The 113,955-nt window shown below is 66.4% G+C and carries 102 protein-coding genes, 1 tRNA gene and 1 pseudogene (1 of these 104 only partly in view); 70 read left to right on the top strand and 34 right to left on the bottom strand.

What is annotated here, in order from left to right; all coding sequences use genetic code 11:
- The 4 genes from ACP7AG_RS00520 to ACP7AG_RS00505 form a co-directional block, all read right to left on the bottom strand.
- Window positions 1–533 carry the beginning of a pyridoxal-phosphate dependent enzyme gene (locus ACP7AG_RS00520; RefSeq protein WP_426029411.1) on the bottom strand. It extends 868 nt beyond the left edge of the window, so the window shows 533 of its 1,401 coding nt (coding positions 1–533); it begins with the start codon at window positions 531–533; the stop codon falls past the left edge of the window.
- A 68-nt stretch (window positions 534–601) separates the two neighbouring features.
- Complete coding sequence (locus ACP7AG_RS00515) at window positions 602–844, bottom strand: hypothetical protein (RefSeq protein ID WP_426029410.1); 243 nt, start codon at window positions 842–844, stop codon at window positions 602–604.
- A gap of 131 nt (window positions 845–975) precedes the next feature.
- Window positions 976–1,629, bottom strand: coding sequence for a fructose-6-phosphate aldolase (gene fsa / locus ACP7AG_RS00510; RefSeq protein ID WP_426029409.1), 654 nt, complete (start codon window positions 1,627–1,629; stop codon window positions 976–978).
- A gap of 74 nt (window positions 1,630–1,703) precedes the next feature.
- A complete protein-coding gene (locus ACP7AG_RS00505; protein WP_426029408.1) occupies window positions 1,704–2,243 on the bottom strand; it encodes a D-glycero-alpha-D-manno-heptose-1,7-bisphosphate 7-phosphatase in 540 nt (179 codons plus the stop codon).
- Window positions 2,244–2,352: 109 nt separating this feature from the next.
- Between ACP7AG_RS00505 and ACP7AG_RS00500 the strand changes: the two genes are divergently transcribed.
- On the top strand, window positions 2,353–3,510 hold the full coding sequence (locus tag ACP7AG_RS00500) for an AGE family epimerase/isomerase (RefSeq protein ID WP_426029407.1): 1,158 nt from the start codon (window positions 2,353–2,355) through the stop codon (window positions 3,508–3,510).
- Here the strand turns inward: ACP7AG_RS00500 and ACP7AG_RS00495 are convergent.
- Window positions 3,494–4,810, bottom strand: coding sequence for a mannose-1-phosphate guanylyltransferase/mannose-6-phosphate isomerase (locus ACP7AG_RS00495; protein WP_426029406.1), 1,317 nt, complete (start codon window positions 4,808–4,810; stop codon window positions 3,494–3,496). The genes ACP7AG_RS00500 and ACP7AG_RS00495 overlap by 17 nt on opposite strands.
- A 102-nt stretch (window positions 4,811–4,912) precedes the next feature.
- On the bottom strand, window positions 4,913–6,949 hold the full coding sequence (locus ACP7AG_RS00490) for an NAD(+) synthase (RefSeq protein ID WP_426029405.1): 2,037 nt from the start codon (window positions 6,947–6,949) through the stop codon (window positions 4,913–4,915).
- A 177-nt stretch (window positions 6,950–7,126) separates the two neighbouring features.
- On the opposite strand from ACP7AG_RS00490, the gene tkt reads away from it, so the two are divergent.
- The gene (tkt, locus tag ACP7AG_RS00485; protein WP_426029404.1) at window positions 7,127–9,085 is read left to right on the top strand and encodes a transketolase; all 1,959 of its coding nucleotides are present in this window, start codon (window positions 7,127–7,129) and stop codon (window positions 9,083–9,085) included.
- A gap of 21 nt (window positions 9,086–9,106) precedes the next feature.
- A complete protein-coding gene (locus ACP7AG_RS00480; RefSeq protein ID WP_426029403.1) occupies window positions 9,107–10,243 on the top strand; it encodes a sugar phosphate nucleotidyltransferase in 1,137 nt (378 codons plus the stop codon).
- Window positions 10,244–10,385: 142 nt separating this feature from the next.
- On the opposite strand, the gene ACP7AG_RS00475 is transcribed toward ACP7AG_RS00480, so the two are convergent.
- A complete protein-coding gene (locus ACP7AG_RS00475; RefSeq protein ID WP_426029402.1) occupies window positions 10,386–11,591 on the bottom strand; it encodes an AGE family epimerase/isomerase in 1,206 nt (401 codons plus the stop codon).
- An 83-nt stretch (window positions 11,592–11,674) separates the two neighbouring features.
- Between ACP7AG_RS00475 and ACP7AG_RS00470 the strand changes: the two genes are divergently transcribed.
- The 6 genes from ACP7AG_RS00470 to ACP7AG_RS00445 all read left to right on the top strand — a co-directional run bounded on the left by ACP7AG_RS00470 (window position 11,675) and on the right by ACP7AG_RS00445 (window position 19,560).
- Window positions 11,675–12,727 carry a dehydrogenase gene (locus ACP7AG_RS00470; RefSeq protein ID WP_426029401.1) on the top strand — a complete coding sequence of 351 codons (1,053 nt, stop codon included), beginning with the start codon at window positions 11,675–11,677 and terminating at the stop codon, window positions 12,725–12,727.
- Window positions 12,728–13,202: 475 nt separating this feature from the next.
- Window positions 13,203–16,709 (top strand): glycoside hydrolase family 99-like domain-containing protein, encoded by a 3,507-nt coding sequence (locus ACP7AG_RS00465; RefSeq protein ID WP_426029400.1) that lies wholly within the window; start codon window positions 13,203–13,205, stop codon window positions 16,707–16,709.
- A gap of 18 nt (window positions 16,710–16,727) precedes the next feature.
- The gene (locus ACP7AG_RS00460) at window positions 16,728–17,900 is read left to right on the top strand and encodes a glycosyltransferase family 4 protein (protein ID WP_426029399.1); all 1,173 of its coding nucleotides are present in this window, start codon (window positions 16,728–16,730) and stop codon (window positions 17,898–17,900) included.
- Between the two features lie 104 nt (window positions 17,901–18,004).
- The gene (locus ACP7AG_RS00455; RefSeq protein ID WP_426029398.1) at window positions 18,005–18,631 is read left to right on the top strand and encodes a class I SAM-dependent methyltransferase; all 627 of its coding nucleotides are present in this window, start codon (window positions 18,005–18,007) and stop codon (window positions 18,629–18,631) included.
- Between the two features lie 80 nt (window positions 18,632–18,711).
- Entirely contained in the window at window positions 18,712–18,906 is a 195-nt protein-coding gene (locus ACP7AG_RS00450; protein WP_426029397.1) for a hypothetical protein, read from the top strand.
- Between the two features lie 30 nt (window positions 18,907–18,936).
- Window positions 18,937–19,560 carry a class I SAM-dependent methyltransferase gene (locus ACP7AG_RS00445; protein ID WP_426029396.1) on the top strand — a complete coding sequence of 208 codons (624 nt, stop codon included), beginning with the start codon at window positions 18,937–18,939 and terminating at the stop codon, window positions 19,558–19,560.
- 200 nt (window positions 19,561–19,760) lie between these two features.
- Here the strand turns inward: ACP7AG_RS00445 and istB are convergent, their stop codons facing one another.
- The 6 genes from istB to ACP7AG_RS00415 all read right to left on the bottom strand — a co-directional run bounded on the left by istB (window position 19,761) and on the right by ACP7AG_RS00415 (window position 27,255).
- The gene (gene istB, locus ACP7AG_RS00440; RefSeq protein ID WP_426029516.1) at window positions 19,761–20,570 is read right to left on the bottom strand and encodes an IS21-like element helper ATPase IstB; all 810 of its coding nucleotides are present in this window, start codon (window positions 20,568–20,570) and stop codon (window positions 19,761–19,763) included.
- On the bottom strand, window positions 20,470–21,300 hold the full coding sequence (locus tag ACP7AG_RS00435; RefSeq protein WP_426029395.1) for a hypothetical protein: 831 nt from the start codon (window positions 21,298–21,300) through the stop codon (window positions 20,470–20,472). The genes istB and ACP7AG_RS00435 overlap by 101 nt, the downstream gene beginning before the upstream one ends.
- 178 nt (window positions 21,301–21,478) lie before the next feature.
- Window positions 21,479–22,891 carry a hypothetical protein gene (locus ACP7AG_RS00430; protein ID WP_426029394.1) on the bottom strand — a complete coding sequence of 471 codons (1,413 nt, stop codon included), beginning with the start codon at window positions 22,889–22,891 and terminating at the stop codon, window positions 21,479–21,481.
- Between the two features lie 186 nt (window positions 22,892–23,077).
- On the bottom strand, window positions 23,078–25,603 hold the full coding sequence (locus tag ACP7AG_RS00425; protein ID WP_426029393.1) for a glycosyltransferase: 2,526 nt from the start codon (window positions 25,601–25,603) through the stop codon (window positions 23,078–23,080).
- Window positions 25,604–25,690: 87 nt separating this feature from the next.
- Window positions 25,691–26,440, bottom strand: coding sequence for an ABC transporter ATP-binding protein (locus ACP7AG_RS00420; RefSeq protein WP_426029392.1), 750 nt, complete (start codon window positions 26,438–26,440; stop codon window positions 25,691–25,693).
- 20 nt (window positions 26,441–26,460) lie between these two features.
- Window positions 26,461–27,255 (bottom strand): ABC transporter permease, encoded by a 795-nt coding sequence (locus ACP7AG_RS00415; RefSeq protein ID WP_426029391.1) that lies wholly within the window; start codon window positions 27,253–27,255, stop codon window positions 26,461–26,463.
- Window positions 27,256–27,811: 556 nt separating this feature from the next.
- Between ACP7AG_RS00415 and ACP7AG_RS00410 the strand changes: the two genes are divergently transcribed.
- The 4 genes from ACP7AG_RS00410 (at window position 27,812) to ACP7AG_RS00395 (ending at window position 30,378) form a co-directional block, all read left to right on the top strand.
- Window positions 27,812–29,014 carry a threonine ammonia-lyase gene (locus ACP7AG_RS00410; RefSeq protein WP_426029390.1) on the top strand — a complete coding sequence of 401 codons (1,203 nt, stop codon included), beginning with the start codon at window positions 27,812–27,814 and terminating at the stop codon, window positions 29,012–29,014.
- Between the two features lie 152 nt (window positions 29,015–29,166).
- Window positions 29,167–29,433, top strand: coding sequence for a hypothetical protein (locus ACP7AG_RS00405; RefSeq protein WP_426029389.1), 267 nt, complete (start codon window positions 29,167–29,169; stop codon window positions 29,431–29,433).
- Between the two features lie 93 nt (window positions 29,434–29,526).
- Entirely contained in the window at window positions 29,527–29,943 is a 417-nt protein-coding gene (locus ACP7AG_RS00400) for a hypothetical protein (RefSeq protein WP_426029388.1), read from the top strand.
- Window positions 29,944–30,003: 60 nt separating this feature from the next.
- A complete protein-coding gene (locus ACP7AG_RS00395) occupies window positions 30,004–30,378 on the top strand; it encodes a hypothetical protein (RefSeq protein WP_426029387.1) in 375 nt (124 codons plus the stop codon).
- Between the two features lie 48 nt (window positions 30,379–30,426).
- Here ACP7AG_RS00395 and ACP7AG_RS00390 read toward each other — a convergent pair whose 3' ends face one another.
- The gene (locus ACP7AG_RS00390; RefSeq protein ID WP_426029515.1) at window positions 30,427–31,314 is read right to left on the bottom strand and encodes a UTP--glucose-1-phosphate uridylyltransferase; all 888 of its coding nucleotides are present in this window, start codon (window positions 31,312–31,314) and stop codon (window positions 30,427–30,429) included.
- Between the two features lie 179 nt (window positions 31,315–31,493).
- Between ACP7AG_RS00390 and ACP7AG_RS00385 the strand changes: the two genes are divergently transcribed.
- Together ACP7AG_RS00385 and argE are read left to right on the top strand one after the other, a co-directional pair.
- Complete coding sequence (locus ACP7AG_RS00385; protein WP_426029386.1) at window positions 31,494–32,003, top strand: FKBP-type peptidyl-prolyl cis-trans isomerase; 510 nt, start codon at window positions 31,494–31,496, stop codon at window positions 32,001–32,003.
- Between the two features lie 32 nt (window positions 32,004–32,035).
- Window positions 32,036–33,217 (top strand): acetylornithine deacetylase, encoded by a 1,182-nt coding sequence (gene argE, locus ACP7AG_RS00380; RefSeq protein ID WP_426029385.1) that lies wholly within the window; start codon window positions 32,036–32,038, stop codon window positions 33,215–33,217.
- Here argE and ACP7AG_RS00375 read toward each other — a convergent pair.
- Complete coding sequence (locus tag ACP7AG_RS00375; RefSeq protein WP_426029384.1) at window positions 33,177–34,220, bottom strand: glycosyltransferase family 2 protein; 1,044 nt, start codon at window positions 34,218–34,220, stop codon at window positions 33,177–33,179. The two genes, argE and ACP7AG_RS00375, sit on opposite strands and share 41 nt — an antisense overlap.
- A gap of 33 nt (window positions 34,221–34,253) precedes the next feature.
- Between ACP7AG_RS00375 and rfbC the strand changes: the two genes are divergently transcribed.
- From rfbC to ACP7AG_RS00345, 6 genes are all read left to right on the top strand, one after another.
- On the top strand, window positions 34,254–34,826 hold the full coding sequence (gene rfbC / locus ACP7AG_RS00370; RefSeq protein ID WP_426029383.1) for a dTDP-4-dehydrorhamnose 3,5-epimerase: 573 nt from the start codon (window positions 34,254–34,256) through the stop codon (window positions 34,824–34,826).
- A gap of 300 nt (window positions 34,827–35,126) precedes the next feature.
- Complete coding sequence (gene rfbB, locus ACP7AG_RS00365) at window positions 35,127–36,188, top strand: dTDP-glucose 4,6-dehydratase (RefSeq protein WP_426029382.1); 1,062 nt, start codon at window positions 35,127–35,129, stop codon at window positions 36,186–36,188.
- A 3-nt stretch (window positions 36,189–36,191) separates the two neighbouring features.
- The gene (gene rfbD, locus ACP7AG_RS00360; protein ID WP_426029381.1) at window positions 36,192–37,070 is read left to right on the top strand and encodes a dTDP-4-dehydrorhamnose reductase; all 879 of its coding nucleotides are present in this window, start codon (window positions 36,192–36,194) and stop codon (window positions 37,068–37,070) included.
- Between the two features lie 6 nt (window positions 37,071–37,076).
- Window positions 37,077–37,940: a glucose-1-phosphate thymidylyltransferase RfbA gene (gene rfbA, locus ACP7AG_RS00355; protein ID WP_426029380.1), complete on the top strand. Its 864-nt coding sequence runs from the start codon at window positions 37,077–37,079 to the stop codon at window positions 37,938–37,940.
- Window positions 37,941–38,053: 113 nt separating this feature from the next.
- Entirely contained in the window at window positions 38,054–39,742 is a 1,689-nt protein-coding gene (locus tag ACP7AG_RS00350) for a calcium-binding protein (RefSeq protein WP_426029379.1), read from the top strand.
- A complete protein-coding gene (locus tag ACP7AG_RS00345; protein WP_426029378.1) occupies window positions 39,743–41,734 on the top strand; it encodes a calcium-binding protein in 1,992 nt (663 codons plus the stop codon).
- A gap of 34 nt (window positions 41,735–41,768) precedes the next feature.
- Here ACP7AG_RS00345 and ACP7AG_RS00340 read toward each other — a convergent pair whose 3' ends face one another.
- From ACP7AG_RS00340 to ACP7AG_RS00315, 6 genes are all read right to left on the bottom strand, one after another.
- Window positions 41,769–42,461, bottom strand: a complete 693-nt coding sequence (locus ACP7AG_RS00340; RefSeq protein ID WP_426029377.1) for a class I SAM-dependent methyltransferase — start codon at window positions 42,459–42,461, stop codon at window positions 41,769–41,771.
- A gap of 45 nt (window positions 42,462–42,506) precedes the next feature.
- The gene (gene queG, locus ACP7AG_RS00335; protein ID WP_426029376.1) at window positions 42,507–43,625 is read right to left on the bottom strand and encodes a tRNA epoxyqueuosine(34) reductase QueG; all 1,119 of its coding nucleotides are present in this window, start codon (window positions 43,623–43,625) and stop codon (window positions 42,507–42,509) included.
- Window positions 43,606–44,292 (bottom strand): glutathione S-transferase family protein, encoded by a 687-nt coding sequence (locus ACP7AG_RS00330; RefSeq protein WP_426010532.1) that lies wholly within the window; start codon window positions 44,290–44,292, stop codon window positions 43,606–43,608. Before ACP7AG_RS00330 ends, queG begins: the two co-directional genes overlap by 20 nt.
- Window positions 44,293–44,442: 150 nt before the next feature.
- Window positions 44,443–45,900: a D-glycero-beta-D-manno-heptose-7-phosphate kinase gene (gene rfaE1, locus ACP7AG_RS00325; RefSeq protein WP_426029375.1), complete on the bottom strand. Its 1,458-nt coding sequence runs from the start codon at window positions 45,898–45,900 to the stop codon at window positions 44,443–44,445.
- Between the two features lie 66 nt (window positions 45,901–45,966).
- Complete coding sequence (locus ACP7AG_RS00320; protein WP_426029514.1) at window positions 45,967–46,905, bottom strand: cation diffusion facilitator family transporter; 939 nt, start codon at window positions 46,903–46,905, stop codon at window positions 45,967–45,969.
- 158 nt (window positions 46,906–47,063) lie between these two features.
- Window positions 47,064–48,149 carry a citrate synthase/methylcitrate synthase gene (locus ACP7AG_RS00315; protein ID WP_426029374.1) on the bottom strand — a complete coding sequence of 362 codons (1,086 nt, stop codon included), beginning with the start codon at window positions 48,147–48,149 and terminating at the stop codon, window positions 47,064–47,066.
- 75 nt (window positions 48,150–48,224) lie between these two features.
- Between ACP7AG_RS00315 and ACP7AG_RS00310 the strand changes: the two genes are divergently transcribed.
- On the top strand, window positions 48,225–49,373 hold the full coding sequence (locus tag ACP7AG_RS00310; protein WP_426029373.1) for a citrate synthase: 1,149 nt from the start codon (window positions 48,225–48,227) through the stop codon (window positions 49,371–49,373).
- Between the two features lie 25 nt (window positions 49,374–49,398).
- On the opposite strand, the gene gltB is transcribed toward ACP7AG_RS00310, so the two are convergent.
- The 3 genes from gltB to ACP7AG_RS00295 are packed head-to-tail and all read right to left on the bottom strand — an operon-like array spanning window position 49,399 to window position 55,831.
- Entirely contained in the window at window positions 49,399–53,943 is a 4,545-nt protein-coding gene (gene gltB / locus ACP7AG_RS00305; RefSeq protein WP_426029372.1) for a glutamate synthase large subunit, read from the bottom strand.
- Window positions 53,940–54,380: a hypothetical protein gene (locus tag ACP7AG_RS00300; protein ID WP_426029371.1), complete on the bottom strand. Its 441-nt coding sequence runs from the start codon at window positions 54,378–54,380 to the stop codon at window positions 53,940–53,942. The genes gltB and ACP7AG_RS00300 overlap by 4 nt, the downstream gene beginning before the upstream one ends.
- A 5-nt stretch (window positions 54,381–54,385) precedes the next feature.
- The gene (locus ACP7AG_RS00295) at window positions 54,386–55,831 is read right to left on the bottom strand and encodes an NAD(P)-dependent oxidoreductase (RefSeq protein ID WP_426029370.1); all 1,446 of its coding nucleotides are present in this window, start codon (window positions 55,829–55,831) and stop codon (window positions 54,386–54,388) included.
- A 248-nt stretch (window positions 55,832–56,079) separates the two neighbouring features.
- Between ACP7AG_RS00295 and ACP7AG_RS00290 the strand changes: the two genes are divergently transcribed.
- A complete protein-coding gene (locus ACP7AG_RS00290; protein ID WP_426029369.1) occupies window positions 56,080–56,889 on the top strand; it encodes an undecaprenyl-diphosphate phosphatase in 810 nt (269 codons plus the stop codon).
- A gap of 36 nt (window positions 56,890–56,925) precedes the next feature.
- Here ACP7AG_RS00290 and ACP7AG_RS00285 read toward each other — a convergent pair whose 3' ends face one another.
- A complete protein-coding gene (locus ACP7AG_RS00285) occupies window positions 56,926–57,882 on the bottom strand; it encodes a complex I NDUFA9 subunit family protein (protein ID WP_426029368.1) in 957 nt (318 codons plus the stop codon).
- 143 nt (window positions 57,883–58,025) lie between these two features.
- On the opposite strand from ACP7AG_RS00285, the gene ACP7AG_RS00280 reads away from it, so the two are divergent.
- The 10 genes from ACP7AG_RS00280 to ACP7AG_RS00235 all read left to right on the top strand — a co-directional run bounded on the left by ACP7AG_RS00280 (window position 58,026) and on the right by ACP7AG_RS00235 (window position 65,230).
- Window positions 58,026–58,112: transfer RNA gene (locus ACP7AG_RS00280), tRNA-Leu, on the top strand.
- A gap of 223 nt (window positions 58,113–58,335) precedes the next feature.
- Window positions 58,336–58,953: a ribonuclease D gene (locus ACP7AG_RS00275; RefSeq protein ID WP_426010515.1), complete on the top strand. Its 618-nt coding sequence runs from the start codon at window positions 58,336–58,338 to the stop codon at window positions 58,951–58,953.
- 9 nt (window positions 58,954–58,962) lie between these two features.
- Complete coding sequence (lptC, locus tag ACP7AG_RS00270; protein WP_426010514.1) at window positions 58,963–59,601, top strand: LPS export ABC transporter periplasmic protein LptC; 639 nt, start codon at window positions 58,963–58,965, stop codon at window positions 59,599–59,601.
- Between the two features lie 15 nt (window positions 59,602–59,616).
- Window positions 59,617–60,195, top strand: coding sequence for an LptA/OstA family protein (locus ACP7AG_RS00265; RefSeq protein WP_426010512.1), 579 nt, complete (start codon window positions 59,617–59,619; stop codon window positions 60,193–60,195).
- Window positions 60,196–60,213: 18 nt separating this feature from the next.
- Entirely contained in the window at window positions 60,214–60,972 is a 759-nt protein-coding gene (gene lptB / locus ACP7AG_RS00260) for an LPS export ABC transporter ATP-binding protein (protein ID WP_426011286.1), read from the top strand.
- Window positions 60,973–61,208: 236 nt separating this feature from the next.
- Window positions 61,209–62,717: an RNA polymerase factor sigma-54 gene (gene rpoN / locus ACP7AG_RS00255; RefSeq protein ID WP_426029367.1), complete on the top strand. Its 1,509-nt coding sequence runs from the start codon at window positions 61,209–61,211 to the stop codon at window positions 62,715–62,717.
- A gap of 69 nt (window positions 62,718–62,786) precedes the next feature.
- Window positions 62,787–63,398, top strand: a complete 612-nt coding sequence (locus ACP7AG_RS00250) for an exopolysaccharide biosynthesis protein (protein WP_426010509.1) — start codon at window positions 62,787–62,789, stop codon at window positions 63,396–63,398.
- A gap of 51 nt (window positions 63,399–63,449) precedes the next feature.
- Window positions 63,450–64,094, top strand: a complete 645-nt coding sequence (gene hpf, locus ACP7AG_RS00245) for a ribosome hibernation-promoting factor, HPF/YfiA family (RefSeq protein ID WP_426010508.1) — start codon at window positions 63,450–63,452, stop codon at window positions 64,092–64,094.
- Window positions 64,095–64,195: 101 nt separating this feature from the next.
- Window positions 64,196–64,666: a PTS sugar transporter subunit IIA gene (locus ACP7AG_RS00240; protein WP_426010506.1), complete on the top strand. Its 471-nt coding sequence runs from the start codon at window positions 64,196–64,198 to the stop codon at window positions 64,664–64,666.
- Between the two features lie 81 nt (window positions 64,667–64,747).
- Window positions 64,748–65,230 (top strand): hypothetical protein, encoded by a 483-nt coding sequence (locus tag ACP7AG_RS00235; RefSeq protein WP_426029366.1) that lies wholly within the window; start codon window positions 64,748–64,750, stop codon window positions 65,228–65,230.
- A 62-nt stretch (window positions 65,231–65,292) separates the two neighbouring features.
- Here ACP7AG_RS00235 and ACP7AG_RS00230 read toward each other — a convergent pair whose 3' ends face one another.
- The 3 genes from ACP7AG_RS00230 to ppa all read right to left on the bottom strand — a co-directional run bounded on the left by ACP7AG_RS00230 (window position 65,293) and on the right by ppa (window position 66,859).
- Window positions 65,293–65,559, bottom strand: a complete 267-nt coding sequence (locus ACP7AG_RS00230; protein ID WP_426010503.1) for a DUF1150 family protein — start codon at window positions 65,557–65,559, stop codon at window positions 65,293–65,295.
- Window positions 65,560–65,640: 81 nt separating this feature from the next.
- Complete coding sequence (locus ACP7AG_RS00225; RefSeq protein WP_426010501.1) at window positions 65,641–66,066, bottom strand: Hsp20 family protein; 426 nt, start codon at window positions 66,064–66,066, stop codon at window positions 65,641–65,643.
- A gap of 259 nt (window positions 66,067–66,325) precedes the next feature.
- Window positions 66,326–66,859: an inorganic diphosphatase gene (ppa, locus tag ACP7AG_RS00220; RefSeq protein WP_426010499.1), complete on the bottom strand. Its 534-nt coding sequence runs from the start codon at window positions 66,857–66,859 to the stop codon at window positions 66,326–66,328.
- A 192-nt stretch (window positions 66,860–67,051) separates the two neighbouring features.
- Between ppa and ACP7AG_RS00215 the strand changes: the two genes are divergently transcribed.
- The 14 genes from ACP7AG_RS00215 (at window position 67,052) to pnp (ending at window position 81,575) form a co-directional block, all read left to right on the top strand.
- A complete protein-coding gene (locus ACP7AG_RS00215; protein WP_426029365.1) occupies window positions 67,052–67,501 on the top strand; it encodes a hypothetical protein in 450 nt (149 codons plus the stop codon).
- Between the two features lie 183 nt (window positions 67,502–67,684).
- Entirely contained in the window at window positions 67,685–68,302 is a 618-nt protein-coding gene (gene rimP, locus ACP7AG_RS00210) for a ribosome maturation factor RimP (protein WP_426029364.1), read from the top strand.
- 2 nt (window positions 68,303–68,304) lie between these two features.
- On the top strand, window positions 68,305–70,014 hold the full coding sequence (nusA, locus tag ACP7AG_RS00205) for a transcription termination factor NusA (protein WP_426029363.1): 1,710 nt from the start codon (window positions 68,305–68,307) through the stop codon (window positions 70,012–70,014).
- A gap of 142 nt (window positions 70,015–70,156) precedes the next feature.
- Window positions 70,157–70,807 carry an RNA-binding protein gene (locus ACP7AG_RS00200; RefSeq protein ID WP_426010492.1) on the top strand — a complete coding sequence of 217 codons (651 nt, stop codon included), beginning with the start codon at window positions 70,157–70,159 and terminating at the stop codon, window positions 70,805–70,807.
- Window positions 70,808–70,915: 108 nt separating this feature from the next.
- Window positions 70,916–74,056, top strand: coding sequence for a translation initiation factor IF-2 (gene infB / locus ACP7AG_RS00195; protein ID WP_426029362.1), 3,141 nt, complete (start codon window positions 70,916–70,918; stop codon window positions 74,054–74,056).
- Window positions 74,057–74,187: 131 nt separating this feature from the next.
- Window positions 74,188–74,436, top strand: a complete 249-nt coding sequence (locus ACP7AG_RS00190) for a hypothetical protein (RefSeq protein WP_426029361.1) — start codon at window positions 74,188–74,190, stop codon at window positions 74,434–74,436.
- Window positions 74,437–74,679: 243 nt separating this feature from the next.
- Window positions 74,680–75,201 carry a YcxB family protein gene (locus ACP7AG_RS00185; protein ID WP_426029360.1) on the top strand — a complete coding sequence of 174 codons (522 nt, stop codon included), beginning with the start codon at window positions 74,680–74,682 and terminating at the stop codon, window positions 75,199–75,201.
- Window positions 75,202–75,264: 63 nt separating this feature from the next.
- Window positions 75,265–75,780, top strand: a complete 516-nt coding sequence (locus ACP7AG_RS00180; protein ID WP_426029359.1) for a DUF2939 domain-containing protein — start codon at window positions 75,265–75,267, stop codon at window positions 75,778–75,780.
- An 8-nt stretch (window positions 75,781–75,788) separates the two neighbouring features.
- Complete coding sequence (locus ACP7AG_RS00175; protein ID WP_426029358.1) at window positions 75,789–76,334, top strand: hypothetical protein; 546 nt, start codon at window positions 75,789–75,791, stop codon at window positions 76,332–76,334.
- A gap of 245 nt (window positions 76,335–76,579) precedes the next feature.
- Window positions 76,580–77,368 carry a dienelactone hydrolase family protein gene (locus tag ACP7AG_RS00170; protein WP_426010485.1) on the top strand — a complete coding sequence of 263 codons (789 nt, stop codon included), beginning with the start codon at window positions 76,580–76,582 and terminating at the stop codon, window positions 77,366–77,368.
- Between the two features lie 109 nt (window positions 77,369–77,477).
- The gene (gene rbfA / locus ACP7AG_RS00165; protein WP_426029357.1) at window positions 77,478–77,963 is read left to right on the top strand and encodes a 30S ribosome-binding factor RbfA; all 486 of its coding nucleotides are present in this window, start codon (window positions 77,478–77,480) and stop codon (window positions 77,961–77,963) included.
- Entirely contained in the window at window positions 77,964–78,896 is a 933-nt protein-coding gene (gene truB, locus ACP7AG_RS00160; protein ID WP_426029356.1) for a tRNA pseudouridine(55) synthase TruB, read from the top strand.
- 14 nt (window positions 78,897–78,910) lie between these two features.
- Window positions 78,911–79,180 (top strand): 30S ribosomal protein S15, encoded by a 270-nt coding sequence (rpsO, locus tag ACP7AG_RS00155; RefSeq protein WP_056437057.1) that lies wholly within the window; start codon window positions 78,911–78,913, stop codon window positions 79,178–79,180.
- A 244-nt stretch (window positions 79,181–79,424) separates the two neighbouring features.
- Window positions 79,425–81,575 (top strand): polyribonucleotide nucleotidyltransferase, encoded by a 2,151-nt coding sequence (pnp, locus tag ACP7AG_RS00150; protein ID WP_426029355.1) that lies wholly within the window; start codon window positions 79,425–79,427, stop codon window positions 81,573–81,575.
- Between the two features lie 73 nt (window positions 81,576–81,648).
- On the opposite strand, the gene ACP7AG_RS00145 is transcribed toward pnp, so the two are convergent.
- Window positions 81,649–81,864, bottom strand: a complete 216-nt coding sequence (locus ACP7AG_RS00145) for a hypothetical protein (protein WP_426010478.1) — start codon at window positions 81,862–81,864, stop codon at window positions 81,649–81,651.
- Window positions 81,865–82,389: 525 nt separating this feature from the next.
- On the bottom strand, window positions 82,390–83,106 hold the full coding sequence (locus ACP7AG_RS00140) for a ribonuclease T2 (RefSeq protein ID WP_426029354.1): 717 nt from the start codon (window positions 83,104–83,106) through the stop codon (window positions 82,390–82,392).
- Between the two features lie 245 nt (window positions 83,107–83,351).
- On the opposite strand from ACP7AG_RS00140, the gene ACP7AG_RS00135 reads away from it, so the two are divergent.
- The 4 genes from ACP7AG_RS00135 (at window position 83,352) to ACP7AG_RS00120 (ending at window position 90,838) form a co-directional block, all read left to right on the top strand.
- On the top strand, window positions 83,352–85,769 hold the full coding sequence (locus tag ACP7AG_RS00135; RefSeq protein ID WP_426029353.1) for a TonB-dependent receptor: 2,418 nt from the start codon (window positions 83,352–83,354) through the stop codon (window positions 85,767–85,769).
- Window positions 85,770–85,853: 84 nt separating this feature from the next.
- Window positions 85,854–86,537: a Fe2+-dependent dioxygenase gene (locus ACP7AG_RS00130; protein WP_426029352.1), complete on the top strand. Its 684-nt coding sequence runs from the start codon at window positions 85,854–85,856 to the stop codon at window positions 86,535–86,537.
- 90 nt (window positions 86,538–86,627) lie between these two features.
- Window positions 86,628–88,982, top strand: coding sequence for an ATP-binding protein (locus tag ACP7AG_RS00125; protein ID WP_426029351.1), 2,355 nt, complete (start codon window positions 86,628–86,630; stop codon window positions 88,980–88,982).
- Between the two features lie 203 nt (window positions 88,983–89,185).
- Window positions 89,186–90,838 (top strand): MFS transporter, encoded by a 1,653-nt coding sequence (locus tag ACP7AG_RS00120; RefSeq protein ID WP_426029350.1) that lies wholly within the window; start codon window positions 89,186–89,188, stop codon window positions 90,836–90,838.
- Between the two features lie 9 nt (window positions 90,839–90,847).
- Here ACP7AG_RS00120 and ACP7AG_RS00115 read toward each other — a convergent pair whose 3' ends face one another.
- Window positions 90,848–91,744 carry an NAD(P)-dependent oxidoreductase gene (locus tag ACP7AG_RS00115; RefSeq protein ID WP_426010466.1) on the bottom strand — a complete coding sequence of 299 codons (897 nt, stop codon included), beginning with the start codon at window positions 91,742–91,744 and terminating at the stop codon, window positions 90,848–90,850.
- Between the two features lie 145 nt (window positions 91,745–91,889).
- Between ACP7AG_RS00115 and ACP7AG_RS00110 the strand changes: the two genes are divergently transcribed.
- The 8 genes and pseudogenes from ACP7AG_RS00110 to ACP7AG_RS00075 all read left to right on the top strand — a co-directional run bounded on the left by ACP7AG_RS00110 (window position 91,890) and on the right by ACP7AG_RS00075 (window position 96,606).
- Window positions 91,890–92,441 (top strand): (2Fe-2S)-binding protein, encoded by a 552-nt coding sequence (locus ACP7AG_RS00110; protein ID WP_426029349.1) that lies wholly within the window; start codon window positions 91,890–91,892, stop codon window positions 92,439–92,441.
- Window positions 92,438–94,630: a molybdopterin cofactor-binding domain-containing protein gene (locus ACP7AG_RS00105; protein WP_426029348.1), complete on the top strand. Its 2,193-nt coding sequence runs from the start codon at window positions 92,438–92,440 to the stop codon at window positions 94,628–94,630. The genes ACP7AG_RS00110 and ACP7AG_RS00105 overlap by 4 nt, the downstream gene beginning before the upstream one ends.
- A 118-nt stretch (window positions 94,631–94,748) precedes the next feature.
- A pseudogene (locus ACP7AG_RS00100) lies at window positions 94,749–94,928 on the top strand (LuxR C-terminal-related transcriptional regulator); the annotation flags it as partial.
- Window positions 94,929–95,052: 124 nt separating this feature from the next.
- The gene (locus ACP7AG_RS00095) at window positions 95,053–95,316 is read left to right on the top strand and encodes a hypothetical protein (RefSeq protein ID WP_426029347.1); all 264 of its coding nucleotides are present in this window, start codon (window positions 95,053–95,055) and stop codon (window positions 95,314–95,316) included.
- A 5-nt stretch (window positions 95,317–95,321) separates the two neighbouring features.
- A complete protein-coding gene (locus tag ACP7AG_RS00090) occupies window positions 95,322–95,459 on the top strand; it encodes a hypothetical protein (protein WP_426011307.1) in 138 nt (45 codons plus the stop codon).
- A gap of 71 nt (window positions 95,460–95,530) precedes the next feature.
- Window positions 95,531–95,878, top strand: coding sequence for a hypothetical protein (locus tag ACP7AG_RS00085; protein WP_426010459.1), 348 nt, complete (start codon window positions 95,531–95,533; stop codon window positions 95,876–95,878).
- Complete coding sequence (locus tag ACP7AG_RS00080; protein WP_426010457.1) at window positions 95,875–96,093, top strand: hypothetical protein; 219 nt, start codon at window positions 95,875–95,877, stop codon at window positions 96,091–96,093. The genes ACP7AG_RS00085 and ACP7AG_RS00080 overlap by 4 nt, the downstream gene beginning before the upstream one ends.
- Before the next feature lie 84 nt (window positions 96,094–96,177).
- Window positions 96,178–96,606 carry a hypothetical protein gene (locus ACP7AG_RS00075; RefSeq protein WP_426029346.1) on the top strand — a complete coding sequence of 143 codons (429 nt, stop codon included), beginning with the start codon at window positions 96,178–96,180 and terminating at the stop codon, window positions 96,604–96,606.
- A gap of 4 nt (window positions 96,607–96,610) precedes the next feature.
- On the opposite strand, the gene ACP7AG_RS00070 is transcribed toward ACP7AG_RS00075, so the two are convergent.
- A complete protein-coding gene (locus ACP7AG_RS00070; protein ID WP_426029345.1) occupies window positions 96,611–97,216 on the bottom strand; it encodes a nucleotidyltransferase family protein in 606 nt (201 codons plus the stop codon).
- Between the two features lie 28 nt (window positions 97,217–97,244).
- On the opposite strand from ACP7AG_RS00070, the gene moaA reads away from it, so the two are divergent.
- The 5 genes from moaA to moaC are packed head-to-tail and all read left to right on the top strand — an operon-like array spanning window position 97,245 to window position 100,002.
- On the top strand, window positions 97,245–98,291 hold the full coding sequence (moaA, locus tag ACP7AG_RS00065) for a GTP 3',8-cyclase MoaA (RefSeq protein WP_426029513.1): 1,047 nt from the start codon (window positions 97,245–97,247) through the stop codon (window positions 98,289–98,291).
- Window positions 98,292–98,293: 2 nt separating this feature from the next.
- A complete protein-coding gene (locus tag ACP7AG_RS00060; protein ID WP_426010452.1) occupies window positions 98,294–98,533 on the top strand; it encodes a MoaD/ThiS family protein in 240 nt (79 codons plus the stop codon).
- Window positions 98,530–98,970: a molybdenum cofactor biosynthesis protein MoaE gene (locus ACP7AG_RS00055; RefSeq protein WP_426029344.1), complete on the top strand. Its 441-nt coding sequence runs from the start codon at window positions 98,530–98,532 to the stop codon at window positions 98,968–98,970. Before ACP7AG_RS00060 ends, ACP7AG_RS00055 begins: the two co-directional genes overlap by 4 nt.
- A gap of 10 nt (window positions 98,971–98,980) precedes the next feature.
- Window positions 98,981–99,535, top strand: coding sequence for a molybdenum cofactor biosynthesis protein B (moaB, locus tag ACP7AG_RS00050; protein WP_426010449.1), 555 nt, complete (start codon window positions 98,981–98,983; stop codon window positions 99,533–99,535).
- Window positions 99,532–100,002: a cyclic pyranopterin monophosphate synthase MoaC gene (moaC, locus tag ACP7AG_RS00045; RefSeq protein WP_426010447.1), complete on the top strand. Its 471-nt coding sequence runs from the start codon at window positions 99,532–99,534 to the stop codon at window positions 100,000–100,002. Before moaB ends, moaC begins: the two co-directional genes overlap by 4 nt.
- A gap of 6 nt (window positions 100,003–100,008) precedes the next feature.
- Here the strand turns inward: moaC and ACP7AG_RS00040 are convergent, their stop codons facing one another.
- Window positions 100,009–101,022: an XdhC family protein gene (locus tag ACP7AG_RS00040; RefSeq protein ID WP_426029343.1), complete on the bottom strand. Its 1,014-nt coding sequence runs from the start codon at window positions 101,020–101,022 to the stop codon at window positions 100,009–100,011.
- 89 nt (window positions 101,023–101,111) lie between these two features.
- On the opposite strand from ACP7AG_RS00040, the gene ACP7AG_RS00035 reads away from it, so the two are divergent.
- Both ACP7AG_RS00035 and ACP7AG_RS00030 read left to right on the top strand, forming a co-directional pair.
- Window positions 101,112–101,987: a bifunctional regulator KidO gene (locus ACP7AG_RS00035; protein ID WP_426010445.1), complete on the top strand. Its 876-nt coding sequence runs from the start codon at window positions 101,112–101,114 to the stop codon at window positions 101,985–101,987.
- Window positions 101,988–102,050: 63 nt separating this feature from the next.
- Complete coding sequence (locus tag ACP7AG_RS00030) at window positions 102,051–102,755, top strand: glycosyltransferase family protein (protein ID WP_426010443.1); 705 nt, start codon at window positions 102,051–102,053, stop codon at window positions 102,753–102,755.
- Window positions 102,756–103,447: 692 nt separating this feature from the next.
- On the opposite strand, the gene ald is transcribed toward ACP7AG_RS00030, so the two are convergent.
- Complete coding sequence (ald, locus tag ACP7AG_RS00025) at window positions 103,448–104,560, bottom strand: alanine dehydrogenase (RefSeq protein WP_426029342.1); 1,113 nt, start codon at window positions 104,558–104,560, stop codon at window positions 103,448–103,450.
- Window positions 104,561–104,680: 120 nt separating this feature from the next.
- Between ald and ACP7AG_RS00020 the strand changes: the two genes are divergently transcribed.
- The 4 genes from ACP7AG_RS00020 to pbpC all read left to right on the top strand — a co-directional run bounded on the left by ACP7AG_RS00020 (window position 104,681) and on the right by pbpC (window position 113,488).
- Window positions 104,681–105,154, top strand: coding sequence for an Lrp/AsnC family transcriptional regulator (locus tag ACP7AG_RS00020; RefSeq protein WP_426010440.1), 474 nt, complete (start codon window positions 104,681–104,683; stop codon window positions 105,152–105,154).
- Between the two features lie 82 nt (window positions 105,155–105,236).
- Complete coding sequence (locus ACP7AG_RS00015) at window positions 105,237–106,058, top strand: carbonic anhydrase (protein WP_426010439.1); 822 nt, start codon at window positions 105,237–105,239, stop codon at window positions 106,056–106,058.
- Window positions 106,059–106,288: 230 nt separating this feature from the next.
- On the top strand, window positions 106,289–111,325 hold the full coding sequence (locus ACP7AG_RS00010) for an alpha-2-macroglobulin family protein (RefSeq protein WP_426029341.1): 5,037 nt from the start codon (window positions 106,289–106,291) through the stop codon (window positions 111,323–111,325).
- A 105-nt stretch (window positions 111,326–111,430) separates the two neighbouring features.
- The gene (gene pbpC / locus ACP7AG_RS00005) at window positions 111,431–113,488 is read left to right on the top strand and encodes a penicillin-binding protein 1C (RefSeq protein WP_426029340.1); all 2,058 of its coding nucleotides are present in this window, start codon (window positions 111,431–111,433) and stop codon (window positions 113,486–113,488) included.
- Window positions 113,489–113,955 lie beyond the last annotated feature (467 nt).

Genomic DNA, 113,955 nt, shown 5'->3' with positions numbered 1-113,955 from the left:
CCGCCCATCTGCTCGAAGATTTCCGGTGCGGTGGTGGTCTCGTGAGCCAGCGGATTGGCCGGGTTCTCGAACTGGTTGACATAGATCGAGCCAGGGATCGACTGGGCCAGGGTCTGGGCCATGTCCTGGTAATATTCCGGGTGGCCCTTGCCGACATCGCTGCGGGTCAGGCGCACGTCCACGCCCATGGCGCGCAGGTGCAGGATCTTCTCACGGGCCATCTTGTCCGGGACGATCAGGATCAGCTTGTAGCCCTTCAGCGTCGCCACCTGGGCCAGGCCCAGGCCGGTGTTGCCGGCCGTCGCCTCGATGATGGTCCCGCCGGGCTTGAGGCTGCCGTCGGCCTCGGCCGCTTCGATCATCGAGCGCGCGACGCGATCCTTGATCGAGCCCCCGGGGTTCTGGTTTTCGAGCTTCAAGAACAGTCGGCAGAGGCCGGTGTCGAGGTTGTGAACCTCCATCATCGGCGTCCGGCCGATCAGATCCAGCGCGGAACCGACGACCGGGGGAAGAGCGGATTTGGGGTCGTTCATGGCGCAACTCGGCGACAGAGAGAAATGATCTCCCTATCTAGGCCGGTTTCTTGAAACCGCCAACGTCGTTACGCGAAGCGCGGCTCCGCCGACGTCGAATGATTTAGCCCCCACTCGCTGGCGAACTTGCGGCTTACCGTCTCGTCCTCGAACACCACCTTGCGAAGTTCACCCGCCAGCTCTGGAGCGTTGTGGATCATCACGAACGGGAAACCGTTGCGCGACAGGAAGGCCTGCACGAAATTGGAGAACCGCAGGGCCTCGTCGGCGGAGGCGATGCAGATTTCAACAGCGATGTCGGCGACGTTCATGGCGCGCTCCCGCGTGGGTACTGAGACCCTAACGCACGAACTCGCAATTGCGAACCGCCTTCGCAGTCGCAAAAAGCAACGGCCCCGAAATCCTCCGGGGCCGCGCAGAAATCGAACAGGATTTGACGGTCCTACAGGATCGATTGCCCGGTTCCGGCCCAATCCTTCAGGAATTGCTCCAGGCCCTTGTCGGTCAGGGGATGCTTGAAAAGGTCGGCGAAGGTGGCCGGGGGGATGGTCACCACATCGGCGCCGACGATGGCCGCGTCCTTGACGTGGGCGACATGGCGCACCGAGGCGGCCAGGATTTCGGTCTCGTAGCCGTAGTTGTCGTAGATCGTGCGGATGTCGCGGATCAGGTCCATGCCGTCGAAGCCAAAGTCATCCAGCCGGCCGATGAACGGCGAGACATAGGTCGCACCGGCCTTGGCGGCCAGCAAGGCCTGGGTCGCCGAGAAACACAGGGTGACGTTGGTCAAGATGCCCTCGCTGGCGAAGGCGGCGGTGGCGATCAAGCCGTCGCGGGTTAGCGGCACCTTGACCACGACATTGGGCGCGATGCCGGCAAGCTTCTTGCCCTCGGCGATCATCGCCTCGTGGGTGGTGGCGGCGACTTCGGCGCTGATCGGGCCGGGGATCAGGTCGCAGATCTCGGCGATCACCTCGAGCATCGGCCGCCCGGACCTGGCGATCAGCGTCGGGTTGGTGGTCACGCCGTCCACCAAGCCCGTCGAGGCCAGATCGGCGATGATCTTGGTGTCGGTGCTGTCGAGGAAGATCTGCATGGGCCTGCGCTTCTTGTTCTGGAGTTTGGGTTGGGTTTATCCGTCCGGGGGCGGCGCGCCAACCGGGAAAGTCCCTAACGGTCGGCCTCGGGGAGGCGCGGACCCAGGGACTCGCGCAGGAAGTCCAGCAGGTCGCCCCCCCTGAACCGCAGTCCCTCGACCCCGGCTCGCCGCGCGGCCTCGACATCGGACGCCTTGTCGCCGACCAGCACCGTCTCCTCCGGCGCCAGTGACCAGTCGGTCAGACCGCGCAGGATCATGCCGGGATTGGGCTTGCGATCGGGATGGTCGGGATGGCGATAGCGCTCGACCACGCCGTCCTCGTGATGCGGCGCGACGTAGAAGGCGTCGATCCGGGCGCCGACTTCCGCCAAGTCCGCCTGCATCGCAGCGTGAAAGCCTTCAACCTGGGCTTCGGTGAAATAGCCGCGCGCCACGCCCGACTGGTTGGTGACCACCAGCACTTTCACCCCCGCCGCGTGAAGGATCGCGACGGCCTCGCGGGCCCCTGGAATCCAGTCCAGCTGAGCAGGCTCGAAGACATAGCCGTGATCGAGGTTCAGCACCCCGTCGCGGTCGAAGAACACGGCTTTCAGTGGTGGCTTGGCGGACATGGTTCCGCCTTACGCCAGGCGGCCCGAAGCGACAAGGCGATCACCTTGGCGAAGGGGTTGGCGAATTCCGGGGCGCATCCTAGAACGTCCTTGCCTGCAGGAGACTCCGATGACCCAAGATTTCGCCCGCCTTGTTCGCCTGCGTGATCAGTTGAAGGCCTGGGCTCTGGAAGCGGCGTTCCCGCTGTGGTGGACCGTCGGGGCGGACCATGTGCAGGGCGGGTTCTTCGAGAAGATCGCGCTGGACGGCACGCCCGTGGAGGCCCCGCGCCGGGCCAGGGTGCAGCCGCGGCAGATCTATTCCTACGCGGTGGCGGGCCTGCTGGGCTGGGAGGGCCCGTGGAAACAGGCCCTGACCCATGGCCTGGACTTCTATCTGTCCAGGTACCGCCGCCCAGACGGCTTCATGCGCACTCTGGTGGCCAGCGACGGCTCGCCGCTGGACGACACGGTCGATCTCTATGACCAAGCCTTTGGGCTGTTTGGCCTGGCCATGGCCGCCCAGGTACTACCCCAAAGGACCGACCTGCCGAGGCTGGCCACAGCGCTGCGCGACGCCCTTTACGCCACCCTCAAACACCCGATCGCGGGGTTCGAGGAAAGCGTTCCACGCACCCTGCCCTTGCTGTCCAACCCCCACATGCATCTGTTCGAGGCCAGCCTGGCCTGGATAGAGGCGGGGGGCGACGCCGCCTGGCGGGCAATGGCCGATGAGATCGCCGAACTCGCCCTTGCCAAATTCATCGATCCGGTCAGCGGCGGGCTCCGAGAATACTATGACGGCGACTGGAACCCGGCGTCGGGCGTAGCCGGTCGGATCATCGAGCCCGGCCACCAATTCGAATGGGCGTGGCTGCTATTGCGGTGGGGCCGGCTTGCCGGCCGTGACGACGCCATCGCCGCCGCCCTGCGGATGATCGCCATCGGCGAGGGGCCGGGTGTCGACCCGGCGCGCGGCGTGGCGATCTTCGCCCTGCTCGACGACATGAGCGTCCATGACGACATCGCTCGCCTCTGGGCCCAGACCGAACAGATCAAGGCCGGCGTGCTGGCCGCCCAGGTCACGGGCGACGCGCGCTGGTGGACCACGGCCGCGAACGGCGCCGAAGCCCTGCTGAAATATCTCGACACGCCGGTTCGGGGGCTGTGGCGCGACAAGCTGCGGGCCGACGGGACCTTCGTCGACGAGGCCGCGCCGGCCAGCTCGTTCTACCACATCGTCTGCGCGATCCTGGAGCTGGACCGAGCGGTCAGCGCCAGGTTGTGATCAGCACCGTGGCAGAGGTGGTGGCCGTGACGGACGCCTGATTGGTCAACTCCTGGCGATCACCCGTGGCCCAAGCGCCGGCTTCACCGGTCAGATCGCCGGCCAAAACCTGCAGGCTTCCGACCGGCAGGGTGGCGCTGGAGCCGGGTTCGAAGCGCCAGACCGCGACCGCAGCCGCTCCGGCCTGGGTCAAGGGCTGACGTTCGACTCCGCCGCCGATCGCGGTGGGATGGCGACGGGCCAGATCCCGGCCTTGGGCCTTCAGGCCGTCGACCAGCGTCTTGACCGCCTGGGCGTCGTCGCGGCGGCAGACCAGGACGGCGTCCGGCTCGACCAAGATCATAAGGTCCGACACGCCGATCACGCCGACGAAGGGCCCCGTGGAGCGTGCCAGGACGCCTGTGGTGTCCAGCAGCGTCACGTCGCCTTGAGTGGCATTGCCGACGTCGTCCTTGGGCGAGGCGTCCCAGATGGCATCCCAGGCGCCGAGGTCTGACCAGCTGAAAGCGGCGGGGGCTACAGCGGCCTTGTCGGTGCGTTCCATCACCGCGTAGTCGAGCGAAATCTTAGCGGCGCGGCGAAAGCCGCCCGCGTCGAGACGGATCATCCCGTCGTCATCGACCGCGTTGGCCATGGCGGCGCGCGCGCCCTCGGCGACGCTGGGTTCGAACTGTTCCAGTTCGCTCAACATGACGCTCGCTAGGAAGGCGAAGTTTCCGCTGTTCCACAGATAGCCCTCGGTCAAGTAGCGCTGGGCGGTTTCCAAGTCCGGCTTTTCGACGAAGGCGGCGACACGGAAGACGCCCTCGCCGGCCGGCTCGCCGGGGCGGATGTAGCCAAAGCCGGTGGCCGGAGCCGATGGCTTGACGCCGAAAGTGACGATCAAGCCCCGGGCGGCGGCGGCGGCGGCCGAACGGGCCGCGTCGCGAAATAGTTCAGGCTCGCCCACATGGTGGTCGGCCGCCAGTATCAGCGCCACCCCATCGGGATCGCGGGCCTCGACATAGGCGGCTGCAGCGGCGACGGCCGGCGCGGAGTCGCGGGCCTCGGGCTCAACCAGCACCACGATGGGCACAGCGATCTCCTCGGCCTGGCGGCGCACGAAGTCAGTCATGCTCGAGCCCGTGACGATGACGATCTCGCGCCCCTCGGCCAGATCGCTCACCCGCAGCAGGGTTTCTTGAAAGCTGGAATAGTGACCCAGCAATTTCAGGAATTGCTTCGGACGATCTGGCCGAGAGGATGGCCACAGACGCGTGCCGGAGCCGCCGCAAAGGATAACGGGATAGATCGCAGTCAAGATTTTTCCCCCTACAAGCCCGATCGACGTGTCTCTTACCAGGGCTCTAACATGTTCAAATGTCGAATCCTTATCGATCGATGGCCTGTCGATCGAAAAACTTCAACCCGGCATTCCGCCGCGCAATTCCGCCAGCCAGGCGTCGGCCGTGGCGTCTGAAGGCATGCGCCAGTCTCCGCGCGGCGACAGGGCCCCGCCGGACGAGATCTTTGGCCCGTTGGGCATGGCAGAGCGCTTGAACTGGTTGGCGAAGAACCGCTTCAGGAACAGCGCCAGCCAATGCTTGATCTCCGCCAGGTCATGGGCCCTGCGCGCCGCGTCCGGCGTGCCAACCGGCCAGGCGCCGGCGGCCGCGTCATGCCAGGCGCTCCAGGCCAGGAAGGCGATCTTCGACGGCGCCATGCCGTAGCGGGTCATGTAATAGAGGTTGAAGTCCTGCAGGGCGTAGGGGCCCACAAAGCTTTCGGTAGCCTGGGTCACTTCACCCGGCACCAGTTCCGGCGAGATCTCGGTGGCCAGTATGTCCTCGAGCAGGTCGCCGGTCGCCTCGTCCACGTCGTCAGAGGCCGCCACGAAGCGGATCAGGTGCTGAATCAGGGTCTTGGGCACGCCGCTGTTGGGGTTGTAGTGGCTCATCTGGTCGCCGACACCATAGGTGCACCAGCCCAGGGCCAGCTCCGACAGGTCGCCGGTGCCCACCACCAGCCCGCCATTCTGGTTGGCCAGTCGGAACAGATAGTCGGTGCGCAGGCCGGCCTGGACGTTCTCGAAGGTCACGTCATAGACCGGCTCGCCCCGGGAAAACGGATGGTCCAGGTCCTTCAGCAGCTGCTGGGCGGCGGGGCGGATGTCGATCTCGGCGGCGGTGACGCCCATGGCGTTCATCAGCGCCCAGGCGTTGGACTTGGTGCGGTCTGAGGTCGCGAAGCCCGGCAGGGTGTAGGCCAGGATGTTGGTCCGAGGCAGCTTCAGCTGGTCCATGACCTTGGCGGCGACGATCAGGGCCTGGGTCGAATCCAGTCCGCCGGACACGCCGATCACCAGTCTGGACAGACCTGAGGCCTCGACCCGCCGCGCCAGGCCCTGGACCTGGATATTGTAGGCCTCGTAGCAGTTCTCGGCCAGCTTGGCCGGGTCGGACGGGGTGAACGGAAAACGCTCCACGGTCCGCTTTAGCGCGAGGTCGCCGGCCGGCGGCGTGAAGTCAAAGGGGACGATCCGGAACGGCGTCAAGGGTGGGCTGAGCGTCGCGGCGTCGCCGAAGCTGACGACGCGCATGCGCTCCTGGCGGATGCGGCCGACATCGACGTCGGCCATGGCCATCACCGCCTCGGTCGAGAAGCGCGGGCTCTGGGCCAGCAGGTTTCCCAACTCGTGGATGTCGATATGGCCGTCCCAGGCCAGATCCGTCGAGCTCTCGCCCGCCCCGGCCGCCGAATAGACATAAGCGGCGATGGCCCGGGCCGACTGGCTGGCGCACAGCAGGCGGCGGGTTTCGGACTTGCCGATCGTGATGTTGCTGGCCGACAGGTTCAGCAGGATTTCGGCCCCGGCCATGGCCTGGGCGGTGCTGGGCGGGGTGGGCGTCCAGACGTCCTCGCAGATCTCGATCCCGACCGTGAAGGCGACGTCGCCCACCGCGCGCAGCAGAACGTCGGTCCCGAACGGAACGGCCTGGCCCGCGAGGTTGAGCGTGCGGCCCGTGACGCCGGCCCCCGGCGTGAACCAGCGGCGCTCGTAGAATTCGCGATAGTTGGGCAGGAAGCTCTTGGGGATCACCCCCCGCACCCGCCCGCCCTGGATCGCCACGGCGGTGTTGTAGAGCCGGCCATTGTCGCGCAGCGGCGCGCCGACCACGAACAGCGGGGCCAGGTCGTTGCTGGCCTCGGCCAGGGTGGTGATGGCCGTTTCGACGGCGTCCAGCAAGGCGTCCTGCTGCAGCAGGTCGTCGATGGCGTAGCCGGTCAAGCCCAGTTCCGGAAAGACGATGACCGCCGCGCCGGCCGCGTCGGCCTCGCGCACCAAGGCCAGCGCGCTCTGGGCGTTGGCGGCCGGATCGGCGAGCTTGACCTTCGGCGTCGCCGTCGCGACGCGGACGAAGCCGTGGCGATAGGGCGAGAAGAACGACAGGTCCGCCAAGGGTTGAGCCTTCGGTTGCGGCCGCGATCTGCGGGCATGGCTATTAGGTAACGGCGCGCGCCCGGCCGGGCAAGGGAGAGCGCGCCCGAGGCCGGCTTTGCTTGACCCCATCGGCCTCGCGTGCCACGTGCGGGCGGCGCAGACCCCCGACACAAAAGCATCAAAAGAGCCTGTCCCATGCCTGTTTCGCCCGTCAAAATGGCCGATGCGATCCGCGTTCTGTCGATGGACGCCGTCCACAAGGCCAAGTCCGGCCACCAAGGCATGCCGATGGGCATGGCCGATGTGGCGACGGTGCTGTGGAGCAAGTTCCTCAAGTTCGACGCGAGCCAGCCCGACTGGGCCGACCGCGACCGCTTCGTGCTGTCGGCCGGCCACGGCTCGATGCTGCTCTATTCTCTGCTGCACCTGACCGGCTTCAAGGCCGTGACGATGAAGGAGATCGAAAACTTCCGTCAGTGGGGTTCGATGACCCCCGGCCACCCGGAAGTGCATCACACGCCCGGAGTCGAATGCACCACGGGCCCGTTGGGCCAGGGCCTGGCGATGTCGGTCGGCATGGCCATGGCCGAGGCCCATCTGGCGTCGCGTTTCGGCAAGGACGTCGTCGATCACCGCACCTGGGTGATTGCCGGCGACGGCTGCCTGATGGAGGGCGTCAGCCACGAGGCCATCAGCCTGGCCGGGCGGTTTGGCCTGTCGAAGCTGACCGTGCTGTTTGACGACAACAACACCACCATCGACGGCGAGGCGACGATCGCCGAGACCGGCGACCAGATGGCCCGCTTCAAGGCCGCCGGCTGGGCGGTCAAGGCCGTCGATGGCCACGACCACGGCAAGATCGCCGCCGCCCTGCGCTGGGCCACCCGGCAGCACAAGCCGACCCTGATCGCCTGCAAGACCCTGATCTCCAAGGGCGCGGGCCCCAAGGAAGGCGACCCCCACAGCCACGGCTACACGCTGTTTGACGATCAGATCAAGGATGCCCGCGAGGCGATGGGCTGGACCGACGGCCCCTTCACGACGCCCGCCGATGTCGCCTCCGCCTGGAAGGCCGTCGGCCGTCGCGGCGCCAAGGCCCGCAAGGCCTGGGACGCCAAGCTGGCCGCCTCGGACCATGTCGCCGACTTCACCCGCGCCATGGCCGGCCAGCTGCCGGCCGGAGCCTATGACCGCATCGACGCTCATCTGGCCGAGGCCGCCAAGACCAAGCCGGGCAACGCGACCCGCGTCCATTCCGGCGCGGCCCTGGACCAGCTGATTCCGGCCATTCCCGAGATGATCGGCGGCTCGGCCGACCTGACGGGCTCCAACAACACCTTCGTCAAGGGCATGCGGCCCTTCGACAAGCCCGACTATGACGGCCGCTATGTCCACTACGGCGTGCGCGAGTTCGGCATGGCCGCGGCGATGAACGGCATGGCACTGCACGGCGGGGTGATCCCCTATTCGGGCACCTTCTTGGCCTTCGCCGACTACAGCCGCCCGGCCATCCGCCTGGGGGCGCTGATGGGCGCCAAGGTCATCCACGTGATGACCCACGACTCCATCGGCCTGGGCGAGGACGGCCCCACCCACCAGCCGGTCGAGCACGTCGCCAGCCTGCGCGCCATCCCTAACCTGCTGGTCTTCCGCCCGGCCGACGCGGTCGAGACCGCAGAGTGCTGGAAGATCGCCCTGGAACACCAGACCCAGCCGTCGGTGATGTGCCTGTCGCGCCAGAAGGTGCCGGGCGTGCGGGGTAGCGCCGCCGAGAACCTGTCGGCCAAGGGCGCCTATGAGCTGCTGGCCGCAGAGGGCGGAGACGCTGCGGTGACGATCTTCTCATCGGGCACCGAAGTCTCGATCGCCGTGGCGGCCCGGGACATCCTGCAGGCTCAAGGCAAGCCCACCCGCGTGGTCTCCACCCCGTGCTGGGAACTGTTCGAGCAACAGACCGCCGCTTACAAGGCCTCGGTCATCGGCACGGCCCCGGTCCGGGTCGCCGTCGAAGCCGCCGTCCGCATGGGCTGGGAGCGCTTCATCGGCGAGGACGGCAAGTTCGTGGGCATGAACCACTTCGGAGCCAGCGCCCCGTACGAGCGGCTGTACAAGGAGTTCGGCATCACCGCCGAGGCCGTGGCGTCGGCTGTTTGATCAGATTTGGACTGTAGGCGGATGATCACTCAAGCTGTTGTGCTGGTCGGCGGACTTGGCACGCGACTGGGCGCCCTGACCAAGGAGACGCCCAAGCCGCTGCTCGAGGTCGGGGGGCAACCCTTCTTGTATTGGCTGTTGCGCGAGCTGCGCCGGCACGGGGTGAGCGACGTCCTCCTGCTGGCGGGCTTCCGGGCCGAGCGGTTGCAGAGCCTCAGCGAGGCCTTCCTTGGGGTGCGTTTGGTCGTCGAGCCCGAACCTCTCGGCACGGGCGGGGCGCTACGCCACGCCGCCGATCTGCTTGATGAGCGCTTCTTCTTCCTGAATGGGGACTCGTTCTTCGACGTCAATCTCTGGGCGCTGGCGTTGGACTCGGACCAAGGCCTGGCCACCTTGGCGCTGCGTCCCGTCGAAAACGTTTCGCGCTACGGGCCCGCTGTGCTGGAGGGAGATCGGATCGTGCGGTTCGCCGAACGGCCCGAGACCGATGGCCCAGGCCTAATCAACGGTGGCGTCGCGGTGCTGTCACGCGCCATCCTCAACTACCTTCCAGCCGCCGGCCCAGCCTCGATCGAACGCCAGGTCTATCCGCGCCTTGCAAAGCAGGGCCTGCTCCGCGGCAAGGCGTACGAGCGCCCCTTCATCGATATCGGCGTGCCCGAGGATTTCGCGCAGGCGCAGGACTTCATCCCGAATCAGACCCGTCGGGGCGCTGTCGTCTTCGAATACGACAGCGTGCTCAAGGTCGAAGACGTTCACCAGTCCGAGCGGACCCAGTGGGTCACCGGCGCGATCGCGGCGATCAGGGCGGTCAACGACGCGGGCTTGTTCGCCTTCGTGGCCGCCGATCCGGGCGGAGCGACGCTTGGTCCTGGCGACGAAGCCGCCTGCGACGCGCGACATGTCTGGATGAACGCCCAGTTGAAGGCCCAAGGCGCCCATATCGACGCCTTCGCTTGCTCGTCTCATCCCAGCATGATCATGCGCCTGCTGGAGCAATTCCCGGTAATCCGCGAACGGGTGGTGATGGTCGGCGATCAACCCACCACCCCGGCCGCCGCAGAGGCGGCGGGAATACCGGGTGTTCGTTTCGAAGGTGCCGACCTGGAAGACTTTCTGCGACCCTGGATCGTCCGCTTGGCCGCTCTTGAAGCCTAGGTGTCGAAGCCCAAAGGTCGTTCACCCGGGGAGCGGCCGAGACCCACGGGTTGCGAAGCACTACCCTGGCCGAAGGTATCCCCGATGATGTTCACACGAGTGCCCGTCCGGCGTTCTTGAACAGCTATCTTGGAAACGGCACCTAGAGCGCCCCGAAAGCCTCGATCCGGGTTCGCAGCCGCAGCAGTTCGGTGAACGCCAGCTGCAGATGATAGAAGGTGGTCGAGGGAATCTTGTCGACCATGGGCTCGCCCCGAGCGTCCAGATGATCGATCCAGACGCCGCGCGGCGTGGTGTCGAGATAGCGGTCCAGCAGATTGCGCGTACAGACCCCGATCCGCTCGCGGGTGTCGAGACCATCCGTTTCCAGCATCGCCAGATTAGCTTTCAGGGCCTCGGTCTGGGGCCATGAGCGATGGCTGGCGGCGATCACCCGACCATCGATGTCGACCTGGTCGAACGTCAGGCCGGTTTCTTTGGCGACGCCGTACCGTTCAGCGCTTGCATAGAGCGCGCGGGCCAAGTCCGAAGCGTCGACGCCCAGAACCGGTCCGGCGCGATTCAGAATCCACGCCCATTCCATCTGGTGACCGGGCTCGACTAGCAAGCCCGCGGGGCTGTCCAGCGGCGACCAATCCGCCGCGAAGAGTTCGCGCAGCACGCCGCTTTCCTCGTCAATGATCCGCTCACGGAATAATAACAGGATCTCACACGCCAATTCGAAGAATTCCGAACGACCCGTGGCGTCGGCCAGTTCGATCGCCGCCTCGATCATATGCATGTGCGGGTTCTGTTGCCGAGGTCCCGTATCACCCTCTTCCGCGAGCCAGCCCAGGCCGTTTGGATGCCGTAGCCGCGCGTTCAGGGCGGTCAGCGCCGACAGGGCGCTCCGCACCACCTCCGCCTCGCCCGAAACGCGATACCACCAAGCGTGAGCAAAAAGCACGAAGGCCATGTCATAGGCGTCGCAGGTGGCGTCCAGCACGGTGCCGTCAGGCGTCAGGCGGCGCGCATAGGCGCCGTCGGCCAAGCGCGCGTTGTCGGTGAGGAACCGCCAGCCATGAGCAGCGGCCTCCTCTGCTTGAGGGTGCAGGTTTAAAAGCGCGGCCTGAGAATAGCAATATATTTGCCGCGCCTGCGCGCGAGTTCTCTTGTATTCACCCCCGACATTCGCCGCATTCAAATCTAGATGCTCTACGAATCCGCCATTCTCTCTGTCAACACCAACAGAAAACCAATATGGCAGAGCGTAATCTTTAATCCAACTGGCTACATCGTCGAAACGAATATTTATACTTTCGGATTTTACATGGCGGCTGAGATGAGAATTACTGCTGTTGAGGATCATGCGAAGGGCACGTTTTCGTTGACAGAGCGGGAGGGTGTTATATCTATTCGCCGGGCCCAGGTAGCACATTTCTCGCGGAGGCGATGATTTTCAATACCCAGAATATTCGTGTCCGCGCCCGCGCGCCGCTTCGCCTCGGCATCGCTGGCGGCGGCACCGATCTGTCGCCCTACTGCGACAAATTCGGAGGCGCGGTGCTGAACGTCACCATCGACCGGCACGCCTTCGCCTTCCTTCGTCCGCGAACAGACGGGCGAGTGTCCTTCGAGGCGCTCGATGTCGGCGTGGAGGACCTGTGCGGGACAGACGAGGTTCTGGATCGCCCCTCTCCCCTAGTGCTCCATATGGGCGTCTACCGCCGGTTCGTCCGCGACTATCTCGGCGGCAAGCCATTCGCCGTATCCGTGGCCAGCACCGTGGACGCGCCGGCCGGATCGGGACTAGGCGCGTCGTCCGCTCTCGTCGTCGCTCTGGTCGAGGCGTTCCGCGCCTATCTCGATCTGCCGCTCGGCAGCTACGACATCGCGCACCTGGCTTGGGATATCGAACGCAACGACCTGGGTCTGGCGGGCGGTCGCCAGGACCAGTACTCGGCCGCTTTCGGCGGGGTCAATTTCATCGAGTTCCTGTCGGGCGACCGAACCGTGGTCAATCCGCTGCGCCTACGCGCGGGGGTCTGCGAGGAAATCGAGTCGTCGCTCGCGATCTGCTTTACCGGACAGTCGCGGGCCTCCCACGACATCATCGTCCAGCAGCGCGCGGCGATCAGCGGCGGCCCATCCGTCGCGATCGACGCCATGCACCAATTGAAGCTCGACGCCATCGACATGAAAAGCGCCATGCTGCGGGGTGACGTCGTCGAGATGGCGACAATCCTGGACCGGTCCTGGGCGGCGAAAAAACAGACTGCGTCAGGCGTCTCCAATCCCCTGATCGACGGCCTCTACGACCTGGCCCTCGCTAATGGGGCGCTCGCGGGAAAGGTATCGGGAGCGGGCGGCGGCGGCTTCATGATGTTCATGGTTCCCCCGGAACGACGTCGCCAGTTGATCGTCGCCCTGGAGGCCCGCGGCGGTCAAGCCGACGTGGTGGCGCTGACACATACCGGCGTGGTGTCCTGGGTGGCTCCGACCTAGCGAACGACGCACGATAGGCGCTCTATCATTCCGGGGGCGCGGCGCGCGGGATCGACCTAAACGATAGATTTTGACATTTTCGGCGTGTTGCGTCAGTGGACGGGATGGGGGATGGCTATGCGGAACATGGCCATGCGCCGCACGGTAACCACGCGTTGGAGACTAGAGTGTTGCCTGATCCGGCTGTGAATATCGGAACGCACAAGCCTTGGCTTGGCGAACCCCGTGCGCCAGATCCAGCAAAGAGCTCAATCGCCGACCTCTAGATGAAGTCTATCTTGACAGACCGCATCAATGAGATGTTTACGCGCATTCTTCTCTACGAAGGCCAGGGATAGCGGCCGAGGCACGACGTCTGGCAAGCGGGTGGCCACAAGATCGCCGTCGCCGGCGACGTTGCGTTGATGTAACCACGATCGACGCTCCGCGCTGTTAGCGGCGCGGCGGGCGTCGTCTGGAAGGTTGAAGGTCGAAGATGGCAGTAAAAGGGGATCGCGGCGTCGGGGAACGTCGCGAAGCGGACAAGCGGCTTTCCATCGGAACGATAACGACGACCCCATCGAAGTCGCGCGCCTCATCGGCAAAGGCGGTCGCGCCGGCGAGCACACTCGACGTGATCGCCGAAATCCATCGCGAGGGCGCACTGACCCGCCAAGCCCTTGGCGCTCTGGCGCGCGAGATCGCGAATGCGCCACTGCCCCCGGCCGTTGATCAAAACGCCGTCCACATGGCTGTCCCCCCGAACCTGCCGCATCGGATCGAAGCGCTGCGTGTCACTGCCCATGACCAGCAGACCGAGCTCTCCCGCCGCCGGTGGGACGCGGCCATGGCCAGACCCCTTTCCGCGAAACATGCCCGGTTTTTCGCGCCCCGGGCCCTCGCGGCCCGGATCGAGCGGAAGGCCTGGGGCGCGAGCCTTCGCCTGACGCGCCGCGCCGAAAGCGCGTTCCTCGTCCGTTCGGGCGCATGGTCCGACGTGGCCGGTCGCGTGCAGGTGAACGGTGGGGTCTCAGGGGCCTCAGGCGGTGAGTTTTTCGACCTGCCTAACTATATCGCCCGTGGCGACGACCCCTCGGCGCGGCCCGCCTCTCTGTTCGACCAGGCCTATTACTTGTCGGTCAACCCTGACGTCGTGGGCGCCCCGATGACCGCCCTGACCCACTACCTGCTGCACGGCGAGCGCGAAGATCGGCAGTGCCACCCGCTGTTCAACATTGACTATTATCGCAAGCAGCTTGGAACCACTGGCCTGCGGCTACGCAAGAGCCTGCTCGCCCACTTCCTGATGTTCGGCGGCGCGCGCGGACTGAGCTCGCACCCACTGTTCGATGTCGGCTATTACTTTCACCAGGCCGGTGCCCTTCTTGAAACCGGCCAGAATCCGCTGGTCCATTATTTGAGCGAAGGCTGGAAAGAAGGCCTGGACCCGCATCCACTGTTCAACAACGACTGGTATCTTGAACAGAATCCCGACGTGGCCCGCGTCGGCATGGCGCCTTTGGCGCACTACGTGCTGAAAGGCGCGGCTGAGGGCCGTCAGCTGCACCCGCTGTTCGACGCCACATGGTACATGCGCCGCTATCCCGACGCCGCGGCGTCGCGGATGAACCCGCTTGAGCACTACCTGTCGCGACCCGTGTCGGAACGACGTCAAGCCAGCCCGCACTTCGATCCCGACTTCTATCTGCGCGCCAATCCCGATGTGGAGGCGGCAGGGGTCGAGCCACTGGTCCACTATCTCACCAAAGGCCATGCAGAGCGCCGGCGAGTCAGCCCCAGCTTCGACGAACACGCCTTCCTGCTGCTGAACCCCGCGGCGATCGACTCGCGGCGAGCGCCCTTTGAGTTGTGGGTCGCGGCCGGCGCGCCCGCCTTGCCGACGATCAAGACGATCGGGACCGAAGCCGCGGTGCCGTCCACACCGTCGAGCGGCGGCGCGCCGCACCAGTCGCAAGGCCTGTTCGCCGAACTGGCCCGTGGTTCGCGCGAGACAAACGACGCCTACGACTATTTCGCCTACCACGCCCTGACGGCGGACCTGGCTCACGAGCGCCGAGAGCGCATCTCCGCCTTGCGATCCAAGCCGATCGACATGATCTCGCTAGACCCCAAAACTCTGGCCTCCGAGGCCGCGAAGCTCCGCTTCGTCACGCCAAAGGCGCCAAAGGTCTCGATCGTGGTCCCGGTATACAACAACCTCAAATACACCATCGAATGCCTGAAATCCCTTTACGTCGTCGGGGAGCTCGACAACGTTGAGATCCTCATCATGGACGACGCCTCCAAGGACAAGAGCGGCGAGGTGCTCGCGACAATCGAAGGCGTGCAGTACGTTCGCAATGAGCCGAACCTTGGCTTCATTCTATCGTGCAACAAGGCCGTGGGCCTCGCCAAGGGCAAGATCGTTATCTTCCTCAACAACGATGTCCAGGTGCAGGCCGGCTGGCTCGCTCCACTGGTCGCGGAGCTGGATGACCCGGAGGTCGGCGCGGTAGCGCCCATGCTGCTCTTCCCCAACGGCCGGCTACAGGAAGCTGGGGCGCGGATCAATCTCGACGGCTCGGCGGAACTCATCGGCCTGTTCGACGACCCGGAAATGCCACGCTACAATTATCCGCGATTCGTGGACTACGCCTCCGGCGCCTGCCTGGCGGTTCGTCGGGCCGACTTCCTCGCCCTCGAAGGGTTCGACCAAAGCTTCGTGCCCGCCTACTGTGAAGACGCCGATCTCTGCTTCCGACTTCAGGCCGCCGGCAAGCGCATCCGCTACGCGCCCGCCTCGCGGGTGGTACACCATCTCAGCGTGACCTCGCAGAGCATGGGCGATGACTTCAAGGTGCGCCAAGCCTTCCGCAATCAGCAGAAGTTCGTCGAGCGCTGGAGCAACTCCTTAGCCGAACGCAATCGGGTCAAGGTGATCGCCTTCTATCTGCCCCAGTTCCACGCCATCCCGGAGAATGATAAGTGGTGGGGTGCCGGCTTTACCGAGTGGACCAACGTAACCCGGGCGCTACCCAATTTCGAGAAGCACTATCAACCGCATCGGCCGGCCGAGCTTGGCTTTTACGATGTGACCCATCCGACGACGATGCAGCGCCAAGCCGAGCTGGCGCGCGAGCATGGCGTGGACGGCTTCTGTTTCTACTACTACTCGTTCTCCGGAAAGCGCGTCATGGACCGTCCGCTGGAGCAAATTCTGGCCGATCCCGACTGGGATTTCCCGTTCTGCATCTGCTGGGCGAACGAGAACTGGACCCGCACCTGGGACGGGCAGGAGAAAGCGGTGCTGTTGTCCCAACGCTATAGCAAGTCCGACCTCGACGCGCTGATCCAGGATGCCATCCGCCACATGCGTCATCCCGCCTATATCCGCATCGACGGCCGACCGCTGTTCATCGTCTATAGGCCCGGCCTGATTCCGAACATCGCCGCGGTCGGGAAGCGTTGGCGGCAAGCCTGCCGCAAGGCCGGGATCGCTGAAATTTATTTGACCTTCGTCGAGAATTTCGAGAACGCTCTGACCTATCCGGACCCCAGCAAGATCGGCTTCGACGCCACCGTCGAATTCCCGCCCGCCGGCATGTCGGCGGAGATTGCTCCACCCGGTCCGGTTTACAACCCGAACTATGGCGGCACAGTCTGCGACTATCACGAGGTCGTCCGCAAGTATGGGCGCGAACCGACGCCGGGCCACACGCGCTTCCGTGGCGCGATGCCCTCATGGGACAACACCGCGCGCCGGCAGGATGTCTCCTACGTGTTCCAGAACGCGAGCCCCGGTGCGTTCCAGGCCTGGCTGGAGCACCTATTCAAAGAGACTCGGGCCCAAAACTATGGCGACGAGCGGATCGTTTTTATCAACGCCTGGAACGAATGGGCAGAAGGCGCGCACCTCGAACCAGACGAGCGTTTTGGTCGCGGATGGCTCGATGCCGTACGCAATGCCCATGACGCGCCCGACGTCCTGCTGCGCCGCGATTAGGACTGGAGATCGACCCCCATGCCCTCGATTCAATACAGCGGGTCCAAAGTCTGCCTTGTGGGCCATCCATTCGCGCCGATCGGTATGGGTGAGCACGTTCGCTCGTCCTGGCGAGCGGTCAACGCCGCCGGCTATGCACCGACAATCCGCGATATCTATGGCCTCAACAGCCGTACCGACCTTGACTACGAACGCGAACTGGCGCCCCAACTGACCGATCGGCTCAGCGAACGCCTCAATATCTTCCACATCAACGGCGACGAGATCGAGCAAGCGGTTCCGCATCTCAACGACGCCAATTTCGATAGCAGCTACAACGTCATCTACCCTGCTTGGGAGTTGTCGAGATATCCCACCGATTGGGCGCGGCAACTGGAGCGCTTCGACGAGGTCTGGGCCCCGTCCGCCTTCATTCAGGAATCTATCGCTCATACGGTCTCGATCCCAGTGCTGCACATGCCGTTGGCCGTCGAGGTCAAGCTGTCGGGCATGCTGTCACGTCGCCACTTCGGCATCCCCGAGCACGCCTATGCCTTCCTGTTCTTCTTCGACTTTGGCTCGTACAGCGCCCGCAAGAACCCCGAAGCCGTGGTCGACTCGGTCGAGCGTCTGGTGGCGCGTAACCCGAACGCGCCGATCCACTGTGTTATCAAGTTCAAGGGCGGCGACGAGTCATCGGCCCAGTACAAGGCCTTGAACGCCCGCATCGAGGCGCTGGGCGAGTACGCCACCAAGATCACTGCAGTCCTTTCGGACAACGAGATCAAGAACCTCGTCCGCGCCTGTGATTGCTTCGTCTCGCTGCACCGGTCCGAAGGGTTCGGACGCGGCATGGCCGAGGCCATGCGCTTGGGTCGCCTGACCATCGGTACGGGCTATTCTGGCAACCTCGACTTCATGACCAAGGACACCGCGCATCTCGTGCGCTATCAGCCGGTGGCGCTGGAGCCAAACAGCTATCCGTACTGGCAAGGTCAGATCTGGGCGGAGCCCGACATCGCCCATGCCGTTGAACTGATGGAGCTGGCCATCGGCGACCGCAAAGGCTCACGCGCGATGGCCGAGCGCGCCCGGCGCCATATGCGTCAGAACTTCAGCGCACGCGCGGTGGGTATCCGCTACGCCAAGCGCATCAGCGAAGTATTGGACGGCGCGGCCAAGACGACCGCGTCAGGGAAGAAGCGAAAATGAGAGAATGCAGTAAATCGATCCCACGTCGCCTGGCGGACGCCCGCTTCGCGACCCGCTATCTGGTTGGCGACGGGGTTGATATCGGTGGCTATCCCGATCCCCTGATGCTGTACGCCGAGTTTTTTCCGCGAATGAACAGCGCCCGAATTTGGGACCTTAGCGACGGCGACGCCCAGTTCATGGAAGGCGTCGCCGAGGACACCTTCGATTTCGTGTTCTCCAGCCATTGCCTCGAGCACCTGCGAGACCCCTATGAAGGTCTGAAAAGCTGGTTGCGCGTCGTGAAGCCGGGCGGCCATTTGGTGATCTGCATCCCGGACGAAGACCTCTATGAACAGGGCGTCTGGCCGTCGACGCATAATCGCGACCACAAACACACCTTCACGGTCACCAAAGCCAAGTCCTGGAGTCCGGCCTCGATAAACGTGATGGAGCTGTTGTCGACGCTTGGTCCTCATGCTGACATTCGCAAGATCGAGCTGATTGACCAAACCTACCGCTTCGACCTGCCGCGCTTCGACCAAACGGTCGCTCCAGTCGCCGAATGCGCGATCGAGTTGATCATCCGCAAGCGTCCGCAAAGCGAACTCGACCGCGGCGGCCGCCTGCCGCCGAGCCCGCAGCCGACGGCGCAGATTCGCACCTACTTCAATCAGTATCGGCGAGACCAGTCGGCCCTTCGCAACGTCGCGATGTCCGAAGGTGTTTTCAAGAACGAAGGCGAGATCTAAGTGAGCCTTTTTCCCATGGACGTCCTATCCAATCGCGGCCGCACCCCCTGCGCGGCGTTGGAGAGCTTCGAGAATTGCGAATGTTAGTTTGGGTCAACGACAGAGATCAACTGGAGGCCTGTTGCAAGGCCCTCAGGCCGGCGGACGACCTGGCGGTGCAAGCCGTGCTTCCGCTACTGACGTTCCCTGGCATCTGCTCGGCCTGTGGTAAGGCGATCGAGTTTCGGGTCACCGGCGGTGAACCGGCCGGCGACTGGCGCAACCTCCGCGAATGAATGATCTGCCCTTGCGGCACGAACGGCCGCATGCGCATGGCCATCGACGCCTGGCGGGAGACCCGCCGAGACTTGCAGCCGAAGAACACGCTGATCTTCGAACGGGTGACCCAGTTCTACGGCATGCTGGCCGCCGAGGATTCCACGATCGTCGGCTGCGAATTCCTCGGCCCGGACAAGGTCAGTGGCAAGGTCTACGATTTCCACGGCACCCTGGTGCGTCACGAGGACATGCTGGCCATGTCCTATGCGTCGAACGCGCTGGACCTCATCCTGCACTTTGACGTGCTCGAACACGTGCCCGACCACCGCGCCGCCCTGCGCGAATGCTACCGTGCGCTACGCCCCGGCGGCATGACGCTGTTCACCCTGCCGTTCTTCGAGGAAATGGAAAAGAGCGTCGTCCGCTCCCATCTCGTCGACGGACAAATCGCGCATATCCTGCCACAGGCTTTCCACGGCAATCCCGTCGGCGATGGTGCGTTGGTCTTCTTCGAGCCAGGCTGGGACTTGCTGGATCACATCCGCGATGTCGGCTTCAAGCTGGAAATCGGGATCGCCCACGATCTCGCCGCCGGCGTCATCTCAAACGGCTGTCCCTTTCCCATAGGGCACATGTGGCCGGTCATATTCAGGCTGACCAAGCCCCTCTAGAGTGTCAAACGGCGTTCAACACTGACCCCCGATCGGCGTCCAAAATTGACCCCTCTACGCTCTGTTCCCGGACCGGCGGCGAGGCGCGTAGCGATCAGCTGCCGCAGTGCGTCGCCGCCTAGTGAGCCACTGATCTATCAGCTGCCCGGAGGGGGTCTGGGGGAGGTTGAACAAGTTGTGGATGACGCCGGACGCGGCGCTCAGGCGCGGTTCCTGAGCCGCCAGCTGTCGTTGCCGGGCTCGACGATGTCGCAGTGATGAGTCAGGCTGTCGAGCAACGCCGTGGTCATCTTGGCGTCGCCGAAGACGGTGGGCCACTCCCCGAAGGTCAGGTTGGTGGTGATGATTACCGAGGTGCGCTCGTAGAGCTTGCTGACCAGGTGGAACAGGCGCTGGCCGCCGGACTGGGCGAACGGCAGATAGCCCAGCTCGTCTGGCACCACGACGTCTAGGCGTGAGAGCTGGGCGGCCAGGGCGCCGGTCTTGCCGCGCCGGGCTTCGTCCTCGAGACGGTTCACCAGGTCGACGGTGTTGAAGTAGCGACCACGCGCCCCGGCCCGCACGACGTTGGCGGTGATGGCGATGGCCAGGTGGGTCTTGCCGGTGCCCGTGCCGCCGACCAGGACGATGTTGCGGTGATCGGCCAAGAATGAGCCGCCGTGCAGGGCGCGGACCAGGCCCTCGTTGATCGGCGAGCTGTCGAAGGTGAAGCGCGCCAGATCCTTCATCGCCGGCAGCCTGGCGGCGGTGATCCGGTAGCGGATGGAGGCGGCCTGGGCGACGGCCTCGATCTGGTGGAAGCCGTCGAAGGGACCCACGAACGGCGCCAGGAACGGGCGCTCGGCCTCGAACACCTCTTGCACCGTGCGGTCGCGATACTCGGGGTGACGGTCGTTGCGCGCCCGGCGCTCACGCTCGGCTTCCAGCCAGCCGTTGAGCTCCTCCAGGGTCCTGAACCGAGGGCGCGGCTTGAAGATGTTGTCGCGGGCGTAGCCGACCTGGTTCTCCACCTGGCCCTTCTCCCAGCCCGAGGCCGGGGTGCAGGCCACCGGCTCGATCAGATAGTGCGAGCACATCTGCTCGAAGCGCCGGTTGAAGCGCCGAGTCTTGCCGGCGAACACCGCCTCCACGGCGGTCTTCATGTTGTCGTAGATGCCCGCCGGGTGACGCCGCCGAACAGCGCGAAGGCCCGGGCATGGGCGTCGAACACCATCTCCGGGTCTCGCGCGGATAGGCGCGGATGTAGAAGCGGCGGCTGTGGCTGAGCCGCAGGTGGGCCACCTTCACCGTCAGCGGCGTGCCGCCGATCTCCACCTGGTCGTGGCTCCAGTCGAACTGGTAGGCGTCGCCCGGCGCGAAGCTTAGGGGCACGAAGGCCTCGACCGGCGAGCTGACGCCCCGGCGCTGATCGGCCCAGCAACCCGCGTAGCGCCGAACCGCATCATAGCCGCCGTCATAGCCCTCGCGGCTCAGAAGGTCGGCGATCCGCGTCAGGGTCAGCCGGTCCTTGCGCGGGCCGGACGCGTTGGCCTCCAGCATGCCCTCCAGGCGCTCGATGAAGGTCCCCAGCTTGGGATGCGGCTGCTCGCGCCGCTCGTACTCCAGCAAGGTCTCTCCCGACCTCAGAACCTTGCGCACCGTGTTGCGCGCCAGGCCCATCTCTCGCGCGATCGTCTTCACGCCCTTGCCCCGCGCGAAGTGCTCGCGCCGGATCTTCGCCACCGTCTCCAATACCAACATCCCCGTCTCGATCCGCAGCTCCACAAGCCCCCGATTTGGCCATCAAAGCCTCAAGGACAGGGGGTCATTTTTGGACGCCGATATCCCCGAGAAGGGGGTCACTTTTGCAAGCCGAAACACAGCGGAAGGGACCCGGCTCTTCCGCCTTTTTTTGCGTTCGCAGCGAGGCTGGACAACATCAGATCAGCGAGGCGATGCCGATCAGCCCGACCCCAAGCTTGCGTGCGTCCTCTCCGTTCGTGATCCCGGCCGCCGAGAGCGGCTCGCGCACGACGAAATGCATCTGCACCGGGCCTGGATAGCGCGGCCTCGTCACCGTGAACACCGCCCGCACGGGCCGATGCAGGCCGGGCGCGGCGACCGTGGTGATCCGCACGCCCTCGACCCAGATCTCGACCTCCTGAGTGGCGTCGGGCGAAGCTGGAAATGACGCGAGATCCACCGCCAGGACGACGCCCTTGCCATAGGCTTCCCGCCAATCAAACGCAAAGGTGGCGACAGCCCCATCCGCCCAAACGCCCCAGTCTTCTGGCGGACACCAACCGGAAACCAGGCCCGCGACGACCGACGGATGGTTGCCGGAAACACGCATGTCGGGCAGCGTCGCCGCCGGCAGCATCGGCGCCACATGGTTGATCCCGGTCAGGCCCCAGGTTTCTTCGATCAGGCCGCGCAATGCCGCGCCGCCCAAGGCGAGAACCGGCGGACCGCCGCTGGGTTCGCGACCGGTCAGAACCGCCACGGCGTCGGCGATCGCGCCGGGTAGAGCTTGGGCGCGAAACGCGGTCAGCTCTGGCGAAAGTGGAAACCCGTGCGAGGCGCCGGGAGCCAGGGCCTCGGCGGCGACGCCGAAATAGCAGGCCTCATGTAGCAGCGAGGACGAAACCGCCACCACCGTCGCGATCCGACCGCTGGCCAGAAGGGCGTAGGTGCCGGACGTTGTGAACCGTAGGTTCGGGATTTTGACCAGCTCCAAGGCGGAAGCGACGTCGAAACCCGCATAGGGATGGGCGCGAGCCAGCAGCAGGTCATGATCCTTAGCGATCTCGCCGATCCGATCGGCAAAATCAGCGAGGCTGACAAAGCGCCCGTCGTTGATCAGCGCGCGGTCCATGGCCATCTGGCCGGCGATCAGGGCGAGGCGGCCTGCTTCCAGCCCTTCGGGAGCCGTCGCCGAGCCGCTGATACGGCACCTGAGCAAGCCCGCCGCCCAGAACAATTCTCGCTCATCGGACTTGGCGCGCTCCAGCGCCGCGGCGAACACAGGATGGTTCGACGCGCCCAACAGCAGAAGATCATCGAGGAAACGGCAGGGATGGATGGCCAGGTTCAGCAAGGCGACAGCCGAGGCCTGGATCACGCCGCTCAACGTGGCGGGCAATTCGAAGCCGATCACGATCTTGCCCGCCACGGCGGTTTCAATACGCGCTTTCAACGCGTCGTCGATTGGCGCGCTGGAACGATTCAGCCATTGGACGCCCAAGTCTTCCAACGCGGCGGAGTCGGCGATTGTCGTGACGCTCGAGCCGACCGCGTCGTGATCAAGAATCTCGACCGTGACGTGATCCAGATGACTCAGAGCCGAACGCATGAGATCGCGCATTAGCTCAGCGTTGGCCTGCTGATGCCAAACCAACCCACCCTCGGTAGAGGTTACGCGAAACAGGTCACAGGCGATAACGACACTAGGCTTTGCGACAACTGGCGGATCGACTTGGATTAGGGCTTCATCGTTCACTGTTGTTGCCTCCGGACCGCTACGCACTAGATGTTCGACCTAAACGACACCCAGCTGAATCAGTCGACGCTTGTATAGTTCTCCAATGACGATCGGGGAATGGTGTTTGATCATATAGCGTCTCGCCTCTTCGCCGAGCGAGCGGACACGTTCCGGCTCCTCCCGAAGCCGGCGCATCATCGCCGCAGCAGCATCAAGATCGGGTTCGGCCCACACTTGATTGTAGCCGAAGGGATAGGCGTTCGGCGGTACGGGAACCAGCGTATAAGGAACAGCTTCCGAATTGGCGGGCGTCATGTATTCGGCATTGCCCGAATAGGCCGTAGCGACAACGGCCTTGCCCGCCGCCATTGCCTCGGCCGGGGCGCGGCCGAAACCTTCGGAACGATGCAGCGACACCAGGACGTCGCAGCAATTGACCAGTCCGTGGATTGCCGAGGCCGAGAGAGTTTCTGTGATCAGGGTCACATCTGGTCGATCGCCGATCGCGGCGCGCAAGGATTCCAGCTCGGCGGGGAAACGCATCGACGACAGCGTCTTGATCACCAGCCGAGGCGCGTTCTTGCCCTTGGTCGGCTTCGGAAACGCTCGCTGGAACGCGACCAGCGCACCCTCGGGATTCTTGCGGGTGGCGAACGAGGCGAGGTCGAAATGCAGCAGAAAGATCATATCGCCGGCCGGCAGCCCGAAATCCGCGCGGTTCCAGCCTTCGTAGCCCTCGGCTAATTGAACAGCCAGAGGCATGTGGAGAACGCGCTTGGCGACCTTGGTCGAGATCGCGCCCTGAATGAACCTTGACGGGGCCCAGATCTCCTCGAATTCGTCGAAGGCGCCGACCCAAGCGTCTGGAAACTCCGACAGCTCCCACGCCGGGTAGACAATGTTGATCCGCCCGTCGAAGTCGGCGCCGATCCGTCGGCGAACTTCCGGCAACTGATCGGCATTGACGTGGAACAGATTCGCTCGGTGAATCGGCCGGTCGACAATCGCGGCGTCGAAGCGGTTGTCCTCGGTGCGCGCCGCGATGTGACGGCCCACATCGACAATTGAATAGGGCACACCCTGCGCGCCGAAGGCCGCGGCGGTCATGCGGACATGCTCGCCCATGCCGAGCTCGGCGCGCGCATAACCTATCAGCGATGCTCCGGCCCCTAGCCCGGTCTTAATCTTCTGCGGCCGCGGCCCGCGGCGTGACACGACGCCGCCAAACGCCATCCGTGTAGCCGCCGCCCGAATACGCTGGCGCGCGTCTACTGGCAGGCGGCTATAGATTGGCCGCAACACTTCATAGCGCGACAGGGCGGAGCGGAGCACGGCCCTGGCCGAGAGACCCGCGACCGATGGTGTCGTAGCGCCGGGCTCGGGAGGGGGCGAGACCGCCAGATCCTCGACGCCGGCCGCTCTGGCTCCGGTAGCGTGGAACCAACGCGCCAAGGCCCAGCGATGCGCCTCGTCGTTGAGGTTCCAGGTGTCTCGCAAGACTTCGTCCTGGAGCCAGGCCGTATGCATGACCCGTGTCACCACTGGCCCGGGTAGGCCGGCGTACCGGGGCTCGGGCTCCTGGGCGAACGCCACGGCGACGGCCAAGGCTGGCCGCGTCTCGGCGAGCCGACCTTCCGGCGCCGCCTGTCGAAAGATCTCGCGCAATATTCTGGGAATGGGTCGCCCGTCCGGCGAGACGTTGTAGGCGTAGCCATAGGAAGGGAGCGACACGCTCGCCGCTAGCACCTTCCTGCCATAGATCTGAGCCAGGGCGGCGAACTGACCAACGTTGCTGGCGTCGAAACGCGACTGGTGCTTGGAAAGCAAGCGGGGGTTTTCAGGATCGTAGCCACTGAAATGAGCGAACACCAAGGGCTCGCCCGCCGCCGTCCACTGGTCGCCGACCCGCGCGACCGGTCGGTGCATCAGGTTCCAATAGGCGACGTTGTAGCCGGGATGGCGCAAGATGAGCGTCCGGCCAATGAAACACGGCAGGAGGTCGCACCACTTCTGATCGGTGAACAAGCCCGCCGCCAGATCCGACACCGCACCAAGGCGGAGCCTCTCGTTCCACCAACTCACGAAAGTCCTGGTTTCCTCGCATCGACGCAGCGCCAGAAAGCCCAGGTTGAATACCCCTACCTGAAGCATCTCGCCGTCCGACGGCCTCAGGTCATCGCGGATAGACTCGGTGATATGCGGCGTAACCACCGCGTCCGTCGTGCCCAGGTCCAACGGCTCTAGAGCCGCGGACATCGGCGCAAGCACATAGGTGTCGGGATCCAGGTAGACGACCTTCTCGAACCCTTCGTCAAACAGGCGGGCGATACAGGCCGGCTTGATCGCAGTGCTCAGTTCGGTGACGTCATAGCGCATCACCATATCGTCCCAGTCTGGGAGGTTCAGGGTGCGCGCCAAGGTGACCGGAAAGGCTTCGCTCAAGGGCTGATAACCCTGGTCGTCCTCGTCCGAAAGAAACAGGCGCAGCGCGGTGTCCGGATGCTGCTCCCGGATACTCTCTAGGCACACTCGAGCCCGCGATAGGTAGTTCTTCGCGCATATCGTGAAGGCGACAGTCGACATGGTGGAGCAAGCCTCCAGAAAATCGACATCGCCACGCATCGGATGCGCGGCGATGCCCCGGACTTTAAAGGGTGCGCCAGACGCGCCTCAGACGGGGCGCAGTTCGTCCGGCAAGTCCTCCTTCGGTCCGAAAAAGGCGACCTGCCCCTTATCCAGTACAAGGATCTTATTGCAGGTCGAGTCGAGCAAGGCGAAGTTGTGCGACGCCAGAACTAGCACCCTGGCTTGCGAGACCAGACTCGTCATGCGCTCGGCCACCTTGTGCAGGAATGCAGCGTCGCCGGCGCCCAGCCACTCATCGAGAATCAATACGTCCGAGGTGAAGCTCGTCGCGAGGGTGAACATCAGACGCGCGGACATACCGGCCGAATAGCTCTTCATCGGCAGGTCGGCATAGCCACCCAGTTCCGAGAAATTGATGATGTCGTCCATGCGCTCGCGAATTTCGCGACCGCGCAGGCCGCGCAGGCGCGACATGATCTTGATATTGTCTACACCCGTAGCTTCCCAGTCGACGCCATGGCCAATGTCGAGCATCGACGAGACCTGACCGCGCACATCGATTTTGCCTTCGCTGGGTTCGTAGACCCCAGCCAGCACCTTGAGCAAAGTCGTCTTACCCGAGCCATTGTGCCCGACCAGACCAAGGCGATCGCCTTCGTGGAGCCTGAAGCTCACATTGTTCAGGGCACTGACGTGCACGACGTCGTTGCTGCCTTTCAATAGACGTCCGCCGACGGCGAGGTTGATCGCGGCGTGCCGGAGCGACTGCGCGCGGATCGAATAGATCGGGTAGACGAGGCCGACGCGCTCTAGCGACACCAGGGAGGGGGACATTAGCGGTTCCTCTGACGAGACTAGACCCAGAAGGGGATTTTGCGGCGGAAGGCCGAGAAGGTGATCAGCCACAGCACCATTACGATCGCCAGGGTCGTCAGGCCGCTCAACCACGAATGAGGCGGCGCTGGCCGACCCAACAGCGGCTCCCGCATCAGTTCCAGCAGGTGGAAGAAAGGGTTGGCCGCAACCAGGATGGCTCGCTTGCCGGTCATCGCTGCTGGAGACCAGAAGATCGGGGTCATAAAGAACAGCACCTGACCCAGATAGGGCAGCATGAACCGCAGGTCGCGATAGCGCGCGGCGACAATGCCGATGATCGGCGTCACGAACGCCGAGAACAACGTCAGCACAGCGAAGGCCGGGATGATCTGCCAATGCGGAAAGTGGAAATTATGCACCAGCAACGTCATGGCGTAGAATACGACCAAACTGTGCGCCAGCAGGATCAAATTCTTCGTCACATAACGTAGAGTGTAATAGGTAAAGGGGAAGGCGTGATTGCGGATCGAGCCCGAAACACTGACAAAGACCTCGGGAGCTTCGGTTAGCGTTGGACCGAGGAAGTGAATCCAGGTCAAATAACCCGCCATCACCAAGGGAAGGAACTCTGGCAGCGGCTGCTTGAAGATAGCGCCAAATGTTACCGCCAAGGCCGCCGATGTGGCGATCATTCCACCCGAAATCCACAAGGGGCCGAAGATTGACCGGCGATATTTAGAAATCACATCTTGCCAAGCAAGATAAGACCAAACATGCCAAGCTTTTAGAGCGGAAACTACGTCCCGCATCGCGCGCCCGACCGAAGTGAACATCTAGAAGCCTTTGTGGAGTGATCGCTATTTTCTATAATTTAGTTCGAAGTGTGGCGGATGGCACCTTGAAACGCCATTCCTGACAATCGTGGTTAGAGATGATCCATACTCGGCACCATACAGCGGCTGGGCTTCCCTGCTGCTCAAGCAGGCAAAGACGCATCGCGCTTGGGTGGAGTTTTCATACGCTCGAATTCGCACAATCCTCGCAGCGGGTCTACCCGGCAATTCGAAAATCGTCGTGTTTTTCCTTGCCTGATCCTGAAACGCTGCTTCGGTCCGCGGACCCGAAGCCTCGCGAAACATGACGATCCACACCTTTGCTTGAGTCAACCGCCTGGGTTGCAATTGATAAGCTCGCAAGGCACGCCCCGCCTGAGTTGTTTTCAGTCTCCGTTGTGCGATTTGACCGCCTGATGGAGATAACTCGGTCCTCATTCCCCTTGCGCCACCAAACATCGCGCGCCGCGCCCGTCATCGCGCCTGCATCGACATTGCCCCGGGCAGGTCGACGCTCTAGGTTCCGGGACCTGGAATTTCAGGCTAAACGGGCGCCATGACTGTCGACATCACCACCATCCGCGCCGCGGCCGCTCGCCTGGCCGGCCACATTGAGCGCACGCCGTGCCGCTATTCCAAGACCCTGTCGAAGATCACCGGGGCCGAGGTGTGGGTGAAGTTCGAGAACCTGCAATTCACCGCCGCCTACAAGGAGCGCGGCGCACTGAACAAGCTGATGCTGCTGTCGGACGCCGAGAAGGCCAAGGGCGTTATTGCCGCCAGCGCCGGCAACCACGCCCAGGGACTGGCCTATCACGGGGCCCGGCTCGGCGTGCCGGTGACCATCGTCATGCCCAGGACCACCCCGTTCATCAAGGTGCAGCACACCCGCGACTTCGGGGCCACCGTGGTCATTGAGGGCGAAACCTATGACGATGCGTCGAGCCACGCCCGCAAGCTGCAGGAAGAACAGGGCCTGACCTTCGTCCATCCGTTCGACGACTACGACATCATGGCCGGCCAGGGCACCATCGCCCTGGAAATGCTGGAAGACGTTCCTGACCTGGAGATCCTGCCTGTGCCGATCGGCGGCGGCGGCCTGATCGGCGGCGTAGCGACGGCGGCCAAGGCCATCAAGCCCGAGATCCGCATCATCGGTTGCGAGCCGGCGATGTACCCGTCCTTCACCGCCAAGATGCGCGGCGTGGCGGCCCATTGCGGCGGCCAGACCATCGCCGAGGGCATCGCGGTCAAGACAGTCGGGGAACTGACCTACGCCGTCGCTCGGCCGCTGATCGACGACGTGGTGCTGCTGGAAGAGCCGCATATCGAGCAGGCCGTGGCGCTCTACTGCAATGTCGAGAAGACCATCGCCGAGGGGGCCGGCGCGGCTTCGCTGGCCGCCCTGCTGGCCTATCCCGAGCGGTTCCGCGGCAAGAAGTGCGGCCTGATCCTGTGCGGCGGCAATATCGACACCCGCCTGCTGGCCTCGGTGCTGACCCGCGAACTGGTCCGCGCCCACCGGCTGGTGTCCCTGCGCATCGTCGGCGACGACCGCCCGGGCCTGCTGTCGACCGTGGCCAATGTCATCGGCACGGCGGGCGCCAACATCATCGAGGTCAACCACAACCGCCTGGCCCTCGACGTGCCGGCCAAGGGCGCGGAGTTCGACATCACCATCGAGACCCGCGACGCCCAGCACACCCAGGAGGTCATCGACGCCCTGCGCGAGAAGGGTTACCCGCCGCGGGCGGTTTAGCCCCCAGGACCGCACAACCTGGAATGGATCAAAACGCCGATGTAAGCTCAATCGGGTGCTCCGGCAAGCTGGTCACACTTTCATGACATTGACTGGCCGGACCCTACTATGGTCGGCTCATCTTCAGATTTCATCGATTTGGGGTGCGCACCATGGAACCGTCGACCGAGGCTTCGAAAGCTGATCAGGTTCGCGCTCTAGTCCAGCTTGCCGGGGCCGTCGTCCATTTCGACCTCCCTGACCTCAACTTTCAACCTGCTGGCCTGTTCCAGTGCACCGGCTGGGTCTTGCGAGCATGCTTCAACGACTCTATTGAGTTCGACATCAACGGCATCCGAATAGATCAAATCCATTGGCATACGCGACCTGACGCCGCAGAAGTCTATCCTGAGATGCATACCTCAGGTTTCGCCTTCTAGATCGACGCAAATGAACATGCCGGGCCAGCGTCCAAGGCGCTGACCCTCACCATCTCCGTCAACGGCGCCGCGGTCGGCACCCGATACCTCCGGGTGCTGCGCGACGACGACGACCGGTCCAAGACCATCTTCTACTTCATGCACGTGCCCAAGACCGCTGGCACGGCAGTCCTGTCGCGACTTCGCAGCGCGACGGCGAACCTGAAGATGCTCGAGATTTACGACTCGGACGGCAACTTTTCGCCGGCCCAGTTGCGCGCCCTGTCGCCGCGCTCGCTTCAGAAATACGATCTCATCTATGGGCACTTCGACTACGGCGTACACGCCAGCTTCGAGAACCCGCACAGGTACCTCACAATCCTGCGCGATCCGTTCGACTTCGTCCTCTCGCAGTACTTCTTCCCGAAATACGTGCTGCGCGAGCCGCTCCACATTGCCCATCGATCCATCTTCGATTTCCTGAATGAACATTCGGGCCACCTGGACAACAGCTTCTGTCGCGCCCTATGAGGCGACATCCCTTTCGACCAGCCCCTGAGCCATGCCGACTATAACCGGGCGCTCTCGAACATGGACAAGGACTTCGCCTTCGTCGGCATGCGCGAGCGGCTGTCGGAATCGATGACCCATATCTCGCGCCTGCTCGGCGTAGATCTGGCCGGCGGCCTGACAGGCGAGAATGTCACCCCGCCAACGCCGGAACGCGCCAATCTCGACATGCGCGCCTTCAGGGCCGCCGCCGCGGACCGCCTGCAGTACGACCTGATGCTCTACGAGGAGGTCGGCCGGCGTTATTTCGGCCTCGGCGCCAAGCGCCGCGCCAAAGCCACCGCCCAGAGCGGGGCCCCCACGCCCCATGTCAACGGCGAGGCCCTTGAACCCGCGCCGCAGATCGCGGGCCCCAGCGGCTTCGCGTCGGTCGAAACCTCACTCGACGCGCTTTGACAGCGTGCCGGTCCGTTTCGAGTGGGTTCATCCGAAACGGACCGGCGTCTAGAGCAGCCCCAGGATCATCGCCCGGGCCGCTTCGCCCAGGTCCGGCCGCTTCAGAGCCATCGCCACATTGGCCCGCAGCAAGCCGATCTTGTCGCCGCAGTCATAGGTCTCGCCCTCGTATTCCAGGGCGTGGAAATCCTGGGTCTTGAGCAGCGTCAGCATCGAGTCAGTCAACTGGATCTCGCCCCCGGCCCCCTTGCCCTGCTGGGCCAGCAGGTCGAAGATTTCCGGCTGCAGGATGTAACGGCCCGAGATGAACAGGTTCGAGGGTTCGGTCCCCTTGGCCGGCTTTTCGACCATGCCGGTCATGCGGTTGAGGCGACCGTCCTGGCCGTTCAGCGCCACGATGCCGTACTGGTGGGCCATGCCGTCGGGGGCCGGCTCGACGACGACGATGTTGCCGCCCTTCGTGTCATAGGCCGCTATGGCCTGGGCAAGGGCCGGGACGCTGGCCGACATCACCATGTCGGGCAGCATCACCGCGAAGGGCTCGTCGCCGATGATGTCACGGGCGCACCACACCGCGTGGCCCAGGCCCAGCGGAGCCATCTGGCGCACGAAGCTCATCTCGCCGGGCTTGGGCAGTTCGCCCAGCAGCTCTTCCAACAGGGCGGTCTTGCCCTTGGCGGCCAGGGCGGCCTCAAGCTCGACCTGATGGTCAAAATAGTCCTCGATCGCGCCCTTGTTGCGGCCGGTCACGAAGACGAAGTGCTCGATGCCCGCCTTGCGGCCTTCCTCGACGACATAGGACAGGATCGGCCGGTCCACGACGTTGAGCAGTTCCTTCGGCGTGGTCTTGGTGCCGGGCAGAACCCGGGTGCCGAAACCGGCGACGGGAAGAACAGCCTTGCGGACGGGTTTCATGAAAGCCTCGTGAGCGGTCATCATATGGGGACGGGTTCTAGGGTGGCCCGCGCTTGCGCGCCACCACTGTTCGATGACGGGAAGCCTCAAAGCGCCCCGCGTCCAAAATCGATCCTTCGGACGGACCGGAACGCACGCGGATTCCGCGACGGCGATAAATGGTCTAGCACGGGGCGAACCTTCTCCCCGGAGCTCCCGCCATGGTCCGCAGCCTCAGCCTAATCCTCGCCCTGGGGGTCGCCCTGACCCTGTCGGCCTGTGGACCCAACCCGAAGCAGAAGCAGAGCCTGGACGCCGCCAACGCCTTCATGGCCGCTAACGCCAAACAGGCCGGCGTCGTCACCCTGCCCGACGGCCTTCAGTACAAGGTGGTGCGCTCCGGGCCCGACGACGGCGCCATGCCCGCGCCGATCGACACCGTGACGGTCAATTACGAGGGCAAGTTGACGGACGGCACGGTGTTCGACAGTTCCTACGAGCGCCACGAGCCGGCGACCTTCCCTCTGCAAGGCCTGGTACCGGCCTGGAAGGAAGCCTTGGTGATGATGCGACCCGGGGACGAATGGACCCTCTACGTGCCGCCCGGGCTCGGCTACGGCGCCGAGGACAAGGGTCCGATCCCCGGCAACAGCGTGATGGTCTTTCGTATCGAGCTGATCTCGGTGGAGTCCATGAAGATCCAGGCGCCCAAGGAGCGCGCGCCGACCTAGGCGGCCAGATCGCGCCGCGCTAGGGTCGCGTCATGATATCCTCCTCAGAAGCGCTTTCGGCCCGGGCGGTCGATATTCTCGGCACGCTGGTAGCGTTCGACACCACCTCGCGGCTGTCCAACCTGGCCCTGATCGCGTGGGTCGAGGCCTATCTCGCCGACCTGGGCGTCGCGTCTCGTCGGGTGCCCAATGCCGACGGCACAAAAAGCAACCTGCTGGCCAGCATCGGTCCGGCCATACCCGGCGGGGTCGTGCTGTCTGGCCATACCGACGTGGTGCCGGTCGACGGTCAGCCCTGGACCAGCGACCCCTTCGTCCTGACCCCGCGCGACGGCCGGCTGTATGGCCGGGGAACCTGCGACATGAAGGGCTTTCTCGCCCTGGCCCTGGCCGCCGCGCCGGACCTGGCGGCCGCCACGCTCGACCGGCCCGTGCACCTGGCCTTCTCCTATGACGAGGAGGTGGGCTGCCTGGGCGCGCCAGACATGATCGCGGTGATCGCCACCGAATTGCCCCGTCCCGCCCTGGTGGTGGTCGGCGAGCCCACCGACATGGTGGCGGTGCGCGGCCACAAGGGTATCGCCAGCTTCCGCGTCACGGTCACCGGACGCGAGGCCCACTCCAGCCTGACCCATCTGGGCGTCTCGGCCAACATGTTCGCCATCAAGCTGATGAGCCATCTGGTCGATCTGTCGGAGCGGCTGGAGCGCGAGGCCGACCCGGACTCGCCGTTCATGCCCAAGGGCGCCAGCCTGACGGTCGGTCAGGTGAACGGCGGCACGGCGGTCAACATCCTGGCGCGCGAATGTGTGTTCATCTTCGACTTGCGAATGCCGGCCGGTCTGAACGCCCAGACGATCCTATCCGACTTCTTCGCCCTGACCAAAACGCTGGACGCTCAGATCAAGGCCAAGGCCCCCGAGGGCGGCGTGGTGGTCGAGACCCGTTCGATGACCCCGCCCTTCGCGCCGGAGATCGACGGCGTCGCCGAGACCTTCGCCCGCCGCATCGCCGGCGACAATGGCCCGCCCCGCGTCGTGCCCTACGCCGCCGAGGCTGGCCAGTTCCAGGGGGCGGGCTTCTCAACCGTGATCTGCGGCCCCGGCTCGATCGACCAGGCCCACCAACCCGACGAATTCGTGGAAATCAGCCAGATGGAACGCGGCGCGACCTTCATGCGCCGCCTGATCGAGGACCTTTCCACGGGCGGATGACGATGCGGCGGCCGAAGAAGGCCACCGGATCGATCGCCATGACCCGCAGGATGTCGGCCGAACTGGCCTTGCGTCCAGCCTGAAGCCCGCGGCGCGAGGCCAGAATCGAATGGAAGGCTTCGCGTTTGAACGCCGCGCGGATACCCCGCCAGGCCGGGCCAGCGTCACCCCGGCGCAGGTGCAGCAGCAACAGACCGGCGGTCACCGCCACGTGCAGCGGCGCGGTCAGCCACAGCAACAGTGGCGGGGTATTCTTCAAGAAGGTCCAGATGCGGTTGCGAGAGCCATGAAAGATGGCGAAGTCCGAGCGCACACCGGTGCTCGCGGATCCCACGTGCTCAACCCGGGCGCCAGGCAGGAACAGGGTCGTCTCGCCGGCTAGCCGCAGGCGGTAGCCCAGATCGACGTCCTCGCAATAGCAGAAGAACCGCTCATCGAAGCCGCCCAGCGCCAGGAACAGATCGCGGTCGATCATCGTCGCCGCGCCGCAGGCGGAGAACACCTCGCCTTCGGCCAGATCAACCGGCAGGCGCCGCCGATAGCCGCCCCGGAACGGGATCCCGGCTGAGGTCATCACGTCCCCTGCCCCGTCCATCAGGCCCGGCTCGTCGGCCACCATCTGCAACGAGGTGAAGCAGCGCACGGCGGGGTGTCGCACAGCGCCCGTTACCAGGCTTTCCAGCCATGTGACCTGCGCGTAGGCATCGGGATTGAGCAGCACCAGCCAGCGACCCCGCGACTCCCGCGCCGCCAAGTTGTTGCCCGCGGCGAAGCCCAGATTGGTCCCAGGCTCGATGAGGCGGATCGCGGGATCGGCCGCCCCCGCCATCTGAGGGGCGCCGTCGCTCGAAGCGTTGTCGATGAGAAGAATTTCGAAATCGGCGAAGGTCTGGGCGCGCAGCCCCGCCAGGCAGCGCTCCAGAGTTGGACCGCTCTGGTAGGCGACGATGACAACGCTGATCAGCGGCGCCTTGCTCTTGCCATTGCCGGTCGGGCGGGCCATGCGTGGCGCACTCATGTCTAGAGGACTGAATTGATGAAGATCACGCCGATGGCGATTCCCGAGGTGCTACTTATCACGCCGGCGCGTCATGGCGACGAACGAGGTTGGTTTTCCGAGACCTTTCGGCAATCGGCGCTAGAGGAAGCCGGCTTCACAGGCGGGTCTTTCGTGCAGGACAACCATGTGCGCTCGACCACTCGCGGCATCCTGCGAGGCTTGCATTTTCAGAAGCCGCCACATGCCCAGGACAAGCTGCTGCGCTGCGCGCGCGGTACGATCCTCGACGTCGCGGTGGATATCCGCAAAGGTTCGCCGACCTTCGGCCAATGGGTTGGCGCCGAACTGTCGGCCGACAACGCCGCCCAGTTGCTTGTGCCCAAGGGCTTCGCCCACGCCTATTGCACCCTGACTGAAGAGTGCGAGGTGCTCTATAAGGTCACCGACTACTACGCGCCGGCGGCGGAGGGCGCACTGAGGTGGAACGATCCGGCCTTGGCCATCGACTGGATTGTGCCGGCCCGCGAGATTTCGACCAATGAACGCGACGGCAAGGCTTCCCTGCTGGCCAACCTCGACACGCCGTTCGTCTACGACGACGGCGCTTAAGCTCTCAGACCTTGTTCGGACGACGGTCCCGCGACCCGGCGCTAGTCGCCCTGCTGGCCGTCGTAGCGTCGAGTGCTACAAAGAGACCGCCCACGAAGCCGTGATCCTCCGAGCGAACCGGACAGACGCTGACCGATCTGGCGACCGGGAAAGCGCCCGTCGCCCTCCTCAGGGCATTGATCAACGACTATCGAAGGCCCGCCGCAAATGATATCCCGCGCTGGAAATGCGCGTTTCGATAGAGTGTGTCAGGGCGTCCGCCGCCCCGACGCCGCGGTATCGGCCTGAAAGGACTTAAGCGTGAAGATACTTGTTACTGGCGGCGCGGGCTTCATCGGCTCGGCGGTGTGCCGTCTTCTGATCCGCGAAACGGGGGATCAGGTCATTAATCTGGACAAGCTGACCTATGCCGGCACCCTGACCTCCGTGGCCGAGGTTTCCGAGTCTCCTGACTACGCTTTTGTCCAGGCCGACATCGCCGACCGCGCCGCGGTCAAGGCGATCTTCGAGGCCCACAAGCCGGACGCCGTGCTGCACTTGGCCGCCGAGTCGCATGTCGATCGCTCGATCGTTGGCGCCGGTCCGTTCATCGCGACGAACATCGTCGGGACCTATGTGATGCTCGACTGCGCCCTGGACTATTGGCGCGGCCTGACCGGTTCGGCCAAGGACGCCTTCCGGTTCGTCCACGTCTCGACCGACGAGGTGTATGGCAGCTTAGGCGACGAGGGGCTGTTCGACGAGACGACCCCCTACGCCCCGACCTCGCCCTACTCGGCTTCGAAGGCCTCGGCCGACCACCTCGCCCTGGCCTGGTTCCACACCTACGGCCTGCCAGTGTTGGTCTCCAACTGCTCCAACAACTACGGACCCTATCACTTCCCCGAGAAGCTTATCCCGCTGATGATCCTCAACGGCCTGCATCGCCGCCCGCTCCCGGTGTATGGCGACGGGGCCAACGTCCGTGACTGGCTGTTTGTCGAGGATCACGCCCGCGCTCTGCGCCAAATTCTGGAAACCGGCCGTCCGGGGGAAAAGTACAATGTTGGCGGCCGCAATGAGCGGACCAACCTACAAGTGGTCCACACCATCTGCGATCTGCTCGACGAATTGGCCCCCAACGTCGAAGGTTCACGCCGGGACCTGATTACGCATGTCACCGATCGGCCCGGCCACGACCGCCGCTATGCCATCGACGCCACCAAGCTGGAAACCGAGCTAGGCTGGCAGGCGCGCGAGACATTCGAGACCGGCATCCGCAAGACCGTCGAGTGGTATCTGTCGCGCGCCGACTGGTGGGCGCCGTTGCGCGAAGTCTACGACGGCAAGCGTCTGGGCTTGCCGGCGGCAAAGGTCGAATGATTCATGACGGGATCGATCCTGGTATTCGGCCGTCACGGCCAGGTAGCGCGCGAACTGGCGTTTTTGGGCGAGATGACAGGCCGCCCCATGGTGTTCGCGGGCCGTGAGACCCTCGACCTGAACGACTTCGGCGCGGTCGAAGGCTTGATCATTCAGAACGTTCCGAGCGCCGTGATCAACGCCGCGGCTTACACCGCCGTCGATAAGGCCGAGATTGAGCCCGAAGTCGCCTACGCCCTCAATCGCGACGCGCCGGCCGCGATGGCCCGAGCCTGTGCGGCTCGCGACCTGCCGTTCGTGCATTTTTCCACCGACTATGTCTTCGCCGGCGACCTGGATCGTCCCTATGTCGAGACCGACCCAACGGGTCCCACCGGCGCGTACGGCGCCAGCAAACTGGCTGGCGAGGAGGCGGTGGCGGCGGCGGGCGGCACGGCGATCATCCTGCGTACCTCTTGGGTTTATAGCGCGCAGGGCGCCAATTTCGTGAAGACAATGCTGCGTCTCGCCGCCGATCGCGACGAACTCGGTGTGGTCGGCGACCAGCTAGGCCGCCCGACTTGGGCCCGCGACTGCGCCGAGGCCGCCTTGCTTGCGGTCGACGCCTTGACGGTCGACCGGTCGCTCACGGGTGTGTACCATCTGAGCGGAGCCGGCGACGCGAGTTGGGCCGATCTGGCGAAAGCCGTTTTCGAGATATCGGCCGTGCGCGGGGGTCCGTCGGCCCACGTTCGGGCGATCGCCACCGAGGCCTATCCCACCCCCGCCAAACGTCCAGCCAATTCGCGGTTGGACTGCGGCAAGATTCTCGCCGCGCTAAGCTGGTGCTGTCGTCCCTGGCGCGAAAGCCTGGCGGCCTGCATGGCCGAAATGGAGCTATAGTTACCCATGAAGGGCATTGTTCTCGCCGGCGGGTCCGGCACGCGCCTCCACCCTCTCACTCGGGCGGTCTGCAAGCAGCTGCTGCCAATCTACGACAAGCCGATGGTTTATTATCCGATCAGCACCCTCATGCTGGCGAACATCCGCGATATCCTGATCATTTCGACGCCCAAGGACATTCCGCTGTTCAAGGACCTGTTGGGCGACGGCTCCGACTGGGGTGTACGCTTCGAGTACGCGATTCAGGAAACCCCGCGCGGTCTAGCAGACGCCTTCATCGTCGGTGAGGAGTTCATCGGCGGCGACAAGTGCGCCCTGGTGTTGGGTGACAACCTGTTTTTCGGCCATGGCCTCAGCGAGGCGTTGCTCGAGGCCTCGGGATTGGACGCTGGCGCGGTGGTGTTCGCCTACCACGTGCAGGATCCCGAGCGTTACGGTGTCGTCGAGTTCGACGACCAGGGTCGAGCTATCTCCCTTGAGGAAAAGCCTGAAAAGCCGGCGTCCAGCTGGGCGGTCACTGGGCTGTATTTCTACAGCAACGCGGTGGTCGAGATGGCGAGAGACCTGCCACCATCGCCACGCGGTGAACTGGAGATCACCGATATCAACCGCCTTTACATGCAGAAGGGCGAGCTGTCGGTTTCCAAGCTGGGCCGCGGCTTCGCTTGGCTCGACACCGGCACGCACGACAGCTTGGTCGAGGCAACGGAGTTCATTCGCGCCATCGAAAAGCGGCAGGGGCAGAAGGTCGGCTGTCCAGAAGAGGTCGCCTTCGGCAAGGGCTGGATTTCCGCGGAACAGCTGGCCACCATGGGCGAAGCCATGGGCAAGACGGAATACGGGCGCTATCTGATTGAACTGGCCAAATAGGCGATGGCATAAGCGAGACCCTTATTGCGCGCGCTCCGTCGTTTCGCGTCGCACGTGAGTTTAACTGTACCTGGGTCAATGCGATTGAGTTGGCGTCTTGAGGGGGACGAGGCATGGCGACGATCACCGGCACGGAAGGTAGCGACGCCCTTGTCGGCGGTGCGGTCACCGATCTGATCGATGGCATCGGCGGCGCCGATAACATCCAGGACGACAGCGGCGACAACGACATCATTCTCGGCGGCGCCGGCGATGACACGATCTCTGTCCAACGCACGTTTTCCAGCGCGGGCGGCCTGATCGCGATCGATGGCGGGGCCGGCAACGACAGCATCACCGTTCTCGGTTTTTCCCACGCGCCGAGCTTCGACTGGAAGATCGACGGCGGCGACGGCGCCGACACGCTTCAGGTGCGCTGGCTGACGCGCTTCTCCATCGATCTGGGCGCGGGCAACGACTACATCAGTCTCGACCTTCCGGTGTCGGGCGGCTCCATCGCGTTGGGCTCGGGAGTCGATCGCGTCTACCTGACCCCAAACTATGACCACTACCCGGCGCCAGGCGACTCGTACCTGACGATCAAGGACCTGGGCCCCGAAGATTCAATCGACCTGGCCGCCTTCACCTACGGGATCACCGCATGGGACAAGGTCGCCAACCTTTTCACCACCGGCCACCTGCGCGCCACCCAGTCCGGGGCGAACGTGCTAATCGACATCGACATGAACGGCGGCGGCAACAGCTGGGCTTCCCTGCTGCGGCTGACGGACCGCACCCTGGCTCAGATCACGTCGCTGAATCTCGGCGGCATGCCTCTCGACGGCGGCGCGGTCGGCGTCACCTACACCACCGCGGCCAGTCCCTACAGTGTCTACAGCGGCTCAAGCGGTTCGGATCATCTGACGGCGGGCGAGGACACCCTCTACCCGTTTCTGCAAGGGCAGGACGGCGACGACGTCCTGATCGCCAACAGCACCGGCACGGCGATGTCGGGGGGCGCCGGCGACGACCATCTGATCGGCGGCCTTGGCAACGACTATTTTGACGACGGCCTGGGTAACGACGTGATCGAGGGCAGGGGCGCCGACGATACGCTTCAGTTTACGCCTTCGAACCAGGGTGGCGCGGCGTTCGTGCTCGGGAAGACTGGCCCGCAAGATACCGGTTCTGGCTTCGACACGGTGACGGGCGTCACAAGTGTCCGAGGCACCGATTACGCCGATCACTTCACGACCGACACTTCCGTCAACCGGGCGATCCAGCTCTCGGGCGGCGCGGGCGACGACGTGTTGACAGGCGGCGCCGGCAGCGATCGATTGGATGGAGATCAAGGCGACGATCAGGTTTCGGGTGGCGCGGGCAACGACCAAATCTCAGATTCTGGCTCAGGCTCAGACACCTATGACGGAGGAGCAGGCGACGACTGGCTCGTGATTTCCTACAGCGACCGGGGCGTGACCATCGACCTGACCGTGACGACCCCGCAGGCGAGCGGCCATGGCGACCAGGACATCATCCTCAATATCGAGCATGTCAGCGGCACGGGCTACGCGGATACACTTTCGGGCGGCACCGGAGCCAATAGCTTGCTTGGCGCCGGCGGGGATGACATTCTGATAGGCCGAGGCGGCGACGACGAGCTGACGGGTGGCGAGGGTTCCGACTATCTGAACGGCGGCGCGGGCAACGATACGTTGTTTGGCGCCGCCTATTTCAGCGACTCGAGCGAGACCGGCGGCGATACGCTGATCGGCGGTGCCGGCGTGAACTACCTGAGCGGCGGTGGCGGTCACGATCTCTAAGTGGTTGGCCAGGGGCGCGATAATATCATCGGTTTCAAGGTCGGCGTCGATCTGATCGAAGCCGACGACCTGTTCGTCCTCAAGGTTTCCGAGCAGCTCTGGGGCCCGGAAAAGGATCCGGGCTATTCCGAGGTCAACGCCACCCTGTCCAACGGCGCGGAACTCGTTTTCCAGCGCTTGCGCGCCGCCGACATCACCGATGCAGTTTTCACTCACCTGAAAGCGGCAACCGTTGGCGACGCCGGGGCTGACACGTTTTCGGGAACGCCTACGGCCGACTGGATCGACGGCCAAGGCGGAGCCGACGTGCTGTCCGGTGGCGGCGGCGGCGACCGCTTGTCGGGTGGTGACGGGGCCGACACCATCCGGGGCGACCAGGGGGACGACGCACTGTCCGGCGACGCCGGCGAAGATTACCTGGCGGGCGGCGGAGGCAAGGACGCGCTTTCCGGTGGGCTCGGCCGGGACGCCTTGCTGGGCGGCGACGGCGACGACACCCTCGACGGCGGCGACGGAAACGACATACTCGGCGGCGGCTTGGGCAAGGACAGCCTTCTCGGCGGAGCGGGCGACGACACCATCACCCTGAGCCTCGGTTCGGACGTGATCGACGGCGGCGACGGCCAGGACACGCTGGTGCTGCCCGGACCCTTAACCGCCTACGCGGTCAAGGCGGTCTACGACGGGTGGGAAATACGCTCGGGAGCGGACTTCACTACCGTGCGGAATGTGGAGTCGGTCAGGTTCGGCGCGGCGGTGACCCCCTGGGCTGCGTTCGCATCGCCAGCCTTGATCGACGGTTTGCTCTACGCGGCCTCGTACAGCGATCTGGCTAAGGCCTTCAGGACCGACGCCAACGCCGCCGCCCAGCATTACGCCAATCAGGGGAGGCTGGAGAACCGCGCCGCGGACCTGTTCAATCCGCTGATCTACGCCGCCTCCAACAGCGACCTGACCCTGGCCTTCAAGGCCGACGCCAAGGCCGCGCTGACTCACTACCTCACCCAGGGCGTCTACGAGAACCGCTCGACCGGCGCCTTCGACCCGTTGATCTACGCCGCAAGTTCGATGGACTTGGCCAAGGCCTTCGGGACGGACGCCAACGCCGCGGTGACCCACTACTTGGTGCAGGGCGTCTATGAGCACCGGCCGGTGTCGACCTTCAACCCCTATTTCTATCTGGCTTCCAACAATGAACTGGTGCGCTCGTTCGGCAGCGACACCGATGCGGCAGTCCGCCACTATCTAACCCAGGGCGTCTTTGAGGGAAGGACCTTAGCCAGCTTCGACGCTCATCTTTACGCGGCATCCAATCCCGCGGTGGGCGCACGGGTCGGCGCGGACGCCAAGGCGGCGGCCCGCGACTATGTCGAGCACGGCTTCGACGACGGCCAGTCGATCAGCGGCTTCGACGCCCGAGCCTATGCCGCCAGTTCCAATGATCTAGCTAGGATCTTCGGGTTGGATGCCGAAGCGGCGATCACCCACTATTTGGAGGCCGGTCGGGCCGAGGGACGACCGCTCGATACGTTCGATTCTGTGGCCTATCTGCTGAGCTTCGGCGACCTGGCCGGTCTGGGCCCTAGCGGCGCGCTGACACAGTGGCTGACCAACGGCGCCGACGAAGGCCGAAACCCCGACCTCTTGTTCCACGGTCAAGATCAGACCAGCCAGGTTCTGACGACGGCCGGAATTCACGACTACCTGGGCGGCGCCGACCGCGACTGGTTCAGCATTGAGGTTCAGGCACATCAATTCGTGCATGTCCATGGCACGGCTGCCATAAATGGATATCCGGATATAGCGCTCTACGACTCCACGGGTCGTTTCGCGGCCGTCGCCGGCGGCGATCGCGCGCTGGACGTGCAGGTCGCTGGCGGGGGTACCTATTACGTTGTGGCGGTGAACCAGAGCCAGAACGGTTTAGGAAACTATGCCTTGAATTTAACCCTCGGCAGTAGCGGCGTCGCTCACGACGCTTGGTTATTGTAAGGGGCGCACGGGCTGCGCCAGGTGAAGACGCGATTCAGCTCAACGCGCTGCGCAGCCGGGCCATCACCGTTCGACTTTGCGCGGGCTTGCGGCAGGCTACGATGTTGAATTGACCAGGTCTTTGATCCTTCAAAGTCATGTCCAGATCCGTCAGGTGCCCCACCATCCGGCCATCCTGCATGAGGTAGGTGTCCTGACCCGCCCAGGCGACGATTTCAAGACCCTCACCAACGGCCAAGGCGAGGGTTTCCTCCAGCGTATAGTGCTTGTAGTGAAAGTGGTTGCCGCTCGGCGCGTGGGGAAGCAGCTCCTCGTTGGGTGTTGAGAACACCAGCATACCGCCGGGCTTTAGGCTCTGCACCAAAGCGGCAAAAAATTGCGCGCCGTCCGGGACATGTTCCACCGACTCCAATGACACGACGAAGTCGAACACGCCGTGCGGCAAGCTGAAGGGCCAGTAGGCATGAGCGAAGCGCGCCGAGGGCGTCGCAAAATGTTCGGTCGCGAACACCACAGCCTCCTTGGAGCCGTCGAACGCCAGGAGGTTGCGCGTCTTCGACAAAAGCCAGGCGCCGTAACCGTTGCCGCAAAAGGCGTCTAGACCGTAGCCTTGGGATGGAATCAGGCGATCAGCCCATTCGTAGCGATAACGATGGTCGGCGCGAACCTCATCATAGGTCGAAGCGGTCTGGCGCTCCCCCGAGTGGAAACTCAAATCGTGATCCATCCTAAATTCCTAACCCCCGTCGCGTAAGTATGCTACATTACGATCTCAATCGCCAGACCGCAGCGCCTCGCCAGTCCACAAGCCTCCGGTATTTTCAGGGGCGCGATGCGCCGCCAACCGCCCCGCCGCCCATTCCGCGGCGTCCCGCACCACGAGTGAGGGGTCGGCGAGCAGCGGCTCGACCACCGCGATGAGCGCCGCGTCGCCGCTGTTGCCGATGGCGTAGAGCACGTTGCGCACGAAACGGTCGCGGCCGATGCGCTTGATCGGGCTCTTGCTGAAGAGGGCCCGGAACGACGGGTCGTCGAGGCCGGCCAGCGCCGCCAGCGATGGCCCCTTCAGCGTCTCGCGCGCGTGGAAGGCCGCCTCGCTGGAAAGCTGGGCGAACTTGTTCCACGGGCAGACCGCCAGACAGTCATCACAGCCATAGATCCGATTGCCCAGCGCTTCACGGAACGCGACCGGGATGGGCCCGGCAAGCTCGATGGTCAGGTACGAGATGCAGCGCCGGGCATCCAGCTGATAGGGGCTGGGAAAGGCGTTGGTCGGGCAGATGTCCAGGCAAGCGCTGCACGAGCCGCAGCGGTCGCGTTCGGGCGGATCGGCGGGCAGGTCGAGCGTGGTCAACACCGATCCGAGAAACAGCCACGAGCCGAACTGTCGCGACACCAGATTGGTGTGCTTGCCCTGCCAGCCCAGGCCGGCGCGCTGGGCCAGCGGCTTTTCCATAAGCGGCGCGGTGTCGACGAAAACCTTCACCTCGCCGCCGAATCGGCCGTGCATCCAACGGGCCAGGGCCTTGAGGCGCTTCTTGATCACCTCGTGATAGTCGTCGCCCTGAGCATAGACCGAGATCGCCGCGCGGCTCGGGTCCTCCAAGGCGACCAGGGGGTCGTGGTCGGGGCCGTAATTGACGCCCAGCACCACCGCCGTCCGGGCGTCGGTCCACATGGCGGTGGGGTGTGAACGCCGGTCCAGCGTCTCCTCCATCCAGCCCATGGCCCCGTGGAAGCCCTCGGCGACGAACTCGCGCAACCAGCCGCCATTGGGCCAAGCCTCGGAGGCGCTGGCGAAGCCGCAGGCGTCGAAACCCAGCCGCAGGGCCTCGGCGCGGATTTCGTCTCGCAGCGCGGAGTTGAGGTGGCTAGAAGTCGAGATCGTCATAGTGCGCGGCCGGCGCGAGGCCGGGCCAGCGGTCGGCCAGGATGGGCCGGAAGGCCGGCCTCGACTTCAGCTTCATGTACCAGGTCTTGGTCGCCGGGAAGTCCTTCCACGGCACGTCGCCGAAATAATCGATCACCGACAGGTGCGCGGCGGCGGCGAAGTCGCCCAGGCTCATCCGCCGGCCGGCCAGCCAGTCGCGGGTGTTGAGCAGCTCCTCGATATAGACCAGATGCTGGCGCAGGGCGTCGCGGCCCCGGCGCAGCGACGACAGGTCCGGCGCGCCCAGCCGCAGCAGGCGTTTCTCCATCTTCTCGTGCAGCAGGAAGCCGTTGACCTCGTTGTCGAACTTGCGGTCGAACCACTGCATCAGGCGGCGCGCCTCGGCCCGCTCGCCCGGCTCGCGGCCCAGCAAGGCGGGTTCGGGCTCCTGCTCCTCGATATGCTCGAGGATGGCGCGGTTCTCGGCGATCACCGTGGTGCGCTGGTGCCTGGTCTCGACCAGCACCGGCGGCACGCCCGACGGGTTGAGCTTGAGGAATTCGGCCGGGCCTTCCCAATAGCGAACCTGGACCTCGACGAACGGCAGGCGCTTCTCGCCCAAGGCGAGACGCACCTGGCGCGAGGCCGGGTCCAGGGGGAAATGGTGAAGGGTACGTTCGACGCTCATGCCCACGCGCATTCAGGCTGCATCGTTTGATCGATGCGCCGTTTTGCTTAACAAGAACTTGCTGAACGCCGGTTGTTGGCCAAGTTAAGGGCCAAATCGAGGCTATTCCACCTCAAGCTTGACCTTGGACCGCGCCGTTAACTCTTGAGATCAGGCCGGCGCGTTCATCCGGCCAATCAGGTTGGTGGTGCTCTGGCCCGCCTTCAGCTCGGCCAGAACCACCCGGCCGCCATAGCCCAGCACCACGTCGGAACCGACCACGGTCTCCACCGTATAGTCCGCCCCCTTGACCAGCACGTCGGGGCGGAAGGCCTTGATCAGGCCCAGCGGCGTCTCCTCGTCGAACAGCACCACCAAGTCCACCGACGACAGCGAGGCCAAGACGGTGGCGCGCGCACCCTCCTTCTGAACCGGACGGGTCGGGCCCTTCAGGCGCTGGACCGAGGCGTCGGTGTTGAGGCCGACGATGAGGCGATCGCAAGCGGCGCGAGCCTGGGCCAGCAGGGAGACGTGACCGGGGTGCAGCAGGTCGAAACAGCCGTTGGTGAAGCCAACCCTCAGGCCCCGCGCCCGCCAGCTGGCGACGATCGCCAGGGCGCCGTCGCGGTCGGCGATCTTGTCCTGGCCCGGATCGCCATGGGCCCCGAGGGCCAGGCCGACCAGCTCGTCGGCGGTGACCACGTCGGTGCCGATCTTGGCCACCACCAGGCCCGCAGCGAGGTTGGCGAGGCGGGCCGCGTCGAGTGGGGCCGCGCCCACGGCGAGCGCCAGCGCCAGGGTCGCGGCCACGGTGTCGCCCGCGCCGGAGACGTCGAACACCTCCAGCGCGGTGGCCGGCAAATGGACCGGCGCCGCGCCGCGCACGGCCAGGGTCATGCCGGCCCCGCCCCGTGTCACCAGGGCGGAGGCCAGGTTCGGGGCGGCGGCCAGGATGGCGTTGGCGGCCTCGGCGGCGGCCTCGTCGCCGGACCCCGTGACTCCCGTGGCCTCGGCGGCCTCGCGGCGGTTGGGTTTCACCAAGGTGGCGCCATCATAACGCGACAGGTCGCGGCTCTTGGGATCGACGATCACCGGCTTGCCGGCGGCATTGGCGGCGGCGATGGCGGCGCGCAACACCGGAACGCTGAGCACGCCCTTGGCGTAGTCCGACAGCACCACCACGTCGACCTGGCGCAGATGGGCGTTGAACGCCGCCAGCAGGACCGTGGCGTCGGCGTCGCCGCGATCTTCGCGGTCGGCGCGCAGCATCTGGTGCGAGCCGGAGATGTAGCGGGTCTTCTCGGTGGTCCGCCGCTTGGGATCGACGATCAGGGCGGAGTCGAGGCTGGCCTCGCGGTCGATCAGGTCGGTCAGGGTCCGCCCGGCGTCATCGTCGCCGATCACCCCGACCAGCACTGCCCGGCCACCCAGGGCCGCAACATTGCGGGCGACATTGCCGGCCCCGCCCAGCATCACGGTCTCGCGCTCGACGGCGATCACCGGCACCGGCGCCTCGGGCGAGATGCGGTCCACCGCGCCATAGACAAAGCGGTCGAGCATGACGTCGCCCAGCACCAGCACGGTGGCGCCCGCGAAGGCTCTCGGCAGCTTGGCCAGGATGTCGTCCATCGGGTCTTCGCTCGTCTCGTCGTGGAAGAGGCCATTTGGCCCTGCGAGGCCGTCTGGGCAAGTCTTCTACAGCGAGGCGGCTTCGCTGAACGCGCCGCCGTGCGGCTCGGCGACGCCGCGCGGATCGGGATGGATCAGGATGTCGGCGGTCGGAAAGGCCGCCAGCACCCGCGCCTCGGCCTCGACCATCAAGGTATGGACCACGACCAGGGGCGTCTCGGCGTCGAAATCCATGTGGGCCTGGATGTGGATGTGGGGGCCCGAAGCCCGGGTTCGCAGCTGGTGCACGCCGCTGATGCTCGGGTCAGCCGTGAGGAGGGCGAGGATCCGCGCCCGCTCGTCGTCGGGCAGCTCGCGGTCCATCAGCTGGTGCGACGCCTCGCGGAACACGCCGATGGCGCCCCAGACCAGCCACAGGGCGACGACCAGGCCGGCGGCGGCGTCCACCCAGGCCCAGTGCAGGAAGGCCGCCGCCGCTATGCCGACAAGGCTGACGGCGTTGGAGGCCAGGTCGGCGGCGTAGTGGGCCTTGTCGCTCGCCACGGCCACCGACCGGGTACGCTTCATCACTTCGGATTGGGCGCGGATCAGGCCAAGGGTCAGCAGGATCGACACCGCCATCACCCCGACGCCCAGCACGCCGGCCTCGACGGGCTTGGGGTGCAGCATCGACCGCAGGGCCTCCTGACCGATCAGCGCCCCGGACGCAAAGACCAGCCCGGCCTGGGTCAGGCTTGAAAAGGCCTCGGCCTTGCCATGACCGAAGCGATGCTCGGCGTCGGGCGGCTCGGCCGCGTAGCGCACGGCGTAGAAGGTGACCAGCGAGGCGATCAGGTCCAGGCCGCTGTCGGCCAGGGAGGCGAGCATCGCCACCGAACCGCCAGCGATCCAGGCGACGCCCTTGATACAGATCAGGATCGTCGCGCAGCCGACCGACAGGGCGGTGACCCGACGGGTCAGGGTGAGGCCTTCGGCGGCGCTCAGGGCGGGGTGCGGGGCGGACATGATCGTTGTGTAGCAAGGCCCGCCGCGCAGCCCCAGCGCGAACGACTCGCGCGAGATGTTCGCAAGGCCGCGGGCGCGGATGAGGGACACAAACCCAACCCACGACCTTGCAAGCACGGCCGAGACGACGGGATGGGTGTGTGTCCCCGTCTGATCCCCTAAGCTGCGGCCTTCGTCGGGGGCCCCACATAGACCGATTGCGGCCGGATCAGCTTGCCCGTCGCCAACTGTTCGCGGGCATGAGCGATCCAGCCGGCCGTGCGGCCCATGGCGAAGACGCAGGTGAAGGCTGTCGGCGGCAGGCCCAGGGCCTCGAGGAGCAGGGCGGTGTAGAACTCGACATTGGTGTCCAACGGTCGGTCAGGCTTGCGTTCACGCAGCATGCGCAGGGCGGCCTGCTCGACGGCCTCGGCGAAGGCCAGACGCCCGGGGACAGCGTTCGAGGTCAGGGCCAGCTGGCGGATCGCCGCCTTCAGGGCGTCGGCGCGGGGGTCTCGGACCCGATAGATGCGGTGGCCGAAACCCATCAGCCGATCGCCCCGGTTCAGGGCCGCCACGATCCAGGCCTCGGCGTTGGCGGGCGTCCCAATGGCGTCGAGCATGTCGATCACCGGACCAGGCGCACCGCCGTGCAACGGACCCTTCAGAGCCGACAGTCCGGCCAGGACCGCCGAGGTCAGGCCCGCGCGGGTGGACGCCACGACCCGGGCGGCGAAGGTCGAGGCGTTGAGGCCGTGGTCGCAGACGGTGACCAGATAGGCGTCCAGCGCCCTGGCCTCCCCTTCCGTGGCCGGCGCGCCCCGCGTCATTCGCAGCACGTCGGCGGCGTGCGACAGGGCAGCGTCAGGAGCGACCGCTTGCTGACCGGTGGCGACCCGCATCACGGCGGGTGTGAACACGGCTGGGGCGGCGATCAACAACAGGGCCGTGTTGAGGTCGTCGCCGTCGGGCAGACGGGCGATCAGGGCGCGGACGGCTTCGACCGGATCGCGCCTGGCCAGGTGTTCGTCGAGCGCCGCCACTTCGGCGAAGGCGCTGACGCGGGCGGTGCCCAGAGCACGCGCCAAGTCCGACGGCAGGCTGTCGAAGAACCCATCAAGCAGCAGGTGGGCGACGTGCTCGAACGTGGCGCGGTGGGCGAGGTCTTCGATGGCATAGCCTCGGATGGTCAGGCGTCCGGCCTGGCCATCAACGTCGGAGAGCACGGTATGGGCGGCGATCACGCCTTCTAGACCTTCGGACATGGAGAGGTCTCCTTTCGCGCCTAATCCGCGTGCCCAGACCTTGATCGTCAATCTTGATCAATGTAATCAATATGTATGGCCGATTGGATCGACGCGGAACAGGCGATGGCGACGCTGGGGGTGAGGGCCCAGACGCTGTACGCCTATGTCAGCCGGGGCCGAGTGGCCGCCGCCGCCCATCCCGACGATCCGCGCCGCAGCCTGTACCGCGCCTCCGATGTCGCCGCCCTAGCCGCCAAGAAGGCCCGGGGCCGCCGGGCCGCCGATGTCGCGGCCGAGGCCATCGCCTGGGGTGAGCCGGTCCTGCCCTCGGCGATCACCACGGTGATCAATGGCCGGCTCTATTATCGCGGCCAAGACGCGGTAGACCTAGCGCGGATGCATAGCCTGGAGCAGGCGGCCCGCCTGTTGCGCGGCGGCCATGGCGCGCCGCTGAAGGGGTCCGAGCCGAAAAAGCCCAAGAAGGGCGACACGCCACGCGCCCGGCTGTTCTCGACCTTGGCCGTCCGCGCCGGAATTGATCCCCCGGCCCGAGGGCGCGCGCCCTTGGCCCTGGCCATGGAGGCCGCCGGTCTGCTGGAGGCCGCCGCCGACGCGGTGGCCGGGGCAATCGGCGACGGCTCGATCCACCAGCGCCTGGCCGACGCCTGGGGCCTCGACGCCCAGGGCGCCGACCTCGTGCGCCGCGCGCTCGTCCTGCTGGCCGACCATGAGCTCAACGCCTCGACCTTCGCGGTCCGCGTGGCCGCCTCGACCGGCGCCTCGCTGGCGGCGGCGTCCCTGGCCGGGCTGGCGGCGCTGTCGGGGCCGCTGCATGGCGGCATGGCGGCGCGGGTAGAGATGTTCGTCGAGGATGCCGACCGGCGCGGACCTGGGCGGGCGGTGGCCGAGCGGTTGGCGCAGGGCTCGGCCATGCCCGGCTTCGGCCACCCGCTCTATCCCGACGGCGACCCGCGCGCGGCGGCCCTGTTGGACGCCTTCAAGGCGCCGCCATTGCTGGCCGACCTGCGGCGCGAGACCGAGGCCGCAACGGGCCTCCTGCCCAATATCGATTTTGCCTTGGTGGCGATGAGCCGGGCCCTCGCCCTCCCCATCGATGCGCCTTTCAGCCTGTTCGCGGTGGGGCGGATGGCGGGGTGGCAAGCGCATGCGATCGAGCAGCTGCAGACCGGGCGGTTGATCCGGCCCCGCGCCCGATACGTGGGGGTGCGGCCGGCGAGCTAAATCCTCTCCCTCTGGGGGAGGAGCTTTAAGCCCGCTCGTGAACCGCCTGCTCGGCCACCAGGGGCTGGGGCAAGCGCGAGACCATCTCCTTGGGGCAAACCTGCCAGAACAGGTCCCGCACCCGGTCCCAGTCGCGCAGCAGGCTGGCGGCGAAGGCCGAGTCCGTTTCGGAGGCGTGTTCGGTCACCAGCGAGCGCAGAACGCCTTCCCAATAGGGCGAGGCCAGGCGCTGGACGACGATGCTGTCAGGGTTGATATGGCCCTCGAAGCGGCCGTGCTGGTCAAGAACGAAGGCCATGCCGCCGGTCATCCCGGCCCCGAAATTACCGCCCGTCGGACCCAGGATCACCACCTGGCCGCCGGTCATGTATTCGCAGCCATTGGTCCCGCAGCCCTCGACCACGGTGGTGGCCCCGGAGTTGCGGACCGCGAACCGCTCGCCGGCCTGGCCCGCCGCGAACAGCCGCCCCGAGGTGGCCCCAAACAGCACGGTATTGCCCAGCAGGGTGTTTGTCTCGGGGGCCGCCAGGCCCCGCGCGGGCTTGATGACGATGGTCGCGCCCGACAGGCCCTTGCCGACATAGTCATTGGCCTCGCCGGTCAGCTCGATGCGCAGACCCTGGACCGCGAAGGCCCCCAGGCTCTGGCCGGCCGAGCCCTTGAGCTGGACGGTCAGGTGGCCGGCGGGCAGGCCGGTCATGCCGAACTTGCGCACGATGTGACTGGAGGTGCGCGAGCCGATCGAGCGGGCGGTGCTGCGAACCGTATAGGTCAGCTGCATCTTCTCGCCGCGCTCCAGCAGCGGCGCGGCGTCGCGGACGATCTGGGCGTCCAGCGTGTCGGGCACTTGATTGCGACCGCCCTCGACGGTGCAATAGGGCTTGTTGTGACCGGGGTCGGCCCGGACCAGCAGCGGGTTCAGGTCGAGGTCGTCGAGATGCTCGCCGCCCCGGCTGACCTGGGCCAGCAGGTCGGTGCGACCGACGATTTCCAGCAAGCTCTTGAAGCCCAGGCCGGCCAAGATTTCGCGCACCTCCTCAGCGATGAAGCTGAAGAGGTTGATGACCTTCTCCGGCGTGCCGGTGAACTTGGCGCGCAGGGCCTCGTCCTGGGTGCAGACCCCGACCGGGCAGGTGTTGGAATGGCACTGGCGCACCATGATGCAGCCCATGGCCACCAGGGACGCCGTGCCGATGCCGAACTCCTCGGCGCCCAGCATGGCGGCGATCACCACGTCGCGGCCGGTGCGAATGCCGCCGTCCGTACGCAGCACCACCGAATGGCGCAGGTTGTTGAGGGTCAGAACCTGGTTGGCTTCCGACAGGCCCATCTCCCACGGCCCGCCGGCGTACTTCACCGAGGTCTGGGACGAGGCGCCGGTGCCGCCGACATTGCCGGCCACCAGGATGACGTCGGCCTTGGCCTTGGCGACCCCGGCCGCGATGGCGCCGATGCCGGTGGCCGCCACCAGCTTGACCGTGACGCGGGCGATCGGATTGATCTGCTTCAGGTCATAGATCAGCTGGGCCAGGTCCTCGATCGAATAGATGTCGTGGTGCGGTGGCGGGCTGATCAGCATGACACCGGGCGTGGCGTGGCGGAGACGTGCAATCATCTCCGTCACTTTAAAGCCCGGCAATTGGCCACCCTCGCCGGGCTTGGCGCCTTGGGCGACCTTGATCTCGATTTCCCGGCATTGGTTCAGATATTCGGCGGTGACGCCAAACCTTCCTGAGGCCACCTGCTTGATGGCGCTGTTGGGGTTGTCGCCATTTGGCAAGGGCTTGTAACGCGCCGGGTCCTCGCCGCCCTCGCCCGACACCGACTTGGCCCCGATGCGGTTCATGGCGATGTTCAGCATGCCGTGGGCTTCCGGGCCCAGGGCGCCCAAGCTCATGCCCGGCGTGACGAAGCGCTTGCGGATCTCGTTGACGCTCTCGACGTCGTCGGTGGAGATCGGGTTGCGGTCCGAGCGCCAGTCCAGCAGGTCGCGCAACTGCACGGGCTTCTGCGTGCGCAGGCCGTGCGACCACCGCCGATAGAGCTCGAAATCGCCGGTGTCGCAGGCGCTCTGCAGGGTGTGGATCAGCCGCGCCTCGAAGGCGTGGGTCTCGCCCGAACGACGCAGCTTGTACAGGCCACCGACCGGCAGGGTGACCGCTGCGCTGTCCCAGGCCTTGCGATGCAGCTCGACCGCCTTGCTCTCCAGGCCCGCAAGGCCGATCCCCGAGATGCGCGACGGCATGCCGGGGAAGAACTCGGCGGCCAAGGCGCGCGACAGGCCGACGGCTTCGAAATTGTAGCCGCCGCGATAGGACGAGATGACGCTGATGCCCATCTTGGAGATGATCTTCAGCAGCCCGGCCTCAATGGCGGTCTTGAAGTTGATGCAGACGTCGCGCAGCGACTTGTCGCCGAGCAGGCCGCGCTCCAGCCGATCCTGGAAGCTTTCCTGGGCCAGGTAGGCGTTGACCGCCGTGGCGCCGACGCCAACCAGCACCGCGAAATAGTGGGTGTCGAGGCACTCGGCCGAGCGGACGATGATCGAGACGTACGACCGCAGGCCCTTGGCGACCAGGTGGGCGTGAACGCCGCCGGTGGCCAGGATCATCGGCAGCGCCACGCGGCCCTGGGCTGAACCCTCATCGGTCAGGACGATGGCGCCGCAGCCGCGCAGCACGGCGTCTTCCGCGTCGGCCCGGATGCGGTCGAGATTGGCGCGCAGGGCGTCGCCGGGGCGAGCCTCCGGCGCGGGCAGCGGCATGGTGCAGTCGATGACCACCACGCTCTTCTCGCCCAGCAGGCCGTGGATACGCTCGTACATGCCGGTGGTGAGCACGGGGCTCTCCAGCACATAGACATCGGCCTGGGCCGCGTCCTGCGCGAGAATGTTGCCGAGGTTCTTGAACCGGGTCTTCAGGCTCATGACGCCGGTCTCCCGCAGGGGGTCGATCGGCGGGTTGGTCACCTGGCTGAAGTTCTGGCGGAAGAAGTGGCTGAGCGGCCGGTACTTTTCCGACAGCACGGCCAGGGGCGCGTCGTCACCCATCGAGCCGACGGCCTCCTTGCCCTCCTCGACCATAGGGGCCAGGACCATTTCCAGGTCCTCCAGCGAGAAGCCGGCGGCGGCCTGGCGGCGGGTCAGCTCCTCGCGGCCGTATTTGCGTGGCTCGGGGCCGGGGCCGATCTCCTTTTCGAGATCGACCATATTTCCCAGCCAATCCGTATAGGGATGGCGGCCGGCCAGTTCGTCGATGATGGCGTCTTCGCCGTAGAGCTTGCCCTCGGCCAGGTCGATGGCGATCATCCGGCCGGGCGAGATGGCCAGCTTGCGGGTGATGCGGCTCTCCTCGACGCCGCACATGCCGGCCTCGGAGCCCATGATCACCAAACCGTCGTCGGTATAGGCCACGCGCAGCGGGCGCAGGCCCGAGCGGTCCTTGCCGGCTACGACCCAGCGGCCGTCGGTGGCGCACAGGGCGGCCGGGCCGTCCCACGGCTCCATCACCGCGTTGCAATAGGCGTAGAGCGCCTGGTGCGGGGCGCTCATGTGCGCGTTGGCGGCTTCCGGCATCAGCAGGGCCTTAGTCATCGGCGCGTCGCGGCCGGCCCGGACCAGCACCTCGAAGGTGTTGTCAAGATTGGCGCTGTCGGACCCGCCCGGCTGGATCACCGGCTTCACGTCGTCCCCGAACTCACCGAAGGCGTCGGCCGCCATCTTGATCTCGTGGGACTTCATCCAGTTGATGTTGCCCTTGATGGTGTTGATCTCACCATTGTGGGCCAGCATCCGGAACGGCTGGGCCAGGCGCCATTCGGGGAAGGTGTTGGTGGAATAGCGCTGGTGGAAGATCGCCACCGCGGCGCTGAAGCGTTCATCCTTGAGGTCGGGATAGAACTCGTCGATGTGCTCGGCCAGAAACATACCCTTGTAGATCAAGGACTTCGCCGAGAACGAACACAGGTAGAAGCCCTGCAGGTTTTGGGCGTGGACGCGCTTTTCGATGCGCTTGCGGCACAGGAACAGGGCGCGCTCCAGGGCCTCACCCTCCAGGCCGGCCGGCGCGGCCAGCATGATCTGCTCGATCTCGGGCCGGGTGGCGTTGGCCTTCTCGCCGATCACCGAGGTGTCGACGGGCACCTGCCGCCAGCCATAGATATAGAAGCCGAAACGCAAGGCCTCGGCCTCGACAATGGTGCGGCAGGCCTCTTGGGCGGCGAGATCGGTACGCGGCAGGAAGACCTGGCCCACGGCGATCGGGCCCTGGCGCAGGGCGTGGCCGGTGCGGCGGACCTGGTCGACGAAGAAGTCCTGCGGCACGCTGACCAGCACGCCGGCCCCGTCGCCGGTCTTGCCGTCGGCGTCGACCGCGCCCCGGTGCCAGAGGGCCTTCAGGGCCTTGATCGCCAGCTCTACGACTTCGCGGCGCGGCTGGCCGTCGATGGCGCAGACCAGGCCGACACCGCACGCGTCGCGCTCGGTCGAGGGGTCATAGGCATGGCCGTCGATCAGGGCCTGGCGGTTCTTCAGATAGAGCTCGGTCTGGGTGAGAGCGGTCTTGTCGGTCATTGGGATGCTCCCGCCTCGGACATCGTCTTCTTCACGACGTCGAGAATTTCGCTAATGGAGATAGTGAAGTAACCACCCTTGCCGCTCTCGAAGGCCTGACGCCAGCTGGCGTAGCCGCCTTCGAAATCGGGGGCCAAGGCCTGCGAAGCCTGTGTCTTGGGACAGGACGCGGCCAGAACCTTGGCGTCGACGGGAATGTGGCCCAGCACGTCGATCTTTGCGCCAGGGCGCTGGTCGAACAGCGAGACGCTAGCGATCGCCGCGCCGCCCTTGCCGTCAGGATCGAGACGGCCCACGACAGCGACGATGCCCTCGGGCGCGCACGCGAGCGTCTGCCCCACGGCCAGCTCAGCGGCCGTCGCAGAGCTCACGGCGAAAGCGGCGGCGACAAGGCCAAACAGGATCGCCGTCTTCAAGCTGAGGGGTGAAGCGGACACCAGCCCTACTCCGCCGCGATCGAGATCGCCGCGCCCTTGGCCTGCAGATACTTGTGCATCGCGTCGGCGGCGTCGCGGCCGTCCTTGATGGCCCAGACCACCAGGGAGGCGCCACGCACGATGTCGCCGGCCGCGAACACGCCGTCCAGATTGGTCATCTGGTGGCGGACATCGGCCTTGACCGTGCCCCAGCGGGTGACCTTCAGGTCGGGCGCGGAAAACAGCTCCGGCAGGCTTTCCGGCTCGAAGCCCAGGGCCTTGATCACCAGCTGGGCGGGGCGATCGAAGTCGCCGCCGTCGATTTCCTCCGGCGATTGGCGTCCAGAAGCGTCCGGGGCCCCCAGGCGCATGCGGATGGCGCGCACGCCGGTCACGCCGCTGGCCTCGCCCATCACGGCGCGCGGGGCGGCCAGCCATTCAAAGACCACGCCCTCTTCCTCGGCGTTTGACACTTCGCGCATCGAGCCCGGCATGTTGGCCTTGTCGCGGCGATAGAGGCAGGTGACCGAGGTCGCGCCCTGGCGGATGGCTGTGCGCACGCAGTCCATGGCGGTGTCGCCGCCGCCGACCACGACCACGTCCTTGCCCTCGGCGTTCAGCTCGCCGCTGTCATAGGCAGGAACATCGTCGCCGAAGGTCTTCTTGTTGGAGGCGATCAGATAGTCGAGGGCCGGAACCACGCCGGCGCTGCCGGCGCCGGGGGCCACCAAGTCGCGGGCGGCATAGACGCCGGTGGCGATCAGCACGGCGTCATGCTGTGCGCGCAGCTCCGGCAGCGTGGCGTCGCGGCCGGCCTCGAAGTTCAGCCTGAACACCACGCCGCCGTCGGCCAGGCGCCTCGTGCGGCGCTCGACGACGTCCTTTTCCAGCTTGAAGCCGGGGATGCCGTAGATCAGCAGGCCGCCGGCCCTGTCGTGGCGGTCATAGACGGTGACGGCGTAGCCTTGTTCCCGAAGCAGCTCGGCCGCCGACAGACCGGCCGGACCGGCGCCGATGATTCCGACCGACTGGCCGCGGTCCGGACCCGCCACCAGCGGCTTGACCCAGCCCATCTCCCAGGCCTTGTCGGCCAGGTAGCGTTCGACGGAGCCGATCGTCACCGTGCCGTGACCCGATTGCTCTATGACGCAGTTGCCTTCGCAGAGGCGGTCCTGCGGGCAAATCCTGCCGCAGACCTCGGGCATCGAACTGGTGGCTTCGGAGAGTTCGTAAGCCTCCTGGATCCGGCCCTCGGCCGTCATCCGCAGCCAATCGGGAATGTTGTTGTGCAGGGGGCAGTGGGTTTGGCAGAACGGCACGCCGCATTGCGAGCAACGCGCGGCCTGCTCGGTCGCCTTGGCGTCGATGAAGTCGGCGTAGATCTCGTGGAAATCACCACTGCGCTCTTCCGCCGCCCGCTTTTCAGGCGTGCGACGGGCGACCGTGGTGAATTTCAGCATGCGTTCGGCCATGCGACTTCCCTCGTCCCCGCTTCCAGGGAAAAACTTGCGTGCGGTGGCGTCATACAGACTCTTGGCGGCAAGATGAATGCATTAGTCAAAATTATGGACGAGTATAGCCACGCCGACTGAGTAAGTCGTGCGAGCGACTCTTAGCTGGGCGCTCTAATAGTCCACTTTATGGATAAACCGATTGTTTACCGTGTCGGGCGCACGCCAGACACCTTGATTCAAGGGGCCCTGGCCCTCGGGGGACTAAGATGCCGGATTGGCTGACAGCGATCGTTCTGGGCCTGGTCGAGGGCCTGACCGAATTCATTCCCGTCTCGTCGACCGGACACCTGCTGCTGACCAAGATCGCGCTCGGCCTCACCGACACCAGCTGGGACACCTTCATCGTGCTGATCCAGCTGGGCGCGGTGCTGGCGGTGGTCGCCCTTTACTTCCAGCGCCTGTGGACGGTGGTGATCGGCCTGCCGACCAGGCCAGAAGCCCGCCGCTTCGCGCTCAGCGTGATCCTCGGCTGTATCCCGGCCTTCGCCGCCGGCCTGGCCCTGCACGGGGTGATCAAGCACCTGTTCGACAACCCCTATATCCCGCAGATCATCTGCGTGTCGCTAATCGTCGGCGGGGTGATCCTGCTGATCGTCGACAAAAAAGCCCCCGCCCCCCGCGAGATGGACGGCATGGCCCTGAACCTGAAGACCGCCTTCTTCATCGGCCTGTTCCAATGCCTGTCGCTGTTGCCCGGAGTCTCGCGCTCGGGCTCGACCATCGTCGGCTCGATGCTGCTGGGCGTCGATCGCAAGGCCGCCGCCGAGTTCAGCTTCTTCATGGCCATCCCGATCATGGTCGGGGCCTTCGCGCTCGATCTGCTCAAGAACTACAAGGACATCGACACAAGCCAGGCTGGAATCATCGCCATCGGCTTCGTGGTGTCGTTCCTGTCGGGCCTGCTGGTGGTGAAGTACATGATCGACTTCGTCGGCAAGCGCGGCTTCACCCCCTTCGCGTGGTGGCGGATCGTGGTGGGGGTCGTGGGGCTGGGGCTGATCTACATTCCGCGCTAAGCGCTAAAAGCCCTCTCCCAGAGGGTTTTCTTTTCCCTAGAACGCCCCTGTCGGGACCTCGGCATATTGGCCGCCCTTGCGGTAGCGGTAGAGGTAGGACGGGACCACCGACTCGACGGTGGTCGGAACCACGCCCATCTCGGCCAGGCCCGGCAGGCCCTTGTCCGCCACATTGTCGGCCTTCAGCGACTCGACCTGGTCGCTGGTCAGCGGCGGGGTCAGGGGCGACAGGTCGCCGACCTTGCCGATGAAGCTGGCGGCGAACCACGGGATCGGCGCCAGGAGGCGGTTCCGGCCCGTCTCGCGCAGGATCATCTCCAGCAGCTGCTTGAAGCTGTAGACCACCGGGCCGCCGAGCTCATAGGTCAGGCCCTCGGCGGCCGGGCTGGCGACCGCCTTGGCCACTGCGGCGGCCACGTCGCCGACATAGACCGGCTGGAATTTGGTCTCGCCGCCGCCGATCAGCGGCAGGGCGGGGAACAGGGCGGCCATCTGCCCAAACTTGTTGAAGAACTTGTCGTCGGCTCCGAACACGATCGACGGCCGGATCACCACCGCGCCGGGGAAGGCCTCGCGCACAGCGGCCTCGCCCGCCGCTTTCGTCCGGGCGTATTTCGAAGGCGCGTTCGCATCGGCGCCGATGGCCGAGATCTGCACCAGGCGCTTGACCCCGGCGGCCTTGGCCTGCTCGGCGACCGTCTTGGCGCCCATGACATGCAAGGTCTGGAATTGCTGTCGGCCGGCCTCGAACAGCACGCCGACCAAGTTCACCGCGGCTTCCGCGCCGTCCAGCGCCCGGGCGACCGAGTCGACGTTGTGCAGATTGGCCTGCACCACCTCGATCTGGCCGACATCGCCCAGCATCCGCATCTTGTAGGCCAGGTTGGGGTTGCGCACCGCGACGCGGACCCGGTGGCCCGCCTTGGCGAGCTGCCTAACGACCTGGCCGCCGACGAAGCCGGAGCCGCCGAACACCGTGACCAGACCTTGCATGTTCTACCTCGTCCTAAACCCGTGGTCGGGGGATAGACGAGCGCGAGCCCGTTCGCAATGAAATGCGCAACTAAGCGATTGACGGGATCAGAACCTTTGAATAAACGTCCCGGCCTCGCGGCGATCCACGGATTGCCTTGCGGGCCCAGGTGGCGGAATTGGTAGACGCGCTGGCTTCAGGTGCCAGTGACTGTAAGGTCGTGGAGGTTCGAGTCCTCTCCTGGGCACCACCCCCTACCAACCTTCGCGAGAAGGTCGGGGTGGCGCCGAACGAAAACCCGGCATCACAAGTTGAGTTTCACCCGCTTGGGGGGTTGAGACGGGCTGGCGGTCGCGGCGCCCAGGCGTTAGATATCCTGTTCATCCGGCCGACAGGGTCGGCGCCCCATATTCAGGCGTGTCGGGAAATTCGGGCGTCCGCGCGACGAAACCGAGGCGCGGAGACCACGAGACTTGGCCAACTTCCTGCATGAAGGCGATCTGCCGGGCGACGTCTTCGCCGGCGCGACCGCCATCGCCATCGATTCCGAGACCATGGGCCTGCGGCTGGGCCGCGACCCGCTGTGCGTCATCCAGCTGTCGTCGGGCGACGGCGACGCCCATGTGGTGCGCCTGGATCGCTCGACCTATGACGCGCCCAACCTCAAGCGCCTGCTGACCGATCCGGCGGTTGTGAAGCTCTTTCACTTCGGCCGCTTCGACATCGCCATGTTCCTGTTGCACCTGGGTGTCATGACGGCGCCCGTGTATTGCACCAAGATCGCCAGCAAGCTGGCCCGCACCTACACCGACCGCCATGGCCTCAAGGACGTGACGCGCGAACTGGTCGGGGTCGAGCTCTCCAAGGTCCAGCAGAGCTCGGACTGGGGTGCGGCGACGCTGTCGCCCGAGCAGTTGGCCTATGCCGCCTCCGACGTGCTGCATCTTCATGCCCTGCGCGAGCGGCTGAACGCCATGCTGGTCCGCGAGGGCCGCATGGACCTGGCCAACGCCGCCTTCGACTATCTTCCCCACCGCGCGGCCCTCGACCTGGCCGGCTGGGAAGATGTCGACATCTTCGCCCACACCTAAGGACGAAGCATGACCACCCTTGACGCGGACCGGGGCGCATACAGGCGGGACCTAAGCCGTTGGCGCAATCGTTCGCGTCGCGTGCGGCTGGCCCGGGTCCTGTTGCCGATCGCCATCCTGGCGATTCTCGCCAGCGTTGGCGGCCAAGTGGCCTGGCGCAGCTTCACCGGCGGGGACCGCCGACCGGCCGAGAGCAAGGCGCAGATTCGCATGATCTCGCCGCGCTTCCAGGGCCAGTCCAGCGACGGCCGGCCCTTCCTGATTACCGCCCGCTCGGCGGTGCGCGACGAGGCCGACCTCAAGCGCGTGTTCCTCGACGCCCCGACCCTGACACTGGGCGTCGGCAGCCCCGTCCCGACCCGCTCGACGGCCGATCGAGGGATCTATCGCGAGGATACACTGAAGCTCCAGCTGTTCGGCAATGTTCGCATGGACGACGGGGCCGGCTACCGCTTCGCCTCGAACGAGGCGATGGTCGACACGCGCACCGGAAACATCACCGGCGAAACCACGCTGAACGGCGAAGGCCCAACTGGACAGGTGCAATCCAACGCCTACTCCGTATATGACAAGGGCGACCGTATCGTCTTCCGGGGCGGCGTGAAGACGCGGCTCGATCGCAAGACGGGCGAGGCGGCCCCAGAATAGATGAGGACGTGGTTGATGAATCGATGGATGGCGCCGGCGGTGATCGCCCTCAGCCTCGCGGGGACCAGCCTTTCGGGCGGCGTCGCCCTGGCGCAGGTCGGATCCAACAGTTCCAGCGCGCCGGTCGATATCTCCGCCGACGAGCAGGAAGTCATCACCAGCCAGTGCAAGACCATCTTCCGAGGCTCGGTCGAGGTTCTGCAGGACAAGTCCCGCATGCGCGCCGCGACGATGACGGTATTCAATCGCCGCAAGACGCCGGGCAAGACCTCGACGGGTCCGGGTCCAGGCGGCAATGCCGACTGCGGCGACGTGGATCACGTCGTGGCCGACGGCAATGTGTTCTACGTGACGCCCGAACAGACCGTGCGCGGCGACCACGCCGTCTACGACTACGCCACCGACACCATCGTGGTGACCGGCGACGTCGTGGCTGTCCAGGGCCAGGATGTGGCGCGCGGCGACCGCATGACCATCAAGACCAAGACCAATGACGTGAAGATGGAATCCAACGCCACGGGTCGCGGCAAGACCCGCGTGCGCGCGGTGATCTATCCCGACCAGAACAAAAAGCCCGCCGTCGCTAAGCCGTAGGATCAAATGGCGTTCACGATGCAATATCTGGGGGCCGACAAGACGGCCGGCGACGGCCTTTTCGTCGATGCGATCGGCAAGTCGTTCGGCGATCGTCCGGTCGTCAAGAGCGTGTCGCTGACCCTCAAGCGCGGCGAGGTCGCGGGCTTGCTGGGCCCCAACGGCGCGGGCAAGACCACCTGTTTCTACATGATCACCGGCTTGGTCGCCGCAGACTACGGCTCGATCTTCCTGGACGGCGAGGACATCACCGGCCAGCCGATGTTCCAACGGGCCCGCATGGGTGTCGGCTACCTGCCCCAGGAAGCCTCGATCTTTCGCGGCATGACCGTCGAGCAGAACGTCATGGCCGTGGTCGAGATGCGCCAGAAGAACCAGCGCCAGGCTCGCGAGCAGGTGACCAGCATCCTGGAAGAGCTGCGCATCACCCACATCCGCAAGTCGCCGGCCGTCGCCCTGTCGGGCGGAGAGCGGCGCCGGGTGGAAATCGCCCGCGCCCTGGCCAGCGAGCCGTCGTTCATGCTGCTGGACGAGCCCTTCGCCGGCATCGATCCCCTGGCGATCGCCGACATCCGCGAGGTCATCGGCTATCTGAAGGGCCGCGGCATCGGCATACTGATCACCGACCACAATGTCCGCGAGACGCTGGACATCATCGACCGCGCCTCGATCATCCATGCTGGCGAGGTGCTGTTCGAAGGCTCTCCCCAGGAGATCGTCGACAATCCCGAAGTGCGCCGGGTTTACCTGGGCGACAGTTTCGCCGAGCGCGGCTAGGCATATCCTGCGGCCCGCGACCCCGCGGTGGTCGGGGCGGACGGCGATCCGGTCCTAAGGATCGCGTTCACCAACGCCTTGTCCGACACGCATTCGGGCCTCTCGGACAAGAAAACCGACGATATCTCGGGACGAGATGGTCGCAGCGGCACGCTTTTTGCTGACGTTGGCGCCCCGTTAACCAGACTGCTCTTCAATGGTGATCGACACCGGTTCGATTTGCCCAGGAGGGCGCCTTGGCTCTCGGCCACAGATTGGAGCTTCGACAAGGCCAAGGCCTCGTCATCACGCCGCAGCTGCAGCAGGCCATCAAGCTGCTGCAGTTGTCGAACCTCGAACTCGACGCCTTCGTCGAGGCCGAGCTCGAGCGTAATCCCCTGCTCCAGCGCGAAGATGGCCCAGTCGAGGCCGAGCGCGCGTCCGAAGCCCCCGAAGGCGCGACCGAGAACCTCGGCCTGGACTCGGTGTCCGACAGCGCCGCCAGCGGCCAGATGGACGCCACGCCCGACGACGTCTCGCCCGGCGAGCGCGCCACCGGCGATGGCCCAGACTCGGAAAATGGAGCCGAGCAGGCCGGCGGGGCCATCGACTGGTCGCGCACCGGCGGCGGCGGCAATTTCGAGAGCGACGACAATTACGAAAGCGCCCTTACCCGGCCCCCGACCCTGACCGAGCACCTGACCGGCCAGCTGTCGGTGGCGGGTCTCTCCCCCGCCCAGAACGTGGTGGCCCGGGTGCTGATCGACGCGGTGGACGAGACCGGCTATCTGCGCGCCGACCTCGATGAGGTGGCCGAGCGCCTGGGCTGCGAGCTTGCCTTCGTCGAAGGGGTTCTGGGCGCCCTTCAGGGCTTCGAGCCAGCTGGCGTCCTGGCCCGCGATGTGCGCGAGTGCCTGGCCCTGCAGCTGAACGACGTCAATCGCTACGACCCCTGCATGGCCGCCCTGCTGGACAATCTGGACCTGCTCGCCAAGCGCGACATGAATGGCCTGCGCAAGATCTGCGGCGTCGACGACGAGGACCTGCGCGAAATGATCGCCGAGATCCGCGCCCTGACCCCCCGCCCCGGCGCGGCCTTCCACTCCGACCCGCCCCAGACCCTGGTGCCCGACGTCCATGTGCGTGAGACGCCCGGGGGCCTGTGGCATGTCGAGCTCAACACCGACACCCTCCCCAAGGTGCTGGTCGATCAGCGCTACCACGCCCGGGTCAGCAAGGGCGCGCGGAGCGACCAGGAAAAGAGCTTCGTCTCCGATTGTTTCGCCACCGCCAACTGGCTGGTAAAAAGCCTGGACCAGCGGGCCAAGACCATCCTCAAGGTCTCCAGCGAGATCGTCCGCCAGCAGGACGGCTTCCTCGCCTACGGCGTCGAGCACCTGCGGCCGCTGAACCTCAAGACCGTCGCCGACGCCATCGGCATGCACGAGAGCACCGTCAGCCGGGTGACCTCCAACAAGTACATGGCCACCCCGCGCGGGGTGTTCGAGCTGAAATACTTCTTCACCTCGGCCATCCAGGCCACCGAGGGCGGCGAGGCCCATTCGGCCGCCAGCGTCCGCCACAAGATCAAGGGCCTGGTCGAGGCCGAGCGCAGCGAAGCCGACGTCCATTCCGACGACGCCATCGTCGAAATCCTCAAGGGGGCCGGCGTCGACATCGCCCGCCGCACCGTGGCCAAGTACCGCGAGGCCCTGCGAATTCCCTCCTCGGTCGAGCGTCGGCGGCTGATCAAGGAAACCGCGTAAAAAGGATCGATGGCGCATAGCCACGAAGGCCGCGCTCTGCGTTTCTAGAGACGCGACCAAAGGCGAAGCATGACGACCCAGAGTTTGTCCGACGTGATCGAGGGGTTTGGCGAGGACACACGCCCCGTCCTGACCGTCGGCCAGATGCTGGAGCAGTTCGATAGCCGCGCCTTCGGGGCCATGCTGTTCGTGTTCGGACTGCTCAACTGCCTGCCCCTGCCGCCAGGCTCCTCGACCATCCTCAGCCTGCCGATCTTGCTGCTGGCCCCGCAGATCGCCTGGGGCTCGGATATTCCATGGCTGCCCCGCAAGCTGGTTCACCATCCCCTGAAACGCGACGACCTGCGAGGCCTGTTCCGTAGGCTGACGCCGATCGTCCGGCGGATGGAGCTGGTCACCCGCCCGCGCCTGGAGATGTTGTTCGCGCCGGCCGGCGAGCGGATGATCGGCGTGGTCTGCACCCTGCTGGCCATGGTGCTGGTGCTGCCGATCCCCCTGGGCAACCTCGCGCCGGGCGCGACGGTGGCGGTGCTGTCTCTGGCCCTGCTGCAGCGTGACGGCCTGCTGGCCCTGGCGGGCTATCTGATGGCGGCGGTCAGCGTCGGCCTGCTGGTGCTCAGCGCCGGTGTCGTCATGGCTGCGGTCGAACGCCTGCTAGACATGTTTTCAGGGCTGTTTTAAGTCGCCTTGGCGGCGCTTGACACCACGTCAGGACAGGCGCGTTGTTACCGCATGCAAGTCCAAATCTCCGGCAAGCATGTCGACGTTGGCGAGGCTCTGCGAGCGCGAGTCTCCGACGAAATCACCCTGAGCATCGGTAAGTATTTTGATCGCGGCGGCGACGCCGAAGTGATCATCAGCAAGGAGGGCTACGCCTTCCGGGTCGATTGCTCGGTCAAGCTGGCTTCGGGTCAGCAACTGATCAGCCACGGGTCGGGAGGAGACGCACACGCGGCCTTCGACGCCGCCCTGGCCAAGATCGAAACGAGGGTTAGGCGCTACAAACGACGATTGAAAAGCCACTCCATCGCCGCCAACGCCAAGGCGGCCGAAAACGCGGCGATGTACGTGCTGCGGGCCCCCGAAGACGACGATGCCGACGAGGACGACTGGAGCAGCGAGGACGACCATCCCGCCGGCGCGCCGGCCGCGATGATCATCGCCGAGAGCCAGGGCTCCCTGAAGACGATGACCGTTTCCATGGCGGTCATGGAACTGGACCTGACCGAGTCCCAGGCAATCGTGTTTAGGAACGCCGCCCACGACGGATTGTCAGTGGTCTATCGGCGGCCAGACGGAAATATTGGCTGGATCGATCCCGAACGGACGCAGGTGAAGGCCCCCGCGCTGAACGGACACGGGCCAGCCGCAAGCTGACAGAACCTCGGGTTCGTTGGTGCGTTTCGGAAGGTCCGCATTTTGCCGAATCTCTCGGAACGACGACTCGGTGCGACCGATAACGAAGCGAGCTGGCGGCCATGACGATCGGCGATCTACTGGATCCAGGCGCAGTGATCCTGCGGGTCAGCGCCTCCAACAAGCGTCAGGTCCTGGGCGTCATCGCCGACGTTGCCGCCCGCGTCCTGGGCGTCGACGCCGGTGAGGCGCTCGAGGGCCTGATCGATCGTGAGACGGCCGGTTCGACCGGCGTAGGCCAGGGCGTGGCTATTCCCCATGCGCGCGTGAAGGGCCTGGACCGGGTTCGCGCGGTGTTCATGCGCCTGGAGACGCCGGTGGCATTCGGGTCGGTGGACGACAAGCCCGTGGACCTGCTGGTCACCCTTTTCGCCCCCGCCGACGCCGACTCCAGCCACCTGAGGGCCCTGGCTCGGGTGTCGCGACTGATGCGCCAGCCCGAGACGCGGCAACAACTGCGCCAGGCGCGCTCGGCCGACGCGGTGTATCTGCTGCTAGCCCCGGCGCAGGAGAGCAAGCCGACGGCGGCTTGAGGGGCGGTTGCGAGCGCCCAAATTTGTCTGTTAAAGGCTATATTTCCAAAACTTGGTCAGCGGCCCTGGAAGCTCACTTCGATGATCAGAACACTTCTTCTTGCTTCGAGTGTAGCGCTCGCACTCGGCGCATCCGCTAGGGCTCAAATTCCACAGACCGAGCCGCTGGCTGAGGGCCGCCCGTGTACCTCTAGCGATCTTGTGGGTCTTTGGGAAAGCCGGGTCGTTACACCAAATTCGACCACGAAGGCGTTGTCTAAAGGGATTTCGCTAGACTACATGCGCTTCTCGTCTGACGGAAAGATGATGTATTACGGCGCGGGAAAACCCGAGGCTGACATCCAAAAGATTCAAAAGAACCTCGACCAATATGATGCCGTAGATGGCGTCAACTATGATGGCAGGATATTTACTCCTGGTTTCCTCTTAATCACCCGAGATGGACAACCCTTCCAGGGCTTCACCTGCACCGTGGTGAACGCTGCACAGGGCGAGCCAACGATGATCTTGAGCCAGTTGAGGGGGATGGCGCCTTTGAGGCGTTTGCAGCGTCGACTCGATTAGGCGCGCCGCTTCCAAACCGACCCAGATGTCTCTCGGGTCGGCTCGGAACTTACCGACGGGGGCTAATGCACCGAGACCGGCGCCAGCTCGTGCGCCAGGGCGGCGGCCACGGCGGAGTCCTTGTCGGTCAGCACGGCCAGGCGGGCGCCGTCGGCGCGGAACACGGCGTAGAGCGTCTGGTCGGGCGACAGGTCAAAGTCGCTGACCCCGTCCGGCGCGTCCTCGAGGATTTCCGCCGCCTTGATGGGCCGCACATAGACCAGGTCGGGCGCGCCAAGCGCCGCGAAGGCTTCGGCGGAGAAGAACGGGGTATGGGGGTCAGGTGTCATTAAGACCAACTCCTTTGAAAATAGGAACGCCCCGCGACGCAGGTCGGTTCAGACCGCGCGCTGGAACGAGTGCCGGAAAGGTCAGCCGACCGACCGGATGGGAATGCGGCGAACCAGCCGTTCAGGCTCCGGCCGGGCGAGATCGACATGCAGCAAGCCATGCTCGAGCGTGGCGGCCGTGACCTCCATGCCGTCGGCCAGCACGAAGGTGCGCAGGAAGCCCCGCGCCGCGATGCCGCGATGCAGATAGGCGCGGTCGGTCTCGGACTTGCCGTCCGCCTCGCGCCGTCCGGCGACCACCAGCTGGCCGCCTTCGACGGTGACATGCAACTGATCGGGCGAGAAGCCAGCGACTGCCAGGGTGATGCGCACCCCGCCGTCGTCAGACTGCTCGACATTGTAGGGCGGATAGCTTTCGGCGGCGGCCTTTGCCGCGCGCTCGATCAGGTCTCGAGTGTGTTCGAAGCCCAGCAGGAAGGGGCTGTCGAACAGGATGGCGCGGGTCATCGCGAAGTCCTCGCTCAAGCGACTTCGTGCGCGAGAACCAGGCCCGGGATCGGCGCCCCGCCTCGCGACGTCCAGCTTAGGTGGCGATGGGCGACGGTGGGTTCAAGAGCCGTAAGCGCCTGCCCCCGTGGGACGCACAGGGGGAGGGCACCCCGAAGAGGTCGGGTGGGGTTTGATGAGTCAAGGGGGCGGCGAAGCCCCACCCACCACTTGGTGGTCCCCCCTCCCCATTAAGGGGAGGGAAAGAACCTGTACTAATTCAGTAGCTTTCGTCGTGGCGCTTGATCGCCGTGCGGATGATCTCGGCGGTTTCTTCCAGGTCGGCCCAGCCGCTGATCTTGGTCGACTTGCCCTTTTCCAGGTCTTTATAGTGCTGGAAGAAGTGGGCGATCTGCTCGGTGAGGATCACCGGCAGGTCGCGCCAGCTGTTCACGCCCGTATAGAAGGGGTGCAGCTTGTCGACCGGCACGGCCAGGATCTTTTCGTCCGAACCGGCTTCATCGACCATCATCAGGGTGCCGATCGGGCGGCAGCGGATGATCGCGCCCGGCACCACGGGGGTCGGACCCACCACCATGATGTCGGCGGGATCGCCGTCGTCCGCCAGGGTGTGGGGAATGAAGCCGTAATTGGCCGGATAGAACATCGCCGTGTGCAGGAAGCGATCGACCATCAGGGCGCCGCTGGCCTTGTCGATCTCATATTTCACCGGCTCGCCGCCTTGCGGGATCTCGATGACGGCGTTGAGGTCATAGGGCGGGTTCACGCCGGTGGCGATCTTGGAGAGGTCCATTGTGACTCTTCTTCAGGAGATTGGGGTCCGCGGGGAGGCGGCTGCGCGGGCGACTGTATAGGCCACAAATGTTGCGGTGCGGAAGGGGCGGAAAGCTTGACTTGCGACCTCGGGCACCGAAAGCCTTACTTATCAGCGAGGGCGGTCATAATGATCCGAAGACGATGGGGTACGGCTTGGCTGTTTGCGGCGATGATTTTCGCCGGCCCGGCGATGAGCCGTTCTATCGAAGATCTCCATGTCGACCTGCGGGCGCGGGCCGGCTTGCCTCCCGCCAGCGCGGTCGGCGAGGTCACGATTTTTCGCCAAGCGCTCTATCTCGGCGGAAGCTCAAGCACGGTCGCACGACGCAACACGCGCGGCCGATGGACGGTGTCGCGGGTGGAGACCTTGGGGCGCGCGCCGAACGGCGTCCGGGCCAAGAACTGGACGTTGAGCCGAGACTCAGCGGAAGTTCTGGAGCGTTGGCTTGATGATCCGGCGCTGTATCAAATGACCGGTTCGGTCGGCGAGCAGTCTTGCCTGGATCCTGGCATGCTCGTGGCTGAGGTCGCTTGGAAGGGGCGATCAACCAGCCTTGAAGCCGATTGCGAAGCCGACGACGCCCTCAAGGCGTTGTCCGGCATACTGAACGCCTCCTAAGGCGCGGTGTCAGAGGGGCTTCCAACCGTCCGAACATCACGCTATATAGCTCCTACATCGTCCGTCAGCGCTGATAGCGCTTTCGAGCGGCGGCCCGAAAGGCTGCCGCTTTTTCTTTGGCCGCTCGCCAGCTAGGCTTTAGTCAGCAGGTTTTGGGCGGCCGCCAGTGAGTTGAGAGACCCTTTGCGCGGCAAGACGCAAGAAGACCGTAGTCTGATCGAACTGCTCGATCCCGTGGCCGATTCCGTCGGCTATGAGTTGGTGCGCCTGCGCCTGATGGGCGGGGCCGAGCAGCGCCGGCTGCAGATCATGGCCGAGCGGCCGCTGCAGGACGACGGCAGCGGCGGCGACATGAACGTCGAAGACTGCGCCAAGCTGTCGCGCGCCATTTCCGAAGTGATGGACGCCGCCGACCCGATCAGCGGCGAATACACCCTGGAAGTCTCCAGCCCCGGCGTCGATCGCCCCCTGACCCGGCTGAAGGACTTCGACACCTATGCCGGCCTGGAGGTCCGCCTCGAGCTGGACCGCGTCGCCGAGGGCCGCAAGCGCTTCAAGGGCGAACTGGCCGGCGTCGAGGATGGCCAGGTGGGCCTGAACATCGAGGGCGAGGACGACACCACCGTCTATTTCCCGTTCGACTGGATCGTCGACGCCAAGCTGGTGCTGACGGACCAACTGATGAAGCGGGGCGCCGACCAGCGCGCCGCCCGCGTCGGCGAAGGCGCTGACGCCGACAACGAAGACCTCGGCGACGACGCCGAAGACGACATTGACCTGTCCGAAAGTGAAGAGGACTGACCATGGCCATCGGCATTTCCGCCAACCGCCTCGAGCTGCTGCAAATCGCCGACGCCGTCGCGCGCGAAAAAGGCATCGAGAAGGAAGTCGTCATCGAGGCGATCGAGGACGCTCTGCAAAAGGCGGCCCGGGCCCGTTACGGCGCCGAGCACGATATCCGGGTGAAGATCGACACCAAGACCGGCGAGACCAGCCAGAAGCGGGTCATCGAGGTCGTGGCTGATGACTTCGAGCTGGAAGGCGAGATCGGCAAGGTCCAGCTGTCGTCGGCCAGGCGCACCTGGCGCGACGCCGAGGTGGGCAAGATCTACGAGGAAGATCTGCCGCCGTTCGAGATCGGCCGCGTCCAGACCCAGATGGCCCGCCAGGTCGTCATGCATAAGGTCCGCGAAGCCGAGCGCGAGCGCCAGTACGACGAGTACAAGGATCGCGCCGGCGAGATCGTCAATGGCAGCGTCAAGCGCGTCGAATACGGCAACGTGATCGTTGACCTCGGCCGCGGCGAAGGCATCATGCGCCGCGACCAGTCGATCCCGCGCGAGAACTTCAACGTCGGTGACCGCATCCGCGCCTACATCTACGACGTCCGTCGCGAGACCAAGGGCCCGCAGATCATGCTGTCGCGCGCCCACGGCGGCTTCATGGCCAAGCTGTTCGCGCAGGAAGTGCCGGAAGTCTATGACGGCGTCATCGAGATCCGCGCCGTGGCCCGCGATCCGGGTTCGCGCGCCAAGATGGCCGTGATCTCCAACGACAGCAGCATCGACCCCGTTGGCGCCTGCGTCGGCATGCGCGGCTCGCGCGTCCAGGCCGTTGTGGCCGAGCTGCAGGGAGAGAAGATCGACATCATCCAATGGTCCGAGGACGAAGCGACCTTCATCGTCAACGCCCTGGCCCCGGCCGAGGTGTCCAAGGTCGTGATGGACGAGGAAGACGAGCGCGTCGAAGTCGTGGTGCCAGATGAGCAGCTGTCGCTGGCCATCGGCCGTCGCGGCCAGAACGTTCGCCTCGCCTCGCAGCTGACCGGCTGGCAGATCGACATCATGACGGAGGCCCAGGAGAGCGAGCGCCGTCAGAAGCAGTTCACCGAGACCACCGCCCTGTTCCAGGAAGCCCTGGACGTCGACGAGGTCATCGCCCAGCTGCTGGTCACCGAAGGCTTCGCCACGGTGGAAGACGTCGCCTATGTCGAGCCGCACGAAATCGCCGCCATCGAAGGCTTCGACGACGAGACGGCCGAGGAGCTTCAGACTCGGGCCCGCGAATATCTCGACAAGGAAGCCGCGGCGCTCAACGCCAAGCGCGTCGCGCTGGGCGTTGAGGACGGCGTGCTGGAGATCGAAGGCGTCACCTTGCCCATGGCCGTGGCCTTGGGCGAAGGCGACGTGAAGTCGGTCGAGGACCTGGCCGGCCTGATCCCCGACGACCTGCGTGGCTGGTTCGAGACCAAGGACGGCGAACGCACGCGCGAAGCTGGCATTCTCGACAGCTTCAACCTGTCGCCGGAAGACGCCGAGGCGCTGATCATGCGCGCCCGCGTCTTAATGGGCTGGGTGGAGGCTCCGCCGGAGCCGGAATATATCGAAGAAGAGGTCGAAGACGCGGAAGACGCGGGCGAAGCGCCGGCCGAGGCCTCGGACGAGATCACCGAAGACGCTGAGCCGACGGAAGAGACCGAGGACGCGACTGACGACGAGACCAAGGAAGACTAGAAACTTCCGTTTCCCCGACGAAGGTCGGGGCCCAGGTGAAAGCCCATGAGCCTCTCAGGGTGAATCTGGGTCCCGGCCGGAGTTTATCCTCGGGCGCGCTTGCGCGACCCGCAGGCCGGGAAGCGGTTGATGACGAGCATTGATGACAGAGCCCGACGCCCCCAAGACCCACGCCGAAGCTTCGCGCCAGCGCAAGGACATCGTCCTGGGCGAGGCGACCGACGAGGCGCGCCTGGTGCGGTTCGTGATCGGTCCCGACGGGGCAGTCGTGCCCGACGTGGCGCGCAAGCTGCCGGGTCGCGGCATGTGGGTGGACGCCACGCGCGAGGCGGTGACCCTGGCGGCCAAGAAGGGCCTGTTTTCGCGCTCGGCCAAGACAAAGCTGTCGGCTCCGGCCGACCTGGCCGACCAAGTGGAGCAACTGCTGGTTCGGCGCGTTCTCGACGGGCTGGGTCTTGCACGGCGCGGTGGAAACATTATCTCGGGCTTCGAAAAGGTCTGCTCGGCCCTGGCGTCGGGCAAGACCGCTTGGCTGATCGAGGCGTCAGACAGCGCCGCCGACGGCCGGCGAAAGATTCTCACCGCCGCCTACAAGGCCCCGAACGACCCGAAAATCCTCGGTATGTTCTCATCCGACGAATTGGGTTTGGCCTTGGGCGGGGAGAATGTGATACACACGGCGCTTCTTGCCGGGCGCGGCACTGATCGCTGGACATTGGATGTCGAGCGGTTATCAGGCTTCCGCCCACTCTCCCCTCCGAGTTGGTCGGCGAGTTGGCGTGAGGAGCCTTGAGATAAGGGCCCGGAAACGCGCTTCCTTTGGGAGGTACGTCCAGGCCCCGTTCTCATATGGATCTAACGGTTTTGGCCAGCCTCAGCTGGCGGAAGTACAAGCGAGCGCATGAGCGACGAGAACGATAACGGTCGGCCTGGTTCCAACCCCGGGGGCAGAGCGCCCATAACGCTGAAGCCCCGCCAGGGGTCTGTCAGCGCCGGTGTAGTGAAGCAGAGCTTCAGCCACGGCCGCACCAAGACGGTGGTGGTTGAAACCAAACGCGTGCGTCCGCACGCGGCTCCGGCAGGCAACCTCGCCGCGCCGTCCTCGGCCGAGCGTCACAACGCCGCGCCGCGTCAGCAGTCTTCCGGCGGTGGCGGCTCTTCGGCTGGCGGCCTGTCGCAAGGCGAGATGCTGGCCCGTCAGCGCGCCATCGAGGCCGCTCGCGAACATCAGGAACGTCAAGCCGGCGAACGCCGCGCCGCCGAGGCTCGCGCCACGGCCGCCGAGGCCGCCGCGCGCGAAACCGCCGCTAAGGCCGCCGCGACCGCCAAGGCCGCCGCGACGCCGACTCCTGCTCCGGAGGCGGCTCCGGTCGCCGCCGCTCCGGCCGCGCCCACCCCGGTCGCCCCCACCCCGGTCGCCCGCGTGGTCGCCGCGCCTGCTGCTCCGGCCCCGACGGCCGCCGCGGCTCCTGCTCCGGTCACGGCTCCCGCAGCGCCGCGCGCCGAGGCCCCGCGCCCCGCCGCACCGGCGGCGCGCGGCGACGCGCCCCGTCCCGCGGCGCCGGCCGCCGGCCAGACCCGCACCTACGAGCCCAGCCGCGATCGCCGCGACGACCGCACCTCGACCACGACCTATCGTCCGGGTCCGGGCGGCGAGCGTCCACCGCAAGGCGATCGTCCCCAGGGAGACCGTCCGCAGGCCGACCGGCCATTCAATCAGCGCGCTCCGCGCCCGGATGGTCCCTATAACCAACGCACGCCGCGTCCCGACGCTGGCGGTCCCCGTCCCGAAGGCGCTAGCGGTTTCCGCAACGACCGTCCGCAAGGCGACCGCCCTCAGGGGGATCGTCCGCAAGGCGATCGTCCCCAGGGCGACCGCCCGACTCAGACCGTCCGCTATTCGGCCCTGGCCCCGCGCCCGGCCCCTGGCGCCCGTCCGGGTCCTGGTGGTGCGCGAGGCGCCCGTCCGGGCGTTCCCGCCTCGGCTCCGGCCACGCCAGAAATCCAGCGCGCCACGCGTTCGGCCCCCCGCCCCGGCGGCGAGGCCGCGCGGCGTCCGGAGGATGACGACGATCGGCGCAAGGCCGCCGCGCCCGGCAAGGCCGTGTCGCGCGCCAAGGGCGCTCCGATCCGCCGCGAAGGCCGCCTGACGATCCAGACCGTGGCCGGCGATGGAGACTCCGCCGATCGCATGCGCTCGCTGGCCTCGGTTCGCCGGGCCCGTGAACGTGAAAAAGAAAAGCGCCGCGGCGGTCCCGCCGATGTCGTGAAGGTTAGCCGCGAAGTGATCATCCCCGACGTCATCACCGTTCAGGAGCTGTCCAACCGGATGGCCGTGCGCGGTGTCGAGATCATCAAGTTCCTGATGCGTCAGGGCGTGATGCTGAAGATCAACGACGTCATCGACAACGACACCGCCGAACTGGTGGCCACCGAATTTGGCCACACCGTCCGCCGCGTTTCGGAAGCCGACGTCGAAGAAGGCTTCATCGGCGCCGAGGACATCGACGACCACCTGGAGTCGCGGCCCCCGGTGGTCACGGTCATGGGTCACGTCGACCACGGCAAGACCAGCCTGCTGGACGCGCTGCGCAAGGCCGACGTGGCCGGCGGCGAGCACGGCGGCATCACCCAGCACATCGGCGCCTATCAGGTTCGCCTGGAAAATGGCCAAAAGGTCACCTTCCTCGACACCCCAGGCCACGCGGCCTTCTCGCAAATGCGGGCCCGCGGCGCCAACATCACCGACCTGGTGATCCTGGTGGTGGCTGGCGACGACGGCGTCATGCCGCAGACCATCGAGGCCATCAAGCACGCCCGCGCTGCGGAAGTGCCGATCATCGTGGCCGTCAACAAGATGGACAAGCCGGGCTCTGACGCCACCCGCGTCATCAACGAGCTGCTGCAACACGAGATCGTGGTCGAGAGCCTGGGCGGCGAAACCCAGATCGTCGAGGTCTCGGCCAAGACCGGCCAGGGCCTGGACGAGCTGATCGAGCGCATCCTGCTGTTGGCCGAGGTCATGGACCTGAAGGCCAACCCCGATCGCACCGCCGACGGCGTGGTGATCGAGGCCAAGCTCGACAAGGGTCGCGGCGCGGTTTCGACCGTGCTGGTCAAGCGCGGCACGCTGAAGCGCGGCGACATCGTCGTGGCCGGCAGCCAGTTCGGCCGGGTTCGCGCCCTGCTCAACGAGCGCAATGAGCAACTGAACGACGTCGGGCCTTCGACTCCGGTCGAGATTCTCGGCCTGGACGGCGTGCCTTCGCCCGGCGACCCCTTCGCGGTCGTCGAGAACGAAGCTCGGGCTCGTGAATTGACCGAGTACCGCATCCGCCTGAAGCGCGAGAAATCGATGCATCCGGTTGGCGCGGGTGCCACCAGCATGGCCGACATGATGGCCAAGCTGCAGGACAAGAAATATCGCGAGCTGCCGCTGGTCATCAAGGCTGACGTGCAGGGCTCGGCCGAGGCGATCATCGGCTCGCTGGACGCCATGTCGACCGACGAGGTCCGCGCGCGGATCATCCTGTCGGGCGCCGGGGCGATCAGCGAAAGCGACGTGATGCTGGCCAAGGGCGCCGGCGCGCCGCTCATCGGCTTCAACGTCCGGGCCTCGGCCCAGGCGCGGGCGCTGGCCGAACGCGAAGGCGTCGAGATCCGCTACTACGCGATCATCTACGACCTGCTGGACGACATCAAAGGCGTGCTCTCGGGCATGCTGGCCCCGATCCAGCGCGAAACCTTCCTCGGCAACGCCGAAGTGCTGCAAGCCTTCGACATCTCCAAGATCGGCAAGGTCGCCGGTTGTAAGGTCACCGAGGGCGTGGTCCGCAAGGGCGCCAAGGTCCGGATCATCCGCAACGACATCGTCGTTCTGGAACTGGGCACCCTGGCGACGCTCAAGCGCTTCAAGGACGAGGTCAACGAGGTCCCGTCCGGCCAGGAGTGCGGCATGCTGTTCGCCGGCTTCCAGGACATCAAGGTCGGCGACACCATCGAGTGCTTCACCGTCGAAGAGATCAAGCGCCAGCTCGACTAAGGTCGGGTTGGCGCTTCGAGAGACAGGGGGCGCGGACCGCAGGGTCCGCGCCCTTTTTCGTTTGGCGGGTGGCCTAGCTCGACGACAGTGGTGGTCCGTGGCACTCTGGTATCGCAGCTGGAGGCGCGATCATGGCGGAGATCACCGTCGCTACCTGGGGCAAGGACCTGGCTTTCGGTGTCTTGCAGGACATGGGGCGCGAGGCCGGCTTGATCGATGGCGACCAAGTCAACAGCGAAATCCTGAAGGGCGAGATCGTCATCAGCAAGCGACTTCCGCCCTCTCGCCGGGCCAGCAGGCCCGCGCCCGCAGAGCGTTGGAAGGGATCACCGCCGACAGCAAGGGCCGGTCCCTGGATGGGGTTTCGATCCGCATACTAAGCGACGAAGGGCGGCGCGGGTGATGCGGGTTTGACGCATGGTGGACCTTGGCGAGCGTCATGTGCGACGAGACGACCGGAGCGGCTTCGGGCTTATGTGTCGGCAGCCACTCTACAGCGCGGCTAGATTAGGCTTTCGATCGAGCTTCAGCTTAAAGGGAAGGGCGCCGACGCGAGTTCGGCGCCCTTCTTGCGTTTGGGGTGAGAGATGAAAATACAGGGGACAACTCCGGTAGGGGAGACGATGACGGTCGGTGGAGCTTTGTCGAAACGCCTTTTCGGATGGCGCCGTTTCAGCTTCCTCGTCTATCTCGCGGTGATCGCCGTTATGACTTTGACTTGGCTGGCGCTGCCGGATGCGATTGGCCTCAACGACACCCTTGCCCTGTCGGGGCTTATGATCAGCTTCGTGCTTGCCATGTTCGGCTATATTTTCTGGTGCCGTCGACTTGGCTCAAACGCATGGGTCCGGCTAGGCACGCTTCAGCAAGTCGATTTGAGCTACGAGTTCAATGACGTCGGACTGGAGATTGTCAGCAGCAGCGGCGTCGTGACAAATGTACCGTGGCGCGCCGTCCTCAGCGTTTGTCGCGAGAAAACACTGTGGCTCCTGATCAGCACGGGTGGAGGGACTTTCTATCTGCCTCGCCGCTTTTTTGCGAACGCCACCGAGGAAAAGGCGTTGATTGCGTTTTGTGTCGATCACCTGTCGCCGCAGGCGCGCTCGCGAAGTCCCGAAGCGACAGCCTTCCTCGCCCCGACTTAGCGGCGATCGAAGTTGGGCCCGCCGGACTGGAATTCGCCCGATTTCCGGCTTAACCCTGTCGTCATGCGTATCCGGACCCTCCTGACCCTGACCCTTGCGACCGCCGCCCTCAGCGGTTGCGCCACCGTCAGCCGCTATGACGCGGCCGGCGACGTCCACGCTCTGCTGGTGGCGATCCGCAACAACGACCATGCCGCCTTCGACGCCCGCGTCGATCGCTCGGCGCTGAAGGCCCAGATCGAGAGCCGGCTGGTGCGCGAGGCCCGCTCCTCGAAGATGAGCGGCGGCCTGCAGGCGGCGATCATCGCCCTGGCCGCGCCCGCCGCCGACATCGCCGGCGCCGCTCTGGTCCAGCCCGAGACCTTCCGCTACGCCGCCAACTATTACGGCTACACGCCTGACCGCCCGATCCCCGACCGCATCGCCATCGCCGCCGCCCTGCGCCCGCTGGACAGCGACCATGTCTGCGCGGCCAAGACCAAGGACGGTCCCTGTCTGCTGACCTTTACCCTGGAGGGCGGCACGTGGCGGCTGTCGGGCTTCGACGCCGAGGCCGTCAACCTGCACTTCAACCGGTGACGCCAGCGATGCGGGCGCGCGCCGTGCTGCTCGGCTTGGCCCTGAGCGCCTTGGCCACCGCCGCGCACGCCGAACGCAAGATGTATTCCTTCGACCCGATCTCGGCCGACGCCAAGCGTCTGACCGGCGCCGGCCTGACGGTGCTGTTCGACAGGAAGCTGACCGGAACCCGGGTGCTGAAGGTTCTGGCCACCGGCGTGCCGGTCCAGGCCCGGCTGATCGGCGGCCATCAGAAGGATCTCGCCCCTGGCGGGTTGAAGGCCATGGCCGGGGTCGACGCCGACGCCGACCTCTATGAGATCGACCCGAAGTTCGAACAGGGCCGGGTCTATATCCGGGCCTTCTGTCCGGGGGCGAAGCGCCTTTGGCTGAGCTTCAGCCGGCTGGCCACCTATCGCGACCTGCGCGTCCAGGCGTTCGGCGACGACCCCAAGGGCGGGGCGACGCGGGTGTGCGGCACCCTCGACTTTTCGTTCCGCGGCGAATGGAAACTGCCCAACGGCAAGGGGCCCGATCCAATGGATGACTGGGCCGACGACAAAGGGCCGGGCTAGAGCATTTCCCGACCTGACTGCGTCAGGCCGTGAGCTCTAATCTTCTGTTTTGACGCATTTTTCTTCATGCGAACCGGAATCACTTCGCTCGAAAACTGCTCTAGCTGGGCGGTTTTCGCACCCCTTAATCTCTCTGCATCCCGACTTTCGTCGGGATGCAGAGAAGAAGTGGGCGCGCTTCGGGACGCGACATCAAGCCGCTGTTTCATGCCATGGTCGCCCGACGAGGCAGGGGGTGAGCGACCATGAGCGACGCGTTGGCGGACTTTACCCTGTTCGACTTCGACGACGGCCGTTGGACACGGCCCGTCTACCGCATCGGCTCGGGCCCGGCGGTGATCGTCATCCACGAGATCCCCGGCCTCCACCCCGGCGTATTGCAGTTCGCCCGCGACGTGGCGGCAGAGGGTATGACCGTGTTCTGCCCCAGCCTGTTCGGCGAACCCGGCCGGCCGGTGACCACGGGCTACGCGATGAGGGTGATCGCCAAGACCCTCTGCGTGCGCCGCGAATTCACCGCCTGGGCGGCTGATCGCTCCAGCCCCATCGTCGACTGGCTGCGCGCCCTGGCCCGCCAGGTCCATGCCGAGTGTGGCGGCAAGGGCGTCGGGGCGGTGGGCATGTGCTTCACCGGCGGCTTCGCCCTGGCCATGATGACCGAGCCCTCGGTGGTGGCCCCGGTGATGTCGCAGCCCTCATTGCCACTGGGCAAGAAGAACGCTGCGGCGCTGGACGTGTCGCCGGACGAACTGGCCGTGGCCAAGGCGCGTATGGAGGCCGAGGATTTGACACTGCTGGCCCTGCGGTTCGCGGGCGACGCCCTCGTGCCCTGCGCCCGCTTCGCCACCCTGCAGCGAGAACTGGGCAACCGGGTCGAGGCCCACGTCCTGCCCGACGCCTCGGCGCGCGGCGGCTCCGGCCGTGACCCGCATTCGGTGCTGACCCTGCACCTCAATCGCCATGATCCGGACGGCGAGACGATGAGGGTGCATCGACGCGTGCTGGCCTTCTTCAAGGACCGCACGGGGGCCTGAGGCGCGGTCACGCTGGACTTTTGCCGGCCACGCGCCTAGACACCCCGCCTTCCTGTTTCCACCCCGCGCCCGGCGTTCGATCCGCTGGCCGGGCGGCAAGGCCTTCGTCATGAAGAACAAGATTTTCAAACCCACCAAGGGCGTCAGCGCCGGCCCGTCTCAGCGCCAGTTGCGGGCCGGCGAGTTGATCCGCCATGCCCTGGTCGACATCCTGCGCGAGGAGACGCTGCAGGATGTCGCTCTCGCCAACATCTCGGTGACTGTCACCCAGGTGCGGATGAGCCCCGACCTGCGCCACGCCATCTGCTTCGTCGAGCCGCTGGGCGCCGGGGTGATGAACATCCACGTGCCCGAGCCCTCGTCGCCGTCGCGCACGTCCGTCGTGCCCGGCAGCCCCGCCGAGGTGGTGGCGGGCCTCAACCGCGTGACCAAGTTCCTGCGCGGTCGGCTCGGCCATGGTCTGGGCATGCGCTTCACGCCCGACCTGAAGTTCGTTCATGACGAAAGCTTCGACAACGCCAAGCGCATGGACGCCCTGTTTGACAACCCCAAGATCCAGGCCGACCTCCTGCCGGTCGAAGCCAAGGAAGACTGAGTGGCCCGCCGCAAGAAGGGCGACGCCATCTCGGGCTGGATCTGTCTCGACAAGCCCTATGACCTGACCTCGACCAGCGCCGTGTCTCGCGTGCGCCGGGCGTTCAACGCCCAGAAGGCGGGGCATGCCGGCACGCTGGATCCGTTGGCCACCGGCATTCTTCCCTTGGCCCTGGGCGAGGCGACCAAGACCGTCCCGTTCCTGGTGGACGCCGACAAGGCCTACCGCTTCACGATCGCCTGGGGCCGCTCGACCACCACCCTGGACCGCGAGGGTGAGACCACCGACAGCAGCGACGTGCGGCCCACGCGCGAGCAGGTCGAGGCCGCGCTGGCCCCGTTCATCGGCCAGATCGACCAGATCCCGCCAAACTATTCGGCCATCAAGGTCGATGGCGAGCGGGCCTATGACTTGGCCCGCAGCGGCGTCGCGTTCGAGCTGAAGACCCGCAAGGTCAATGTCCACGGCCTGCGCGTGACCGATGCTCCAGACGCCGATCACATCGAGCTGGAGATGGAATGCGGCAAGGGCACCTATGTCCGCGCCATCGTCCGCGACATGGCCGCCGCCCTCGGCGCCTGCGGCCATGTCGACCAGCTTCGCCGGACGCGAGTCGGCCGGTTCACCGAGCAAACGGCGATAGGCCTGGAAACCCTCGAGAATTTAAGCTATGAGGCCCGCCTGTCGGAGGCATTGCTTCCGGTCGAGACCGCGCTGGACGACATCCCGGCGCTGGCCGTGACCGATGAAGACGCCTTCCGGCTTGCGCAAGGACGCGCCATCGTTCTGCTCCCAAGGCAGGTGGAATCGCTGAAAGCCGTGCTCACGCGCGGCGATCGCACCGTTTCCGCCATGTCGGGACAGAGGTTGGTGGCCTTGTGCGAGATGCGCGCCGGATCGCTCAATCCGGTGCGGGTCTTCCAACTCACCTGAGCGGAGACACACCGATGTCGATCACTGCCGAGCGCAAGACCGCTCTTATCGCCGAACACGCACGCACCGAGGGTGACACCGGCAGCGCCGAAGTCCAGGTCGCGATCCTCTCCGAGCGTATCGCCAACCTGACCGAGCACTTCAAGACCCACAAGAAGGACAACCACAGCCGTCGTGGTCTGTTGATGATGGTTTCCCAGCGTCGCAGCCTCCTCGACCACCTGAAGAAGTCTGATCTGGGCCGTTACACGGTCCTCATCGAAAAGCTGGGTCTGCGCCGCTAGTTCTGGCGCCGTCGGCCGCCTCGCTCACGCGGGGCGGCCGAACGCTTTTTAAGGCCTCCGTTTCAAGACAGGCTGAAACGAAGGCTGCTGTGGATCCGTTTTCGAGCGGATCCGGACGTAAGCCGAGGATCACGATCCCCGGACGCCTGTCGCACTGGATGAGGAAACCTCGGGACCGCCATTCGGCCGCCCGACCCTGTCCGTCCTGAGGGAAATGGGTCCTTCGGAACCGAAAGAAGCAAATATGTTCGAAATCATGCGCAAGACGATCGAGTGGGGCGGCAAGACGCTGGTCCTCGAAACCGGTCGCATCGCCCGTCAGGCCGACGGCGCCGTTCTGGCCACCATGGGCGAAACCGTCGTCCTGGCCACCGCCGTGTTCGCCAAGAAGGCCAAGCCCGGCCAGGACTTCTTCCCCCTGACCGTCAACTATATCGAGAAGACCTACGCAGCCGGCAAGATCCCAGGCGGCTTCTTCAAGCGCGAAGGTCGTCCGTCGGAAAAGGAAACCCTGGTTTCCCGCCTGATCGACCGTCCGATCCGCCCGCTGTTCGTCAAGGGCTTCAAGAACGAAGTCCAGGTCGTCTGCACCGTGCTGCAGCACGACCTTGAGAACGATCCCGACATCGTCGCCATGGTCGCCGCCTCGGCCGCTCTGGTGATCTCCGGCGCCCCCTTCATGGGCCCGATCGGCGGCGCCCGCGTCGGTTACGTCAACGGCGAGTACATCCTGAACCCGACGCTCGAAGAGCTTAAGGAAAGCAAGATGGACCTGGTCGTGGCCGGCACCGCCGACGCCGTGATGATGGTCGAATCCGAAATCCAGGAGCTCTCGGAAGAGATCGTCCTGGGCGGCGTCAGCTTCGCCCACAAGGGCATGCAGGCCGTGATCAACGGCATCATCGAACTGGCCGAACACGCCGCCAAGGAGCCCTTCGACTTCCAGCCGGAAGATACCGACGCTCTGAAGGCCGAAGTGAAGAAGGCCGTCGGCAAGGATCTGGCCGAAGCCTACACCATCCGCGCCAAGGGCGACCGCGTCTCGGCGCTGTCGGCCGCCAAGTCCAAGGCCACGGAAAAGTTCGCCAAGAGCGACACCAATCCGGCCGGCATCGACCCGCTGAAGCTGGGTTCGGTGTTCAAGGAACTGGAAGCCGACATCGTTCGTCGCTCCATCCTCGACACCGGCATCCGCATCGACGGCCGCACCGTCGACAAGGTCCGTCCGATCCTGGGTGAAGTCGGCATCCTGCCGCGCACCCACGGTTCGGCTCTGTTCACGCGCGGCGAAACGCAAGCCATCGTGGTCGCCACCCTGGGCACCGGCGACGACGAGCAGTTCATCGACGCCCTGGAAGGCACCTACAAGGAAGCCTTCCTGCTGCACTACAACTTCCCTCCCTTCTCGGTCGGCGAGACGGGCCGGATGGGCAGCCCCGGCCGCCGCGAAATCGGCCACGGCAAGCTGGCCTGGCGCGCCCTGCGCCCGATGCTGCCGGCCAAGGAAGACTTCCCCTACACCATCCGCCTGGTCTCCGAGATCACCGAGAGCAACGGCTCGTCCTCAATGGCCACGGTCTGCGGCGCCTCGCTGGCCATGATGGACGCGGGCGTTCCGCTGATCCGTCCGGTCTCGGGCATCGCCATGGGCCTGATCCTCGAAAAGGACGGCTTCGCCGTTCTGTCCGACATTCTTGGCGACGAAGATCACCTGGGCGACATGGACTTCAAGGTGGCCGGCACCAGCCAGGGTCTGACCTCGCTGCAGATGGACATCAAGATCGCCGGCATCACCGAAGAAATCATGAAGCAAGCGCTGGCCCAGGCGAAGGGCGGCCGCGAGCACATCCTCGAGGAGATGAACAAGGCCATGGACGCCCCTCGTGAAGAGGTCGGCGACTACGCCCCCAAGATCGAGACCATCACCATCCCGACCGACAAGATCCGCGAAGTGATCGGCACCGGCGGCAAGGTGATCCGCGAGATCGTCGCCACCACCGGCGCCAAGGTCGACATCAACGACGAAGGAACGGTCAAGGTCTCGGCCTCGGACGGCGCCAAGATCAAGGCCGCGATCGACTGGATCAAGTCGATCACCCAGGAAGCTGAAGTCGGCGCGATCTATGACGGCAAGGTCGTGAAGGTCGTCGATTTCGGCGCCTTCGTGAACTTCTTCGGCGCCAAGGACGGCCTAGTCCACGTCAGCCAGATCAGCAACGAACGGGTGGCCAAGCCCTCGGACGTGCTGAAGGAAGGTCAGATCGTCAAGGTCAAGCTCCTTGGCTTCGACGATCGCGGCAAGACCAAGCTGTCGATGAAGGTCGTTGATCAGGAAACCGGCGAAGACCTGTCCAAGAAGGACGCCGTGAGCCCGGAGGACGCCGTCAACACCTAAGGGTGAGACGGTCTCTGAAGTGAACTAGCAGGCGGGCGGCTCCGAGAGGGGCCGCCCGTTTTGCGTTTGGGGCTCAGAAGATGTGACGCTTGGTGACGCACCAATTTACGGGCCGAAACCTAAACACGCCCCAGAACTCGCAGGTTCGACTGCGGCCAACGAGGCTGTTGCCAGCATAAACATCGACGATCGTGCGGACGCCGAGGAGCGAATAGCGCGGCTTGTTCAGATAAATCGCCGGCTTGCCAGCGTCGAAAATCTCCCCATGGAGGGCGGTTTCGTAGGACACTGTCTTGGCCGCAAGATTAAAACTGGACCACTGGCAATCTAGCGGTCCGCCTCGGCGGGTCGTCGCCCAGCCCGACCTCAGTTCATCGGTATAGTGTCGCCTCAGAACGCTCGCCAGCAGGCGACAGTCAGAGGCCGAAGCGATGGGGGCCTTACGCGCCCACTCGGTTTCGGGCGGAGCGAACCAAGCCAGAAGTCCAGCGACGATGCAGCAGCTGACGATAAGAATCGCGGTTCGCACGAACTTCCTACGATGCTCGGCCAAAACGATCTTCCTGCGCCCGCCCGTGGGGGCAGACCCCACCTTAATTCCTTGGTGGATGGGAGCTCTGGGGTCAGGCCTTAAGGCGGGGCCTGTCCGCCAGGGCGGATCAGAACAGCCACCACCGAAAGCCACTTCGGCAAAAACGGTTGTCATCCCGGACAAGCAAAGCGTAGATCCGGGACCGCCGGAAGCGCGGCGTTCACGCGTCGGTCCGGATCTTCGCGCCGCGCGCTCGTCCGGGATGACAACCGTTTTCGTGGCTCACCCCCTCGGCGTCACCCGGATCGTCACCGCATCCGGCGTGCCGTTCCCGCCCCGACATGCCGCCAGCTTGAACGTCAGGTCCATGCAGACCCACACCTCGGTCAGGCGGTTGTCCTTGTTGACCCGCACATTGAGCCCCTCGCGGGTCATGCCGCGATTACCCTTCAGGAAGGCCTCGCGCACCTGGCCGGCGGTCATCACGCCCTCGGGCAACGGCTGCAAATCTGGAACCGTCAGGCGCGACCGCACCGCACGCGCCTTCTTGAAATAGGCCTCGGGCGTGTCCCACCGGCAGGTCCCGTGCGCCTGCCACTCATGCTGCAGCAGCCAGGGCGAGGGGATCATGCACAGGTTTGCCTTGACCGTCGCCACGCTCAGCGACGGGCTGGGTCGGCAATAGCGCGGGTGGACCTTGTCCGGCCCATTGGGCCACAGGCCGTGGACGGTGAAGCCAAAGCGGTTGGTCTGGCACTGGATGGCCTTGTCCGACTCCGGGATGCCCGAGCGGCAGGCCTCGGGCGACCAGTAGAGGGCCAGCAGATAGGCGGCGGTCGGGATGTCGGTATGGATCTGGTCGGCGGGCGGGATCTCGGGCGCGACCGGGGTCACGTCCCGGGGAATGGCGCAGGCTTTCAGGTCCGAGGCCTGGGCCACGCCGGCCAAGGCCAGGGCGGCGAGGGCCGTGGTCAGGACCTGAGTGAACTTCAACGACATGCGGGTTCCAACGCTGACTTGCGCTCCTCTCTAGCACGCCTCGACCCACCCTCAATTCCACGGAGCCTAGATAAGATTTCCTTCTCCCCTTGCGGGAGAAGGATCTTCAGCAGGGCGGTGACGGGGCGAGACCAGAAGATTTCTGCGAATGATTATCATTGCGCCCCTGCAAAGCTCCAGCTAAGAACGCGTCGCAATTACGACAAAGGGCCGCGCTCCTCCGACGGCCTGACGGGGTTCTACACATGCAAAAGCTTATCAAGACCGCCGCGAGCGGCGTCCGCAGCCAAGCGCGCCGCGCCCTGAGCGCCGGGGCCGTCGCCGGCCTCGCGGGCCTTACCCTAGGCGCGGGCTTGGCCCACGCGGCGCCCGACGCCGTCCTCAATGCCGACGATCTGGCGGTCGCGGCCGCTCCGGCCGCCGACGCCGCCACCGAGGTCTCCGGCGTCAAGGTCGAGGGCCGCAAGCAGCGCGCCGAGTCGCCGAAATACACCGCCAAGCCGCTCGACACGCCCCAGACCGTGACCATCGTCTCGCGGGGCGTCATCGAGGCCCAGAACCTGCTGTCGCTCCGCGACATCCTGGCCACCGTGCCCGGCATCACCTTCGGGGCCGGCGAAGGCGGCGGCGGCTTTGGCGACAGCATCAATCTGCGCGGCTATTCGGCCAATAACGACCTGACCATCGACGGTGTGCGCGACAGCGCCCAGTACAGCCGCAGCGACCCGTTCAACCTGGAACAGCTGGAAGTCGTCAACGGCGCCAACGGCGTCTATTCCGGCTCCGGCTCGGTTGGCGGCACGATCAATCTGGTGACCAAGCGCCCCAACCGCCGCGACTCCACCACCGTCACCGGCGGCGTCGGGACCGACGGCTATCTGCGCGGCACGCTCGACGCCAACCATCTGGTGACCGACGACATCGCCGTGCGCCTGAACGTCATGGCCCACCAGAACGACGCCCCGGGCCGCGATGTGGAGAGCTTCGAGCGCTGGGGGATCGCGCCGTCGATCACTTTCGGCCTGACCGGCCCGACCCAGTTCACCATCCTCTACAGCCACCAGGAAGACACCAACACCCCGCAGTATGGCGTGCCGTTCTACAATGGCCGCGCGGTGCCCGGCGTCGATCCGTCGAACTATTACGGCTACAGCAATGTCGACACCCAGGAGCAGCAGGTCGACGTGCTGACCGGGATCATCAAGCACCAGTTCAGCGACACCCTGTCGGTCCGCAACCTCTCGCGCTACCAGGAAGTCACCCAACTGACGATCGTCGACCCGCCGCAGGGCGTGTTCTGCCTGGCCAACGGCCAGAAGCCGGTGGCCTGGAGCCAATCGACCACGGCGACCAACATCACCGGCTTCACGGCCTGCCTGCCTGCCGACCCGGCTCCGGGCCTGTACCAGCCGAGCGGCCCGCGCGGGAACCTGCGCGATTCCAAGAACACCCTGCTCTACAACCAGACCGACGTGACGGCGAACTTCAATACCGGCGGCGTGGCCCACAGCCTGGTGGTCGGCGCGTCGTTCCTCAGCGAGGACTATCACCTCGACAGCGGCAATGTGCTGCGCAACCCCGACGGCACGGCCACCGTCCTGCCGCTGATGGCCATCGCCGACCCGAACGCAACCTATGCCGGGGCGCGCAACTATGTTCGCACCAGCATCCAGGACGGCGAACGCCATAATCAGGCGGCCTATCTGTTCGACAACGCCCAGCTGAACCCGCAGTGGGCGGTGAATTTCGGCCTGCGCTACGAGCGTAACCAGGGCGAGAACCGCAGCGACGCCTATTCGGCGACGGCGGCCGGCGCGATCCCGAAGGGCGCGGTGACCCCGGGCCTGACCTTCCGCAGCGACGACAACCTGTTCTCCTACCGCCTCGGCCTGGTCTACAAGCCGATCCCCAACGCCAGCCTCTATGTCGCTTACGGCAACTCCAAAACCCCATCGCAGTCCACGGTGAATGGCGCCGGCGCCTGCTCGGCCGCCACCTGTACGGTCGAGCCGGAGGAGGCCAAGAGCTACGAGCTGGGCGCCAAGTGGGACATCTTCCAAAGCCGCCTGTCGCTGACCGCCTCGGTGTTCCGCAACGACCGCACCAATTACAAGGTCGCCTCGGGCGACCCCACCGTGCCCGACCAGCAATTGGACGGCAGCGCGCGGGTCGATGGCGTGGCGCTGGGCGCTTCAGGCCGCCTGACCGACAAATGGTCGGTGTTCGCCAACTACACCTATCTCAAGAGCGAGGTGCTGCAGGGCGTTTCCGACTTTAACGCCGCCGCAGGCCTGGATTTCACCAAGGGCGACGAGATCGCCAATGTCCCCGACCACGCCTTAAGCCTGTTCACCACCTATGACCTGCCGCACGATATCCAGGTCGGCTACAGCCTGTCCTACCAGGGCAAGACCTATCTGAGCCAGCACGGCCAGATCACCGGCAGCACCCCGCCGCAGCGCACGACGATCCCGCTGGTCATCACCGACGACTACTGGCTGAGCCGCGCGACGGTGTCCTGGAAGGCGACCAACGCGCTGGAGCTGCGGCTCAACGTCAACAACCTGCTCGACGAGAAGTATTACAACCGGGGCCGCAACAACGGCTGGGCCACACCCGGCGATCGTCGCAACGCGACCCTGACCGCCAACTATCGGTTCTGATCCTCCCCTTCATGAACCGATAGCGCCCCGCCTGGGACCCATCCCCAGGCGGGGCCTTGATTTGTCTGCTAAGGAGCGCAGGCCATGATGCTCCAAATCCCCGACGTGCTGACCTCCGACCAGGTCGCCCACTGCCGCGCCGTGCTCGACGCGGCCGCGTGGATCGACGGCAACGCCACCTCGGGCTTCCAGGCCGCGATGGCCAAGAACAACCAGCAGCTGCCGCAGGACGGCGCGGCGGCCCGCGAGGTCGGGGCGATCATCGTCCAGGCGCTGGAGCGCCATCCGCTCTTTGTCTCGGCGGCCCTGCCCCGGACGATCCTGTCGCCGATGTTCAACCGCTATGGCGAGGGCATGGGTTTTGGCGACCACATCGACAATGCGGTGCGCCGCGATCCCGTCACCGGCCAACGCCTGCGCACCGACCTGTCGGCGACGCTTTTCCTGAGCGATCCGGACGACTATGACGGCGGCGAGCTGGTGGTCGAGGACGCCTATGGCAGCCACATGGTCAAGCTGCCGGCCGGGGGGCTGATCCTGTATCCGGCCTCCAGCCTGCATCACGTGACGACGGTGACCCGCGGCGTGCGCTCGGCCAGCTTCTTCTGGATCCAGAGCCTGGTGCGCGACGACGCCAAGCGCGGCCTCTTGCTGGACATGGACGTCGCCATTCAGCGGCTGTCGGGCGCCGTGGGGGCGACCAATCTCGCGGTGCTGTCCCTGACCGGGACCTATCACAACCTGCTGCGGATGTGGGCCGAGGTGTGAAATACGCGGCCAGCGACCAATGTTCGCCGACGCCAACCATAAGTTTACCCTTGAGCTTCAACGTCCTGGCGACCGTTTCCCGGAGCCGCGATGTCCCCGCCGTCCAAAACCGCCGATGGCGCCGCCGACCTTGCCCGCGAGGCCGAGCTGGCGGCCGCTCGCGTCACCCACGATCTGCTCTCAGCCGCCGGCATCGGTGTCTGGAGCTACGAGCCGCAAGCGCAACGCATCGAGTGGTCGCGCGACATCCTGGCCGCCACCGGACTGAGCGCGGATGAGGTGGCGCTGCCCGAACAGTTCTTCGATCGCCTCGATCCGGTCGAGGGCCAGGCTCTGCGGGTGGCGTTCGACGCCGCCGTGCGCACCGGCCAGGGCGGCACTATCGAGCACCGCCTGCGCGGGGCCGGCGACCAATGGTTCACCTACCGCGCCACTTTCAGCACCGAGCCGCGCGCCGACGGCCTCCATGCGCTGAAAGGCATTTCGCAGAACGTCACCGACGTGGCTTTGACCCGCGACGCTGCGGTCTGGGGCGAGCGTCAGGCCCGCAAGCTGGTCGAGGAGGCGCCGTTCGCCGTGGCGCTCTATGACCGCGACCTGCGGCTGCAAGTGGTCAGCCCCCGGTTCCTCGAGATCTTTCAGGCCATCGAGGCCGAAGTGATCGGCCGTACCCTGCACGACCTGACCTATGGCCAGCGCAAGCGTTTCGTGAAGGCCGTGGAGCGAGCCCTGACCGGCCAGACCGTGGTGCGCCGCGAAGACCAGCTCCGCGATGGCCTGGGCCTCACCCACACCCTGCGCTGGGAAGCCCGGCCCTGGCGTGACGCTGATGGCGCGATCGCCGGGGTGATTACCTACATGGACGACGTCACCGCCCTGTCGCAAGCTCGGCGCGAGGCGCGGGCCAACGCCCGGCGGCTACGGGTGGCGCTGGGCGCGGCCCAGGCCGGGGTCTATGAGATCGATCATGCGAGCAAGACGTTCTGGGGCTCGCCCGAGTTCCACCGCATCCTCGGTCGCCGGATCAATTACGAGGACGTGCGCAGCGCTGTCTGGCCCATGATCCACCGCGAAGACGTGGCGGCGGTCTACGCCGCGTCCGAGGCCTCGCTGGGCCGGGGTTCGCGCGGCGCTCGGGCTTTCGACGCCCGCGTGATCATCGGCGACGGCGAAGAGCGCTGGATCCGCATCTTCCACGAGGTGCGCCAGGATGCGTCTGGCCGGGTGCGCAAGGCCTTCGGCCTGATCCTCGACATCGACGAGAAGAAACGCTCCGAACTGGCCCTGGTCGAGGCCGAACGCGCCGCCCAGGCCGCCAGCGAGGCCAAGGCCCAGTTCCTGGCCAATATGAGCCATGAGATCCGCACCCCGATGAACGGGGTCATGGGCGTCATGCACTTGCTCAAGCGGGCCGCCTTGCCCGAGGACGCCCGGGAGTTACTCGGCGAGGCCCTGGCCTGTGGCCGCATGCTCTCGACCCTGCTGGACGACGTCATCGATTTCTCGCGCATCGAGGCGGGGCGGTTGGATGTAACCCGCGAGGCGGTCGATCCCAGCGAACTGGTCCGGAGCGTGGCGCGACTGCTCCGCGGCCAAGCCGAGCACAAGGGACTGGCCCTGCACGTCGACGCGCCGGATGTCGGCTTGATCCTCACCGACCCCAACCGTCTGCGCCAGGCGCTGTTCAACCTGGTCGGCAATGCGGTGAAATTCACCCTGGCCGGCTCGGTGACCCTGAGGGTGCGCCGGGCCGACGACGAAGACGAGCCGCGCGTGGCCTTCGAGGTCATCGACACCGGGGTCGGCATCGCGGTCGAGGCCCAGAGCCGGCTGTTCGAGCGCTTCCAGCAGGCCGACGCCAGCACCACCCGGCGGTTCGGCGGGTCGGGCCTGGGCCTGGCTATCACCCGACGCCTGGCGGAAATGATGGGCGGCGCGGTCGACTTTTCCTCTCACGAGGGTGTCGGCTCGACCTTCTTGCTGGCGATCGCCGCGCCGCCGGCCCAGGCGCTGGTCGCCGACGATGCCGTGGCCGATAACCTCTTGCAGGGCCTGCGCATCCTGGTGGTCGAGGACAACGCCACCAACCGCCTGGTCGCCCGCCGCATCCTCGAGCAGCTGGGGGCCGAGGTCGAAACGGCCGACGACGGTCTGGACGGCGTGGCCGCTGCCCGTCACCGGGCGTTCGACCTGATCCTGATGGATGTGCAGATGCCGGGCATCGACGGGCTGGAGGCTGCGCGGCGGATACGGGCCCTGCCGGGCGCCGCCGCCCGGACGCCGATCATCGCCCTGACCGCCAATGTCATGTCGCACCAGCGGACCGCCTATCTGGCGGCCGGCATGGACGGCGTCGCCGCCAAGCCCATCGTCCCCGCCGCGCTCATCGGCGAGATCGTGCGACTGGCGGGTGAGGATATGGGCGAAGAAGTAGCTGTGGCTTAAGTCCTCACGTTCCTCTCTCTGTGGAAGAGGCGATCGCACAGCGATCGGTGGGGGGAGTTGCGCCAGGTCGATTCAGGCGGCGGATATCGTATCACTCCCCCACCGTCGGCTTTGCCGACACCTGCCCCACAGGGGGAGGAACGGACTTCCCAGTCCGTCGAAAACCGCTAATGCTCCTCCACAGAATGACGGGGGAAACACGGATGGCCACGACGGAAGATCGCGCCTCGATGCGCACGGTGGTCGCGGCTTCGTCGGCGGGCACGGCCTTCGAGTGGTACGACTTCTTCATCTTCGGCAGTCTGGCCCAGGTCATTTCCAAGACCTTCTTTTCCGGCCTTTCGGACACGGCCGGCTATGTCGCGGCCCTGGCCCTATTTGGCGTCGGCTTCGCCTTTCGGCCGCTGGGCGCGCTGGTGTTCGGCAAGATCGGCGACCAGGCCGGACGCAAGGGCGCCTTCCTGGCCACGGTGCTGCTGATGGGCGGCGCCACCTTTGCCATCGCCCTGCTGCCGACCTATCGCCAGGCCGGGATCATCTCGCCCATTCTGCTGATCCTGCTGCGCTGCGTTCAGGGCTTCGCCTTGGGCGGCGAGTATGGCGGAGCGGCCATCTACGTCGCCGAGCATTCGCCGCCGAAGGAGCGGGGCTGGTCGACCTCGTGGGTGCAGACCTCGGCGGCCTTTGGCCTGTTCGGCGCCCTGTTGGTGATCTTGGTGACCCGCTGGCTCCTCGGCGTGCACGCCGGACCCGAGGCCTTCGACGCCTGGGGTTGGCGCATCCCGTTCGCCGTGTCGATCGGATTGCTGGGCATCTCGGTCTGGATGCGGTTGAAGCTCAGCGAAAGCCCGGCCTTCGCCAGGATGAAGGCCGACGGCGAGGCGTCCAAGGCCCCTTATGCCGAGGCTTTCGGCCAGTGGAAGAACCTCAAGCTGGTGCTGCTGGCCTTCTTCGCCATGATGTCGGCCCAGGGCGCGGTCTGGTACACCAGCTTCTTCTACATCCAGACCTTCATGGAGAAGTTCCTCAAGGTCTCGCCCGTGACGATCAACGGCCTGATGATGGCCGCCACCGCGGTCAGCGCCATTTTCTACGTGCTGTTCGGCTGGCTGTCGGACAAGGTCGGCCGCAAGCCGGTGATGCTGGGCGGCATGACCCTGGCGCTGATTTTCTATTTCCCGGGCTTCCACCTGTTGGAGCGCGCCGCCAACCCGGCGCTGGCCGAGGCCACGGCGCGCGCGCCGGTGACGGTGACCGCCGATCCCAAGGATTGCGCTCTGCAGTTCGATCCCGTGGGCAAGGCCGCCTTCGTCTCGTCCTGCGACATCGCCAAGAGCGCCCTGGCCAATGCGGGGGTGTCCTATGCCAACCGCCCAGGCTTGGCGGGATCGGCGGCGATCGTCCAGATCGGCGAGACGCGGATCGTGTCCCAGAGCGCCAAGGGCCTGCCCGCCAAGGACGCCAAGGCCGTCAAGACCACAGGCGAGGCCGCGATCAAGGCGGCGTTGGCGAAGGCCGGCTATCCGGCCAAGGCTGATCCGGCGCGGATGAACTGGTGGGGCATGTTTGGCGTGCTCTTCGTTTTCGTGATCGCCGCCACGGCCTTGTTCGGCCCCCTGGCCGCCTGTCTTGTCGAGCTGTTCCCGACCCGGGTGCGCTACACGGCTCTATCGCTGCCCTATCACATCGGAACCGGCTGGATCGGTGGCTTCGTGCCATTCAGCGCCTTCGCGATCGTGGCGGCGACGGGCAACATCTATGCTGGACTCTGGTACCCCGTCGGCTTCACGCTGATCAGCGTGCTCGTGACGCTGTTCCTGCTGCCCGAGACCAAGGACCGGTCGCTGGATCAATAGCGGGGAGCATCAACCCGCCGGCGCCGCCATCAACACCTCGACCGCCACCGAGGCGGCCGCCAGGGCCTGGATGACCGCAGGGTCGACTGGCGCGACGACCAGCCTAACGATCTGCTTGCCCTCCTGGGCCAGCGCGACAAGCGCCTCGGCCGAGACCTCGCCGGGCGGCAACCGGTGGACGTCGCGGCGGAGAAGAAGCAGCACCTCTGGCGCGGCGCCGTCGTCGGCGATCAGCACATCGGCCGCGCCCAGAGCCCGGACCGCGCGCAAGGTCAGCAGGTCGGCGGGCCCCTTGCCGGCAATGAACCGCACCTTGCCCTCGCGACCGACGCCCTTGGCCAGGGCCTGGCGAAACAGCTGGCCGGCCTTTTCCATGTCGCCCGCCATCGCCGCCTGAGCGGCCTCGCCGACCACGGCGTCGCGCAGAAAGGCCCGGCGCTCGTGCATCGCGGGCAGGGCGCCGCGCACCTCGTCCTGGAACTTGCGCAGCAGGGCGGCGACCCGGCCCGTGCCTTCCGGCACCTGGACCTCGATGTCGTTGCGCAGCTTGGTGGCCAAGGTCGGGGAGGAGCCGCCGGTGCCGACGGCCATCACCACCTCGCCGCGGTCGATCACCGCCGGAGTGTTGAAGTCGCTCATCGCGGGCTTATCGACGACATTGACCAGCACGCGAGCGGCCCGCGCCGCGCCGGCGGCCGCCTGAAGGAACACCTCGTCGTCCCCGGCGACGAAGGCCAGGGTCGCGCCGACATAGGTTCCGGGCAGGAAGGCGGCGGGACCGTCGACCCGCACCACGGTCGCCGGCGAGCCCTCGAACAGCCGGGCCTTGTTGTCGGCGGCCTCGCCGACGCCGGCGATCACCACCTTGCGGCCGGCCAGGGGGAAATAGGCGGGAAAGGAATCCAAGGGCGTGGGTCCTGACAGCGAAGCGAACGTCGTGGCCACGCTAGCCTGACTAGACCAAGATTTCACTGGCGGGTTTGGGTCTGAGCGGTGTTAGAACCGCGATGCCGGGTCGGCGGGCCGGTTTTCGTGGGGGAGGCGAGCGCCTATGACGGCCACTCTGGACATCAATGGCAGGACGGTCACCGTCAAGGCCGACCCCGAAACTCCACTGCTTTGGGTGCTTCGCGACGAACTTGGACTGACGGGCACCAAGTTTGGCTGCGGCATGGCCCAGTGCGGGGCCTGCACGGTTCACGTCAACGGGGATCCCGTGCGCTCGTGCGTAACGCCGATCGCCACGTTGAACGGCGCCAAGATCGCCACCATCGAGAGCCTGGGCGGGACGCATCCGCTGCAAAAGGCCTGGGTGGCCCACGATGTGCCGCAGTGCGGCTACTGCCAGTCGGGCCAGATCATGTCGGCCGCGGCCCTGCTGGCCCAGACCAAGTCGCCCAGCGACGAGGACATCGACAACGCCATGAGCGGCAACATCTGTCGCTGCGGCACCTATCAACGCATCCGCGCCGCCATCAAGGACGCCGCGGGCTTGGCCTCGGCGTCGCTGGTCAATGCGCCCGCCGCGACCACCGCGGCCAACGAGATCGACGCCGAGATCGCCGCCGCTTCGGGTTCGACCGGCCGAGGAGCGAACCCATGAACGCCCCTTTCAGCAAGCTGATGCGTAAAGAGGGCGTCAGCCGCCGCGACGTCGTGGTGGTCAGCGCCACCTTGGTCGGCGGATCACTGATGGTGGGCTGCTCGCCCGCCGACCTGATGAGCGCGGGATCCAAGGTCGATGTCGGCGCTTTTGGGCCGTTCATCCGCTTCGATCCGGACGGCGCGGTGACGGTGCTGTCCAAGCACATCGAATTTGGCCAAGGCAACCATGCGGGCCTGGCGGCCTTGGTCGCCGAGGAACTCGACGCCGACTGGTCTCGGGTGAAGGTCATGCACGCCCCCGCCAACGCCAAGCTCTACGCCAATGGCGGCATGGGCGTTCAACTGACCGGCGGCTCGTCGGCGATCTCCAATTCGTGGGAACAGCTGCGCAAGGCCGGGGCCGGCGCGCGGGCGATGTTCGTGCAAGCAGCCGCGGCCAAGTGGAACGTCCCGGCCGGCGAGATCACCGTCAAGGATAGCTTGGTCAGCCACGCTGGCGGCAAGTCCGCCCCGTTCGCCGCCCTGATCGCCGACGCCGCCAAGATCGCGCCGCCCGAAACCCCGGTCCTCAAGGATCCCAAGACCTTCACCCTGATCGGCACCGACCGCGTTCGCCGCAAGGACAGCCTGATCAAGAGCAACGGAACGGCGCGCTATACCCAGGACGTCCAGTTGCCCGACATGTTGGTGGCGGTGGTGGCGCACGCCCCACGCTTTGGCGGCAAGGTGAAGAGCTTCAACGCCGACGACGCCAAGAAGGTGGCCGGCGTGGTCGAGGTTTACCAGATTCCGACCGGTGTGGCCGTGGTCGCCGACACCACCTATGCCGCCCGCATGGGCCGCGAGGCGCTGAAGGTCGAGTGGGACCTCGACAAGGCCGAGAACCGCGACTCCAAGACCATCGCCGCCCAGTGGCGCGACATCGCGGCCGGCAGGGGACCGTCCGACCTGAAGTGGGAGGCCTTCGATTCCAAGGGCGACGCCGCAGCTGCGGCCGGCGGCAAGGACGCTTTCGAGACGACCTACGACTTTCCGTATCTGGCCCACGCCACCATGGAGCCAATGAACTGCGTGGCCCAGGTGGACGGCAACAGGGTCAAGCTGACCCACGGCTCCCAAAGTCCGACTCTGGACCAATTGGCCGCCGCCAAGATCGTCGGGACGCTGCCGGGCTCGGTCGAGGTCGAGACCCTCTATGCCGGCGGATCGTTCGGCAGGCGCGCCAACTTCCAGTCCGACTACGTCGCCGAGTGCGTGCACATCGCCAAGAAAGTTGGCGGCAATCGGCCGGTGAAGCTGGTCTGGACTCGCGAGGACGACATGCAGGCCGGCTATTTCCGGCCGATGGTCCACCATGCCGTCCGGGTCACGCTCGACAAGGACGGCTACCCGGCGACCTGGCGCCATCGCATTGTCAGCCAGTCGATCATGAAGGGCTCGCCGATGCCCTCCAAGGGGCCGGACCAGACCGCGATCGAGGGTGCGTCGGGCTCGCCCTATCTGAAAGCCACCCCTGTCGTCGACGCCCAACTGGCCCTGCCGGAGGCCGGCGTGCCGGTGCTGTGGTGGCGTTCGGTGGGGGCTACCCATACCGCCTTCGTGATGGAGCACACCATCGACCAACTGGCCCGCAAGGCCGGCAAGGATCCGGTCGAGTATCGGCGGGCCCTATACGTCAAGGCGGGTCCCGAGGCCGCGCGGCATCTTGCGGTGCTGAACCTCGCCGTCGAGAAGGCCGGTCCGACCTCGACGCCCGGCTGGACGCGCGGCGTGGCGGTGCACGAAAGCTTCGGCTCTGTCGTCGCCCAAGTGGCCGAGGTCAAGCTGGTGGACGGTCATCCGCGGGTCGGCCGGGTGGTCACCGCCATCGACTGCGGCGTCGCCGTCTCGCCCGACCAGATCGCCGCCCAGATGGAAGGCGGCACGTGCTACGGCCTGTCGGCGGCGCTCTATGGCGAGGTCACCCTGACGGGCGGGGCGGTCGACCAGAGCAATTTCGACACCTATCGCGTGCTGCGGATGAACGAGGCGCCGACGGTCGAAACCCACATCTCGCCGTCCGCCAATCCGCCGAGCGGCGTCGGCGAGCCCGGAACGCCGGTGATCGGACCGGCCGTGGCCAACGCCTTGCTAGCGATTTCCAAGACGCCGACGACGCGACTGCCGCTGGTTTCGGCCGGGGCTTAGAGCTTTCCAGCTCACCTATCGGGGCAAACCGCGATCTTTTTGATGTATCGCGTCCTTAGAGGGCGCGCCTGTGCAACTGTGGCTGGACGTAACGCGAGCGCCGACACATTTTAGCGCCATGGTGGATGCTGGCGATAACTTGGGGTTCGAGAGACTGACCCCGCGGGAGCGGGAGGTCCTGCGTCTCATCGCCCAGCATCGCCGGGGCAAGGAGATCGCCCGGCTGCTGCGGCTGTCACCCAAGACCGTCGAGATGCACGTGCTCAGCGCTCGACGTCGGGTCGGGGGGCTCGGCCGCCGCGACGCCGCCCTGGCCTTCGTCGCTTGGGAAACCGACCCCGGTAATGACTACCGTAAGCGATCGGCCACGCTAGCCACGACCGGCGCAGAGGTCTTCTCTCGTTCCAACAGCGAGAGCAGCCATGATGAAACCTTCCATGCCGGGTCCGACACCGCCGCCAGCATTCTTCATAGCCAGTTGGCAGTCGCTGGAAGAGGGATTGACCCTCATGGCCGGGACGCCCGAGCGGGGGCAGTTGGTGCCGGAAACGGTGTCGGCGTTGCGCAAAGCCCAGGCGGCGGGGGATCCGCCCAGCAAGCTGCTGCTCCGGGTGCTGGCGGCGACGGCCTTCCTGGCCGACGACACGCCCCTGCGGAATCTGGAAGGAGCTGGCGCCATGACCTGACTCCTTTGCAATGGCTGGGTCTGATCCTGGTCGTGGCCGCGCTAGGCGGAATCCTGCTCGGCATGGTCACCATGGGCGCCCATGAATTCCTCTATGCCCTTCAGCGATTCCGCGAGGGCTGGAGCCCGCCTCCGGCGCACTGACGCCGGTCGTCTCGACACAAGTTCATCGACTTCAACGTGCGGGGGGCCCCGCGCGAACGGGAGAGTCATGCATGAAAAGAACCGATGCAGCCCGCGCAGGAGCTGAAAAGCTGATGCGCGCCGAAGCGGCGATCGACGCCGCCCTCCGCGAAACCGCCGAACTGATGGGCCTATTGCCGTCGCTGCGACTGGAAGCTCGTCTTTCGGCCGTGATTGGCCAGGCCGCCGTCGCCAATCTCGGCGAGACCCTGGCCTATATCGTCTCCGCCCGCCGTACCATCATCGAGGCTCATGGCGCGCTCAACACGGTGCGGAGCCAGATCGGCTGTGGCGCCTTGGCGATGGGCGACATGGACAAGCCGCCGGAAGTGCCCCGCACCTCGGGCCTACGCGCTCTGGACGGAGGCCGCGCCGCGTGAGCACCGCCCAGACTGCTTCGTCGGACACCATCCACGACGAACTGAACGAGTTCCGTCGCCACCTGCGGACCCTGGGGCCTGTCCAGCGCCGGATTCTGTCCGTGCTCATGCCACAACTGATCGCGCTCGAAGAGGCTGGCGACGCCGACGGCGCGCTTAACATCATCGAAGAGGTCAAGGCCATCCTGTGGGAAGGGCGCCGAACCCGACACTGATCCTCGCATACCTCAGGTTGCTTATCGCGAGGCGGGGCTTGCTGCATGGTGACGCTCAGGTTTCAGTCTGAGCGTTGCCCCGCCTTGCAGATTCACACGCTTTTTTCGTTGGGCCTGGCCACGGTGGTCTGCGGCGCCGCTATCGGCTTCGGCGACTATAGCGCGCGTCGTATTGGCGTGGCGGCGGGGCTGGCCTGGGCGGGCTCGCTGCTCGTCCACGGCAACGACGCCTATAATGTCGACCTGGCGATCATGGCGATCGACACCGCGACCCTGGTCTATTTCGGCTTCATCTCCATCCGGGCGAGGCGACTCTGGACCATCATAGCGTCGGCGTTCCAGGCGATCGTCGTGGCGTCGCATGTGGCGACGACGATCGACCTGCGCGTGACCCTGGGCACCTTCTATATGAGCATGGCGATGTGGAGCTACGGCATCCTGGCCTGTATCGCCTTCGGAACCTGGTCCGGATGGCGCGCCAATTGCCGAGCGACCGCCGACACGGAATTCTGACCTCTCAGCCGAGATCCTTGCGTCGATCGATGTCGAAGAAAACCCCGACATCGAGGGTGTCGATCAGCTTCAGCCGCGTTCCGGACCGCGCCAGCACGCCCTGCGCGCCCAGATCGCCGGTCAGGCCCAGCAAGGCGGCGAAGTGGCGCCGCGCGAACAGAACCGGGTGGCCTCGCTGAGCGCCCAGGCGCGGCGCGGCGGCGTCGAAACCGTCGCCCAAGGCGGCAGCCAGGGCGCGCGGAACCGCTGGCGGTATGCGGGGCATGTCTCCCAGGAAGACAAAGACGCCGTCGGTGTCGGCCTGCAGGGCGGCGACCGCCGTCCGCAGCGACGCCCCCATGCCATCCGCAGCGTCAGCCACAGTGACCACGCGCAGTTTGGCCTCGCGTCCCAGGGCGCGGGCATGGGCCTGGGCGGCGTCCGCCAGGTCCGGATCGCCGTCGGTGGCCAGGATGACGCCGCGCACGGGGGCCGCGAACGCCGCGTCGAGAGCGCCTGCAATCAACGGGCGGCCCTCGAAGGTCGCGGTCAGCTTGCGTCCACCAAACCTGCGGCCAGCCCCGGCCGCCAGAACGATCGCCTCCAACCGCGTGCTTTCACTTCCCGCCATGCCGCCCCGCGCCTATCTTAAAGACCGCATGACGCCCTATGACGCCAGTCCCGCGCAAGCGCTCTCGACAGAGTCCCGCTCGCAGCCCCGCCTGATCGACGGTTTTGGCCGCGCGGTGACCTATCTGCGCGTCTCGGTCACCGACCGGTGCGACCTGCGCTGCACCTATTGCATGGCCGAGCACATGACCTTCCTGCCCAAGGCCGAAGTGCTTTCGCTCGAGGAACTGGATCGCCTGTCCTCGGCTTTCGTGGCGCTGGGCGTGCGCAAGCTGCGGCTGACCGGCGGGGAGCCGCTGGTGCGCAAGGGGATCATGACCCTGGTCGAGCGGTTGTCGCGCCACCTGGCGACCGGCGCGCTGGACGAGCTGACCCTGACCACCAACGGCACCCAGCTGGCCCAGCATGCGGCCGACCTGGCGCGACTGGGCGTGAGGCGGGTCAATGTCTCGCTCGATACGCTCAAGCCCGAGCTGTTCCGCAAGTTGACGCGGGGCGGCGATCTTTCGAAGGTCCTGGCCGGGATTGACGCGGCCTTGGCGGTGGGCATCGAGGTCAAGATCAACGCCGTTGCCCTCAAGAACGACAACGCCGCAGAACTGCCGGCTCTGATCCAGTGGGCCCATGGCCTGGGCGCCGACATGACCCTGATCGAGACCATGCCCCTGGGTGAAATCGACGAGGACCGCACAGCCCAGTATTTGTCGCTCAAGGACGTGCGTCGCGATCTGTCGTCGTTCTGGACCTTGACCGATCTGGCCTACGCCACCGGCGGTCCGGCGCGCTATGTGCGGGTCGAGGAGACCGGCGGCCGCCTGGGTTTGATCACGCCGCTCAGCCACAATTTCTGCGAGGCCTGTAACCGGGTTCGCCTGACCTGCACCGGCACGCTGCACACCTGCCTTGGCCGCGACGACGCCAGCGACCTGCGGGCGGTGATCCGCGCCGGGGCCGACGACGCGGCGCTGGACCAAGCGATCTTCGCGGCGATCGGCGCCAAGCCGGAGGGGCACGACTTCCAGATCGACGGCGCGGGCCCCGCCGTGGCGCGGCACATGTCCACAACGGGCGGCTGAGCGTGGCGCGGGTGCTGCTCTTTGGACGCTTGGCCGACCAGGCGGGCTGGCGCGACCGGGTCGTTGAGGCTTCGTCCCTGACCGCGTTGCGAGATGCTCTCGCTGCTGTCGATCCGAGCCTGGCCGAGGCGCTCTCCGGCCCTGGCGTCCAGGTGGCCGTCGACAAGGCCATCGTCCGGGGCGAAACGTTCCTGGCGGCGAGCGCCGAGGTGGCCTTCCTGCCGCCGATGAGCGGCGGATGATAACCCTCACTTCCGAGCCGTTCGAGCCGGGCGCCGCGTTGACCACGTTCTGCGCCGGCCGGAACGAGACCGGTGCGGTGGCCAGCTTCACTGGCCTGGCGCGCGCCGAGCGCGGCGCGGCCCTGGCGCTGGAGCTTGAGGCTTATCCCGGCTTCACCGACGCGGCGATCGCCGCCTTCGCCGAAGAGGCCAAGGCGCGGTTCGCCCTGCAGGACTATGTCATCGTCCACCGCACAGGGCGCCTCGCGCCGGGTGAGGCGATCGTCTTCGTGGCCACCGCCGCCGGCCACCGCCGCGCCGCCTTCGAGGCCTGCGATTTCCTGATGGATTATCTCAAGAGCCGCGCGCCCTTCTGGAAGAAGGAGCACGGCCCCGGCGGCGGGCGCTGGATCGAGCCGACGGCTCAGGATAGGACCGACGCTCAGCGTTGGGACTAGGAGAGAACAGATGTCGGCAGCGGGTCTCACCCCAGGTGGCGGTATCAAGCCGGACCTTCCGTTTACGCCGGTGCGCGTGGCGATCCTGACCATTTCCGACACCCGCGACGAAGAAAGCGACACCTCCGGCCAGGTGCTTGTCGAAAGGGTCAAGGCCGCAGGCCATGAACTGGGCGGGCGGGCGGTGGTGCGCGACGATGTCGAGCAGATCCGCCAGACGGTGCGCGACTGGATCGCCTCGGGCCAGGTCGACGCCATCGTCACCACCGGCGGCACCGGCCTGACCGGCCGGGACGTGACCCCGGAAGCCCTGGAGCCGCTGTTCGACAAGAAGATCGACGGCTTTTCGGTGGTGTTTCACATGGTCAGCTATCAGTCGGTGGGCCTGTCGACCCTGCAGTCACGGGCGACGGCGGGCCTGATCGGCGGGGTCTTCGTGTTCTGCCTGCCGGGCAGCAACGGCGCGGTGCGCGACGGTTGGGACAAGGTCATCGCCGCCCAGCTCGACAGCCGCCACAAGCCCTGCAACATGGTCGAGCTGATGCCCAGGCTGTTGGAACAGTGACCCGCCTGACCCACATCGATGACCAGGGCCGGGCCCGCATGGTCGACGTCTCGGACAAGGCCGCGACGGCCCGCGAAGCCATCGCCGTCGGCTTCGTACGGATGACCGCCGAGACCCTGGCCCTGGCCATCTCCGGGACGGGTCGCAAGGGCGATGTTCGCGCGGTGGCCGAGATCGCCGGCGTCATGGCCGCCAAGCAGACCTCGAACCTCATCCCTCTGTGCCACCCCCTGGCCCTGTCCAAGGTCGAGGTGTCGGTCGAGCCGGCCGAGGACGGCCTGGCGGTGCGGGCCCGCGTCAAGACGACTGGCCCGACCGGCGTCGAAATGGAGGCCCTGACCGCCGTGTCGGTGGCCTGCCTGACGATCTACGATATGCTGAAAGCCGCCGAGAAGGGCATGGTTATCGAGGCCGTGCGCCTGATCGAGAAGACCGGCGGCAAGTCGGGTGACTGGCGAGCCGAATAGGCCAGCCTACCCCGCCGCCCTCCTGGCCAAGGCCGGCTGCCCGTGGCGGGTGGCCATGATCTCGCCGATCACCGCCACGGCCACCTCGAACGGCGCCTTGCCGCCAAGATCCAGCCCGATCGGCGCGCGCAGCTTGGCCAGGTCGCGTTCACTGACCCCCGCCGCCCGCAGCCGGTCCAGCCGCTCGCCCAGCCGTCGCCGCGCTCCCAGCAGCCCGACATAGGGCGCGGCCGAGGGGAGGGCGGCCAGCAGGGCGGCGTGGTCGATGTCCAGGTCGTGGCCGCAGATCGCGACGGCGGTCCAGGCGTCCAGGCCTATGGCGTCCAGCGCGGTTGGCACGCTGTCGCGGCGATACCGGACGCCCGCGAGCGGCGGCGGGTTCAGGGGGCCCTTGGGCCGCACCAGCGTGGTCTCGAACCCTGACTGGGTCCCCAGGCTGGCCACGGCCAGGGCCGTCGGGTCGCCCCCCAGCACGACAAGGCGAGGGGCCGGATCGAAGGCTCGGGCGAAGGCCTCCGGCCAGGGCGCGGTGAATTCGGGCGAGGGGCCGCAGACCCGTCGCCCGCCGTCGCTGATCCAGATCGCCGGCCGCCGCTCGGCCCAGAGGGTCAGCAACATGCGGGCGGCTGGATCGCCAGGGTCGATGCGCTCGACCAGAATCTCGACCCGGGCGCCGCACAGCAGGCGGATGTCCGGCCAAGGACTGCCCTCGCCGTAGACCAACCGTCGCGGTTGGCCGTCGGCCAGGCAGGCGCGGGCATGGTCCTCGACATCGGCCTCGATGCAACCGCCCGAAAGAAAGCCGGCGCGCGAGCCCTCGCTGAACACCATCTGCGTGCCGATGGGTCGCGGGCCGCCTTCGCCCAGGGAAATAATTGTCGCCAGCGCCGCCGGGCCGTGGGCCAGGGCGGTGGCCAGCGCTGGACGGATATCCTCGCAAAGGCCGTACAGCGGCCAATCTCCGGCGATTTCAAAGGTCAGGTCGAGCACTGGATCAAGGGGCTTCATCGCGGACGACATTAACCCCTCGGCAAGTTTCCAGAAACGCCTTCTTCAAACCTTGGCGCGTAGTCTTCTCGCCACTGGTGTTCCAATCCGCACGGATTTCCATGTCGCTTTCGGTTTCAAAACTTGGTCTTGCCGCCGCCCAGTTCGGACTGGACGGCATGAGCGCGTCGCCGCGCGCTCGGTCGCCGGAGACCGAAGCCCGCGACATCCTGGGCATCGCCGCCCGCGCTCAGCTGTCGGTGCTCGACGTCTCGGGCAATCATGGCCGCGCCGAGTCGGTGCTGGGAGACCTGATCCCGCGCCCCGTGCCGTTCCGTGTCACCATTCCCGCCGCCCGCGCCGATCGCGGCCCCGACTTCGTGGAAGCCGAGGCCCGCGCCTGCCTGCGCCGCCTGGCGATCGAACGCGCCGACGCCATCATCGTCTCCTCGCCGTCGGAACTGTTCGGCGTCCACGGCGCCGCCGTCTGGGATCGCCTGGCCCGCCTGCGCGACGAGGGGCTGTTCGCCAAGATCGGCGTCGCCGCCCACGCCAGCGACGATCCGGTGGGCGTCGCCCGCCGCTTCAAGCCCGACATTCTTCAAGCTCCAGCCTCCTTGCTCGATCAGCGCCTGCTGGCCGACGGCTCGCTAGCCCGCATCGCCGGTCTCGGGATCGAGGTTCAGTTGCGCTCGATCTTCTTGAACGGCCTGCTGTTCCTGCCGCCCGACCGCGTTCCGGCCCAGCTGAAGGGGGCCTCTGGCCGCCTGTCACGGGTGCGCCGGATGATCGCCGAGGGCCGTTCCGACCCCCTTCAGGCCGCCCTGGGCTTCGCCCTGTCGCGTCCCGAAGCCAGCGCCGTGCTGGTCGGCGTGACCTCCGCCGCAGAACTGTCGGCCGTGGTCGCCGCCGCCTCCAGCCCGCCGCCCGACCTCGACTGGGACGACATGGCCATCGACGATCCGGTGGCGCTCGACCCGCGACGTTGGGTCGCCTGACGGCCAGGCGAATCAAAGCCCAGCCTTCAGAAGAAGCTGGGAAATATGAGGGAGCCGAACGCCATGATCCTCGCCGTCGTCCAGGCCCGCATGGGCTCCAAGCGCCTGCCGGGCAAGGCTGTCGCCACCCTGCAAGGCGAGCCGATGATCCTGCGCCAGCTCGAGCGGCTGCGGGCCTGCCGGCGCCTCAACAAGATCATCGTGGCCACCAGCGGCGAGACCGATGATGACGGTCTGGCCGGCCTGGTGGTGTCGCGCGGATACGCCGTCTATCGCGGCGCGGGCGCCGACATTCTCGACCGCATCGCCCGTTGCGCCGAGGCGGCCGGTCCGGTCACCCACGTGGTGCGGATCAAGGGCGATGCGCCCTTCGTCGACGCCGGGGTGATCGACCAGGCGATCCACCTGGCCCAGACCAGCGGGGCGGCCTATACCTCCAACCGCGTGCAGCGCACCTATCCGGCCGGGCTTGAGGTTGAGGTGATCACGGTGGAGGCCCTTCGCGCCGCCGCCGCCGAGGTGCGCGACCCCCTGGCCCTGATCTCGCCGACCGCCGCCATTCGCCAAAGCCCCGACCGCTTCAGCCAGGCCCATTTGAAGGCCCGCCGCGACTGGTCACACCATGACTGGCGCGTAAAGACCCCGGCCGACCTGGCCTTCGCGCGCTCGATCTATGACGCGCTCTACGCGGCCGACCCCGGCTTCGCCATGGGCGACGTGTTGGACTTGGTGGAGAGCCACCAGGATCTCGGGCGCTTTGCGGCTTAATTCCTCCCCCTGTGGGGGAGGTGGTCGCGCAGCGACCGGTGGGGGGAGTTTCGGATAGTCGATCCAAGCTGTGGCCATCGGCAGATCACTCCCCTCTCCGTCGGCTTCGCCGACACCTCCCCCACGGGGGGAGGACTTCACGCGCGGGGCCGCTGAAGCGTTTGGGGAGGGTGCGAAGCGCCCGGGCTCCGCCCGGAGGTTTTGCAGATTTGATACCGTTTCGACGAAGACGAGCGCTTCGCGCGGCCTTCAGACGGGAGCCATCGGCGCGCGGGGTCTTAACCCGCTTCCGAAGTGGGCCCCCGGCGGGCGGAAGGCTAGCGAACCCTCCGGACCGTGCGGGCGATTTCAGCCCGCACCTGCTGACTTGTCCGCCTGCCTCGGGCGCCGGTGGTTTCGTCACACAAGGTGAGCCTGCCCCAACTCCAACCCAAGACGTCTCCGTGAGGGAAACCCGGCGGCCAAGCCTACCCGCTCGACCACTGCCCACCGCCCGTCAGGTCGCCGGCCGACGTCCCTCCCCGTGCGATGGGGTGAGAGCATTATGGGGGCGCCCAAAAGGGGTGAGCGTCAAAAAGACCGAGAAAGTTTAGAGTCTTCAATTCATGAGGCTTTAGCCTTTGTGCGCCGAGCGCCTACGACTGCTGACGGGGACATGCGCATGCGCATGTCCCCAAATCGCGTCGCGTCGTCTAGGTCCAGGCCCCATAAGGATCCACCGACGGCTTGCCCAGCGCCTGCGCCACGGCGGGGTGGGTCAGCTCTCCCGCCAGGACGTTGAGGCCCTTGGCCAGGTGGATGTTGCTCTTCAGCGCGTCCAGGCCGCGGTCGGCCAGGGCCAGGCCGAAGGGCAGGGTGGCGTTGCCCAAAGCTTCGGACGACGTGCGCGGCGCGGCGCCCGGCATGTTGGCCACGCAATAGTGCACCACACCGTCGACGATATAGGTCGGGTCGGCGTGGGTGGTGGCGTGACTGGTCTCGAAACAGCCGCCCTGGTCGATCGACACATCGACCAGCACCGAGCCGGGCTTCATCTGCTTGAGGTGCTCGCGGCGCACCAGCTTGGGGGCGGCGGCCCCGGCGGTCAGCACCGCACCGATGATCACGTCGGCCTTGAGGATCTCCTCTTCGACGGCGGCGAAGGTCGAATAGCGGGTGAGGATGCGGCCCTGGTACAGGTCGTCCAGCTCGCGCATGCGGGGGATAGAGCGTTCCAGCACCACCACCTCGGCGCCCAGGCCGGCGGCCATCCGGGCGGCGTTGGAGCCGACCACGCCGCCGCCCAGCACCACCACGCGGGCCGGGGGCACGCCGGGGACGCCGCACAGCAGCAGGCCCATGCCGCCATTGTGCTTGAGCAGGGTCTCGGCCGCCGAGAAGACGGCGATGCGGCCGGCCACTTCCGACATCGGGGCCAGCAGCGGCAGGCCGCCCTTGGCGTCGGTGACGGTCTCATAGGCGATGGCCGCGCAACCGCTGGTCAGCAGGCCTTCGGTCTGGGCCGGGTCGGGCGCCAGGTGCAGGTAGGTGAACAGGATGTGGCGAGGCGTCAGGCGCTCCCACTCGATTTTCTGCGGTTCCTTGACCTTGACGATCAGCTCCGCGCCTTCGAACACCGCATCGGCGTCCGCCGCGATGGTCGCGCCGGCCTTGACATAGACGTCGTCGGCATAGCCCGCGCCCAGGCCAGCGCCGGACTGCACGAGCACCGAATGGCCGTGACCGACATATTCCCGGACGGCGGTGGGGGTGAGGCCGACGCGATGTTCGCCGGGCTTGATTTCGGAAGGCACGCCAACGCGCATGATAGTCTCCTCCTAAGGGCTTTTGACGCTGGTTTACGCCCGTGCGCCCGCAGGTTCCTGGGGCATTTCATGCGACGAGAACCATGGTATGCAGGAATCCTGCGCCACGGAGCCCTCACGGTGAAAAAAGCTGCGGTCATCCTCGACGCCTTCGATCGAAAGCTGCTGACCCTGCTGCAGCGTCGCGGCCGAGCCAGCTATGTGGAAATGGCCGAGGCGGTGAATCTTTCCGAATCCGCCTGTCTGCGTCGCGTGCGGGCGCTGGAGGAGGGCGGGGTGATCGGTCGTTACGCGGCGGTGATCGACGAGCGCGCGGTGGGCCTGCCGCTCAGCGTCTTCGTCACCGTGACCTTGTCGTCTCAGGCCGAGGCGACGCTCAGCGCCTTCGAGAAGGCGGTGTCCCACGTGCGCGAGGTGGCCGAGTGCTACCTGATGACTGGCGGCTCGGACTATTTGCTAAGGCTGGTGGTGGCCGATGTCGATGACCTGGAGCGGGTGCACGCGCGAGAGCTGACGCGCATCCCCGGCGTGGTTCGGGTCAGCTCGTCGATCGCCATGCGCACAGTGGTCAAACGTGTCGAATTGCCGCTTTGAAACCAACCTTTCGTTGCGGCGGGGTTAACCTTCCCCTGCCAGGACTGGTCTCCACCAATCGCGGTTCTTGTCGGGGGATGAGATGGTTTCGAGACGACTCCTGCTAGGGGCTTTGGCGTCCGGCCTGGCCGTGCCCGTCATGGCCTGGGCCGAGGGCGATACGCCGTCGGTTCTGACCCGCAAGGGCCGCCGCACGCGCCGGGCGCTGAAGTCCCAGCCCTCCGACAAGGCCGCGCTCGATAAGGTGTTGGCCGAGGTCAAGCCGCTCGAGGGCGCCGAGCCGGTCGAGGCCGTGCATGTCGAGCCGCCGCGGGTCAGTCCCGACGAGGCCCTCGGCCGGCTCAAGCAGGGCAACGCCATCTTCTCGCGTGGCGGGGCCAGTATCGCCCTGCCGGGCGCGGCCCGGATCGCCGAGATGGCGGCTGGCCAGAAGCCGTTCGCGGTGATCGTCGGCTGCAGCGACAGCCGCGTCGGCCCCGAACTGATCTTCGACTGCAATCTGGGCGAACTGTTCGTGGTCCGTGTGGCTGGATCGACAGTGGGCCAGGAGGGCCTGGGCTCGATCGTCTACGCCGTCGAGCATCTGGGCGCGCCGCTGGTGGTCGTGCTGGGTCACACCAAGTGCGGCGCGGTCGGGGCGGCGGTCGATGTGGCCACCAAACATATCGACCTGCATGGTGCGCTGCTGAACATGGTGCTGCCGATCTTGCCGGCGGTGCTGGAGGCCCAGGAGCGCCACCCAGCCGACCTGCAGGACGCCGCCATTCGCCAGAATGTCCGCGACACCGCCGCCCGCCTAAAGGTCGCCGACGGGGTGCTGGCGGCCAAGCTGGCCGAGGGTCGTCTCAAGATCGTCTCGGCTTGCTACGACCTTTCCACCGCTCAGGTCGCGTTCGACGCTTAAAATCCTTCTCCCCCTGAGGAGAAGGTGGCGGCCCAAGGCCGACGGATGAGGGGTCGCGCGCAGCTTTCCGCAGCAGGCAGCCGACTCTTTCATCGACCCCTCACCCGACCTCGCTCCGCGAGGCCACCCTCTCCCGCAAGGGGCGAGGGAAAGTGCTCGCTGATCCGTTGACCCCTTCCCCGGCTTAGGTTCAAGTCCACCCCAATACGCGCGAGTTGGGGGACTACGGGATGTCGACGGACGAGACGCCGCCGGTGAGCGGACGCGAAGCCATCGCCGCCCGTTGGGCCCAGTTCAAGAGCAAGATTCCGCCAAGCCTGAAGTCGCCCCTGGCGGCCGTGGCGCTGGGCGCCCTGGTCGTTGGCTTCGGCGGCGGCTTCGCCGTGGGAAAGGTCTCCGATCTCGGCTGGTTCGGTGGCAAGTCGGCCGCGACGGCCACCGCGCCCAAGGCTCAGGCCTGGTCGCTGTTTGGCAAGCCCCGCTCCGCCAACGCCCCGCGTCGCGGCGTTCCCAAGCCCGAGGGCTTCGCCGTCTGGCAGAGCCGCATCGACAGCTCCGGCGCCGCGCCGATGGCCTGTATCCGGATGAGCAAGGCGCTCGACCCGTCCAAGCCCTATGCCGACTTCGTGCTGCTCTCGCCCGATATCGGCCACCAGCCGGCCGTGCGGGTAAAGGATGACGAGATCTGCGTCGGCGGCGTCGGGTTCACCGACCATCGCGTCACCCTGCTCAAGGGCCTGCCCGGCCGCAACGGCGAGACCCTGGGCGCCAATGCCGATGTCGACTTCACCTTCGGGGAGAAGCCGCCCTATGTGGGCTTCGCCGGCGACGGCGTGATCCTGCCGCGCGAGGAATCCGACGGCGTGGCGCTTGAGACCATGAACGTCTCCAAGCTGGCCATCGAGGTCTGGCGGGTGTCGGACCGCAACCTGGTGCGCAAGTCGATCAGCGCCCCCGACCCGACCGGCGAGGGCGACTACGCCAGCGACTATGGCGACGACAGCCCCGACGACGAGGGCCGCCAGGTCTGGAAGGGCGTCATCAACGTGGATGGCGCGGCTGGCCAGAAGGCGACCACCGTCTTCCCGCTCGGCGCGGTGCTGAAGGAAATGAAGGCTGGCGGCTATGTGATCAAGGCGCGCGACGCCTCGGGCGGCCGCAAGCCGGAAGGCGACGAGGAGCCGGCTCCGGCCCAGGCCCGCCGCTGGATCATGTTCACCGACATGGCGCTGATCGCCTATGATGGCGACGAGTCTCTCGACGTCGTGGTCCGCTCGCTGAAGACCGCCAAGACCCTGTCGGGCGTGCGCGTGGCCCTGGTGGCCAAGGACGGCGAGGACTTGGCGCAGGCCAAGAGCGACGCCGACGGCCGGGTGCGCTTCCCCCGCGCCCTGATGGACGGCGAGGGCGCGTCGCATGCCAAGATGGTCATGGCCTACGGCGGCGAAGGCGACCTGGCGGCGCTGGACCTGGATCGCTCGCCGGTCGACCTGTCCAAGCAGGGCGTGGGGGGCCGCACCGAATCGGACGGCGGCCGGGCCGTGGCCAGCGACATCGACGGCTTCCTCTACGCTGATCGCGGCATCTATCGCCCCGGCGAGACCGTGCACCTGACCGCCATGGTCCGCGACCGGCTGGCCAAGGCGGTCAATGACCGCAAGGGCTATATCCTGGTCAAGCGCCCCTCGGGCGTCGAGTTCCGTCGCTACGCCTTCAGCCGGGCCGACGCCGGCGCGGTGCTGGCCGACATCGCCCTCCCGCGCAGCGCGCCACGCGGCCGCTGGACCGCCGTGCTGATGATGGAGGGCGTCGAGGCGCAGGCGGGATCTCTGAGCTTCAGCGTCGAGGACTTCGCCCCGCAACGCCTGGCGGTGACCGCCACGGGCCAGGAGTCCGTACCGATCGCCGGCGGCCAGGCGCGACAGATCGACGTCTCGGCCCGCTTCCTCTACGGCGCGCCGGGCGCGGGTCTGCAGACCCAGGGCGAGGCGCGGCTAAAGATCGACAGCGATCCGTTCCCGCAGTTCAAGGACTTCCAGTGGGGCGACGCCCTGACGCCCTTCGACGAGAAGTTCATCGAGCTGGGCACGACCGTCACCGACGGCGACGGCCACGCCATGCTGAACCTGGGGACGAGCGACGCGGCTGACACCGCCCAGCCGCTGGTGGCCTCGGTCACCGCCTCGGTGTTCGAGCCCGGCGGCCGTCCGGTGCGCGAGAACCTCGAGCTCAAGGTGCGCGGCAAGCCGGTCTATTACGGGGTCAAGGTCGAGCAGGGCGACGCCGGGCGCGGCGATCCGCCGGTCAGCCTGGAGATGATCGCGGTCAACGCCGCCGGCGTCCGCGTCGGCGCGACGGCGACCTACACCCTGATCAGCGAGAACTGGAGCTATGACTGGTTCCAGCAGGACGGTCGCTGGCAGTGGCGGCGCACCAGCCGCGACGCGGTGGTGGCCAAGGCCACGGTCAATATCGGCGCCGGCCAACCCGCGCGCTTCAACCGCCGCCTCGGCTGGGGCGACTATCGCCTGGTCGTCGAGGGGGCCGATGGCAGCGAGACCGTCACCAAGTTCTCGTCCGGCTGGGGTTCGCCCGCCAAGGAAGGCGAGGCGCCCGACTTCGTGCGGGTCAGCGCCGGGACCAAGAGCTACAGCCAGGGCGACACGGTGGAAATCGCCATCAAGTCACCCTATGCCGGCCAGGTGCAGGTGGCGGTCGCCACCGATCGCCTGATCGACTTCAAGACCCTCAGCGTTGGCGAGAACGGCACGACCGTGAAGCTGAAGACCTCGGCGGCCTGGGGTGGCGGGGCCTATGTGCTGGTCACGGTGATCCAGCCGCGCGACCCGGTCAGCTCGCCCAAGCCCAAGCGGGCGCTCGGCCTGATCTATGTGCCGCTCGATCCCAAGGGCCGCAAGCTGACGGTGGATATCGGGACGCCGGTGAAGCTGGACTCCAAGGCGCCGGTCGAGATCCCGATCAAGGTGCAAGGCCTGGGCTTTGGCCAGAAGGCCAAGGTCACCATCGCGGCCGTGGACGAAGGCATCCTGCGCCTGACACGCCAGGACAGCCCCGACCCGGTGAAGTGGTACTTTGGCAAGCGGGCCCTGACCCTGAACTATCGCGACGACTACGGCCGCCTGCTCGACCCGAACATGGGCGCGCCGGCCAATGTCAATTTCGGCGCCGACGAACTGGGCGGCGAAGGCCTGACGACCACGCCGATCAAGACCGTGGCCCTGTGGTCCGGCATCGTCGAGACGGGGCTGGACGGCAAGGCGGTGGTCAAGCTGCCGGCCGCCGACTTCAACGGCGAGTTGCGGATCATGGCCGTGGCCTGGACCGACACCGCCGTCGGCTCGGGCGCCAAGGCGATGACCGTGCGCCAGCCCGTGGTCGCCGACCTCAACCTGCCGCGCTTCCTGGCCCCCGGCGACAAGCCGATGGCCACGCTGGAGCTGCACAATGTCGAGGGCAAGGCCGGGGCCTATACGGTCGAGGCCTGGTCCACCAACGGCATCGCCGTGGCCTTCAAGAAGATCATTACCCTGATGCTGGGCCAGCGGGTCGCCGAGAAGATTCCCTTCCTGGCGCCCAATGTGACGGGCATCGGCAAGATCGGCTTCAAGGTGGCCGGGCCGGGCTTCAACACCAGCAAGGACTACCCGATCCAGACCCGCCTGGGCTGGGGCGACGTGGTGCGCACGACGACCGAACTGGCCCAGCCGGGCGAGACCTATACGCCCGACTATCGGCTGATGTCGGGGCTGGCGGCCGGCGACGTGACGTTGCAGGTCAGCTATTCGCCGATCCGCGGCTTCGACCCGGCGGCGATCGCCGTGGCCCTTCAGCGCTATCCCTATGGCTGCACCGAGCAGCTGGTCTCGACGGCCTATCCGCTGCTCTACGCCCAGAGCGTGTCCAGCGATCCCAAGCTGAAACGCAACCCGGCCATACTGGCCGCGGCGGTGGGCAAGCTGCTGGACCGCCAGACCCTGGACGGGGCCTTCGGCCTGTGGCGGGTCGGCGACGGCGAGGCTGACGCCTGGCTGGGCGCCTACGCCACCGACTTCCTGGTCGAGGCCAAGGGCCAGGGCATAGCGGTGCCCGACGAGGCGATGGACAAGGCGCTGAACGCCATGCGCCAGATCAGTCGTCCCGACAGCTGGACCTCGATCTCCTACCGCACCGAATATCCCGAATGGTGGGCCGCCAATCCCGACGCCTCGAAGAAGGCGACGGAGCGCATGCGCCGCCGGGCCTCGGCCTACGCCCTCTACGTGCTGGCCAAGGCCGGGCGCGGCGACCTGGCGCGGCTGCGCTGGTGGCACGATGTGCAGATAAAGGACGAGGACCAGCCCCTGGCCAAGGCCCAGGTGGCGGCCGGCCTGGCCTTGATGGGCGACCAGGCCCGGGCCCGCTCGGCCATGCGCCAGGCGGTCAAGTCGCTGGGCTGGCGCGACGAGAGCGACTGGTACCAGAGCCCGCTGCGCGACGTCGCCGCCGTCACCGCCCTGGCGGCCCAGGCCGGCCAGATGGACGTGGCCCGGCAGCTGCAAAGCCGGCTGGAGAACGTGGTCAAGGATCCGGACGCCCTCAACACCCAGGAGCAGGCGTCGCTGCTGTTCGCGGCCAGCCAGCTGCTGAAGGCCTCGGGTCCGATGACCATCGACGCCCAGGGCGCGGTGGCCCTGCCGCCGGCCGGCGGTTCGCCGCGCTGGGCCGTGGGCAAGCTGACCGACGCTCACTTCACCAACCGGGGCAAGGGCGCCCTGTGGCGGACAGTCAGCGTTCGCGGCACGCCGATCCTGGCGCCGGGCGCGGCGAGCAACGGCTTGTCGGTGGGCAAGCGGCTGTTCTCGATGACCGGCGGAGCGATTGATCCCAGCCAGATTCATCAGGGCGACCGGGTGATCGTGCTGGTTTCCGGCCGCTCCATGCAGGCCCGCTCCACCGCCCTGGTGATAGACGACGCCCTGCCGGCCGGCTTCGAGATCGAGACCACGCTCGGCGCCGACGACGCCCAGAACGGCCCGTTCAAGTTCCTGGGCGAACTGACCAATCCGGATGTCCAGGAAAGCCGCGACGACCGCTACATCGCCGCGCTCGACCTGGCGGGCAACAAGCCGTTCGCCATGGCCTATGTGGCGCGGGCCGTGACGCCGGGCGAATTCTTCCTGCCTGGGGCGATCGCCAAGGACATGTACCGGCCGAGCCTCAATGCGCGCTCTGACGCGGGGCGGATCAACGTGGCGCCGGGAGGGTAGGGACCCACCTGCCCCCACCTGACCGCTTCGCGGTCTGTCCGCCCCATAGGGGGCGGAGTTCGCGCCAGGGCGCGGAGGGGGCAAGTCCGCCGCCGAATAGCGTCCATGTTCACCATCCCCCGTCTGACCCGCCTTCTCGTCGCCTTCGTCGCCCTGCAGGCCGCGCTCTTCGCCCTGAGCGCCGCCTTGCCGCCAGACATGGCGCGGGCCAAGCGCTCGTCACCCGTGGTGCTCGATCATCGCGGCGCCTGGCTGCGCGCCTTGCCCGTGGAGAACGGCCGCTGGCGGGTGCGGGCCGACCTCCAGCGCACGGACCCGACGTTTCAAAAGCGCCTGATCGCCGTCGAGGACGCACGGTTCTACGGCCACCTCGGTGTCGACCCCTTCGCCCTGGCCCGCGCCACGGGTTCGGCGCTGATCCATGGCCACGTCAGCTCCGGCGCCTCGACCCTGACCATGCAGACCGCCCGACTTCTCGAGCCGCGCCCGCGCAACCTGGGCTCCAAGCTGATCGAAATGGTCCGCGCCGCTCAGCTGGAGTCGCGGTTGACCAAGCGCGAGACCCTGGCCCTCTACCTGACCCTGGCCCCCTATGGCGGTAATCTGGAGGGCGTTCGGGCCGCCAGCCTGGCCTATTTCGGCCATGAGCCGACCAGCCTGACCGACGGCGAGCAGGCCCTGCTGATCGCCCTGCCGCAGTCGCCCGAGGCCCGCCGCCCCGACCGTCGGCCCGAAGCCGCCCGCCTGGCCCGCCGCGCCGTGCTCGACAAGATGGTCAAGGCGCGGGTGCTGACCGAAGCGGCGGCCAGCGAGGCCGACGCCGAACCTTTGCCCAAGCGCGGGGCCTTCCCGACCCTGGCCTGGCACTTGGCCGGCGACTTGGCCGCCGCTGCGCCGGCCAGCCAGCCCAGCGTGGTCTCGACCATCGACGCGGGGCTGCAGACGCGGCTGGAGCCGATGGCCGCCGCCGTGGCCGCCGCCCAGGGACCGGAGGTCACCGCCGCCATCCTGGTGGTCGAGATCAAGGGCCGCGCCGTGCGGGCCCTGGTCGGCTCAGCCGGCCGCGACCGACCAGGGGGCTGGATTGACCTGACGGAGGCCGTGCGCTCACCGGGTTCGGCCCTCAAGCCCTTCATCTACGCCTTCGCCTTTGACGACGGGACCCTGGCGCCCGACACCCAGATCGACGACGCCGCCACCCGCTTCGCCGACTACCAGCCCGAGAACTTTGACCACGTCTTCCACGACAAGGTGACGGCCCGCGAGGCCCTGGCCTATTCGCTGAACGTCCCCGCCGTCGCCACCCTGGAAAAGGTCGGTCCCGAGGTGTTCGCCACCCGTTTGGAGAGCGCGGGCGTCAGGCTGGTGCGTCCCAAGACGGCGATCAAGGCGTCGGGCCTGGCCCTGGCCCTGGGCGGGGCGGGGATCACGCCGCGCGACATGGGCGTGCTCTACGCGGCGCTCGGCGACGGCGGTGTGGCCAAGCCCCTGGCCTTCACCCAGGCCGAGGCGAAGGCACGCGAACACAGCGGCGGAGCCCGCATCGTCCGACCCGAGGCGGTGGCCCAGGTGCTCGACATTCTGCGCGAGGCCCCCGCGCCGCGTGGCCGTGCGCCCTCGGCCCTGACCAAGGGCGGACCGGCCATGGCCTTCAAGACCGGCACCTCCTACGGCTTCCGCGACGCCGTGGCCTGCGGGGTGGTCGGCGGCTATGTAATCATCGTTTGGACCGGCCGGGCCGACGGCGGCGCGCGGGGCGGACTGACCGGACGCGACGCCGCCCTGCCGCTGCTGTTCGACGTCGCCGACGTGGTCGGGGCGCCGGCCATCGCCCCACGCCCCATCGCCCCGAAGTCCGCGCCTGGCGCCCTGCAGCGGCTGCAACAGGCGTCGGAAGGCCCCCGCCTGATCTTCCCGCCCGACGGCGCGACCGTGCAGGTCGACGCGGTTGGCCCCCGGTCCCGGGGCCTGGTCATGGCGGCCGGCGGCGATAACCTGACCTGGTACGTGGCCGGCCAGCGCCTGGCCTCCGACCCGGTCAGCGGCAAGGTGATCTGGAAGCCGGCGGCGCCGGGCTTCTATCGGCTGCGGGTGGTCGACGACCAGGGCCGCGCGGCTGCGGCGCGGGTGCGGATCAAAGCCCCGAGCATCGCGGCGAAGTAAGGAGTGAAACGATGAAGACTATCGCCTTCAGGGCGACGCTGCTCGCCCCCGATCTCAGCGCGGCGTCCTGTGCCTCGTCGGGCCATTGCCGCCTCGGAGAGCGGCGCGTCACTTGGGCGACAGGGCATGAAACCTCGCCGGAGGGCGTGGACGCCCTTATGGTTGCCTCACGTGCCAGCCGACCAAGGTCGGCCGACTGCTCCACGGCGAGAAGCGGATTCCTAATACCAAAAGCCCCTAGCTCTGGCTCCGACAGGATTCCCTGACTGGCCGGACAGTGATTCACGCTCCTGGTTGCAAGGGAGGTCGTGGATGTCCGCCATCAAGCTTCGAGTCGATTATGACGCGGCGCGGACCCGTCGGCTGGCGGCGCGGGCCAAGGATCCAGATCAGGTGCGGCGCCTGCTGGCGCTGGCGGCGGTTTATGAAGGCCGCAGTCGAGCCGAAGCGGCTGAGTTGGCCGGCAT

Origin of the sequence: Caulobacter sp. DWP3-1-3b2 (assembly GCF_049896325.1) — a bacterium.
In the GTDB taxonomy this organism is placed as follows: Bacteria; Pseudomonadota; Alphaproteobacteria; order Caulobacterales; family Caulobacteraceae; genus Caulobacter.
Note: the sequence above shows the minus strand (reverse complement) of the source record. Positions and strands in the feature narration are given on the sequence as shown.

What these genes read in the sequence shown, in the direction of transcription:
- tkt (WP_426029404.1), top strand. Translation starts at nt 7,127, where the DNA reads ATGCCTGTTTCGCCCGTCAAAATGGCCGATGCGATCCGCGTTCTGTCG.
- ACP7AG_RS00105 (WP_426029348.1), top strand. Translation starts at nt 92,438, where the DNA reads ATGAACGCCCCTTTCAGCAAGCTGATGCGTAAAGAGGGCGTCAGCCGC.
- queG (WP_426029376.1), bottom strand. Translation starts at nt 43,625, where the DNA reads ATGACGATCTCGACTTCTAGCCACCTCAACTCCGCGCTGCGAGACGAA.
- ACP7AG_RS00445 (WP_426029396.1), top strand. Translation starts at nt 18,937, where the DNA reads ATGCGCATGGCCATCGACGCCTGGCGGGAGACCCGCCGAGACTTGCAG.
- rfaE1 (WP_426029375.1), bottom strand. Translation starts at nt 45,900, where the DNA reads ATGGACGACATCCTGGCCAAGCTGCCGAGAGCCTTCGCGGGCGCCACC.
- ACP7AG_RS00085 (WP_426010459.1), top strand. Translation starts at nt 95,531, where the DNA reads ATGAAAAGAACCGATGCAGCCCGCGCAGGAGCTGAAAAGCTGATGCGC.
- argE (WP_426029385.1), top strand. Translation starts at nt 32,036, where the DNA reads ATGATATCCTCCTCAGAAGCGCTTTCGGCCCGGGCGGTCGATATTCTC.
- ACP7AG_RS00475 (WP_426029402.1), bottom strand. Translation starts at nt 11,591, where the DNA reads ATGATCCTCAACAGCAGTAATTCTCATCTCAGCCGCCATGTAAAATCC.
- ACP7AG_RS00465 (WP_426029400.1), top strand. Translation starts at nt 13,203, where the DNA reads ATGGCAGTAAAAGGGGATCGCGGCGTCGGGGAACGTCGCGAAGCGGAC.
- ACP7AG_RS00125 (WP_426029351.1), top strand. Translation starts at nt 86,628, where the DNA reads ATGTCCCCGCCGTCCAAAACCGCCGATGGCGCCGCCGACCTTGCCCGC.
- lptC (WP_426010514.1), top strand. Translation starts at nt 58,963, where the DNA reads ATGACCACCCTTGACGCGGACCGGGGCGCATACAGGCGGGACCTAAGC.
- ACP7AG_RS00040 (WP_426029343.1), bottom strand. Translation starts at nt 101,022, where the DNA reads ATGTCGTCCGCGATGAAGCCCCTTGATCCAGTGCTCGACCTGACCTTT.
- ACP7AG_RS00460 (WP_426029399.1), top strand. Translation starts at nt 16,728, where the DNA reads ATGCCCTCGATTCAATACAGCGGGTCCAAAGTCTGCCTTGTGGGCCAT.
- ACP7AG_RS00130 (WP_426029352.1), top strand. Translation starts at nt 85,854, where the DNA reads ATGATGCTCCAAATCCCCGACGTGCTGACCTCCGACCAGGTCGCCCAC.
- ACP7AG_RS00435 (WP_426029395.1), bottom strand. Translation starts at nt 21,300, where the DNA reads ATGTTGGTATTGGAGACGGTGGCGAAGATCCGGCGCGAGCACTTCGCG.
- ACP7AG_RS00095 (WP_426029347.1), top strand. Translation starts at nt 95,053, where the DNA reads ATGATGAAACCTTCCATGCCGGGTCCGACACCGCCGCCAGCATTCTTC.
- ACP7AG_RS00410 (WP_426029390.1), top strand. Translation starts at nt 27,812, where the DNA reads ATGACTGTCGACATCACCACCATCCGCGCCGCGGCCGCTCGCCTGGCC.
- ACP7AG_RS00110 (WP_426029349.1), top strand. Translation starts at nt 91,890, where the DNA reads ATGACGGCCACTCTGGACATCAATGGCAGGACGGTCACCGTCAAGGCC.
- ACP7AG_RS00265 (WP_426010512.1), top strand. Translation starts at nt 59,617, where the DNA reads ATGAATCGATGGATGGCGCCGGCGGTGATCGCCCTCAGCCTCGCGGGG.
- ACP7AG_RS00225 (WP_426010501.1), bottom strand. Translation starts at nt 66,066, where the DNA reads ATGACCCGCGCCATCCTGTTCGACAGCCCCTTCCTGCTGGGCTTCGAA.
- ACP7AG_RS00055 (WP_426029344.1), top strand. Translation starts at nt 98,530, where the DNA reads ATGATAACCCTCACTTCCGAGCCGTTCGAGCCGGGCGCCGCGTTGACC.
- rpsO (WP_056437057.1), top strand. Translation starts at nt 78,911, where the DNA reads ATGTCGATCACTGCCGAGCGCAAGACCGCTCTTATCGCCGAACACGCA.
- ACP7AG_RS00395 (WP_426029387.1), top strand. Translation starts at nt 30,004, where the DNA reads ATGGACAAGGACTTCGCCTTCGTCGGCATGCGCGAGCGGCTGTCGGAA.
- ACP7AG_RS00330 (WP_426010532.1), bottom strand. Translation starts at nt 44,292, where the DNA reads ATGAGCGTCGAACGTACCCTTCACCATTTCCCCCTGGACCCGGCCTCG.
- ACP7AG_RS00290 (WP_426029369.1), top strand. Translation starts at nt 56,080, where the DNA reads ATGCCGGATTGGCTGACAGCGATCGTTCTGGGCCTGGTCGAGGGCCTG.
- ACP7AG_RS00185 (WP_426029360.1), top strand. Translation starts at nt 74,680, where the DNA reads ATGACGGTCGGTGGAGCTTTGTCGAAACGCCTTTTCGGATGGCGCCGT.
- pnp (WP_426029355.1), top strand. Translation starts at nt 79,425, where the DNA reads ATGTTCGAAATCATGCGCAAGACGATCGAGTGGGGCGGCAAGACGCTG.
- rfbD (WP_426029381.1), top strand. Translation starts at nt 36,192, where the DNA reads ATGACGGGATCGATCCTGGTATTCGGCCGTCACGGCCAGGTAGCGCGC.
- ACP7AG_RS00240 (WP_426010506.1), top strand. Translation starts at nt 64,196, where the DNA reads ATGACGATCGGCGATCTACTGGATCCAGGCGCAGTGATCCTGCGGGTC.
- ACP7AG_RS00250 (WP_426010509.1), top strand. Translation starts at nt 62,787, where the DNA reads ATGACGACCCAGAGTTTGTCCGACGTGATCGAGGGGTTTGGCGAGGAC.
- ACP7AG_RS00310 (WP_426029373.1), top strand. Translation starts at nt 48,225, where the DNA reads ATGGCCGATTGGATCGACGCGGAACAGGCGATGGCGACGCTGGGGGTG.
- ACP7AG_RS00235 (WP_426029366.1), top strand. Translation starts at nt 64,748, where the DNA reads ATGATCAGAACACTTCTTCTTGCTTCGAGTGTAGCGCTCGCACTCGGC.
- ACP7AG_RS00315 (WP_426029374.1), bottom strand. Translation starts at nt 48,149, where the DNA reads ATGTCCGAAGGTCTAGAAGGCGTGATCGCCGCCCATACCGTGCTCTCC.
- ACP7AG_RS00350 (WP_426029379.1), top strand. Translation starts at nt 38,054, where the DNA reads ATGGCGACGATCACCGGCACGGAAGGTAGCGACGCCCTTGTCGGCGGT.
- ACP7AG_RS00200 (WP_426010492.1), top strand. Translation starts at nt 70,157, where the DNA reads ATGACAGAGCCCGACGCCCCCAAGACCCACGCCGAAGCTTCGCGCCAG.
- ACP7AG_RS00120 (WP_426029350.1), top strand. Translation starts at nt 89,186, where the DNA reads ATGGCCACGACGGAAGATCGCGCCTCGATGCGCACGGTGGTCGCGGCT.
- ACP7AG_RS00505 (WP_426029408.1), bottom strand. Translation starts at nt 2,243, where the DNA reads ATGTCCGCCAAGCCACCACTGAAAGCCGTGTTCTTCGACCGCGACGGG.
- hpf (WP_426010508.1), top strand. Translation starts at nt 63,450, where the DNA reads ATGCAAGTCCAAATCTCCGGCAAGCATGTCGACGTTGGCGAGGCTCTG.
- ald (WP_426029342.1), bottom strand. Translation starts at nt 104,560, where the DNA reads ATGCGCGTTGGCGTGCCTTCCGAAATCAAGCCCGGCGAACATCGCGTC.
- ACP7AG_RS00285 (WP_426029368.1), bottom strand. Translation starts at nt 57,882, where the DNA reads ATGCAAGGTCTGGTCACGGTGTTCGGCGGCTCCGGCTTCGTCGGCGGC.
- ACP7AG_RS00420 (WP_426029392.1), bottom strand. Translation starts at nt 26,440, where the DNA reads ATGTCCCCCTCCCTGGTGTCGCTAGAGCGCGTCGGCCTCGTCTACCCG.
- ACP7AG_RS00480 (WP_426029403.1), top strand. Translation starts at nt 9,107, where the DNA reads ATGATCACTCAAGCTGTTGTGCTGGTCGGCGGACTTGGCACGCGACTG.
- ACP7AG_RS00470 (WP_426029401.1), top strand. Translation starts at nt 11,675, where the DNA reads ATGATTTTCAATACCCAGAATATTCGTGTCCGCGCCCGCGCGCCGCTT.
- nusA (WP_426029363.1), top strand. Translation starts at nt 68,305, where the DNA reads ATGGCCATCGGCATTTCCGCCAACCGCCTCGAGCTGCTGCAAATCGCC.
- ACP7AG_RS00230 (WP_426010503.1), bottom strand. Translation starts at nt 65,559, where the DNA reads ATGACACCTGACCCCCATACCCCGTTCTTCTCCGCCGAAGCCTTCGCG.
- ACP7AG_RS00140 (WP_426029354.1), bottom strand. Translation starts at nt 83,106, where the DNA reads ATGTCGTTGAAGTTCACTCAGGTCCTGACCACGGCCCTCGCCGCCCTG.
- ACP7AG_RS00035 (WP_426010445.1), top strand. Translation starts at nt 101,112, where the DNA reads ATGTCGCTTTCGGTTTCAAAACTTGGTCTTGCCGCCGCCCAGTTCGGA.
- pbpC (WP_426029340.1), top strand. Translation starts at nt 111,431, where the DNA reads ATGTTCACCATCCCCCGTCTGACCCGCCTTCTCGTCGCCTTCGTCGCC.
- ACP7AG_RS00340 (WP_426029377.1), bottom strand. Translation starts at nt 42,461, where the DNA reads ATGGATCACGATTTGAGTTTCCACTCGGGGGAGCGCCAGACCGCTTCG.
- ACP7AG_RS00455 (WP_426029398.1), top strand. Translation starts at nt 18,005, where the DNA reads ATGCTGTACGCCGAGTTTTTTCCGCGAATGAACAGCGCCCGAATTTGG.
- ACP7AG_RS00500 (WP_426029407.1), top strand. Translation starts at nt 2,353, where the DNA reads ATGACCCAAGATTTCGCCCGCCTTGTTCGCCTGCGTGATCAGTTGAAG.
- ACP7AG_RS00135 (WP_426029353.1), top strand. Translation starts at nt 83,352, where the DNA reads ATGCAAAAGCTTATCAAGACCGCCGCGAGCGGCGTCCGCAGCCAAGCG.
- ACP7AG_RS00010 (WP_426029341.1), top strand. Translation starts at nt 106,289, where the DNA reads ATGTCGACGGACGAGACGCCGCCGGTGAGCGGACGCGAAGCCATCGCC.
- ACP7AG_RS00515 (WP_426029410.1), bottom strand. Translation starts at nt 844, where the DNA reads ATGAACGTCGCCGACATCGCTGTTGAAATCTGCATCGCCTCCGCCGAC.
- ACP7AG_RS00415 (WP_426029391.1), bottom strand. Translation starts at nt 27,255, where the DNA reads ATGTTCACTTCGGTCGGGCGCGCGATGCGGGACGTAGTTTCCGCTCTA.
- ACP7AG_RS00170 (WP_426010485.1), top strand. Translation starts at nt 76,580, where the DNA reads ATGAGCGACGCGTTGGCGGACTTTACCCTGTTCGACTTCGACGACGGC.
- gltB (WP_426029372.1), bottom strand. Translation starts at nt 53,943, where the DNA reads ATGACCGACAAGACCGCTCTCACCCAGACCGAGCTCTATCTGAAGAAC.
- ACP7AG_RS00070 (WP_426029345.1), bottom strand. Translation starts at nt 97,216, where the DNA reads ATGGCGGGAAGTGAAAGCACGCGGTTGGAGGCGATCGTTCTGGCGGCC.
- ACP7AG_RS00320 (WP_426029514.1), bottom strand. Translation starts at nt 46,905, where the DNA reads ATGTCCGCCCCGCACCCCGCCCTGAGCGCCGCCGAAGGCCTCACCCTG.
- fsa (WP_426029409.1), bottom strand. Translation starts at nt 1,629, where the DNA reads ATGCAGATCTTCCTCGACAGCACCGACACCAAGATCATCGCCGATCTG.
- moaA (WP_426029513.1), top strand. Translation starts at nt 97,245, where the DNA reads ATGACGCCCTATGACGCCAGTCCCGCGCAAGCGCTCTCGACAGAGTCC.
- ACP7AG_RS00450 (WP_426029397.1), top strand. Translation starts at nt 18,712, where the DNA reads ATGTTAGTTTGGGTCAACGACAGAGATCAACTGGAGGCCTGTTGCAAG.
- infB (WP_426029362.1), top strand. Translation starts at nt 70,916, where the DNA reads ATGAGCGACGAGAACGATAACGGTCGGCCTGGTTCCAACCCCGGGGGC.
- ACP7AG_RS00190 (WP_426029361.1), top strand. Translation starts at nt 74,188, where the DNA reads ATGGCGGAGATCACCGTCGCTACCTGGGGCAAGGACCTGGCTTTCGGT.
- ACP7AG_RS00405 (WP_426029389.1), top strand. Translation starts at nt 29,167, where the DNA reads ATGGAACCGTCGACCGAGGCTTCGAAAGCTGATCAGGTTCGCGCTCTA.
- ACP7AG_RS00175 (WP_426029358.1), top strand. Translation starts at nt 75,789, where the DNA reads ATGCGGGCGCGCGCCGTGCTGCTCGGCTTGGCCCTGAGCGCCTTGGCC.
- ACP7AG_RS00030 (WP_426010443.1), top strand. Translation starts at nt 102,051, where the DNA reads ATGATCCTCGCCGTCGTCCAGGCCCGCATGGGCTCCAAGCGCCTGCCG.
- ppa (WP_426010499.1), bottom strand. Translation starts at nt 66,859, where the DNA reads ATGGACCTCTCCAAGATCGCCACCGGCGTGAACCCGCCCTATGACCTC.
- rfbA (WP_426029380.1), top strand. Translation starts at nt 37,077, where the DNA reads ATGAAGGGCATTGTTCTCGCCGGCGGGTCCGGCACGCGCCTCCACCCT.
- ACP7AG_RS00295 (WP_426029370.1), bottom strand. Translation starts at nt 55,831, where the DNA reads ATGGCCGAACGCATGCTGAAATTCACCACGGTCGCCCGTCGCACGCCT.
- ACP7AG_RS00375 (WP_426029384.1), bottom strand. Translation starts at nt 34,220, where the DNA reads ATGGCCCGCCCGACCGGCAATGGCAAGAGCAAGGCGCCGCTGATCAGC.
- ACP7AG_RS00425 (WP_426029393.1), bottom strand. Translation starts at nt 25,603, where the DNA reads ATGTCGACTGTCGCCTTCACGATATGCGCGAAGAACTACCTATCGCGG.
- ACP7AG_RS00390 (WP_426029515.1), bottom strand. Translation starts at nt 31,314, where the DNA reads ATGACCGCTCACGAGGCTTTCATGAAACCCGTCCGCAAGGCTGTTCTT.
- rfbC (WP_426029383.1), top strand. Translation starts at nt 34,254, where the DNA reads ATGAAGATCACGCCGATGGCGATTCCCGAGGTGCTACTTATCACGCCG.
- ACP7AG_RS00385 (WP_426029386.1), top strand. Translation starts at nt 31,494, where the DNA reads ATGGTCCGCAGCCTCAGCCTAATCCTCGCCCTGGGGGTCGCCCTGACC.
- moaB (WP_426010449.1), top strand. Translation starts at nt 98,981, where the DNA reads ATGTCGGCAGCGGGTCTCACCCCAGGTGGCGGTATCAAGCCGGACCTT.
- ACP7AG_RS00015 (WP_426010439.1), top strand. Translation starts at nt 105,237, where the DNA reads ATGGTTTCGAGACGACTCCTGCTAGGGGCTTTGGCGTCCGGCCTGGCC.
- ACP7AG_RS00430 (WP_426029394.1), bottom strand. Translation starts at nt 22,891, where the DNA reads ATGCGTTCGGCTCTGAGTCATCTGGATCACGTCACGGTCGAGATTCTT.
- ACP7AG_RS00180 (WP_426029359.1), top strand. Translation starts at nt 75,265, where the DNA reads ATGCGTATCCGGACCCTCCTGACCCTGACCCTTGCGACCGCCGCCCTC.
- ACP7AG_RS00215 (WP_426029365.1), top strand. Translation starts at nt 67,052, where the DNA reads ATGATTTTCGCCGGCCCGGCGATGAGCCGTTCTATCGAAGATCTCCAT.
- rbfA (WP_426029357.1), top strand. Translation starts at nt 77,478, where the DNA reads ATGAAGAACAAGATTTTCAAACCCACCAAGGGCGTCAGCGCCGGCCCG.
- lptB (WP_426011286.1), top strand. Translation starts at nt 60,214, where the DNA reads ATGCAATATCTGGGGGCCGACAAGACGGCCGGCGACGGCCTTTTCGTC.